General features: G+C 60.9%; 112 protein-coding genes and 1 pseudogene (1 of these 113 running past the window's edge). 48 read left to right on the top strand and 65 right to left on the bottom strand.

What is annotated here, in order from left to right; genetic code table 11:
- The 16 genes and pseudogenes from mdcE to pilG all read right to left on the bottom strand — a co-directional run.
- Positions 1-39, bottom strand: partial view of a biotin-independent malonate decarboxylase subunit gamma gene (gene mdcE, locus E0F99_RS05620; RefSeq protein WP_083356325.1) — the 5' end (the start) only. Its footprint begins 732 nt before the window's first position; 39 of the gene's 771 nt are visible here — the first part of the coding sequence; its start codon is at positions 37-39; its stop codon lies beyond the left edge, outside the window.
- The gene (locus E0F99_RS05615) at positions 36-878 is read right to left on the bottom strand and encodes a biotin-independent malonate decarboxylase subunit beta (RefSeq protein ID WP_083356324.1); all 843 of its coding nucleotides are present in this window, start codon (positions 876-878) and stop codon (positions 36-38) included. The genes mdcE and E0F99_RS05615 overlap by 4 nt, the downstream gene beginning before the upstream one ends.
- On the bottom strand, positions 871-1,170 hold the full coding sequence (locus E0F99_RS05610; protein WP_083356323.1) for a malonate decarboxylase subunit delta: 300 nt from the start codon (positions 1,168-1,170) through the stop codon (positions 871-873). Before E0F99_RS05610 ends, E0F99_RS05615 begins: the two co-directional genes overlap by 8 nt.
- Positions 1,170-2,003 (bottom strand): triphosphoribosyl-dephospho-CoA synthase, encoded by an 834-nt coding sequence (locus E0F99_RS05605; protein ID WP_083356322.1) that lies wholly within the window; start codon positions 2,001-2,003, stop codon positions 1,170-1,172. The genes E0F99_RS05610 and E0F99_RS05605 overlap by 1 nt, the downstream gene beginning before the upstream one ends.
- The gene (gene mdcA / locus E0F99_RS05600; protein ID WP_083356321.1) at positions 2,004-3,674 is read right to left on the bottom strand and encodes a malonate decarboxylase subunit alpha; all 1,671 of its coding nucleotides are present in this window, start codon (positions 3,672-3,674) and stop codon (positions 2,004-2,006) included.
- A 260-nt stretch (positions 3,675-3,934) separates the two neighbouring features.
- Positions 3,935-4,369, bottom strand: a pseudogene (locus E0F99_RS05595) (hypothetical protein).
- Positions 4,332-4,961 carry a nucleotidyltransferase domain-containing protein gene (locus E0F99_RS05590; protein ID WP_083356320.1) on the bottom strand — a complete coding sequence of 210 codons (630 nt, stop codon included), beginning with the start codon at positions 4,959-4,961 and terminating at the stop codon, positions 4,332-4,334. The pseudogene E0F99_RS05595 and the gene E0F99_RS05590 overlap by 38 nt, the downstream one beginning before the upstream one ends.
- Before the next feature lie 265 nt (positions 4,962-5,226).
- Positions 5,227-5,463: a DUF6124 family protein gene (locus tag E0F99_RS05585; RefSeq protein ID WP_130908723.1), complete on the bottom strand. Its 237-nt coding sequence runs from the start codon at positions 5,461-5,463 to the stop codon at positions 5,227-5,229.
- Positions 5,464-5,659: 196 nt separating this feature from the next.
- Entirely contained in the window at positions 5,660-6,079 is a 420-nt protein-coding gene (locus E0F99_RS05580; protein WP_083356318.1) for a hypothetical protein, read from the bottom strand.
- Positions 6,057-6,440, bottom strand: coding sequence for a polymorphic toxin type 44 domain-containing protein (locus E0F99_RS05575; RefSeq protein ID WP_073636742.1), 384 nt, complete (start codon positions 6,438-6,440; stop codon positions 6,057-6,059). The genes E0F99_RS05580 and E0F99_RS05575 overlap by 23 nt, the downstream gene beginning before the upstream one ends.
- Positions 6,441-6,778: 338 nt before the next feature.
- Positions 6,779-7,234: a chemotaxis protein CheW gene (locus E0F99_RS05570; protein ID WP_083356317.1), complete on the bottom strand. Its 456-nt coding sequence runs from the start codon at positions 7,232-7,234 to the stop codon at positions 6,779-6,781.
- The gene (locus tag E0F99_RS05565) at positions 7,227-13,043 is read right to left on the bottom strand and encodes an Hpt domain-containing protein (protein WP_083356316.1); all 5,817 of its coding nucleotides are present in this window, start codon (positions 13,041-13,043) and stop codon (positions 7,227-7,229) included. Before E0F99_RS05565 ends, E0F99_RS05570 begins: the two co-directional genes overlap by 8 nt.
- A gap of 170 nt (positions 13,044-13,213) precedes the next feature.
- Positions 13,214-15,265 carry a methyl-accepting chemotaxis protein gene (locus E0F99_RS05560; RefSeq protein WP_083356315.1) on the bottom strand — a complete coding sequence of 684 codons (2,052 nt, stop codon included), beginning with the start codon at positions 15,263-15,265 and terminating at the stop codon, positions 13,214-13,216.
- Positions 15,262-15,786, bottom strand: coding sequence for a chemotaxis protein CheW (locus E0F99_RS05555; protein WP_083356314.1), 525 nt, complete (start codon positions 15,784-15,786; stop codon positions 15,262-15,264). Before E0F99_RS05555 ends, E0F99_RS05560 begins: the two co-directional genes overlap by 4 nt.
- 12 nt (positions 15,787-15,798) lie before the next feature.
- Positions 15,799-16,164 carry a twitching motility response regulator PilH gene (pilH, locus tag E0F99_RS05550; protein WP_014720320.1) on the bottom strand — a complete coding sequence of 122 codons (366 nt, stop codon included), beginning with the start codon at positions 16,162-16,164 and terminating at the stop codon, positions 15,799-15,801.
- A gap of 46 nt (positions 16,165-16,210) precedes the next feature.
- Positions 16,211-16,618: a twitching motility response regulator PilG gene (gene pilG, locus E0F99_RS05545; RefSeq protein ID WP_083356313.1), complete on the bottom strand. Its 408-nt coding sequence runs from the start codon at positions 16,616-16,618 to the stop codon at positions 16,211-16,213.
- Between the two features lie 239 nt (positions 16,619-16,857).
- Between pilG and gshB the strand changes: the two genes are divergently transcribed.
- The 7 genes from gshB (at position 16,858) to E0F99_RS05510 (ending at position 22,804) form a co-directional block, all read left to right on the top strand.
- The gene (gshB, locus tag E0F99_RS05540; protein ID WP_083356312.1) at positions 16,858-17,811 is read left to right on the top strand and encodes a glutathione synthase; all 954 of its coding nucleotides are present in this window, start codon (positions 16,858-16,860) and stop codon (positions 17,809-17,811) included.
- Positions 17,812-17,888: 77 nt separating this feature from the next.
- Positions 17,889-18,794 carry an energy transducer TonB gene (locus E0F99_RS05535; RefSeq protein WP_083360349.1) on the top strand — a complete coding sequence of 302 codons (906 nt, stop codon included), beginning with the start codon at positions 17,889-17,891 and terminating at the stop codon, positions 18,792-18,794.
- A 127-nt stretch (positions 18,795-18,921) separates the two neighbouring features.
- Complete coding sequence (locus E0F99_RS05530; RefSeq protein WP_083356311.1) at positions 18,922-19,491, top strand: YqgE/AlgH family protein; 570 nt, start codon at positions 18,922-18,924, stop codon at positions 19,489-19,491.
- Complete coding sequence (gene ruvX, locus E0F99_RS05525) at positions 19,491-19,928, top strand: Holliday junction resolvase RuvX (RefSeq protein WP_007945492.1); 438 nt, start codon at positions 19,491-19,493, stop codon at positions 19,926-19,928. The genes E0F99_RS05530 and ruvX overlap by 1 nt, the downstream gene beginning before the upstream one ends.
- A 72-nt stretch (positions 19,929-20,000) precedes the next feature.
- Positions 20,001-20,507, top strand: coding sequence for a bifunctional pyr operon transcriptional regulator/uracil phosphoribosyltransferase PyrR (gene pyrR / locus E0F99_RS05520; RefSeq protein WP_083356310.1), 507 nt, complete (start codon positions 20,001-20,003; stop codon positions 20,505-20,507).
- A gap of 24 nt (positions 20,508-20,531) precedes the next feature.
- The gene (locus E0F99_RS05515; protein ID WP_083356309.1) at positions 20,532-21,536 is read left to right on the top strand and encodes an aspartate carbamoyltransferase catalytic subunit; all 1,005 of its coding nucleotides are present in this window, start codon (positions 20,532-20,534) and stop codon (positions 21,534-21,536) included.
- Positions 21,533-22,804 carry a dihydroorotase gene (locus E0F99_RS05510; RefSeq protein ID WP_083356308.1) on the top strand — a complete coding sequence of 424 codons (1,272 nt, stop codon included), beginning with the start codon at positions 21,533-21,535 and terminating at the stop codon, positions 22,802-22,804. Before E0F99_RS05515 ends, E0F99_RS05510 begins: the two co-directional genes overlap by 4 nt.
- Before the next feature lie 143 nt (positions 22,805-22,947).
- Here E0F99_RS05510 and E0F99_RS05505 read toward each other — a convergent pair whose 3' ends face one another.
- Positions 22,948-23,376, bottom strand: coding sequence for an NINE protein (locus tag E0F99_RS05505; RefSeq protein ID WP_083356307.1), 429 nt, complete (start codon positions 23,374-23,376; stop codon positions 22,948-22,950).
- Between the two features lie 249 nt (positions 23,377-23,625).
- On the opposite strand from E0F99_RS05505, the gene E0F99_RS05500 reads away from it, so the two are divergent.
- On the top strand, positions 23,626-24,267 hold the full coding sequence (locus E0F99_RS05500; protein ID WP_083356306.1) for a C40 family peptidase: 642 nt from the start codon (positions 23,626-23,628) through the stop codon (positions 24,265-24,267).
- 59 nt (positions 24,268-24,326) lie between these two features.
- Here the strand turns inward: E0F99_RS05500 and E0F99_RS05495 are convergent, their stop codons facing one another.
- Positions 24,327-25,361: a type IV pilus twitching motility protein PilT gene (locus E0F99_RS05495; RefSeq protein WP_083356305.1), complete on the bottom strand. Its 1,035-nt coding sequence runs from the start codon at positions 25,359-25,361 to the stop codon at positions 24,327-24,329.
- Between the two features lie 57 nt (positions 25,362-25,418).
- Between E0F99_RS05495 and E0F99_RS05490 the strand changes: the two genes are divergently transcribed.
- The 9 genes from E0F99_RS05490 to E0F99_RS05450 all read left to right on the top strand — a co-directional run bounded on the left by E0F99_RS05490 (position 25,419) and on the right by E0F99_RS05450 (position 32,043).
- Positions 25,419-26,105 carry a YggS family pyridoxal phosphate-dependent enzyme gene (locus tag E0F99_RS05490; RefSeq protein WP_083356304.1) on the top strand — a complete coding sequence of 229 codons (687 nt, stop codon included), beginning with the start codon at positions 25,419-25,421 and terminating at the stop codon, positions 26,103-26,105.
- A 33-nt stretch (positions 26,106-26,138) separates the two neighbouring features.
- Complete coding sequence (gene proC / locus E0F99_RS05485) at positions 26,139-26,957, top strand: pyrroline-5-carboxylate reductase (protein WP_083356303.1); 819 nt, start codon at positions 26,139-26,141, stop codon at positions 26,955-26,957.
- 35 nt (positions 26,958-26,992) lie between these two features.
- The gene (locus tag E0F99_RS05480) at positions 26,993-27,580 is read left to right on the top strand and encodes a YggT family protein (RefSeq protein WP_083356302.1); all 588 of its coding nucleotides are present in this window, start codon (positions 26,993-26,995) and stop codon (positions 27,578-27,580) included.
- Between the two features lie 104 nt (positions 27,581-27,684).
- Positions 27,685-28,824, top strand: a complete 1,140-nt coding sequence (metX, locus tag E0F99_RS05475) for a homoserine O-succinyltransferase MetX (protein WP_083356301.1) — start codon at positions 27,685-27,687, stop codon at positions 28,822-28,824.
- A 7-nt stretch (positions 28,825-28,831) separates the two neighbouring features.
- Positions 28,832-29,452 carry a methionine biosynthesis protein MetW gene (metW, locus tag E0F99_RS05470; protein WP_083356300.1) on the top strand — a complete coding sequence of 207 codons (621 nt, stop codon included), beginning with the start codon at positions 28,832-28,834 and terminating at the stop codon, positions 29,450-29,452.
- A gap of 21 nt (positions 29,453-29,473) precedes the next feature.
- Positions 29,474-29,908, top strand: coding sequence for a DUF4426 domain-containing protein (locus E0F99_RS05465; protein WP_083356299.1), 435 nt, complete (start codon positions 29,474-29,476; stop codon positions 29,906-29,908).
- Positions 29,905-30,501 carry an RdgB/HAM1 family non-canonical purine NTP pyrophosphatase gene (gene rdgB, locus E0F99_RS05460; protein ID WP_083356298.1) on the top strand — a complete coding sequence of 199 codons (597 nt, stop codon included), beginning with the start codon at positions 29,905-29,907 and terminating at the stop codon, positions 30,499-30,501. Before E0F99_RS05465 ends, rdgB begins: the two co-directional genes overlap by 4 nt.
- Positions 30,498-31,700: a radical SAM family heme chaperone HemW gene (gene hemW / locus E0F99_RS05455; protein WP_083356297.1), complete on the top strand. Its 1,203-nt coding sequence runs from the start codon at positions 30,498-30,500 to the stop codon at positions 31,698-31,700. Before rdgB ends, hemW begins: the two co-directional genes overlap by 4 nt.
- Positions 31,701-31,719: 19 nt before the next feature.
- On the top strand, positions 31,720-32,043 hold the full coding sequence (locus E0F99_RS05450; RefSeq protein ID WP_083356296.1) for a DUF3392 domain-containing protein: 324 nt from the start codon (positions 31,720-31,722) through the stop codon (positions 32,041-32,043).
- An 83-nt stretch (positions 32,044-32,126) separates the two neighbouring features.
- Here E0F99_RS05450 and trmB read toward each other — a convergent pair whose 3' ends face one another.
- From trmB to E0F99_RS05430, 4 genes are all read right to left on the bottom strand, one after another.
- Positions 32,127-32,852, bottom strand: a complete 726-nt coding sequence (trmB, locus tag E0F99_RS05445; protein ID WP_083356295.1) for a tRNA (guanosine(46)-N7)-methyltransferase TrmB — start codon at positions 32,850-32,852, stop codon at positions 32,127-32,129.
- A gap of 9 nt (positions 32,853-32,861) precedes the next feature.
- A complete protein-coding gene (locus E0F99_RS05440; RefSeq protein ID WP_083356294.1) occupies positions 32,862-33,656 on the bottom strand; it encodes a thiazole synthase in 795 nt (264 codons plus the stop codon).
- A gap of 65 nt (positions 33,657-33,721) precedes the next feature.
- A complete protein-coding gene (gene thiS, locus E0F99_RS05435) occupies positions 33,722-33,922 on the bottom strand; it encodes a sulfur carrier protein ThiS (protein ID WP_015886354.1) in 201 nt (66 codons plus the stop codon).
- Between the two features lie 71 nt (positions 33,923-33,993).
- The gene (locus E0F99_RS05430) at positions 33,994-34,371 is read right to left on the bottom strand and encodes a DUF423 domain-containing protein (RefSeq protein ID WP_083356293.1); all 378 of its coding nucleotides are present in this window, start codon (positions 34,369-34,371) and stop codon (positions 33,994-33,996) included.
- A gap of 74 nt (positions 34,372-34,445) precedes the next feature.
- On the opposite strand from E0F99_RS05430, the gene mtgA reads away from it, so the two are divergent.
- Entirely contained in the window at positions 34,446-35,168 is a 723-nt protein-coding gene (gene mtgA, locus E0F99_RS05425) for a monofunctional biosynthetic peptidoglycan transglycosylase (RefSeq protein ID WP_083356292.1), read from the top strand.
- Between the two features lie 124 nt (positions 35,169-35,292).
- On the opposite strand, the gene rpoH is transcribed toward mtgA, so the two are convergent.
- The 4 genes from rpoH to ftsY all read right to left on the bottom strand — a co-directional run bounded on the left by rpoH (position 35,293) and on the right by ftsY (position 39,394).
- Complete coding sequence (gene rpoH / locus E0F99_RS05420; RefSeq protein WP_003176698.1) at positions 35,293-36,147, bottom strand: RNA polymerase sigma factor RpoH; 855 nt, start codon at positions 36,145-36,147, stop codon at positions 35,293-35,295.
- A 129-nt stretch (positions 36,148-36,276) separates the two neighbouring features.
- Positions 36,277-37,299, bottom strand: a complete 1,023-nt coding sequence (gene ftsX, locus E0F99_RS05415) for a permease-like cell division protein FtsX (RefSeq protein ID WP_083356291.1) — start codon at positions 37,297-37,299, stop codon at positions 36,277-36,279.
- Positions 37,296-37,967: a cell division ATP-binding protein FtsE gene (ftsE, locus tag E0F99_RS05410; protein ID WP_003213784.1), complete on the bottom strand. Its 672-nt coding sequence runs from the start codon at positions 37,965-37,967 to the stop codon at positions 37,296-37,298. Before ftsE ends, ftsX begins: the two co-directional genes overlap by 4 nt.
- On the bottom strand, positions 37,964-39,394 hold the full coding sequence (gene ftsY / locus E0F99_RS05405) for a signal recognition particle-docking protein FtsY (RefSeq protein ID WP_083356290.1): 1,431 nt from the start codon (positions 39,392-39,394) through the stop codon (positions 37,964-37,966). Before ftsY ends, ftsE begins: the two co-directional genes overlap by 4 nt.
- Before the next feature lie 338 nt (positions 39,395-39,732).
- Here ftsY and E0F99_RS05400 point away from each other — a divergent pair, with 338 nt between their 5' ends.
- The 4 genes from E0F99_RS05400 (at position 39,733) to E0F99_RS05385 (ending at position 44,261) form a co-directional block, all read left to right on the top strand.
- Positions 39,733-41,088 carry a M16 family metallopeptidase gene (locus E0F99_RS05400; RefSeq protein ID WP_083356289.1) on the top strand — a complete coding sequence of 452 codons (1,356 nt, stop codon included), beginning with the start codon at positions 39,733-39,735 and terminating at the stop codon, positions 41,086-41,088.
- Entirely contained in the window at positions 41,081-42,571 is a 1,491-nt protein-coding gene (locus E0F99_RS05395) for a M16 family metallopeptidase (protein WP_083356288.1), read from the top strand. The genes E0F99_RS05400 and E0F99_RS05395 overlap by 8 nt, the downstream gene beginning before the upstream one ends.
- Complete coding sequence (gene rsmD / locus E0F99_RS05390) at positions 42,571-43,188, top strand: 16S rRNA (guanine(966)-N(2))-methyltransferase RsmD (protein WP_083356287.1); 618 nt, start codon at positions 42,571-42,573, stop codon at positions 43,186-43,188. Before E0F99_RS05395 ends, rsmD begins: the two co-directional genes overlap by 1 nt.
- Positions 43,189-43,265: 77 nt before the next feature.
- On the top strand, positions 43,266-44,261 hold the full coding sequence (locus tag E0F99_RS05385; RefSeq protein ID WP_083356286.1) for a hydrolase: 996 nt from the start codon (positions 43,266-43,268) through the stop codon (positions 44,259-44,261).
- Positions 44,262-44,286: 25 nt separating this feature from the next.
- Here the strand turns inward: E0F99_RS05385 and E0F99_RS05380 are convergent, their stop codons facing one another.
- Together E0F99_RS05380 and E0F99_RS05375 are read right to left on the bottom strand one after the other, a co-directional pair.
- Complete coding sequence (locus tag E0F99_RS05380; protein WP_083356285.1) at positions 44,287-45,141, bottom strand: sulfurtransferase; 855 nt, start codon at positions 45,139-45,141, stop codon at positions 44,287-44,289.
- Positions 45,142-45,174: 33 nt separating this feature from the next.
- Positions 45,175-45,846, bottom strand: a complete 672-nt coding sequence (locus E0F99_RS05375) for a TetR/AcrR family transcriptional regulator (RefSeq protein WP_083356284.1) — start codon at positions 45,844-45,846, stop codon at positions 45,175-45,177.
- A 147-nt stretch (positions 45,847-45,993) separates the two neighbouring features.
- Between E0F99_RS05375 and E0F99_RS05370 the strand changes: the two genes are divergently transcribed.
- The 5 genes from E0F99_RS05370 to E0F99_RS05350 all read left to right on the top strand — a co-directional run bounded on the left by E0F99_RS05370 (position 45,994) and on the right by E0F99_RS05350 (position 50,703).
- The gene (locus E0F99_RS05370) at positions 45,994-47,421 is read left to right on the top strand and encodes a coniferyl aldehyde dehydrogenase (RefSeq protein ID WP_083356283.1); all 1,428 of its coding nucleotides are present in this window, start codon (positions 45,994-45,996) and stop codon (positions 47,419-47,421) included.
- Between the two features lie 28 nt (positions 47,422-47,449).
- Positions 47,450-47,995, top strand: coding sequence for a twin-arginine translocation pathway signal protein (locus E0F99_RS05365; protein WP_083356282.1), 546 nt, complete (start codon positions 47,450-47,452; stop codon positions 47,993-47,995).
- A gap of 99 nt (positions 47,996-48,094) precedes the next feature.
- The gene (locus E0F99_RS05360; protein ID WP_083356281.1) at positions 48,095-49,690 is read left to right on the top strand and encodes a GMC family oxidoreductase; all 1,596 of its coding nucleotides are present in this window, start codon (positions 48,095-48,097) and stop codon (positions 49,688-49,690) included.
- A gap of 114 nt (positions 49,691-49,804) precedes the next feature.
- Complete coding sequence (coaD, locus tag E0F99_RS05355; protein WP_003176711.1) at positions 49,805-50,284, top strand: pantetheine-phosphate adenylyltransferase; 480 nt, start codon at positions 49,805-49,807, stop codon at positions 50,282-50,284.
- Between the two features lie 167 nt (positions 50,285-50,451).
- Positions 50,452-50,703 carry a YfhL family 4Fe-4S dicluster ferredoxin gene (locus E0F99_RS05350; protein WP_003195146.1) on the top strand — a complete coding sequence of 84 codons (252 nt, stop codon included), beginning with the start codon at positions 50,452-50,454 and terminating at the stop codon, positions 50,701-50,703.
- Positions 50,704-50,836: 133 nt separating this feature from the next.
- Here E0F99_RS05350 and mutM read toward each other — a convergent pair whose 3' ends face one another.
- Together mutM and E0F99_RS05340 are read right to left on the bottom strand one after the other, a co-directional pair.
- A complete protein-coding gene (gene mutM, locus E0F99_RS05345) occupies positions 50,837-51,649 on the bottom strand; it encodes a bifunctional DNA-formamidopyrimidine glycosylase/DNA-(apurinic or apyrimidinic site) lyase (protein ID WP_083356280.1) in 813 nt (270 codons plus the stop codon).
- A 21-nt stretch (positions 51,650-51,670) separates the two neighbouring features.
- Positions 51,671-52,483 carry an HDOD domain-containing protein gene (locus tag E0F99_RS05340; protein WP_173667138.1) on the bottom strand — a complete coding sequence of 271 codons (813 nt, stop codon included), beginning with the start codon at positions 52,481-52,483 and terminating at the stop codon, positions 51,671-51,673.
- Positions 52,484-52,779: 296 nt separating this feature from the next.
- Here E0F99_RS05340 and E0F99_RS05335 point away from each other — a divergent pair, with 296 nt between their 5' ends.
- Entirely contained in the window at positions 52,780-53,976 is a 1,197-nt protein-coding gene (locus E0F99_RS05335; protein WP_083356278.1) for a class I SAM-dependent rRNA methyltransferase, read from the top strand.
- A gap of 190 nt (positions 53,977-54,166) precedes the next feature.
- Complete coding sequence (locus tag E0F99_RS05330) at positions 54,167-55,363, top strand: MFS transporter (RefSeq protein WP_083356277.1); 1,197 nt, start codon at positions 54,167-54,169, stop codon at positions 55,361-55,363.
- Here the strand turns inward: E0F99_RS05330 and E0F99_RS05325 are convergent.
- Complete coding sequence (locus E0F99_RS05325; RefSeq protein WP_083356276.1) at positions 55,360-57,093, bottom strand: DUF4153 domain-containing protein; 1,734 nt, start codon at positions 57,091-57,093, stop codon at positions 55,360-55,362. The two genes, E0F99_RS05330 and E0F99_RS05325, sit on opposite strands and share 4 nt — an antisense overlap.
- A gap of 386 nt (positions 57,094-57,479) precedes the next feature.
- Between E0F99_RS05325 and ilvD the strand changes: the two genes are divergently transcribed.
- Entirely contained in the window at positions 57,480-59,321 is a 1,842-nt protein-coding gene (ilvD, locus tag E0F99_RS05320) for a dihydroxy-acid dehydratase (RefSeq protein ID WP_083356275.1), read from the top strand.
- Positions 59,322-59,601: 280 nt separating this feature from the next.
- Here ilvD and E0F99_RS05310 read toward each other — a convergent pair whose 3' ends face one another.
- Positions 59,602-60,660, bottom strand: a complete 1,059-nt coding sequence (locus tag E0F99_RS05310) for an HAD family hydrolase (RefSeq protein ID WP_083356274.1) — start codon at positions 60,658-60,660, stop codon at positions 59,602-59,604.
- A gap of 241 nt (positions 60,661-60,901) precedes the next feature.
- Here E0F99_RS05310 and E0F99_RS05305 point away from each other — a divergent pair, with 241 nt between their 5' ends.
- Positions 60,902-62,293: an L-cystine transporter gene (locus tag E0F99_RS05305; RefSeq protein WP_083356273.1), complete on the top strand. Its 1,392-nt coding sequence runs from the start codon at positions 60,902-60,904 to the stop codon at positions 62,291-62,293.
- A 106-nt stretch (positions 62,294-62,399) separates the two neighbouring features.
- Here the strand turns inward: E0F99_RS05305 and E0F99_RS05300 are convergent, their stop codons facing one another.
- On the bottom strand, positions 62,400-62,912 hold the full coding sequence (locus E0F99_RS05300) for a dihydrofolate reductase (RefSeq protein ID WP_083356272.1): 513 nt from the start codon (positions 62,910-62,912) through the stop codon (positions 62,400-62,402).
- Between the two features lie 69 nt (positions 62,913-62,981).
- Here E0F99_RS05300 and E0F99_RS05295 point away from each other — a divergent pair, with 69 nt between their 5' ends.
- Together E0F99_RS05295 and E0F99_RS05290 are read left to right on the top strand one after the other, a co-directional pair.
- On the top strand, positions 62,982-64,361 hold the full coding sequence (locus tag E0F99_RS05295) for a DUF2868 domain-containing protein (protein WP_083356271.1): 1,380 nt from the start codon (positions 62,982-62,984) through the stop codon (positions 64,359-64,361).
- Positions 64,354-65,721 carry a DUF3482 domain-containing protein gene (locus E0F99_RS05290; RefSeq protein WP_083356270.1) on the top strand — a complete coding sequence of 456 codons (1,368 nt, stop codon included), beginning with the start codon at positions 64,354-64,356 and terminating at the stop codon, positions 65,719-65,721. Before E0F99_RS05295 ends, E0F99_RS05290 begins: the two co-directional genes overlap by 8 nt.
- Positions 65,722-65,724: 3 nt before the next feature.
- On the opposite strand, the gene E0F99_RS05285 is transcribed toward E0F99_RS05290, so the two are convergent.
- The 10 genes from E0F99_RS05285 to E0F99_RS05240 all read right to left on the bottom strand — a co-directional run bounded on the left by E0F99_RS05285 (position 65,725) and on the right by E0F99_RS05240 (position 76,634).
- Positions 65,725-66,288, bottom strand: coding sequence for a hypothetical protein (locus E0F99_RS05285; RefSeq protein ID WP_207303083.1), 564 nt, complete (start codon positions 66,286-66,288; stop codon positions 65,725-65,727).
- A 78-nt stretch (positions 66,289-66,366) separates the two neighbouring features.
- Positions 66,367-66,942, bottom strand: coding sequence for a hypothetical protein (locus E0F99_RS05280; protein WP_165447604.1), 576 nt, complete (start codon positions 66,940-66,942; stop codon positions 66,367-66,369).
- A complete protein-coding gene (locus tag E0F99_RS05275; RefSeq protein WP_083356268.1) occupies positions 66,930-67,520 on the bottom strand; it encodes a hypothetical protein in 591 nt (196 codons plus the stop codon). Before E0F99_RS05275 ends, E0F99_RS05280 begins: the two co-directional genes overlap by 13 nt.
- Positions 67,521-67,579: 59 nt before the next feature.
- Positions 67,580-68,173, bottom strand: coding sequence for a phosphonate degradation HD-domain oxygenase (locus E0F99_RS05270; RefSeq protein WP_083356267.1), 594 nt, complete (start codon positions 68,171-68,173; stop codon positions 67,580-67,582).
- Positions 68,170-69,300 carry a TIGR03364 family FAD-dependent oxidoreductase gene (locus E0F99_RS05265; RefSeq protein WP_083356266.1) on the bottom strand — a complete coding sequence of 377 codons (1,131 nt, stop codon included), beginning with the start codon at positions 69,298-69,300 and terminating at the stop codon, positions 68,170-68,172. Before E0F99_RS05265 ends, E0F99_RS05270 begins: the two co-directional genes overlap by 4 nt.
- Before the next feature lie 123 nt (positions 69,301-69,423).
- Positions 69,424-70,437, bottom strand: a complete 1,014-nt coding sequence (locus E0F99_RS05260) for a putative 2-aminoethylphosphonate ABC transporter substrate-binding protein (RefSeq protein WP_083356265.1) — start codon at positions 70,435-70,437, stop codon at positions 69,424-69,426.
- Between the two features lie 22 nt (positions 70,438-70,459).
- Positions 70,460-72,172, bottom strand: coding sequence for a putative 2-aminoethylphosphonate ABC transporter permease subunit (locus E0F99_RS05255; protein ID WP_083356264.1), 1,713 nt, complete (start codon positions 72,170-72,172; stop codon positions 70,460-70,462).
- A 1-nt stretch (position 72,173) separates the two neighbouring features.
- Entirely contained in the window at positions 72,174-73,238 is a 1,065-nt protein-coding gene (locus tag E0F99_RS05250) for a putative 2-aminoethylphosphonate ABC transporter ATP-binding protein (RefSeq protein ID WP_083356263.1), read from the bottom strand.
- Positions 73,239-73,471: 233 nt separating this feature from the next.
- Entirely contained in the window at positions 73,472-74,335 is an 864-nt protein-coding gene (locus tag E0F99_RS05245) for a LysR family transcriptional regulator (protein WP_083356262.1), read from the bottom strand.
- Positions 74,336-74,351: 16 nt separating this feature from the next.
- Positions 74,352-76,634: a heavy metal translocating P-type ATPase gene (locus tag E0F99_RS05240; RefSeq protein WP_083356261.1), complete on the bottom strand. Its 2,283-nt coding sequence runs from the start codon at positions 76,632-76,634 to the stop codon at positions 74,352-74,354.
- A gap of 85 nt (positions 76,635-76,719) precedes the next feature.
- On the opposite strand from E0F99_RS05240, the gene cadR reads away from it, so the two are divergent.
- On the top strand, positions 76,720-77,169 hold the full coding sequence (gene cadR, locus E0F99_RS05235) for a Cd(II)/Pb(II)-responsive transcriptional regulator (protein WP_083356260.1): 450 nt from the start codon (positions 76,720-76,722) through the stop codon (positions 77,167-77,169).
- Between the two features lie 135 nt (positions 77,170-77,304).
- Here cadR and E0F99_RS05230 read toward each other — a convergent pair whose 3' ends face one another.
- A complete protein-coding gene (locus E0F99_RS05230; protein WP_083360347.1) occupies positions 77,305-78,138 on the bottom strand; it encodes a thymidylate synthase in 834 nt (277 codons plus the stop codon).
- Positions 78,139-78,192: 54 nt separating this feature from the next.
- Complete coding sequence (lgt, locus tag E0F99_RS05225; RefSeq protein ID WP_083356259.1) at positions 78,193-79,005, bottom strand: prolipoprotein diacylglyceryl transferase; 813 nt, start codon at positions 79,003-79,005, stop codon at positions 78,193-78,195.
- A gap of 231 nt (positions 79,006-79,236) precedes the next feature.
- On the opposite strand from lgt, the gene E0F99_RS05220 reads away from it, so the two are divergent.
- Positions 79,237-79,983 carry an NRDE family protein gene (locus tag E0F99_RS05220; protein ID WP_083356258.1) on the top strand — a complete coding sequence of 249 codons (747 nt, stop codon included), beginning with the start codon at positions 79,237-79,239 and terminating at the stop codon, positions 79,981-79,983.
- Between the two features lie 99 nt (positions 79,984-80,082).
- Here the strand turns inward: E0F99_RS05220 and ptsP are convergent, their stop codons facing one another.
- Together ptsP and E0F99_RS05210 are read right to left on the bottom strand one after the other, a co-directional pair.
- Positions 80,083-82,362, bottom strand: coding sequence for a phosphoenolpyruvate--protein phosphotransferase (gene ptsP / locus E0F99_RS05215; protein ID WP_083356257.1), 2,280 nt, complete (start codon positions 82,360-82,362; stop codon positions 80,083-80,085).
- Between the two features lie 22 nt (positions 82,363-82,384).
- Positions 82,385-82,864 carry an RNA pyrophosphohydrolase gene (locus tag E0F99_RS05210; protein ID WP_003176750.1) on the bottom strand — a complete coding sequence of 160 codons (480 nt, stop codon included), beginning with the start codon at positions 82,862-82,864 and terminating at the stop codon, positions 82,385-82,387.
- Between the two features lie 143 nt (positions 82,865-83,007).
- On the opposite strand from E0F99_RS05210, the gene E0F99_RS05205 reads away from it, so the two are divergent.
- A complete protein-coding gene (locus E0F99_RS05205) occupies positions 83,008-83,664 on the top strand; it encodes a histidinol-phosphatase (RefSeq protein ID WP_083356256.1) in 657 nt (218 codons plus the stop codon).
- A 101-nt stretch (positions 83,665-83,765) separates the two neighbouring features.
- On the opposite strand, the gene E0F99_RS05200 is transcribed toward E0F99_RS05205, so the two are convergent.
- From E0F99_RS05200 to ilvA, 4 genes are read right to left on the bottom strand one after another with little or no spacing between them, the layout of a single operon-like run.
- On the bottom strand, positions 83,766-84,233 hold the full coding sequence (locus E0F99_RS05200; protein ID WP_083356255.1) for a DUF2269 family protein: 468 nt from the start codon (positions 84,231-84,233) through the stop codon (positions 83,766-83,768).
- Complete coding sequence (locus tag E0F99_RS05195; protein WP_083356254.1) at positions 84,230-85,480, bottom strand: SDR family oxidoreductase; 1,251 nt, start codon at positions 85,478-85,480, stop codon at positions 84,230-84,232. The genes E0F99_RS05200 and E0F99_RS05195 overlap by 4 nt, the downstream gene beginning before the upstream one ends.
- A gap of 9 nt (positions 85,481-85,489) precedes the next feature.
- A complete protein-coding gene (locus E0F99_RS05190) occupies positions 85,490-85,903 on the bottom strand; it encodes a DUF2269 family protein (RefSeq protein WP_083356253.1) in 414 nt (137 codons plus the stop codon).
- A 40-nt stretch (positions 85,904-85,943) separates the two neighbouring features.
- The gene (ilvA, locus tag E0F99_RS05185; RefSeq protein WP_083356252.1) at positions 85,944-87,458 is read right to left on the bottom strand and encodes a threonine ammonia-lyase, biosynthetic; all 1,515 of its coding nucleotides are present in this window, start codon (positions 87,456-87,458) and stop codon (positions 85,944-85,946) included.
- 137 nt (positions 87,459-87,595) lie between these two features.
- Here ilvA and rpiA point away from each other — a divergent pair, with 137 nt between their 5' ends.
- Together rpiA and E0F99_RS05175 are read left to right on the top strand one after the other, a co-directional pair.
- Positions 87,596-88,267: a ribose-5-phosphate isomerase RpiA gene (rpiA, locus tag E0F99_RS05180; protein WP_083356251.1), complete on the top strand. Its 672-nt coding sequence runs from the start codon at positions 87,596-87,598 to the stop codon at positions 88,265-88,267.
- 377 nt (positions 88,268-88,644) lie between these two features.
- Entirely contained in the window at positions 88,645-90,591 is a 1,947-nt protein-coding gene (locus E0F99_RS05175; protein WP_083356250.1) for an autotransporter domain-containing protein, read from the top strand.
- Here E0F99_RS05175 and E0F99_RS05170 read toward each other — a convergent pair whose 3' ends face one another.
- The 4 genes from E0F99_RS05170 to E0F99_RS05155 all read right to left on the bottom strand — a co-directional run bounded on the left by E0F99_RS05170 (position 90,592) and on the right by E0F99_RS05155 (position 94,810).
- The gene (locus E0F99_RS05170; RefSeq protein WP_083356249.1) at positions 90,592-91,500 is read right to left on the bottom strand and encodes an SdiA-regulated domain-containing protein; all 909 of its coding nucleotides are present in this window, start codon (positions 91,498-91,500) and stop codon (positions 90,592-90,594) included.
- Positions 91,501-91,620: 120 nt separating this feature from the next.
- Entirely contained in the window at positions 91,621-92,544 is a 924-nt protein-coding gene (locus E0F99_RS05165; RefSeq protein ID WP_083356248.1) for an SdiA-regulated domain-containing protein, read from the bottom strand.
- A gap of 183 nt (positions 92,545-92,727) precedes the next feature.
- Positions 92,728-93,393: a fumarylacetoacetate hydrolase family protein gene (locus tag E0F99_RS05160; protein ID WP_130908721.1), complete on the bottom strand. Its 666-nt coding sequence runs from the start codon at positions 93,391-93,393 to the stop codon at positions 92,728-92,730.
- Positions 93,394-93,415: 22 nt separating this feature from the next.
- Positions 93,416-94,810: an FAD-binding oxidoreductase gene (locus E0F99_RS05155; protein ID WP_083356246.1), complete on the bottom strand. Its 1,395-nt coding sequence runs from the start codon at positions 94,808-94,810 to the stop codon at positions 93,416-93,418.
- A gap of 226 nt (positions 94,811-95,036) precedes the next feature.
- Between E0F99_RS05155 and serA the strand changes: the two genes are divergently transcribed.
- Entirely contained in the window at positions 95,037-96,266 is a 1,230-nt protein-coding gene (serA, locus tag E0F99_RS05145) for a phosphoglycerate dehydrogenase (protein ID WP_083356245.1), read from the top strand.
- 67 nt (positions 96,267-96,333) lie between these two features.
- Here serA and E0F99_RS05140 read toward each other — a convergent pair whose 3' ends face one another.
- Entirely contained in the window at positions 96,334-96,774 is a 441-nt protein-coding gene (locus tag E0F99_RS05140; protein ID WP_083356244.1) for a DUF4399 domain-containing protein, read from the bottom strand.
- A gap of 132 nt (positions 96,775-96,906) precedes the next feature.
- Here E0F99_RS05140 and E0F99_RS05135 point away from each other — a divergent pair, with 132 nt between their 5' ends.
- Positions 96,907-97,401: a transporter substrate-binding domain-containing protein gene (locus tag E0F99_RS05135; RefSeq protein ID WP_083356243.1), complete on the top strand. Its 495-nt coding sequence runs from the start codon at positions 96,907-96,909 to the stop codon at positions 97,399-97,401.
- Positions 97,402-97,441: 40 nt separating this feature from the next.
- On the opposite strand, the gene E0F99_RS05130 is transcribed toward E0F99_RS05135, so the two are convergent.
- Both E0F99_RS05130 and E0F99_RS05125 read right to left on the bottom strand, forming a co-directional pair.
- Entirely contained in the window at positions 97,442-97,936 is a 495-nt protein-coding gene (locus E0F99_RS05130) for a 2-thiouracil desulfurase family protein (RefSeq protein ID WP_083356242.1), read from the bottom strand.
- 2 nt (positions 97,937-97,938) lie between these two features.
- A complete protein-coding gene (locus E0F99_RS05125; protein WP_083356241.1) occupies positions 97,939-98,571 on the bottom strand; it encodes a 2OG-Fe(II) oxygenase in 633 nt (210 codons plus the stop codon).
- 131 nt (positions 98,572-98,702) lie between these two features.
- Between E0F99_RS05125 and E0F99_RS05120 the strand changes: the two genes are divergently transcribed.
- Complete coding sequence (locus tag E0F99_RS05120; protein ID WP_083356240.1) at positions 98,703-99,455, top strand: DUF2059 domain-containing protein; 753 nt, start codon at positions 98,703-98,705, stop codon at positions 99,453-99,455.
- A 43-nt stretch (positions 99,456-99,498) separates the two neighbouring features.
- On the opposite strand, the gene bipL is transcribed toward E0F99_RS05120, so the two are convergent.
- Positions 99,499-100,440, bottom strand: coding sequence for a phospholipase BipL (gene bipL / locus E0F99_RS05115; RefSeq protein WP_083360346.1), 942 nt, complete (start codon positions 100,438-100,440; stop codon positions 99,499-99,501).
- A 99-nt stretch (positions 100,441-100,539) separates the two neighbouring features.
- Between bipL and E0F99_RS05110 the strand changes: the two genes are divergently transcribed.
- The 4 genes from E0F99_RS05110 (at position 100,540) to E0F99_RS05095 (ending at position 103,198) form a co-directional block, all read left to right on the top strand.
- Positions 100,540-101,118: a DUF6436 domain-containing protein gene (locus tag E0F99_RS05110; protein ID WP_083356239.1), complete on the top strand. Its 579-nt coding sequence runs from the start codon at positions 100,540-100,542 to the stop codon at positions 101,116-101,118.
- 90 nt (positions 101,119-101,208) lie between these two features.
- Entirely contained in the window at positions 101,209-101,565 is a 357-nt protein-coding gene (locus E0F99_RS05105) for an EamA family transporter (protein ID WP_026013873.1), read from the top strand.
- Positions 101,565-101,978 carry a DMT family transporter gene (locus E0F99_RS05100; protein WP_083356238.1) on the top strand — a complete coding sequence of 138 codons (414 nt, stop codon included), beginning with the start codon at positions 101,565-101,567 and terminating at the stop codon, positions 101,976-101,978. The genes E0F99_RS05105 and E0F99_RS05100 overlap by 1 nt, the downstream gene beginning before the upstream one ends.
- Positions 101,975-103,198 carry a DegT/DnrJ/EryC1/StrS family aminotransferase gene (locus E0F99_RS05095; protein ID WP_083356237.1) on the top strand — a complete coding sequence of 408 codons (1,224 nt, stop codon included), beginning with the start codon at positions 101,975-101,977 and terminating at the stop codon, positions 103,196-103,198. Before E0F99_RS05100 ends, E0F99_RS05095 begins: the two co-directional genes overlap by 4 nt.
- Here E0F99_RS05095 and E0F99_RS05090 read toward each other — a convergent pair.
- Entirely contained in the window at positions 103,176-104,054 is an 879-nt protein-coding gene (locus E0F99_RS05090; protein WP_083356236.1) for a hypothetical protein, read from the bottom strand. The genes E0F99_RS05095 and E0F99_RS05090 overlap by 23 nt on opposite strands.
- Positions 104,051-105,157 carry a GNAT family N-acetyltransferase gene (locus E0F99_RS05085; protein WP_083356235.1) on the bottom strand — a complete coding sequence of 369 codons (1,107 nt, stop codon included), beginning with the start codon at positions 105,155-105,157 and terminating at the stop codon, positions 104,051-104,053. The genes E0F99_RS05090 and E0F99_RS05085 overlap by 4 nt, the downstream gene beginning before the upstream one ends.
- A 156-nt stretch (positions 105,158-105,313) precedes the next feature.
- On the opposite strand from E0F99_RS05085, the gene E0F99_RS05080 reads away from it, so the two are divergent.
- On the top strand, positions 105,314-107,668 hold the full coding sequence (locus tag E0F99_RS05080) for a penicillin acylase family protein (RefSeq protein ID WP_083356234.1): 2,355 nt from the start codon (positions 105,314-105,316) through the stop codon (positions 107,666-107,668).
- Positions 107,669-107,711: 43 nt separating this feature from the next.
- On the opposite strand, the gene E0F99_RS05075 is transcribed toward E0F99_RS05080, so the two are convergent.
- The gene (locus tag E0F99_RS05075) at positions 107,712-108,614 is read right to left on the bottom strand and encodes an AraC family transcriptional regulator (protein ID WP_083356233.1); all 903 of its coding nucleotides are present in this window, start codon (positions 108,612-108,614) and stop codon (positions 107,712-107,714) included.
- A gap of 99 nt (positions 108,615-108,713) precedes the next feature.
- Between E0F99_RS05075 and E0F99_RS05070 the strand changes: the two genes are divergently transcribed.
- Positions 108,714-109,067: a carboxymuconolactone decarboxylase family protein gene (locus E0F99_RS05070; protein WP_083356232.1), complete on the top strand. Its 354-nt coding sequence runs from the start codon at positions 108,714-108,716 to the stop codon at positions 109,065-109,067.
- On the opposite strand, the gene E0F99_RS05065 is transcribed toward E0F99_RS05070, so the two are convergent.
- Complete coding sequence (locus E0F99_RS05065; RefSeq protein ID WP_083356231.1) at positions 109,045-110,010, bottom strand: GlxA family transcriptional regulator; 966 nt, start codon at positions 110,008-110,010, stop codon at positions 109,045-109,047. The two genes, E0F99_RS05070 and E0F99_RS05065, sit on opposite strands and share 23 nt — an antisense overlap.
- A gap of 272 nt (positions 110,011-110,282) precedes the next feature.
- On the opposite strand from E0F99_RS05065, the gene E0F99_RS05060 reads away from it, so the two are divergent.
- Positions 110,283-110,924 (top strand): HD domain-containing protein, encoded by a 642-nt coding sequence (locus E0F99_RS05060; RefSeq protein WP_083356230.1) that lies wholly within the window; start codon positions 110,283-110,285, stop codon positions 110,922-110,924.
- A gap of 132 nt (positions 110,925-111,056) precedes the next feature.
- Here the strand turns inward: E0F99_RS05060 and E0F99_RS05055 are convergent, their stop codons facing one another.
- Both E0F99_RS05055 and E0F99_RS05050 read right to left on the bottom strand, forming a co-directional pair.
- A complete protein-coding gene (locus E0F99_RS05055; RefSeq protein WP_083356229.1) occupies positions 111,057-111,941 on the bottom strand; it encodes an ABC transporter permease subunit in 885 nt (294 codons plus the stop codon).
- On the bottom strand, positions 111,938-112,688 hold a 751-nt coding region (locus E0F99_RS05050), incomplete at its 5' end, for an ABC transporter permease subunit (protein ID WP_130908720.1). The genes E0F99_RS05055 and E0F99_RS05050, both read right to left, overlap by 4 nt.

The raw sequence follows: 112,688 nt of genomic DNA, 5'->3' as shown, positions 1-112,688 counted from the left end.
GCCGTTGCTCAATGCGTTAAACCACTGCAACCCTCTCATGAGCGGTCTCCTTGATACAGGTCGCGCACCGTGGCCGCGTCGATTTGCGGCGCGGCGTCCAGTTCGGCCAGGCGCGACAGATAGAAATCGACCTGACGGCTGCGCTGTTGTTCGGGCAACCCTTGTTGCAACAGCGCGGTAATGGTCTGTTGGATCTGCGCCACATCGTCCGCCACGTAACGGTCGGCCAAGCCGCTGTTAAAGCGTTGCTCTCCGCCAGTCAGGCTCCAGATAAACGGGCGATCGCGGGAGTCGTATTCTTCCAGGCCCGCTTCCTGCTCGATCACTTGCGGGCCGTTAAGGCCCAGGCGCGCTTCACGGGTAACGACGAGGTAACTGCACAATCCCGCGGCGATGGACATGCCGCCAAAGCAACCAACACTGCCCGCCACCACGCCGATCACCGGCTGGTACTGACGCAGGTCGACAATCGCCGCGTGGATATCGGCAATCGCCGCCAGGCCGAGGTTGGCTTCCTGCAGACGCACGCCGCCGGTTTCCAGCAACAGCACCGCGCGGGTCGGGATGCCCTTGCGGTTGTCTTCAGCCGCCAGTTCAAGGGCACCGGCGATTTTCGCGCCGCCGACTTCACCCAGGCTGCCGCCCTGGAAGTTGCCTTCGATAGCAGCGACCACGACTGGCAATCCGGCGATGTTGCCCTTGGCAATCACCACACCGTCATCGGCCTGGGGCACCACGCCTTGGCGGCTGAGCCAGGGCGACATCACGCGTTGGAAGGGGTCGATCAGTTCGCGGTAAGTACCGGCGTCCAGCAAGGCCTTGGCCCGCTGCCGTGCACCCAGTTCAACGAAGCTGTGTTTGTTGAGCAAATCAGTCATGGCCGATCTCCTCGAAACCCTGCTCCAGGCGCAAGCGCACCACGCCTGGGGTGGCGCCGAAGTCGTGAATATCAATCTTCAAGGCCGGTGGTGTGTGCTCCTGGAAGATGCGCTCGAACAGGTGCTGCCAGCGTTGTTCGGCGCCATTCACCGAGGTTTGCACCTGGATGGTCAGCTTGCCGGGGGAGCCCGGTTCCAGCAGCACTTCCAGGTCGCCGGAGCCAACGCAACCCACCAGCGCACGGCCTTTTGGCGGCTGCCCGGCGGGGAATTCAAAGGATAAGGTTTCCATCACAACGCTCCGTCGAGGCGGTCGATAAACAGGCAGGCGGCCAACAGGTCGGCGGCGCCACCAGGGGAGGCATTCAGGGCCAGTAATTGCTGGTCGAGTGCGTGCAGCTGACGGCGACCGGCGAGGGTCGCGCTGCCGCCCGCATCCAGCACGGCTTGGGCGCCGTGTTGCATGGCGTGCAGGCCTTCGGTACCGGCGCGGTAAAGCACGCAGGTGTCGGCCAGGTCAGTCATGATCGCGAGTAAGGCATCCAGGCGCGCGTTCTGTTCGCCGGCATTTTGCTCGCGGCTTTTGTGCAGTTGCGGCAGGCCGCGTTGCATCACGGACGGGAAGCCCAGTTGCGCTTCTTCACGGGCGCCGCGCGCACCGTAGCGTTGCGCAACCTGGGCGCCGTGGCTCAGGGGCTGCGGGGCGTAGCGGTCGTTGAGCAGGGCCAGTTTGGCCGCCGTCAGCGTGACGGCGCGTGGCTCCAGGGCGGCGGCAGCGGTAAGCAAACCGAGCGCCCAGATCGCGCCGCGATGAGTGTTCACGCCGTGGGTGGTGGTGAGCATGGCCTGCTCGCCTTCGCGGCCAATCCGCCCGAGGGCTTCGCGCAGGGGCAAACCGACTTCACCGAATTCAAGCGCGGCTTCAGCCATCTCCTTGAACATCGGCCACAGCGACAGCGCCGAAGCGTGCATCAGGCCCAGGTGTAAATCGCTATGGGCGCCATTGCCACGACGGTCCACCAAGGCGGGTTTGGGCGACAGGTCAGCCTCATCGATCAGCGCATCGACGGCCCTATCCGCCAGGCGATCGGCGAGGCTTATTTCATGCAGTTTGAGCGCGCGCATTTACCAGCTCCTGAACTTGGCGGGCGGGTTGTACAAGCCACCGGACCACTCCACCAAGTCGGCCACGCTCTTGGCGGCCAACAGCTCACGGGTGGCGTCGGTACGGCGGATGCCGAGGTCTTCAGGCAAGGCAATCAAACCCTCGCGGCGCATGCGCGCGGTGTCCTTGGGGTTGTGGCGCAGGCCGATGGCGGTGACGCCGGCGACGGCAGCGATCATCGCCTGGCGTTCTTCCAGGGAGCGCGCCTTGTACAGGTAGGCGATGCCTTCTTCAGTGAGCAGGTGGGTGACGTCGTCGCCGTAGATCATGATCGGCGCCAGCGGCATGCCGCTTTTGCGCGCCACTTCAACTGCGTCGAGGGTTTCGACGAAGGTGGGTTTGCCGCCTTCCTGGAAGGTTTCGACCATCTGCACCACGAGTTTTTTGCCGCGTTCGAGCAAGGCTTGCGGCGCGTCATCATGGCGCATATCCAGCCAGGCTGGCGTGCCATGTCGACGGCCGCGCGGGTCGTGGCCCATGTTCGGCGCGCCACCAAACCCGGCAAGGCGGCCACGGGTCACGGTGGAGGAATGCCCGTCGCCATCCACTTGCAGGGTGGCGCCGATAAACAGGTCCACTGCGTATTGCCCGGCGAGTTGGCAGAACATCCGGTTGGAGCGCATCGAGCCGTCACGGCCGGTGAAGAACACATCCGGGCGTGCGGCGATGTAATTTTCCATGCCCAATTCGGTGCCGAAGCAATGCACGCTTTGCACCCAGCCACTTTCGATGGCGGGAATCAAGGTTGGGTGCGGGTTGAGGGTCCAGTTGCGGCAGATTTTGCCTTTAAGACCGAGGGATTCGCCGTAGGTGGGCAGGATCAATTCAATCGCGGCCGTGTTGAAACCAATGCCGTGGTTAAGCGACTGCACATTGTGTTTTTCGTAGATGCCACGGATCGCCATCATCGCCATCAGCACATGCACCGGCTTGATATGACGCGGGTCGCGGGTAAACAGCGGCTCAATGTAGAACGGCTTGTCGGCCACTACCACAAAATCCACCCAGCTCGCCGGAATGTCGACGCGGGGCAAATCAGTGACGTCGTCCACCAACTGGTTGACCTGCACGATGACGATGCCATCACTGAAGGCGGCGGGCTCGATCAGCGCGGGAGTGTCTTCGGTGCTGGCGCCGGTGTAGATATTGCCGGCGCGGTCGGCCATGAAACCGGCCGACAGTACGACATTGGGGATCAGGTCCACCACCAGCCGTGCGTAGAGTTCGATATAGGTGTGGATCGCGCCGATTTCGAGCAAGCCGTCTTCCAGCAACTGGCTGATGCGCAGGGATTGGGTGCCGGCAAAGGAGAAGTCCAGCTTGCGGGCGATACCCTTTTCAAACAGGTCCAAGTGCTCGGAACGGCCGACACTGGGCATGATCATGTGCAAATCGTGGAGCTTGGCCGGGTCGGCCTTGGCCAGGGAGCGCGAGAGGAAGTCGGCTTGTTTCTGGTTGTTGCCCTCCAGTACCACACGGTCGCCGGGGAGGATCAGGGCTTCCAACGCCTCGACGATTTTGTCGCTGGGCAACACCGCCCCGTCTGCGTATTGCTTGACCAGCCCGAGCCGCCGCTGCTTCTCGTCGCGCCGCCGCGTCCAGCGCGAGTCGGGGGTGATGGTTGTTGTCATGGTCGCTCCACGGGGTTTGCTGTCGTGGGCTTACCTTAGGAGTGAAAGTGGGGGGTATCAATCAAGCCCAACGCTGAATCGTTACGGTTGGAGTAACAGATCATCAGCAAATGCTGAGTTCGAGCCGAATGAAGATTAAAAATGTGGGAGCGGGCTTGCTCGCGAATGCAGGGTGTCAGTCGGTACATGTGTAACTGACCCACCGCATTCGCGAGCAAGCCCGCTCCCACATTTGTTCGGTGGTGTTCAGAACAATCACGTCATTGCCACTGATGGACAGTCAACACGTCTTCCACTTTATTCAACAGTGTTATTGCGCCATCCATCAACTGCCGAAGCAGCGCCTCATCCTCATTCATATACCCTTCGTACTCCGCCAGGTTTCGGCGCTCATGACACAGCGCGAATAACCTCACCTGCACTTTGTTCGCGTCGACGGAGTGAATCAGATATTGAAAGACCAAATAGCGTTTGTCAGAACGATAGCCTTGCAAACGCAAGGCCGTGAGCGCGATGGCGTGGGCAGCGTTGTATGCCAGGTCGAAACGACTGGCGAACGACAACCGTGGGTTGCCCGCATCCCTTCATCGGTCCCGGGCCGAGCGCATTAGTCCATCACACTCCTTGCGATCCGGCGGCTCTGCCTTCAAGCCACCGCTACGTTGCAGGTTCTCCAGGTTTGCCTTGCTGTCCATCCGTGGATTCCAGGGGGTTGCCCCCCATCAGATTGATCTTGTCCTGCTGCACGACCCGCTGCACAAAACTGTTCCCGGCATTCCATTTGCCGATCCAGTCTTCGAGGGTGTAAAGCGTCGGGTTGATGGTGCGGCCCAGTTGCTCTTCCAGCGGCATGAGCTGCTCCATGACTTCACTGTAGTTGAGGCTTTCACCGATCAGCATCAGGTCTATGTCACTGGATGAGTGCGCCTCGCCCTTGGCGATGGAGCCGTAGATGAACGCCCACGTCAGTTGCTCGGCGAAAGGCGCCAATGCATTGCGTAAGGGTTCGTCCAGGCTCAGCGTCTTGCGCACGATGGCCAACAACTCCGAGTAAATCGGGCACTGGGGATTGGCTTGGTAGTGGGTCTGGTTGCCCTGGCGCGTCATGCTCAAGATGCCCGCCAATTGCAACCGCCCAAGTTCGCGGGTGAGGCTGCCCTTGCCCACTTGGGCCCAGCGGGCTATTTCGTTGGTGAAGAAACTTTGATCGGGCTTGCCGAAAAGCAGGCCCAGCACTTTCTGCTGGGTGTTGGTGAAGAGTGCAGTGCTGAGCGGCAAAGTTTGCATGGCAGCGGTCAAAGAGTCCCAAAAAGGGAACGATAGGTCCCTTTTTGGGAACGATCAAGTTTTTAGCGGTTGAGATATAGGAAACGATCAATCAGCAAATACTGGATTCGAGCCGAATGAAGATCAAAATGTGGGAGCGGGCTTGCTCGCGAATGCGGTGGGTCAGTTACACATTTACCGACTGACACCCTGCATTCGCGAGCAAGCCCGCTCCCACATGTGTTCGGTGGTGTTGGTTAGACAGCGGTCCCAAACAGGGACCGATTTAACCTTCCGGTGCAGGGCTGACTTGTTCCAGCGCTCTATCGACCAGCAACTGACCCAACTCGGCCATTTGCTGAATGCCGAGCATGATTGCGCGCTGGGAGGTGTCCAGGTTGAAGGCAAGATTGCAGGTCATGGCGTTTAGCGACGATAAGGTTTCGCTGGCGTTGACCAGTAGAGCTTCGGTGTTTTGATCGGGGTTAACGGTGAAAATATTGGACGAGGACGAATTCGACATGATGTGCGGTTCCTAAGCGAATCATTGAGGAACGCCTTTGAATCTAGGCGTCTTGAACGCCTAAACAGATTTCTCGGACTTGCACGTCCGTGTCACCGTTTTTTCGATGACGGGACGAAGACTAGCCGCCATGACTACCCGCAACAAGTTCATGCACAGCCCGAAATCTTGCGGGAAAAATCCGAACATTGGCCCATCACAAAGCCATCATTACCTTGACCGTTCCAAGGCCCTCCAGCGCATAGCTGTGGTACTCATACACACGCCCCCGAATAATCAGATGCAGTGCACCGCCCTCATCACGCGCTTGAACATCGGGCTCTTGGGTTTTCAGAAACGCATGTGCAGACACTAAGGCGGCGAGTATTTCCTGATCACTCCCCAAATCTTCATGGGCGTAGTATCTGTAGGAAAACCCCACCGTCGCACCCCCCTGGCCGTCTCGCGCACCATAGATCGAGGTGCCGTTGCCCAAGGAATGCTTCAACACCACTTCATCCAGATCCGGTGTTCCGGACGACAGGAACCAAGTGCCGCCGATATAGATCAGGCAGACCACAAGCAGGCAATTACGCAGAAACGGTATGAGGCACTTAGTGGCCTTGCGAAATTGCATATTCAATACCTTTTCTTATCCAATATTGGTCCCGTGGGTCATCACCAAAAGGCTCACCGCCCCACCATGTTCCAAAATCCGGAAGGGTGGTTTTTGCGACGGTTTGAGCCACACCAGCAGCTCGCAACAACACATGCTCGGGAATGCCCAGCACCGTACCCGTAGCGCCGTAATTGAAGTTACCAAAAGCCTCATACTCGCGCCCTCGCTTCTTGTAGTTCCATGGGCCAGCAGCCCTGACCTGAGAATAAAACCAAGAATAAGCGAATGCCGAGCCTGGCTTGAGATGAGTGCGTTTGCATCGAGATATCGCCATGTTTTCAAAAATTGAAACACCGGGCGGCATTAACGGTACGGCCATTTGCAGATCCTTGCAGGCAATGAGGAGCGCAGAAGCTAGCCACTCCACTCAGGCCTGAAAACCCGCTTAATCCAAATGCAGAACTCGCCTACAGCAACTCCATCCCATTCCGACATGTGAGCGGTCAGCCCGCATCATTAGCCGATCCGAAATGGCGAAAAGGTACGATCATCAACAACAATTTTTTAGTCACGAAAACGCTAACGCGCGATTGAACACAATTCAGTGTGGGAGCTGGCTTGCCTGCGATTGCGGTGGGTCAGTTGTTGATACAGTGACTGACAAGCCGCTATCGCAGGCAAGCCAGCTCCCACAGTGGATCTTCACAAGGCTAATCGTCAGGCCAGACCGGACTCTACCAATAAGGCCTCCAACCCCATCAAATCCGGTACTTTCGCCACATGCTCCCCCACCTGCACCGCCGCCAGTTCCAGCGGGCACAGCGGCACATCCACGTAACTCAACTGGCTATCGAGCTTGTACGAACGCGGAATGCCCTGAATCACCATCGCAATAAACTTCAACGTCGGCCGCCCGCCGAGCGCGTTCAACACCACAATCCGCGAACGCTCGCCGGTCACGCTGGCCTCACCGCACGCGGCTTCAAAGCTGATCAGCGGCAATTGCCGATCGCGCCAGGTCACTTGCCGCAGGTACCACGGCGGTGCATCGCTGGCCGGTTCTCCACGCTGATAGTCGATCAGTTCGGCGATGGCGACGTTGGGCAGCACCAGGTGGCGGTCGGCCAGGGGCAATAGCAGGCCAGTGAGTTGGCTGGTGCGGTGGTCAAGCATGGGACTTGCTCCAGTAGGCGATGCTTTCCAGCAGCACCGACTCTTGGTACGGCTTGCCGAGGTAGTCGTTGACGCCGATGGCCATGGCGCGGTCGCGGTGTTTCTGGCCGGTACGCGAGGTGATCATGATGATCGGCAGGCGCATCAGCCGAGGGTCGTTGCGCACCTGGATAGCCACTTCGAAGCCGTCCATGCGCGGCATTTCGATGTCGAGCAGCATCAGGTCCGGGGTGTGTTCTTCGAGCAGTGCGATGGCGTCGATGCCGTCTTTGGCGGTGAGCACGTTCATGCCGTTGCGTTCCAACAGGCGGCTGGTGACTTTGCGCACGGTGACCGAGTCGTCCACCACCAGCACCAGCAGCGGGCGCTTTTTGAGCGGGTCGTTGAGGGTCAGCGCCGCGTCGACCGACTGCGCCGGCAAGGCCGGTTGACGGGTGCGAATGTGCGCGAGCAAGTCGATAATCAGCACCACACGGCCATCGCCCAGAATGGTCGCCCCGGACAACCCTTGCACGCCGGAAAACTGCGGGCCCAGGCCCTTGACCACGATCTCTCGCGTACCGGCCATGGCATCCACGTGCACCGCCACGCGCCGCTCATTGCATTGCACCAGCAGCACCGGCACCGGTTGGTACTGGCCGAGCAGTTTCGGCCGGGCGACGGTGTGCAGCAGGTCGCCCAGATAAAACAGTTCGTAGCGCTGGCCGGCGTATTCATAGTGCGGTGGGTCTTGCTGATAGTGCCCGGCCAGCTCGTGGGGCAGTACACGCACCAGGCCTTCGATGGTGTTAAGCGGGATCGCGTATTGGTCGTCCGCGCACTGCACCATCAGCGCGCGGTTGACCGACACGGTAAACGGCAGGCGAATGCGAAAGTGCACGCCCGAGCCCGGCGTCGAGTCGATGAACATCGAGCCGCCAAGCTGGCGCACTTCTTCGTGCACCACGTCCATGCCCACGCCGCGCCCGGAAATCTGGGTGATTTTTTCGGCAGTGGAGAAGCCCGGCTGCAGGATGAACTGCAACACGTCGCGGTCGCTGATGTCTTGATCAGGCGTGAGCAAGCCGCGCTTGATCGCCTTGCGCCGCACCGCGTCCAGCGGCACACCGGCACCGTCGTCGCGCATGTCGAAGACGATGTCGCCGCCTTCGTGGGTCAGGTCCAGGCTGATACGGCCCTTCTCGGGTTTACCGGCCAGCACGCGCGCCTCGCGGGATTCCAGGCCATGGTCCACGGCGTTGCGCAGCATATGTTCCAGCGGCGCCACCATGCGTTCGAGCACGTTGCGGTCCATCTCGCCTTCGGCATTGCCGACCACAAATTCGACGTCCTTGCCCAACTCCTCGGCCACCTGGCGCACGATGCGCTTGAGGCGCGGCACCATGCGTTCAAACGGCACCATGCGCGTGCGCATCAGGCCTTCTTGCAACTCGGTGTTGATGCGCGCTTGTTGCTGCAACAGGTTGTGCGCGTCCCCGTTGCGGCGGTCGAGGGTTTCCTTGAGGTCCAACAGGTCGGAGGCCGATTCGGACAGCGCACGCGACAGTTGCTGCAACTGCGAGTGGCGGTCCATTTCCAACGGGTCGAATTCTTCGTAACCCAGGCGCTCGGCCTCGGCCTGCTGACGGCTGAGGATGCGGCCCTGGGTTTCGGTGTCGAGGCGGCGCAACTGGTCACGCATGCGCTCGATAGTGGTTTCGACCTCGTTGAGAGCCACGCGCGCGTCGTTGACCTGTTGCTCGATACGCCCCCGGAAAATCGAGGTTTCGCCGGCCAAGTTGACCAAATCATCGAGCAACTCGGCGGAGATTTTCACCATGTCGGCGGCGGGATCCACCGTCGCTTCGACCTTGCCGGCTGGCAAGGCTACCGGCGCTAGCGATTCATCGCTGGGGTGCACCAGGCTTTTGATGCGCTCGATGAGTTTGTCCACCGACCCCACCGGCGACCCGCCCGCCACGGCGTCGATCATCTGCGCCAGGCGGTCATGGCAACCTTGCAGCAACGCGAACAGCTCCGGCGACGGCGCGAGCAAACCAGCAGAGAGCCCCTCGTAGAGAAACTCCAACTCATGGGCCAGATCGCCAATCGGCCCGATCTCGACCATGCGCGCGCCGCCCTTGAGGGTGTGCAGGTCGCGCAGCAGGGTTTCCACTTCCTGACGGTTGCTCGGCTCGGCCTGCCAGCGCAGCAAAGCGCTGCTTGAGCTGTCGAGAATATCGGCGGCTTCTTCGAGGAAGATATCCAGCAACTCTGGATCTGCCGTCGCCGCTTCCGGAACAGCGGTGGGCGTAGCGGGCGTGCTGCTCTGGCGTAACTCGCGCAGTTGGGCGATCAAGTCGCCGGAGTCGCTAAGGGGCTGGTGGTCTTGCAGCTCATCCAACTGCAAGGCCAGCCGTTCATGGCTGGCCATCAGCACTTGGGACAGTTCGGTCGAGTAGCTGTAGCGACGGTCCACCAAGCCTTCGTAAAGGCATTCCAGCTCATGGGCAAGGTCGCCAATCGGGCCGATTTCGGCCATGCGCGCGCCGCCCTTGAGGGTGTGCAAATCCCGATGTAACGACGACAACGGTGCAGCGCTATCCGGCTCTAACAACCAACGTTTGAGCGACTGCCCGGCGCTGTCGAGGATGTCCACCGCCTCTTCCAGAAAGATCTCGACGATCTCGTCGTCCATCGCCGTGTCCTGGTCCAACTGGGCCGTGGCGGCGCCCAGTTCGCAGATGCTCAGGGCGCGGCTGCCGTCGCTTTTGATCAGGCCGGTGGCGGACGGGTCGAGGGCTTCATCGAGCAGTTCACGCAGGGCTTGCACCCGCGCCGGGACCGGGTTGATTTCCTGGCCGGCCGCCAGTTGGTCGAGCATGTTGATCAGCGCCTCATGGGCCTGTTCGGCCTCATGGAAAAACCGTTCGCTGACCGCCAGGCTGCTCTCTTCAACGGCGCCATACAGATCAAGCAAGGCTTCGCACAGTTCGTCGATGGCGTGCAGGTCGGCGATGTGCGCGCCCTCACCCAAGGTGGTCAATTCATCCAGCAGCGCGGTCAGCTCCTGACGTTCGCCGGGGTGTTGCTGCCAGCGGCGCAGCAGGCTTTCGGCGTCCAGCAGGATGTCCATGCCTTGGGCCAGGAAGTTGGTAATCAGTTGCGGGTCGCGCTTGATGCGCAAGCCGGTGTTGGGCGCGTCGAGTAAGGCTTGCAGTTGTTGGTCAAGCAGGCTTTGGGTGCGGCTGATCAGGTCCGGCGCGCCCTCAATCGGCACCAGCGGGTCGTCGTCCAGTTGACGCAACCCGCGCTGGAACAGGCCTTCGGCTTCCAGCAGCAACTCCACTTCATCCAGGTCCAGCGGCAGTCGGTGGGCTTTGTATTCGCGGGTCAGGTGATCCAGCGGTCGCGCCAGTTCGGCTATCGGCAACACGCCGGCCATGTGGGCGCTGCCCTTGAGGGTGTGCAGGGCACGTTGCAGTTCATCGCTGACTTGCAGCGGCACGTGTTCGGCGGCCTGTTGCAAGAAGTAGTTGAGGCTTTCCAGGTGGCTCTGGGCTTCGTTGCGGAAGATCTCCAGCAGCATCGGGTCATGGGGCTCCGCGGCAGGCTCGGTGCCGCTGGCCAAAGCGTGGGCGCGGGCGGCCAGGGCGTCGACTTCATCGCGCTGACGCTGGTCGTCGGCCGCGAAGTCGGCGATCAGCTCCGGCAGCAGGGCCACGGCCTCATCGAGCACGTGTTGCACATCAGGGCTGAGCGCCACGCTGCGTTCGAGCACGCGGTTAAGCAGGTTTTCCCCGGCCCAGGCCAGCTCGGCCAGCACCAGGGCGCGGACCATACGGCCGCTGCCCTTCAAGGTATGGAAGGCACGGCGCATTTCACCTTGAGCGGCTTTGTCGGCGCTGTTGGGCAAATAGCGATGCAGCACGTCGAGGACTTCGCCGGTTTCTTCAAGGAAGACGTCGCGCAGCTCATCGTCAATGGGCTCTTCGCCAGCGGGCGGCGGCAGCAGGCTGCCCGGACGCTGCAGGGCCGGGGGGTTCAGGCGCGAGGTGGGGCTGGCCAGAGCATCGAACTGCGATTGGCTCGGCGTGATCTCGCTGGACAGTACGCCGTCCGGCGCCACCAGCGCCTGACGCCAAGGTTTTGCGGCGGGCAAATAGCCGAGTGCCGCCAGGGCTTGGGTGGCCAATTCCAGCACCCGCTCGCCAGCGGCGTCGGGGTCCTGGAGCATGCGTTCCAGGTAGTACTCCAAGCTGCTGATCACGTCGGCAAAGTTCGCCAGCTGCGCCTCGGGCGGTGCGGTATCGCTGGCCATTAACTGTTCATCGACGTAATCGGTGCAGCCGCGCATCAGGCTCGCCGCGCGCGGCAGCGGAATCATCGCCAACGCGCCGCGCACCTGGCTCAGCAGTTCCGGCAGCGACTCCAGGCGCTGGCGGTCCCAATCGGCTTCGATGCAGTCGATCACCAGCTCTTTGGCCTGGCGCAAGCATTGGCAGGATTCGCGGATTACCAGTTGATGAATCTGGGTCAAGTCGGTGGTGGGCAGCCGGCTTTCTTCGCGGCTTTGCGGTTCGACGGTGCCGACCATACCTGCCAGCGTGGCTTCGACGTAGAGCAAGGCGCCAGCGACGTCCATCAGCACCGCGTCATTGGGCTCGCGCTGGCCCTGGACCAGGCTCAGCACCACGGCGAGTTGGTCGATGATGACCTTGCGCGGCTGGCCGAAGCCCAACACCGCCAAGGTGTCAGCGATCTGCCGCAGCGGCGCCAGCAACGCGTCGAGGTCGTTGGTGTGTTGGCGGTCGCTGCGCACGAACAGGTCAAGGCGCTCCTTGACCCGCACCAGTTCCTCGCACAAGGCACCAAGCACCGAGCCCATGGCATTGCGGTCCGGCCCGGCCAGGCGCGCGCGCTCGGCATCGACCACGGCGCTGTCGGGCAAGGCTTCATCCAGGCCGTAACGTTCCTTCAAACTTTGCATGCGTGGCGTCGGCCGGGTGACCTTGGCGACGTAAAACAACAGGCTCTTGAGCAGTTCATCCGGCGCCGGTTGGTTGATGCCGCCGATGCCCTGAGCCAACAGGCGCTTGAGTTGTTTGTCGCTGGCCTTGAGCAAACTGCGCAGCGCCGGGCTGTTGGCGATCACGCCGGTGAGCATGCCTTCGACCAGCGCCGAGGTGACTTGCCACAACGGCAGCAGCGGCGCGCCCTGGCACAAGGCCTCAAGGCGGGCAAATACCCGCGCCATGTCTTCCAGGTTGCTGGGGCTGTGGTCTTCGCGCAGCAAACCGGCCAACGCCTGCAGCAGAAGCTGGTGCCACTGGCGCAGTTGCTCGTGAAGGTCCGGCAGCGTGCGCTGGGCCAAGGCCTCATCGGGCAACGGCGCAATCGACAACAGTTGCGGGCTGAACAGGCTGGTCTCCGACAGCAGGCTTTCGCCGCGCGCACTGCGCAGGTCGTTGAGCAGCGGCAACACCACCAACGGCAGGTCGCGGCGGGCGCCGTGAACGCGATCAAGGTACAGCGGCAGTTGGCCGAGGGCTTGTTGCAGCAGGCGGATGCTTTCATCGCGCTGGCCGACGCGTTCGGCTTGCAGGGCCAGGGCCAGTGCTTCGATCTCTTCAGCCAGCAGGGCCGCGCCATAGAACTCGACTATTTGCAGCGCGCCGTGCACCTGATGAATGCCGGCCAGGCACTCGGCGATGGCGTCGCTGTCGCGGGTTTCGACAAACGCGTCCAGCGCCGAACGGGCCTGTTTCAGGGTTTCGGCAATGTCGCCCTTGACCCATTCGAGGGCCACGTAGTCGTGCCGATCAACCATAACTGCTCCGCTTAGAATTCGTGAATTGCTGGTGTTGCCAAGATCTCAAATCAAAAGGAGATCCAATGTGGGAGCGGGCTTGCTCGCGAAAGCGGTGGGGCCGCTAATAGATCAGGTGATCTGATACACCGCATTCGCGAGCAAGCCCCCTCCCACATTTGGATAGCATCTCAATCGTCTAGCTGTTTGGGCGGTGGCAGGGTGAAACCTGACACCGACCTGCGCAACTGACTGGCCATTTTCGCCAGGTTGCCGATGCTTTCCGCAGTGGCTGTGGAGCCCGACGAGGTCTGCGTGGTGATCTGCTGAATCACGTTCATGGTCAGGGAAATCTGCCCCGCCGACGATGTCTGTTGCTGCGCCGCATTGGAAATACTCTGGATCAAGGCCGCCAGGGTTTTCGACACGCCTTCGATCTCTTCCAGTGCCACCCCGGCGTCTTGCGCCAACCGTGCACCACGCACCACTTCGGTAGTGGTCTGTTCCATGGAAATAACCGCTTCGTTGGTGTCGGTTTGGATCGCCCGCACCAAGGTTTCAATCTGCCGCGTGGCGGCCGATGAACGCTCGGCCAGCCGTTGCACCTCATCGGCCACCACCGCAAACCCGCGCCCGGCGTCCCCAGCCATGCTCGCCTGAATCGCGGCGTTGAGGGCGAGGATGTTGGTCTGGTCGGCGATGTCATCGATCAGGCTGACGATGTCGCCAATTTCCTGGGACGATTCGCCCAGGCGTTTGATGCGCTTGGCGGTGTCCTGGATCTGCTCGCGAATGTTGTCCATGCCGTGGATGGTGTTGTGCACCACCTCGTTGCCCTTGTTGGCGATTTCCACCGAACGCTCCGCCACCGCCGAGGACTCGGCGGCGTTGGCCGAGACCTGGTCAATGGACTGAGCCATCTGGTTGATCGCCGTGGACGCTTCGGCAATTTGTTGGGCCTGATGCTCCGAGGCCTGGGCCAGGTGCATGGCGGTAGCCTGGGTTTCCTGTACCGCGCCGGCCACTTGCCCGGCGGTGAGGTTGATGGTGGCGACCAGATCGCGCAGTTGGTCCACGGAGTAATTGATGGAGTCGGCGATGGTGCCGGTGAAGTCTTCAGTCACCGAGGCCGTCACCGTTAGGTCTCCATCAGCCAAGTCTTCGATTTCATCGAGCAAGCGCATGATCGCGTTCTGGTTGCGCTCGTTTTTCTCGGCGGTTTCATGCAACTGGCGGTTGGTCTCACGCACCATCACCAGACCGATCAGGATGATCGAGGCCAGCGCCAACAGGCCCAGCACATAGCCGCCGATGGTGTCGAAACTGCGCCCGCTGGCGAGGTTCTCAAAACCTGTGGCCAGGTGCGAGGCTTCATCGAGCAGGGTTTGCGACAGGTTGAAGATATTGCTCGCCGAGGCGCGCACCTGGAACAGCTGCGGCGAGGTTTCGAGGATTTCATCCACGGAGCCTGAGACAAATTCGAACAACTCGGCGATTTCCGCCAGCCGCGCACGGGCGTCGTGGTCTTCGACCTGAGTGATGCGCAAGCCCGGGTTGCCGTTGAGCATGCCGTTGAGTACCAAGCCGAAGCGGTTGGCATCGCGACCAAAGGCGTCGGCGGCCTGCACAGCGGTTTCGTCACCGGCCAGCACGGTGTTGACGGCGCCAAGAATACGCTCAGCCAGCAGCGACTGGCGCTGGGCCAACGCCACTTGGCTGGCCGGGGCACCGCGTTGCAGCAGGATGTCGACGACCTTCTCCGATTCCATCTGCAATTGCGGCACAGTTTCAGCGAGGGTGGCGGCCACTTGGTGCAACGACAGCACGGTCTGCTCGCTGGCGAGGATCGCGTCGGTGTTTTTCAGCAGCGCTTCCCAGTCGGTCTGCACGGCGCGCATCTCGGCGCGCACTGCACTGGGCGCGGCCGGCAAACCGGTCTCGGTGTCGCCTTTTTTCAGGTAGCCCCAGCGCTGGGCGAAGTCGTTGCGCGCATCGCCCAGCAACTTGAACGCGGCAGCCTTGCCGGCGGCGGCTTCGGTGGCGTTCTTGGCGATGCGTTGGGACAGCACGCGCAGCTCACCGGCGTGGCCGATGTACTGCTTGTCGTAGGTGGACTGGGTGTTGAGGTACGCGAAGTTGGCGAACAGCAGCATGATGAACACGATCAGCGCAATAAACAGCACGATGATCTGCGAACGGCTGCGCGAGGCGGCTTGCGGTTTGGGTGTGGTAGCGGTGGTCATGCGGCGACATCCATGAAGCCTGGAGCCTGGGCCAAAGCGAAGGGGCTGAAGACCTGCCACAGCTGGTCGCTGTCGAACTGGCCCTGGATAAACGGTGCGACCGCAGGCGCGCTCGCCAACAATGCGTCTTGCGCGAAATGCTGCATGCCCGCCACCTCGTCCACCAGCAGCCCGACAAACAAGTCGTTAAATTCCACCACCAGCACCCGCCGTTGCTTGTGCGCCTTGGACAGCTCCAGCCCCAGAAAACCGCCCAAGTCCATCACCGGCAGCAAACGCCCACGCAGGTTGGCCACACCCTTGACCCAGGGTTTGACCCCAGGCATTAAGGTACAGCGCGGCTCATGCAACACCTCGGCGACTTCGCCCATCGGCGCCACATACCAATACGGCCCCAGGCGAAAACCGATTCCGCTCCAACGTTGCAGGCGGGTTTCCTGGGACGGCAGGTCGGCGGCCAGCAGGCGGCAGCGGCGGTCGATGTCCAGCAGCAGCTCGAAGGCGGTTTGCGACTCGGTCATGATGGCGTGCCGTTAGCCGGCCAGCACCTTGTTCAGGGTGGCAATCAGGGTTTCTTCGTCCACGGGTTTGGTCAGGTAATCCTTGGCGCCCTGACGCGCGCCCCAGATCTTGTCGGTTTCCTGATCCTTGGTGGTGATGATGATGATCGGGATACCGTTGGTTTCCGGCTCCTTGGACAGTTGGCGGGTGGCCTGGAAGCCATTGAGGCCCGGCATCACGATATCCATCAGCACGGCGTCGGGTTTTTCCTGACGGGCCAGGGCCACGCCGTCCGCGCCGTTTTCAGCTTTGAGAACCTGGTGGCCGTGCTTTTCCAGCATGCCGGTCAGTTTGTACATTTCGGTCGGCGAATCGTCGACGATCAGAACACGTGCCATGGTTTTCCCCACTACATTGGTGGACGCCAGCCCTTGTGAGGCGGTGTCAGTGTGCTTGTTCTGCTGCGGCGAAGCCGGGCACATAGGCCTTGATCGCGCTCAGCAGTTCTTCCTTGCTGAAAGGCTTGGTCAAAAACTGATCGACACCAACGGTGCGCCCCTTGGCCTTGTCGAACAGGCCGTCCTTGGAGGACAACATGATCACCGGAATCGACTTGAACGCCGGGTTGTTCTTCACCAGTGCGCAGGTTTGATAGCCATCCAGGCGCGGCATCATGATGTCGACAAAAATAATGTGCGGGTGATGATCAACAATCCGGGCCAATGCATCGAAACCGTCGATGGCCGTGATGACATCGCAGCCCACGTTCTTCAACAGCGTCTCGGCGGTGCGGCGGATCGTTTTCGAATCGTCGATCACCATCACTTTCAAGGCGTTGGAATGCTGTTCCATATCTGCTCTACCATCGCCACAGCGAATCGGTTTTCGGTGTGTACTGCCAGATGTTGCACAGGATGAGCGCCGCAAGCCTTGGAATTCAAGGGCTGCTGCACCGTGGGAGTCTTTTTAGCACAGTCTCCGGGCGCAATCTATCGAGCAACCGGCCAGGTGGTTTTTCCTTGACCCACAACAGCCGCAGCGCCACTCTGACGCCACTTTTATGCGCCCTAATTTGCTAGAGGAAATCCCCCATGAGCGTTCGCGTCGCCATTGTCATGGACCCTATCGCCAGCATCTCCTATAAAAAGGACAGCTCGCTGGCCATGCTCCTGGCCGCCCAGGCCCGCGGCTGGAGCCTGTTCTATATGGAGCAGCGCGACCTTTACCAGGGCGACGGCGAAGCCCGCGCACGCATGCGCCCGCTGCAGGTGTTTGCCAACCCTGAAAAGTGGTTTGAGCTTGCGGATGAAATCGACAGCCCGCTGAGCGATCTGGACGTGATCCTGATGCGCAAGGACCCGCCGTTCGACATGGAATTCGTCTATTCCACCTACCTGCTGGAGCAGGCCGAGCGCGCCGGCGTGTTGATCGTCAACAAACCGCAGAGCCTGCGCGACTGCAATGAAAAGCTGTTCGCCACCCTCTTTCCACAGTGCACACCGCCGACCGTGGTCAGCCGCCGCGCCGATGTGCTGCGTGAATTCGCCGCCAAACATGGCGATGTGATCCTCAAGCCGCTGGACGGCATGGGCGGTACGTCGATCTTCCGTCACCGTGCGGGCGACCCTAACCTGTCGGTGATCCTGGAAACCCTGACCGCGCTGGGCACCCAGCAGATCATGGGCCAGGCCTACCTGCCGGCGATCAAGGACGGCGACAAACGCATCCTGATGATCGACGGCGAGCCGGTGGATTACTGCCTGGCGCGTATCCCGGCAGCCGGCGAGACCCGTGGCAACCTGGCTGCTGGTGGCCGGGGTGAAGCACGCCCACTGTCGGACAAAGACCGTTGGATCGCCGCTCAGGTTGGCCCGACCTTGCGCGAAAAAGGCCTGCTGTTTGTAGGACTCGACGTAATTGGTGAGAACCTCACCGAAATCAACGTCACCAGCCCGACCTGTATTCGCGAGATTGATAACGCATTTGGCACGAACATCGGCGAAATGCTGATGGCTGCCATTGAGCGCAAGCTACAAGCCAAGTGACATAGAACAGCCGGACACACACCAACATTGCGTTATCATGCGCCACCTGTGAAATGCGCGATGTTGGTTTTTTTGTCATGACGCTCCCGCCCGATCTGCCCCTAGAACTCTCCCACAGCGGCGTGCGCCCAGCTGATCGGCTCGGATTTACCCTGTTCCTGGCAGCCTTGATCCACCTCGCGTTGTTGCTCGGCCTGGGCTTCACCTTCGCCGAACCCAAGCAGATCAGCAAAACCCTGGAAATCACCCTCGCCACGTTTAAGAGCGAAAAGAAGCCCGAAAAGGCCGACTTTCTCGCCCAGGACAATCAGCAAGGCAGCGGCACCCTCGACAAGAAGGCCGTGCCCAAGACCACCGAAGTGGCGCCCTTCCAGGACAATAAGGTGAATAAAGTCACCCCGCCGCCGGCGCCCAAGCCCGAGGTCAAGCAGGCCGCGCCCAAGGCCGCCGTGACCACCGTCGCGCCGAAACCGCAAAAAGCCCCGACCCAACGCGAGAAAGCCAAGACCGAGCCGCAGCCCGAGCCCGTGAAACCGGCGCCGACCTTCGACAGCTCGCAGCTCTCCGACCAGATCTCCAGCCTCGAAGCAGAGCTGGCCAACGAACAACAGTTGTACGCCAAACGCCCACGCATTTATCGCCTGAACGCCGCCTCGACCATGCGCGACAAAGGCGCCTGGTATAAGGATCAGTGGCGCAAGAAGGTTGAGCGCATCGGCAACCTCAACTACCCGGACGAGGCCCGTCGCCAGCAGATCTATGGCAATTTGCGCTTATTGGTGTCGATCAACCGTGATGGTTCGTTATATGAAGTGCAGGTGCTGGAGTCGTCCGGCCAACCGCTGCTGGACCAGGCTGCCCAACGTATCGTGCGCCTGGCCGCGCCTTTTGCGCCGTTTACCGGTGACCTGAACGACATCGACCGCCTGGAAATCATCCGCACCTGGAAGTTTGCCCGGGGTGATCAGCTGTTCAGCAACTGACAATGCGCCCCTGTAGCTGGAGCTACGGGCTATTGTGGTGAGCCCCGCTCGCCACAATAGCCTGCTCGCGAGAATTAGGGTCTGCCGCAGCTTGTCAGTTCGCCCCTCCAACGCCACACTAGCGAACATGAAAAATGTCAGCCCGACCTACCTCAAGCACCAATTCCTGATCGCCATGCCCCATATGGCCGACCCAAACTTTGCGCAAACCTTGACCTACATCGTCGAGCACACGGCCAATGGTGCCATGGGATTAGTGGTGAACCGCCCGCAAGAGCTGAACCTGGCGGATATTCTTGAGCAATTGCGCCCCGAGATCGACCCGCCAGCGCGTTGCCAGAGCGTACCGATTTATATCGGCGGGCCGGTGCAGACCGATCGCGGTTTTGTGCTGCACCCCACCGGGCCCACGTTTCAGGCCACGGTGGACCTCGAAGGCGTGTCGCTGTCCACGTCCCAGGACGTGTTGTTCGCCATCGCCGACGGCGTGGGGCCTGAGCAAAGCGTGATCACCCTCGGCTACGCCGGCTGGGAAGCCGGGCAACTGGAAGCCGAATTGGCCAGCAATGCCTGGCTGACCTGCCCGTTCGACGCCGACATTCTGTTTAACACAGCCAGCGAACTGCGCCTGGAAGCGGCGGCGGCCAAGCTGCGGGTCAACCTCAGCCTGTTGACCCGCCAGGCGGGGCACGCCTGATGGCCTTGCGCTTGATTCTCGGTTTTGACTACGGCACCAAACAAATCGGCGTAGCGGTCGGCCAGGTGATTACCGGCCAGGCCCGCGAGCTGTGCACGCTCAAAGCCCAGAACGGCGTGCCGGACTGGAATCAGGTCGAAGCCCTGATCAAGGAGTGGAAGCCCGACGCGGTCGTGGTCGGCCTGCCCTTGAACATGGACGGCACCCCCAGCGACATGTGTCTTCGCGCTGAAAAATTCGCCCGCCGCCTTAATGGCCGCTACAACCTGCCCTTCTATACCCACGACGAGCGCCTGACCACCTTTGAGGCCAAGGGTGAGCGCCGCGACCGCGGCGGCCAGAAAGGCAGTTACCGCGACAACCCAGTGGACGCCATCGCCGCCGCCTTGCTGTTGCAGGGTTGGTTGGATGAAAACAGCGCTTTATTTGAATCCTGACTGACGCGGCTTGCCGCGTCTTTTTACGTTTGAGCCCGGACCTTGCCTGCGCAAGGCCCTGAAGGAGCCACCATGAGTCTGCCCAATCCCGCCGAACTGATCAGCCAGATGGCGATTCGCCTCAAGGCGCACCTGCAACACCGTGCTATCAGCGAGCCGCGCTTTATTGGTATTCGCACCGGCGGCGTATGGGTGGCACAAGCGTTGTTGGAAGAACTGGGCAGCGAATCGCCGCTGGGCACGCTGGACGTATCGTTCTACCGCGACGACTTCAGCCAGAACGGCCTGCACCCGCAAGTGCGCCCTTCAGCCCTGCCGTTCGAGATCGAAGGCCAGCACCTGGTGCTGATAGACGACGTGCTGATGAGCGGCCGCACCATCCGCGCCGCCATGAACGAGCTGTTCGACTACGGCCGCCCGGCCAGCGTGACCTTGGTGTGCCTGCTGGACCTGGACGCCGGCGAATTGCCGATCAGCCCGGATGTGGTCGGCGCCACCCTGTCCTTGGAAGCCCGCCAGCGGGTAAAATTATCCGGTCCCACGCCGCTCGAACTCGAACTGCAAGACCTTGCCCTTTAAACCGCCTTGTACAGAGTCCCTGCGATGACGCCTCTAGATGCCAAGCGCCCGCTGCAGCTCAATGCTCAGGGCCAGCTGCAACACTTCCTGTCCCTCGACGGTTTGCCGCGCGAACTGCTGACTGAAATCCTCGACACCGCCGACTCGTTCTTAGAGGTCGGCGGCCGCGCGGTGAAGAAGGTCCCGCTGCTGCGCGGCAAGACCATCTGCAATGTGTTCTTCGAGAACTCCACCCGCACCCGCACCACCTTTGAGCTGGCAGCCCAACGGCTGTCGGCCGACGTGATCACGCTGAACGTGTCGACCTCGTCGGCGAGCAAGGGCGAGACCCTGCTCGACACCCTGCGCAACCTGGAAGCCATGGCTGCCGATATGTTCGTGGTACGCCACGGCGACTCCGGCGCAGCGCACTTCATCGCCGAGCACGTGTGCCCGAACGTAGCGATCATCAATGGCGGCGATGGCCGTCACGCGCACCCGACCCAAGGCATGCTCGACATGCTGACGATCCGTCGGCACAAGGGCGGCTTTGAAAACCTCTCGGTGGCCATCGTCGGGGACATCCTGCACTCGCGGGTCGCGCGCTCGAACATGTTGGCCCTCAAGGCCCTGGGCTGCCCGGACATCCGCGTCATCGCGCCGAAAACCCTGCTGCCGATCGGCATCGAGCAATACGGCGTGAAGGTTTACACCGACATCACCCAAGGCCTCAAGGAGGTGGACGTAGTGATCATGCTGCGCCTGCAACGCGAGCGCATGGCCGGTGGCCTGCTGCCGAGCGAAGGTGAGTTCTACCGCCTGTTCGGCCTGACCACCGCACGTTTGGCCGGGGCCAAGCCGGATGCCATCGTCATGCACCCAGGTCCGATCAACCGCGGCGTGGAGATTGAGTCGGCGGTGGCCGACGGCAGCCAGTCAGTGATTCTCAACCAAGTGACCTACGGCATCGCCGTGCGCATGGCGGTGTTGTCCATGGCCATGAGCGGGCAAACCGCGCAACGTCAATTCGAGCAGGAGAACGCCCAGTGAAGCTCAGCATTCTCGGCGCCCGAGTCATCGATCCGGCCAGTGGCCTGGATCAAATCACCGATCTTCACCTGGAGGCCGGCAAAATAATCGCCATCGGCGCTGCGCCCGCAGGCTTCAGCGCGGTTGAGACCATCGATGCCAAAGGCCTGGTGGCCGCGCCTGGCCTGGTGGACCTGAATGTCGCTCTGCGCGAGCCGGGTTACAGCCGCAAAGGCACCATCGCCAGTGAAACCCGCGCCGCCGCTGCCGGTGGTGTGACCAGCCTGTGCTGCCCGCCGCACACCAAGCCAGTCCTGGACACCTCGGCCGTGACCGAGCTGATCCTCGACCGCGCCCGCGAAGCTGGCAATTGCAAAGTGTTCCCTATCGGCGCCCTGAGCAAAGGCCTGGAAGGCGAACAGCTCGCCGAGCTGATCACCCTGCGGGACGCCGGTTGCGTGGCGTTCGGCAATGGGCTGGACAGCTTCCGCAGCACGCGCACCCTGTGTCGCGCTTTGGAATACGCGGCCACGTTCGACCTGACGGTGATTTTTCACTCCCAGGACCGCGACCTGGCAGAAGGCGGCTTGGCCCATGAAGGCGCGGTCGCCAGTTTCCTCGGCCTGCCGGGCATTCCGGAAACCGCTGAAACCGTGGCCTTGGCACGTGACCTGCTGCTAGTAGAGCAAAGCGGTGTGCGTGCGCACTTCAGCCAGTTAACCAGCGCTCGCGGCGTGGCTTTGATCGCCCAGGCCCAAGCACGAGGCCTGCCGGTGACGGCGGACGTGGCGCTGTATCAGCTGATTTTGACCGATCAAGCGCTGATCGACTTTTCCAGCCTGTACCACGTGCAGCCGCCGCTGCGTACCCTGGCCGACCGTGAAGGGTTGCGTGCGGCCGTGAAGTCGGGGGTGGTGTCGGCGATCGCCAGCCACCACCAGCCCCACGAGCGCGATGCCAAGCTGGCGCCGTTTGGCGCGACAGAACCGGGCATCAGCAGCGTCGAGTTGTTGCTGCCGTTGGCGATGACACTCGTGGAGGACGGCTTGCTCGACCTGCCGACATTACTGGCGCGCCTGAGTGCTGGCCCGGCCGAAGCCTTGCGCTTGCCGGCAGGTAAATTGGCGGTGGGTTCAGCGGCGGATCTGGTGCTGTTTGATCCGGCTCGCTCCACGGTTGCCGCAGAGCGCTGGCTGTCCAAGGGTGAAAACTGCCCGTTCATCGGCCATAGCTTGCCGGCGACGGTGCGGTACACCTTGGTGGACGGGCGGCTCAGCTACCAGGCCTGACTCCGGCCTGGAGTGAGCACAGTAAATGTGGGAGCGGGCTTGCTCGCGAATGCAGTGGATCAGTCAGCATATTTGTCGGCTGACGCACCGTATTCGCGAGCAAGCCCGCTAGCACATTTGCATCTCTATATGACTTGAGCGATTTATCGGCCGTTATTGCGCTCGGCATTACGGATCGAAATCTGCGTATTCAGCGTCCAGAAGTCATACAGCACCCCGATCAGGAACAACCCGCCGGTCAGCAGGTAGATCAGGCCGGTGATCCACTTGCCTTGATACATGCGGTGCAAACCGAACACACCCAGGAATGCCAACAGTATCCAGGCCACGTTGTACTCGATCGGCCCAGCGGTAAAACGCAGGTCTGCTTCACGGTCCATGGCTGGGATCAGGAACAAGTCGATCAGCCAACCAATACCGAGCAGACCGAAGGTGAAAAACCAGATCGTCCCGGTCACAGGCTTGCCGTAATAGAAGCGGTGCGCCCCGGTAAAACCGAAAATCCACAGCAGGTAACCGATTAGCTTGCTGTGGGTGTCTTGCTGCATCACATCCTGTCGATAGGTGTTCATGGCGTACCTCTTTTGCCTCGATAGATAAATTTTTTCATTTTCTTTGTGACTTTTTTACGGGCGCCCGACGCACGGTAAATGGTATCTTCCCTCCCGCAAAGCCTTATGCCACCTGACCTCTGCAGGACAATAGCGGCAATTCGTCGCGTTTTTCCTGAATTTGACCCCAGGGTTCAGTCGACAAACGGCCTTAGAACGACACAAAAAGCTGTTATAAAGTTGCGCGCAAACCAAAAAGAGCCACGCCTAATGCGACCATTTTTCAAGACATGGCTAACCATCTGCCTATTAATGCCACTGGCCGCCCACGCCACCAATCGTGAGCAACGTCTTCCTAACGTTAACGGTTTCACCCCTAAAGTTCACAGCACGCCAAGCACCGCCAAGTCGGTAAAGCTGACCGTCAACCGCCCAACTCACGTGAGCAAGGCCCACAACGGTAAAGCAGTTCCAGGCCTGATAGCAGGCAACACCAAACAAAGCAGCAACGTTTTGAGCCGCGCCGTGAACGTGCTCGGTACTCCTTATCGTTGGGGCGGCAGCAGCCCAAGTAAAGGGTTCGACTGCAGTGGTTTGGTGAAATATGCGTTTAACGACGTCAAAGCCGTGGATTTGCCACGCACCTCCAACGCCATGGCCGCCGGCCACGGGCTGAAGGTTGAGCGCAAAGACCTGAAACCGGGCGACCTGTTGTTCTTCAAATTGAAGAGCCGCCAGGTCAACCATGTTGCCATCTACCTGGGCAACGACCGTTTCATCCACGCACCGCGTCGTGGCAAGTCGGTAAGCATCGACACGCTGAAGAAGCCGTTCTGGAACAAGAACTACGTGATTGCCAAGCGGGTTCTGCCGAAAGAGCAGAACAACAACCTGCGGGTTGTGCAGCGCTAAGCCAATAGGCACTAAGCTCCCCATTTGAAATGCAATCAAATGTGGGAGCTCAGTGTCCTTTAGATATCCCCAGGCACCCTCGCCTGCCCCCGCGCTTCCTCCCGGCTCACCAGCCCCTCGCTGACCAGCGCCTTCAAGCTCATGTCCAACGTCTTCATCCCCAACGCCCCACCGGTCTGAATCGCCGAGACCATCTGCGCCACTTTGTCCTCGCGGATCAGGTTACGAATGGCTGGCGTGCCCAGCATGATCTCGTGAGCCGCCACCCGCCCGCCGCCGAGCCTCTTTACCAGCACCTGCGACACCACCGCCTGTAGCGACTCCGAGAGCATCGAGCGCACCATGGCCTTTTCCCCCGCCGGGAACACATCCACCAATCGATCCACGGTCTTTGCCGCCGACGTCGTGTGCAGCGTGCCAAACACCAGATGCCCGGTCTCAGCGGCCGTCAGCTCCAGGCGGATGGTTTCCAGGTCGCGCAGCTCGCCCACCAGGATCACATCCGGGTCTTCGCGCAGGGCCGAACGCAGCGCCGCCGAAAAGCTGTGGGTATCGCGGTGCACTTGCCGCTGGTTGATCAGGGCCATTTTCGGCCTGTGGATAAACTCGATCGGGTCTTCCAGGGTGAGGATGTGCTGGCGCCGGTGCTGGTTGAGGTAGTCGATCATCGCCGCCAGCGTCGTGGACTTGCCGGACCCGGTCGGCCCGGTCACCAGCACCAGGCCACGTGGCCGTTGGGCGATACGCTGGAACACTTCGCCCAGCCCGAGGTTTTCCAGGCTCTGCACTGCGGCTGGAATAGTGCGAAACACCGCCCCCATGCCGCGATCCTGCTGGAACACATTCGCCCGGAACCGCGCGACGCCCGGTAGTTCGAAGGCAAAATCCGTTTCAAGAGATGTTTCGAAATCCTTTTCTTGGTATTCGTTGAGCAAAGGGCTCAATAAATCCGCAACTTGCGGGGGCGAAAGCACCGGCCCCTCCAGCGGCCAGACCTCGCCATCAACGCGCAGCATCGGCGCCAGGCCGGCCGACAAATGCAGGTCGGAGGCGCCACGGCGCACGCTGGCCGTCAGCAGTTCAGTGATATCCATAGGGCTTTCCATTTCCAGTAGAATGCCGCGGACTCCATATCCACGGGTGCATCTTGAATGTCGACGATAGCAGACAACATTGGCCTGGTTAGCGCGCGGATCCGTGCCGCGGCCCACGCCGTGCAACGTGACGAAAGCAGCGTCCACCTACTGGCCGTGAGCAAGACCAAACCCGCACAAGCCGTGCGCGAAGCCTATGCCGCCGGGATGCACGATTTTGGCGAGAACTACCTGCAAGAAGCCCTGGGCAAACAGGCCGAATTAACCGACCTGCCCTTGAGTTGGCACTTCATCGGCCCCATTCAATCGAACAAGACTCGTGCGATCGCCGAGAATTTTGCTTGGGTACATTCCGTGGACCGCTTGAAAATTGCTCAACGCCTGTCCGAACAACGCCCGGCCGACCTGCCGCCGCTGAATATCTGCATCCAGGTCAATGTCAGTGGCGAAGCCAGCAAGTCCGGCTGTACACCCGCCGACCTGCCTGCCCTGGCCGAGGCCATCAGCGCCCTGCCACGCTTGAAACTGCGCGGCTTGATGGCGATCCCTGAGCCGACTGACGACCGTGCAGAGCAGGATGCAGCCTTCGCGACAGTACGCGACCTGCAAGCGAGCCTGAACCTGGGCCTGGACACACTTTCCATGGGCATGAGCCACGACCTTGAGTCGGCCATCGCCCAAGGCGCCACCTGGGTGCGGATCGGTACCGCCCTGTTTGGCGCCCGCGACTACGGCCAGCCGTGAAATGGCTGACTTTCCTCTGAATAAGGACCTGTCATGAGCAACACGCGTATTGCCTTTATCGGCGCCGGCAACATGGCGGCCAGCCTGATCGGTGGCCTGCGGGCCAAAGGCCTCGAAGCCTCCCAGATCCGCGCCAGCGACCCGGGCGCCGACACCCGCGCCCGCGTCAGCACCGAGCACGGCATTGAAACCTTTGCCGACAACGCCGAGGCCATCCAAGGCGTTGACGTAATCGTACTGGCGGTCAAGCCGCAGGCGATGAAAGCGGTGTGCGAAAGCCTGCGCCCGAGCCTGCAACCGCATCAGTTGGTGGTCTCCATCGCCGCCGGTATCACCTGCGCCAGCATGAACACTTGGCTGGGCGCCCAGCCGATCGTGCGTTGCATGCCCAACACCCCGGCGCTGCTGCGTCAGGGCGTGAGTGGCCTGTACGCCACATCCGAAGTGAGCGCCGAACAGCGTGACCAGGCTCAAGAGCTCCTGTCTGCCGTAGGCATCGCCCTGTGGTTGGAACAGGAACAGCAACTGGATGCGGTCACCGCCGTCTCCGGCAGCGGCCCGGCTTACTTCTTCCTGTTGATCGAAGCCATGACCGCCGCTGGCGTGAAACTGGGCCTGCCACAGGAAGTGGCTGAGCAACTGGCAGAGCAAACCGCCCTGGGCGCCGCCAAGATGGCTGTTGGCAGCGAGGTGGACGCCGCCGAGTTGCGCCGCCGCGTAACCTCGCCGGGCGGCACCACGCAAGCCGCCATCGAGTCGTTCCAGGCCGGGGGCTTTGAAGCCCTGGTGGAAAAAGCACTGGGTGCCGCGGCACATCGTTCGGCTGAAATGGCCGAGCAGCTGGGTAAATAGTCGTCCCCTGCAACTGGACTAGATAGGAAACAAACATGCTTGGACTCAATGACGCTGCCATTTTCATCATCCAGACCTTAGGCAGCCTGTACCTGCTGATCGTGCTGATGCGTTTTATCCTGCAACTGGTGCGGGCGAACTTCTACAACCCACTGTGCCAGTTCGTGGTGAAGGCCACCCAACCGCTGCTCAAACCGCTGCGCCGCGTGGTCCCGAGCCTGTTCGGCCTGGACATGTCGTCGCTGGTGCTGGCGCTGCTGCTGCAGATTCTGTTGTTTGTGGTGATCCTGATGCTCAACGGCTACCAGGCCTTCACCCCGCTGCTGTTGCCATGGGGCCTGATCGGTATCTTCTCGCTGTGTTTGAAGATCATCTTCTGGTCGATGATCATCAGCGTGATCCTCTCGTGGGTCGCACCGGGCAGCCGCAGCCCTGGCGCTGAGCTGGTTAGTCAGATCACCGAACCGGTGCTGGCACCGTTCCGTCGGTTGATCCCGAACCTGGGCGGCCTGGATATCTCGCCGATCTTCGCGTTTATCGCGATTCAGCTGCTGCAAAGCTGGGTGATCCCGCGCCTGGCCTTCTACGCGTTCATGCCCAAAGAACTGTTCGGCCTGATCTGATTCACGCCTGGCAAACTGCGAGGGCCGGATAACCTCCGGCCTTTGCTTGCCGCTAGGGTCCCCGCTCTTTAGACTTACGCCTCATTTAAACGAGAGCAGGGTCGATGCCAACTGCCTTCCCCCCCGATTCTGTTGGACTGGTCGTGCCCCAAGTGGCGCACTTCAGCGAGCCGCTGGCCCTGGCCTGTGGCCGTTCGCTGCCGGCCTATGACCTGATCTACGAAACCTACGGCCAACTGAACGCCACGGCGAGCAATGCCGTGCTGATCTGCCACGCCTTGTCCGGCCACCATCACGCCGCAGGCTTCCACAGTGTCGAGGAGCGTAAGCCCGGCTGGTGGGACAGCTGCATCGGCCCCGGCAAGCCCATCGACACCAACACGTTCTTTGTGGTCAGCCTGAACAACCTCGGCGGCTGCAACGGCTCCACCGGCCCCAGCAGCCTCAACCCGGAAACCGGCAAACCGTTCGGCGCGGATTTCCCGGTGCTGACCGTGGAAGACTGGGTGCACAGCCAGGCGCGCCTGGCTGACCTGCTGGGCATCGGCCAATGGGCCGCGGTGATCGGCGGCAGCCTGGGCGGCATGCAGGCGCTGCAATGGAGCATCACCTACCCAGACCGCGTACGCCACTGCCTGGCCATCGCCTCGGCACCAAAACTCTCGGCGCAGAACATCGCCTTCAACGAAGTGGCACGCCAGGCGATCCTCACTGACCCTGAGTTCCACGGTGGTTCGTTCCAGGAAGCGGGCGTGATCCCCAAACGTGGGTTGATGCTGGCGCGAATGGTCGGGCACATCACTTACCTGTCCGATGACTCCATGGGCGAGAAATTCGGCCGTGGGCTCAAGAGCGAGAAGCTCAACTACGACTTCCACAGCGTCGAGTTCCAGGTGGAAAGCTACCTGCGTTATCAGGGCGAGGAGTTTTCCGGGCGTTTCGACGCCAACACCTACCTGCTGATGACCAAGGCACTGGACTATTTCGACCCGGCCGCCAACTTTAACGACGACCTGGCGAAAACCTTCGAGGGCGCTACGGCCAAGTTCTGCGTGATGTCGTTCACCACCGACTGGCGCTTCTCGCCGGCCCGTTCGCGGGAACTGGTGGATGCCTTGATGGCCGCCAAGAAAGACGTCTGCTACCTGGAGATCGATGCGCCGCAGGGCCACGACGCCTTTCTGATTCCGATCCCGCGTTACCTGCAGGCCTTCAGCAACTACATGAACCGCATTACTTTGTGAGAACGCCATGAGAGCCGACCTGGAAATCATCCAAGACTGGATCCCCGCCGGCAGCCGCGTGCTCGACCTTGGCTGCGGTGATGGCGAACTGCTGAGCTGGCTGCGCGACAACAAGCAGGTCACCGGTTATGGCCTGGAAAACGACCCGGACAACATCGCCCAGTGCGTGGCCAAAGGCATCAACGTCATCGAGCAGGACCTGGACAAGGGCCTGGGCAACTTTGCCAGCAACAGCTTCGATATCGTGGTGATGACCCAGGCCCTGCAAGCGGTGCACTACCCGGACCGCATCCTCGACGAAATGCTGCGCGTGGGCCGCCAGTGCATCATCACCTTCCCCAACTTCGGCCATTGGCGCTGCCGCTGGTACCTGGCCACTAAAGGCCGGATGCCGGTGTCGGATTTTCTGCCGTACACGTGGTACAACACGCCGAACATCCACTTCTGCACCTTCGAAGACTTCGAAGCCTTGTGCGGCGAGCGTGAAGCCAAGGTAATCAACCGCCTTGCTGTCGATCAACAGCATCGCCACGGCTGGGCGAGTAAGCTGTGGCCCAACCTGTTGGGCGAAATTGGTATCTACCGGGTCAGTAGTCCGAGCATCACGGACCATAAAGTTGCCGTCTAACCATTTTCAAGGAGGACGAACATGAGTCGTTTGGCTGTATTTCTACTCACCGCATGCCTGGGCGCCAGCGCCATGGCGGCGGACGCTATCGACGGTAATCGCCAGAAAGAATTCGGCGATATCACCGTGCATTACAACACCTTCACCTCCAGCTTCCTGCAACCGGAAACCGCCCAGGAGGTGGGTGTGGTGCGCAGCAAGAATAAGGGTTTGATCAATGTGACCGTGGTCAAGGGCGTGACCCCGGTGGCGGCGCAGGTGACCGGCACCATCAAGGACTTGGGCGGCAAGACCGAGGTCCTGACGTTCAAGCAAATCACCGAGAAAGGCGGGATCAATTATCTCGCGCCGTACTCGGTGCCGCAGCGCGAATACAAGACGTTTACCATCAACGTTGAAACCGGCGGCAAAGCCCACAGCTTCCAATTCAACCAAGAACTGTTTCCGGCCGAATAATGAACCTGACTCAACTCGTACTGGCCAGCCATAACGCCGGCAAACTCAAAGAACTCCAGGCCATGCTCGGCGAGTCCGTGCAACTGCGCTCGATTGGCGAGTTCAGCCAGGTCGAGCCGGAAGAAACCGGCCTGTCGTTCGTTGAAAACGCGATTCTCAAGGCGCGCCATGCCGCACGCATTTGCGGCTTGTCTGCATTGGCGGATGATTCGGGCTTGGCGGTGGATTTCCTCGGCGGCGCCCCTGGCATCTACTCGGCGCGTTACGCTGACGGCAAGGGCGACGCGGCCAACAACGCCAAGCTGCTGGACGCCCTCAAGGACGTGCCGGATGCGGAACGTGGCGCGCAGTTCGTCTGCGTGCTGGCACTGGTGCGGCATGCCGATGACCCGTTGCCGATCCTCTGCGAAGGCCTGTGGCACGGGCGCATTCTGCATACAGCCAGTGGCGAGCATGGCTTCGGCTATGACCCGCTGTTCTGGGTGCCGGAGCGCAATGTCTCCAGCGCCCAACTGAGCCCGGCCGACAAGAACCAGATCAGCCACCGCGCCCGCGCAATGGATTTGCTGCGCCAACGCCTGAGCCTGAAATGACCCAAAACACCTCTGCGCAGCCGCTGATCCACGGCGGCGCGCAAACACCTCGGGCGGCCCTGCCTCAGCTGCCGCCCTTGGCGCTGTACATCCACATCCCGTGGTGCGTGCGCAAATGCCCTTATTGCGACTTCAACTCCCACACCGCGAGCAACGTGCTACCGGAAGAAGAGTATGTGGACGCGTTGCTCGATGACCTTGATCAAGACCTGCACGCAGTTTACGGCCGTGAACTCAGCTCGATCTTTTTCGGTGGCGGCACGCCGAGTCTGTTCAGCGCCGCCGCGCTGGGGCGCTTGCTCAAGGGTGTGGAAGCACGCATCCCGTTTGCCGGCGATATCGAGATCACCCTGGAAGCCAACCCCGGGACCTTCGAGCAAGAGAAGTTCGTGGCATACCGCAAGCTGGGGATCAATCGCCTGTCCATCGGCATCCAGAGCTTCCAGCAGCAAAAGCTTGAGGCCCTGGGCCGCATTCACAATGGCGACGAAGCGGTGCGCGCAGCGGGCATGGCACGCCAGGCCGGGTTCGATAACTTCAACTTGGACCTGATGCATGGTTTGCCTGACCAGTCCCTGGACGATGCCCTGAGCGACTTGCGCCAGGCTATCGCACTGAAGCCGACGCACTTGTCCTGGTACCAACTGACGCTGGAACCCAACACCGTATTCTGGAACCAGCCGCCCGCGCTGCCGGAAGACGACACGTTGTGGGACATTCAGGAAGCCGGCCAGGCGCTGCTGGCTGAGCACGGTTACGCGCAATATGAAGTCTCGGCCTACTCCCAACCGGGTCGCCCGGCGCGGCATAATCTGAATTACTGGAGCTTTGGCGACTTTATCGGTATTGGCGCCGGTGCCCACGGCAAGCTGAGCCACCCGGACGGGCGCATCGTGCGCACCTGGAAGACCCGCGCACCCAAGGATTACCTCAACCCGGCCAAAAGCTTCCAGGCCGGGGCGAAAGAACTGACCAACGAAGAACTGCCGTTCGAGTTCCTGATGAATGCATTACGGCTCACCGAAGGTGTCGAGGCCAAGCTCTACGCCGAGCGTACCGGCCTTGATCTGGCGAGCCTGAACGAAGGCCGCCGTGAGGCAGAACAAAGTGGCTTAATGCAGGTCGAACCGTCACGCCTGGCGGCGACTGACCGCGGGCAACTCTTTCTCAATGACCTGTTGCAGACGTTTTTGAGCTGATCGCTCTTAAGGAAATCGAATGGATTTGGTACTCGACCTGCTCGCCACCGTATCCCGCTGGAGCCGCAGCAACCTGTCGGAAATATCCCTGGCCCTCGTCGGCTGCTTGCTGGTGCTGTTCGGCGCCGACATCAAAGGCTGGGTTGAAGCGCGGTTGGGCAACATCGCCGGTGCATTGCGCGTACCGTTGATGGCGCTGGTGTGCATGATCGGTAGCGGTGCGGCGTTGATCTATGCCACACCGTGGATTGTGCGGGGCCTGAGCCAGTTCAATAACTACAGCCTGGCACCCGTATTGGTGGTGGTGCTGGTGTTGATTGGGGTTGTGGCAGACCGCCGCTGACCCCAAACCCGACACACAGATACAAATATGGGAGGGGGCTTACTCCCTCCCATATTTTGGCTGCCTTCCAAGCTAATAACCTGTCAGTCGACTTTCTCGAACTTCAAATCCCAAACCCCATGCCCCAACCGTTCGCCACGGCGTTCGAACTTGGTGATCGGGCGTTCGGCCGGGCGTGGCACGCATTTGCCGTCTTGCGCCAGGTTGCGGTAGCCAGGGGCGACGTCCATCACTTCCAGCATGTATTCGGCATACGGTTCCCAGTCGGTGGCCATGTGCAGGATACCGCCGACTTTCAGCTTGCTGCGCACCAGCTCCGCGAAGGATGCCTGGACGATGCGGCGCTTGTGGTGACGGGATTTGTGCCATGGGTCCGGGAAGAACAGCATCAGGCGGTCGAGGCTGTTGTCGGCGATGCAGCGGTTGAGCACTTCAATCGCGTCGCAGTCATAGACTCGCAGGTTAGTCAGGCCTTGGGTCAGCACACCGTTAAGCAGCGCACCGACACCCGGACGGTGCACTTCCACACCGATGAAGTCCTGCTCCGGCGAGGCGGCAGCCATTTCCAGCAGCGAGTGCCCCATGCCAAAACCGATTTCCAGGGAACGCGGGGCCGAACGGCCGAACACCTGGTCGAAGTCCACCGGCGCGTCAGCCAATGGCAACACGAACAGCGGTGTGCCTTGCTCCAAGCCTTTTTGCTGGCCTTCGGTCATGCGACCGGCGCGCATCACAAAACTCTTGATGCGGCGGTGCTTGGACTCGTCACCTTCGTCCACGGTGTTCGGCGTTTCGTTTGATTCAGTCATCAATGGCTCTTACTTGATCAGACCATCCAGCGGCGAGGAGGCGCTGGCATAGAGTTTTTTCGGCATGCGCCCGGCGAGGTAGGCCAAGCGGCCCGCGACGATGGCGTGGTTCATGGCTTCAGCCATCATGATCGGCTGCTGGGCATGGGCGATGGCCGAGTTCATCAGCACCGCATCGCAGCCCAGTTCCATGGCGATGGTGGCGTCGGAGGCAGTACCCACGCCCGCGTCCACCAGCACCGGGATTTTGGCTTCTTCGAGGATGATCTGCAGGTTGTACGGATTGCAGATACCCAGTCCGGAACCGATCAAACCGGCCAGCGGCATCACCGCGATGCAGCCGATGTCTGCCAATTGACGGGCAATAATCGGGTCATCACTGGTGTAGACCATCACGTCGAAGCCTTCCTTGACCAGCGTTTCGGCGGCCTTCAGGGTTTCGATCACGTTGGGGAACAAGGTCTTTTGGTCGGCCAATACTTCCAGCTTCACCAGGCTATGGCCGTCGAGCAGCTCACGGGCCAGGCGGCAGGTGCGCACGGCTTCGATAGCGTCGTAGCAACCGGCGGTGTTCGGCAAGAAGGTGTAGCGGTCCGGCGACAACACTTCGAGCAGGTTCGGCTCGCCTTCGATCTGCCCGAGGTTGGTGCGGCGCACGGCAAAGGTGACGATCTCGGCCCCCGAGGCTTCGATGGCCAGGCGGGTCTCTTCCATGTCACGGTACTTGCCGGTGCCAACCAGCAGACGGGACTGGTAGGTGCGACCGGCCAGGACGAAGGGCTTGTCGCTACGAACGATGCTCATGGGAAATCCTCGAGTTGGGGTGAGGTTCTGCAGAATGCGGGGTGGCGCCCTTGAGCGCCGGACGGCTAGCCGCCGCCGATGGCGTGGACCACTTCGACCTGATCACCTTCGGTGAGCGCGGTTTCGGCGTGCAGGCTACGCGGGACGATATCCAGGTTGAGCTCCACTGCGACACGACGCCCGGTCAAGTCCAGACGAGTCAGCAGGGCCGCAACGGTTTCACCGTCGGGCAGTTCAAAGGATTCGCCGTTCAACTGAATGCGCATGCCACGGGCCGCCATCGTTTTTAGGGGCCCGCATTCTAGCCCGATTGGCGTTGTCGGCCCAAGCCCCTCGGTCAGATGACCTGCAGGCGCCAGGCGGTGAGCCCCAGGAAGAACCAGCCGAGCAGGAACGCCAGGCCGCCAAATGGCGTGATGATCCCGAGTTTGCTGATGCCGGTCAGGGTCAGCACATACAAACTGCCGGAGAACAGCAGGATACCGACAGTAAAGGAAATGCCCGCCCAGCTGACTAGTCGGCCAGGAATATGCGCCGCCAGCAATGCCACGCCGAACAACGCCAAGGCATGCACCAGTTGGTAAGTCACGCCGGTGTGGAAGATCGCCAGGTACTCGGCGCTCAGGCGGTTTTTCAGGCCGTGAGCGGCAAATGCACCGAGGGCGACGCCGGTAAAGCCGAAAAAGGCAGCCAGCATCAGAAAGCTACGCAGCATGAGGAACTCCAGTCAGACTCAAAGGGCCGGGTCTGTATAATGGCCCGCTCAACGGGTTCGGCCAAGCCATCTCTATGCTGCGTCTCCTCTTCAAGCGTTTTATCAAAGTCGTGAAATGGTGTGCCATCGGCAGTGTGCTGCTGGTGCTGCTGTTTCGTGTCGTGCCGCCACCGCTCACTGCGCTGATGGTGGAGCGCAAGGTCGAATCCTGGGTCGACGGCGAGCCGATTGACCTGCAGCGCACGTGGGTGGCGTGGGATGAGATTTCCGATGACCTCAAGGTGGCGGTGATGGCCGGTGAAGACCAGCGCTTCCCGCAGCACTGGGGTTTTGATTTTGGCGCGATTCAGGCGGCATTGCTGCACAACGAGCGCGGTGGCTCGATTCGGGGCGCCAGTACGCTGAGCCAGCAGGTGTCGAAAAACCTGTTCCTGTGGAGCGGCCGCAGTTACTTGCGCAAAGGCCTGGAGGCGTGGTTTACCGGGTTGATCGAGGTCTTTTGGCCCAAGCAGCGGATTCTTGAGGTGTACCTCAACAGCGTGGAGTGGGATGAAGGCGTGTTCGGCGCGGAGGCGGCGGCGCGGCATCACTTTGGAGTGAGCGCCAAGGGGCTTTCGCGCCAGCAGGCGAGCTATTTGGCGGCGGTGCTGCCTAACCCGCGAGTGTGGAGTGCCAGCCATCCGACGGCGTATGTGGCGCGGCGGGCGGCATGGATTCGTCAACAGATGAGCCAGTTGGGCGGGGACGGTTACTTGGTGGAGTTGAATAACTCGCGCAAGGCACCATGGGCCGACTGACATCCCCCCAAAAAAAATGTGGGAGGCCGCTTGCTCCCGATAGCGGTAGATCAGTCAATTTGATCTCGACTGACACTCAGCTATCGGGAGCAAGCGCCCTCCCACACGTTGACCGCGTCGCAGATTAAGCGGCGATCGACAGCTTCAGCTTGTTCATCGCGCTTTTCTCAAGCTGACGAATCCGCTCGGCCGACACGTTGTACTTCTGTGCCAGGTCGTGCAGCGTGGCTTTTTCTTCTGCCAGCCAGCGCTGGTAGAGGATGTCACGGCTGCGGTCGTCCAACACTTCCAGCGCTTCGTGCAGGTTGTGGTTGGAGTTGTCGCTCCAGTCGGCGTCTTCCAGTTGACGCGCCGGGTCGTACCGGTGGTCTTCCAGGTAGTTGGCCGGCGATTGGAAAGCGCTGTCGTCGTCCGCTTCTGCGGCCGGGTCGAAGGCCATGTCATGGCCGGTCAGGCGACTTTCCATCTCGCGCACTTCACGTGGCTCCACACCGAGGCTTTCAGCCACACGGTGAACTTCCTCGTTATTCAGCCACGCCAAGCGTTTCTTCTGACTGCGCAGGTTGAAGAACAGCTTGCGCTGGGCCTTAGTGGTCGCGACTTTCACGATGCGCCAGTTGCGCAGAATGAACTCGTGGATTTCCGCCTTGATCCAGTGCACAGCAAACGACACCAAGCGCACGCCCATCTCAGGGTTAAAGCGCTTTACAGCCTTCATCAGGCCGACGTTGCCTTCCTGAATCAGGTCAGCCTGGGCCAGGCCGTAGCCGCTATAGCTACGGGCGATATGTACGACAAAACGCAGGTGGGCGAGCACCATCTGCCGAGCCGCCCCCAAATCCTGCTCATAGTAGAGACTCTCGGCCAGTTCACGCTCCTGCTCCGGCGTCAGCAATGGAATGCTGTTGACCGTGTGCACGTAGGCCTCCAGGTTCGCACCCGGGACCAGAGCATAAGCAGGTTGCAAAGAAGTGGTCATACGAAAAAACCTCCGACTCACATAACTCGTGCAGTTCAGCACTGCGAAAATTGACCGGGAACCGTAGGACAAGTTCCCTAAACCACTGATACGGTCAATACAAACGAAACCACATTAATCTGACATTAACTACTTCGGCGCCAGCTCACGTAAGTGACGAGCGACCGCAATCCACGCACCGATATACCCCAACAATACCGCGCCAAGCAAGAGTGACAGACCATCGGCGACCGGCACGCCAGCCAAGGCGAAATCGCTGCCGTACAAGCCGGCAAGCCCGACCACCGCGTCGTTCAGCCAGTCCAGGCCAAAAGCCAGCACGCCCCAGGACAAAATCCCGGCACCGAAGCCATAAAGCGCGCCCATGTACAGAAAAGGACGACGCACATAGCTGTCTGTGCCGCCGACCAGTTTAATCACTTCTATCTCGGTGCGACGGTTTTCAATATGAAGACGAATGGTATTACCTATCACCAAAAGTAATGCAGACACCAACAACACCGTCAGACCGAACACAAAGCGGTCGCCCAGCTTGAGAATCGCGGCCAGGCGCTCTACCCAGACTAGATCAAGTTGCGCCTGTTGCACCTTCGGCATCTCTGCGAGTTTTTGTCGCAGGGCTTCAAGCGCCGGTTTATCGACTTCGTTCGGCGTCACCAGCACCACGCCCGGCAGCGGGTTCTGCGGCAGCTCTTTAAGCGCCTCGCCCAGGCCGGATTGCTGCTGAAACTCCTCAAGGGCCTGGTCGCGACTGATGTACTCGGCATCCGCTACACCCGGCAGGTTCTTGATGTCATCGCGTAGGCTTTCGCCGTCTTTGGCACTGGCGTCGAGGTTCAGGTACAGGGAAATCTGCGCCGCACGCTGCCAGGAACCGCCCAGACGCTCGACATTATTAAGCAGCAGCGACAAACCCATCGGCAGGCTCAGCGCCACAGCCATCACCAAGCAGGTAAAAAAGCTGCCGATCGGCTGCTTGCCCAGGCGGCGCAGGCTGTCGAGCAGGCTGGCGCGATGGCTTTCGATCCAGGCGCGCAGCAGCGTGCTGAAATCCGGGCCATCGTCTTCGTCGCGTTTTTTCTTCTGCGGTTGCGGGTCGGCGGCTTTTGGCGCCACGCGCTCGGAGACTTTAGGGCTGCGTGTTGCACTCATACGCCAGCCTCCCCGTCGCCGATCAGGCGGCCGCGCTGCAGGGTCAGCATGCGATGGCGCATGCGCGCGATCAGCGCCAGGTCGTGACTGGCGATCAGCACGCTGGTGCCCAAACGGTTGATGTCTTCGAACACGCCCATGATCTCGGCCGCCAGGCGCGGATCGAGGTTACCGGTGGGTTCGTCCGCCAGCAGCAAGGCTGGGCGGTGGACAATGGCGCGGGCGATACCGACGCGTTGTTGCTGCCCGGTCGACAGGTCGCCCGGGTACAGGTCGGTCTTGTCCGACAGCGCCACGCGCTCCAGCGCCGAATCCACACGCTTGACAATCTCGGCCTTGGACAGGCCGAGGATCTGCAACGGCAAGGCAATATTGTTGAACACCGTGCGGTCGAACAGCAACTGATGGTTCTGGAACACCACGCCGATCTGACGGCGCAGGAAAGGAATCTGTGCATTGCTGATGGTGGCCAGATCCTGACCTGCCAGCAGCAACTTGCCGGTGGTCGGGCGCTCCATGGCCAGTAACAATCGCAGCAACGTACTTTTGCCCGCGCCCGAATGACCGGTCACGAACAAGAATTCGCCGCGACGCACTCGAAAGCTCAGCTCATGCAAGCCCACATGCCCGTTGGCGTAGCGTTTACCGACCTGTTCGAATCGAATCATGAACGCTCCCGCTCGGCAAAGAGTGCCTGTACAAAGGGTTCGGCTTCAAAGGTGCGCAAGTCGTCGATGCCTTCACCGACGCCGATGTAACGAATCGGCAACCCAAACTGTTTAGCCAGGGCGAAGATCACGCCGCCTTTGGCTGTGCCGTCGAGCTTAGTCAATGCCAGGCCAGTCAGTTGCACCGTCTGGTTGAATTGTTTGGCCTGGCTGATGGCGTTTTGCCCAGTGCCTGCGTCAAGCACCAGCAAGACCTCGTGCGGCGCCTCGGCGTCGAGCTTGCTGATGACGCGGCGTACCTTTTTCAACTCTTCCATCAAGTTGTCTTTGGTGTGCAGGCGACCGGCGGTATCGGCAATCAATACGTCGATGTTACGGGCCTTGGCAGCTTGCACGGCATCGAAGATGACGGACGCAGAGTCGGCGCCGGTGTGCTGGGCGATGACAGGAATCTTGTTGCGCTCACCCCAGACCTGCAACTGTTCCACGGCAGCGGCGCGGAAGGTGTCACCGGCAGCGAGCATGACTTTCTTGCCTTCCAACTGCAGCTTTTTCGCCAGTTTGCCGATGGTGGTGGTTTTGCCGGCGCCATTGACACCGACCACCAGGATCACAAACGGCTTGTTCGGCGTGATCACCAGCGGCGCTTCTACCGGCTTGAGCATCGCAGCCAGCTCAGCCTGGAGAGACTTGTAGAGGGCGTCGGCGTCAGTCAACTGCTTACGTGCGACCTTCTGGGTCAGGCTCTGGATGATCACCGCAGTAGCTTCAACACCCACGTCGGCCGTCAGCAGACGGGTTTCGATGTCTTCCAGCAGTTCGTCATCGATGACCTTTTTGCCCAGGAACAGGCTGGCCATGCCTTCGCCAATACTGGCGCTGGTCTTGCTCAGGCCCTGCTTGAGGCGCGCGAAGAAGCCCGTTTTGCTGGTTTCGGTGGCAGCGGTGACCGGCTCTTGCTCGACAGACGGCTCGTTAACGGCAGGCGCGGCCACGACCACAGGAACAGGCGTCGGCTCAACCACGACCTGCGCAGGCACGTCGACTACTGGCGGCGCTTCGACCACCACGTCCACCGGCTCAACCACGGATGGAATCGGCGGCGCCACATGCTCGGCCTGCACATCGGCAACCAGTGCCACGGGCTCTTCAGCCACTGGTAGCTCAGGCCACGGCGTGTGCTCGGCCTCAGGTTCCGGCTCAGCTTCAGCCACCGGCTGCAACACCGGCTCGGCCATCGGCAACACCACCGGTGCCGGGATTTCAGCGACCGGCTCGGCTTCTACTATCGGTTCAGGGAGAGGCTCAGATTGAACCTGCGGCTGTTCGACGACGGTTTCCTGCGGCTTTTTGCGCAGCCATCCGAACAGGCCTTTTTTCTCGCCAGCCGCAGCTGGGCTCTTCTTGTCGTCGTTGGAACCAAACATGGAGGACGGCTATCTCAAAGTAGCGATGCGCCAGGGCGCTTCGGTAAATAAATTCGATGCAGAACAGACTGCTTTAACGCTCGCTTGTTCATGCGCAACATTTTGTAAGGCGTAAATAAAGGCCTCAACAAATCGTTTCAATAAAGGACTGAAGCGATAACATCGGCGAAAAATGGAATATCGTCGGGGAAAACCACCCTCTACTCCAATATTTCTACGACTGGATCTGGGACAAGATGGCCGCCGCAGTGGCCGTCCCTAAATCGGATCAGTATCCTAGCACCTCCTCGCCCGCCGACGCTAAGACCACGCGGGCAGCCCAACAGGTTTAAAAACGAATGAATGCTCTAGCCCGCCGCGCTGCAGGCCTGCTGCTCAGCACAGTTTGTCTGCCCCTTTCAGCCTTGGCTGCCGACCCACAACCCACCCATGAATTTACCCTGGATAACGGCCTCAAAGTGGTCGTGCGCGAAGATCATCGCGCGCCGGTGGTGGTTTCCCAGGTCTGGTACAAGGTGGGTTCCAGCTACGAAACCCCGGGCCAGACCGGTTTGTCCCACGCCCTTGAACACATGATGTTCAAAGGCAGCGCCAAGGTCGGCCCCGGCGAAGCCTCGCTGATCCTGCGCGACCTGGGCGCCGAAGAAAATGCCTTCACCAGCGATGACTACACCGCCTACTACCAAGTGCTGGCCCGTGACCGCCTGGGTGTCGCCTTCGAGCTGGAAGCCGACCGCATGGCCAGCCTGCGCCTGCCGGCCGATGAGTTCAGCCGCGAGATCGAGGTCATCAAGGAAGAGCGCCGCTTGCGCACCGACGATAACCCGATGTCCAAGGCCTACGAGCGCTTCAAGGCCATGGCCTACCCGGCCAGCGGTTACCACACGCCGACCATCGGCTGGATGGCCGACCTGGAACGCATGAAAGTCGAAGAGCTGCGCCACTGGTATCAATCCTGGTATGTACCGAACAACGCCACGCTGGTGGTAGTCGGTGACGTGACCCCGGATGAGGTCAAGAACCTGGCTCAGCGTTATTTCGGCCCAATCCCCAAGCGTGATGTGCCACCCGCGAAAATCCCACTGGAGCTCGCCGAGCCCGGCGAACGCCTGCTGACCCTGCACGTGCAGACCCAACTGCCGAGCGTGATCCTGGGCTTCAACGTGCCAGGCCTGGCCACCGCCGAAGACAAACGCTCGGTACAGGCCCTGCGCCTGCTCTCGGCCCTGCTCGATGGCGGCTACAGTGCACGTATTTCGGAGCAACTGGAACGCGGTGAAGAGCTGGTATCCGCCGCCTCCACCAGCTACGACGCCTACACCCGGGGTGACAGCCTGTTCACCCTGACGGCCACGCCGAACCAGCAGAAGAAAAAGACCATTGCCCAAGCCGAAGCCGGCCTGTGGCGCCTGCTGGACGAATTGAAAGCCAAACCGCCGACCACCGAAGAACTGGAGCGCATCCGCGCCCAAGTCATTGCCGGCGTGGTCTACCAGCGTGATTCCATCACCAGCCAGGCCACCGCCATCGGCTCCCTGGAAACCGTCGGGCTGTCCTGGAAACTGATGGACACCGAGTTGGCCGACCTGCAAAGCGTGACCCCGGAAGATATCCAGAAGGCCGCACGGACTTATTTCACCCGCGAGCGTTTGAGCGTCGCCCATGTTTTGCCTGAGGAGACCGCTCATGAGTGATCGCAAAAACAGCCGCCTGATCTTTCCCTGCCTGGTCGTCGTCACATTGATCGCCGCCAGCGCCGTGTACTTCCTGCGCCCAAGCGAATCTGTCGCGAGCCAGGCGTTGGACAAGGCCCAATCGGCCAGCAAACTGCAATCCCTGGCGGAGCTGGACGGCAAGGCGCCGACCAACCGCAAGCTCGACGTGCAAACCTGGACCACCGCCGAAGGCGCCAAGGTGCTGTTCGTCGAAGCCCACGAGTTGCCGATGTTCGACATGCGCATCCTGTTCGCCGCCGGCAGCAGCCAGGACGGCAACACACCCGGCTTGGCACTGCTGACCAACGCCATGCTCAACGAAGGTGTACCGGGTAAGGATGTCAGCCAGATCGCCAGCGGTTTTGAAGGCCTGGGCGCCGACTTCGGCAATGGCGCCTACCGCGACATGGCGCTGGTGTCCCTGCGCAGCCTGAGTGACAGCGACAAGCGCGATGCTGCGCTGGCACTGTTTGATGACGTGATCGGCAAGCCAACCTTCCCGGCCGACTCCCTGGCGCGGATCAAAAATCAAATCCTCGCCGGGTTTGAATACCAGAAACAGAACCCGGCCAAACTCGCCAGCCTTGAGCTGTTCAAGCGCCTGTACGGTGACCACCCTTACGCTCACCCGAGCGAAGGCACGCCTGAAAGCATTCCGAAGATTACCCTCGAGCAGTTGCAGGCCTTCCACGCCAAGGCTTACGCCGCTGGTAATGCGGTGATCGCAGTGGTCGGCGACCTGACTCGCGCTGAGGCCGAGGCCATGACCGCCAAGGTCTCCGCGTCGCTGCCTAAAGGCCCGGCCCTGGCGAAAATCACCCAGCCGACCGAACCGAAAGCCGGCCTGAGCCATATTGAGTTCCCGTCCAAGCAGACGCACCTGCTGTTCGCGCAACTGGGCATCGACCGCGCCGACCCGGACTACGCAGCCTTGTCCTTGGGCAACCAGATCCTCGGCGGCGGCGGCTTCGGCACCCGCTTGATGAGCGAAGTCCGCGAGAAGCGCGGCCTGACGTACGGCGTGTACTCCGGCTTCTCGCCGATGCAGGTACGTGGCCCGTTCATGATCAACCTGCAGACCCGCGCCGAAATGAGCGGCGGTACCCTGCGCCTGGTTGAAGATGTGCTGGCCGACTACCTCAAGACCGGCCCGACGCAAAAGGAGCTGGACGACGCCAAGCGTGAGCTGGCTGGCAGCTTTCCGCTGTCCACCGCGAGCAACGCCGATATCGCGGGGCAGTTGGGCGCCATGGGTTTCTACCACCTGCCGCTGAGCTATCTGGAAGATTTCATGAAACAATCCCAGGCCCTGACCGTAGAGCAGGTCAAGGCTGCCATGAATAAACACTTAAGCGCCGACAAGATGGTCATCGTGACCGCCGGCCCGACGATTGCGCAAAAGCCACTACCGCCCCCCACTGATAAACCTGCCGAGCAGCCGCTCGGGGTTCCGGAGCATTAATGGCCAGTTCATCTCGCCCGAAAAAACCCGTCCACAACGTGCATAACGGTGTGGGCCAACTGCGCATCATTGGCGGTGAATGGGGCAGCCGCAAGCTGAGCTTCCCCGACGTCGTAGGCCTGCGCCCGACGCCGGACCGCGTGCGTGAAACCCTGTTCAACTGGCTCGCGCCATACATTGGCGGGGCCAAAGTGCTGGACCCGTTCGCCGGCAGCGGCGCGCTGTTCCTGGAGGCGCTGTCCCGTGGCGCGGCCCAGGGCCAGGCGCTGGACGCCAGCAATGTGGCGGTGTCCAGCCTCAAGGAACACTTGGGCACGTTGCGCTGCACCACCGGCCAGGTTCAGACCGCCGACGCGCTGCGCTACCTGCAAACCCAGGCGGCGACTGAATACGACGTGGTGTTCCTCGACCCGCCGTTCAATCAGAACCTGTTGCCGACCGTGTGTGCGTTGCTAGAAGAGCAACAGTGGCTGGCTGCGGATGCGTGGATCTACACTGAGAGTGAAACCGCGCCGTCTACGCTCGGTCTTCCGGGCAGCTGGCGCCTGCACCGTGAGCAAAAGTCCGGTCGGGTGTACTACGCGTTGTGGCATCGGTTGCTAGAAAGCGCTGCCTAGTCTTTCAGCCTGGCTTCAATTGTGGCGAGGGAACTTGCTCGCTCGCCACAGTGAGTTCGCTTGCTACCGAGAGTTACATGACCCCTTCCTCTGACCTGTTCAAACCCGCCTTCGGCCTCGGCAACCCCCACCTGCAAACCTTGTGGGGGCCGCTGTGGCGCCCCACCACTCACATCGAACGCCAACGCGAACGCCTGTGGCTGGATGACGGCGATTTTCTCGACCTCGACTGGCACGGCCCGCATGACGCGCGAGCGCCTTTGGTGCTGGTGCTGCACGGGCTGACCGGCTCGTCCAATTCACCTTACGTGGCGGGCCTGCAAAAAGTCCTCGCCGTTCAAGGCTGGGCAAGCGCAGCGTTGAACTGGCGCGGGTGCTCGGGAGAGCCCAACCTCTTGGCGCGCAGCTACCACTCGGGCGCCAGCGAAGACTTGGCGGCAGCGATTGCCCATCTGCGTGCCAAGCGCCCGTTGGCGCCGTTGTATGCCGTGGGCTATTCGCTGGGCGGCAATGTGCTGCTCAAGCACTTGGGGGAAACCGGCGTAAGGTCGGGGCTGCAAGGCGCGGCGGCGGTGTCGGTGCCGTTTCGTCTGGATCAGTGTGCAGATCGCATTGGGCTGGGGTTTTCGCGGGTTTATCAGAAGCACTTCATGCGCGAGATGCTGACGTATATCCGCGTCAAGCAAAGCCGGTTTTTACAGGACGGGCGGTCAGATGGGCTCAAAGCCCTGGAGTCACTGGGTTCTCTTGAGAAGATGCGCACGTTCTGGGACTTCGACGGGCGGGTGACCGCGCCGCTGCACGGTTTCCTCAGCGCCGAGGACTATTACCGTCGTGCATCGAGCCGCTATTACCTGGGCGATATTCGTACGCCGACGCTGGTTATCCAGGCGGCCGATGACCCGTTCGTGTTCGCCCACAGCCTGCCCGAAGCCAGTGAACTGTCGGAATGCACCGAGTTCGAGTTGCTGGCCAAGGGTGGACATGTGGGGTTTGTCGAGGGTTCGCTGAAGCGCCCCAGCTACTACCTGGAACGCCGGATCCCCCAATGGCTGCTGGCACGCCAAGGTTAACAATTGGATTTACACACCCGGTCATTCAGTCGCCGGTTGCAACTTCCCGCGCAGGATCAGTAATCCATTCGCTCCACGAGCCCGCATATAACTTGCCCAATGGGTAACCCGCCAGGCTCAGGGCAAACAAGTTGTGGCACGCCGTCACGCCCGAACCGCAATACGCCACCAGTTCATCCGGCGAGCGGCCCTGCAACTGCGCGGCGAAACGCTGCTTGAGCTGCTCCGCCGGCAGGAAGCGACCGTCACTGCCCAGGTTTTCGTTGAACGCCGCACATTGCGCGCCCGGAATATGCCCGGCGATGGGATCGATGGGCTCCACGTCGCCACGAAAACGTGCTTGGGCGCGGGCATCAATCAAGGTCAAGCCCGGTTCGCCCAGGCGCTTTTGCAGGTGTTCTGCGTCCAACAGGAGATGGTTGTCGGGCGTGCCGGCAAACGTTCCCGGCTCAACCACCGGCGCATCCAGGCTCAGCGGGAAGCCCGCCGCGTGCCAGGCCTTCAGGCCACCGTCCAGAATAAATACGCCTTCACGCTTGCCCAGCCAGGCCAGCAACCACCAGCCGCGGGCGGCATAGGCGCCGGGGCCGTCGTCATACAGCACGATGTCGGAGTCGGCATTGATGCCCCACGCCCGCAGTTGCGCAACCAAGGCGTCCGGTGCCGGCAATGGGTGCCGCCCGCTCACGCCTTTGGTCACCGGCCCGCTGAGGTGGCGCTCCAGGTCAGCATATTGCGCCCCCTCAATGTGCCCTTCAACGTAGCTGCAAAGCCCGTAGTCCGGGTCTTCCAGGGCAAAGCGGCAATCCAGAATAACTAAGCCGTCGGGCTTCTGGCGCTCGGCGAGTTGCTGGGGGCTGATCAGTTGGGCAAGCGGCATGACGGACTCCTGTGAGCAAATTCGGGAAAGGTCCTACTTCACTTCTTCCAGTGCCTGGTTCAACGGCACATAAAACTCTTTGAACAAAGCATCTACCGCCTCTTTCGCCTGGGGCGTGACAAACCCCGCCTCCAACACCAGCACCTGATACACCCCACGCTTGATCGCCTCAGCGCTCAAATGGGCGGAATTTTCATTGGTGGTGCACAGGAAACGCACCCACGAGGTGAGGATGATCCAGGCATTGAGCGTGAGGGCTTCGGTTTGCACCGGGTCCATAGACAGGATGCCAGCGTCAACAAACCCCTGATAGATGGCGTTTCCCTGGATCAGGCAGCGCTGGGAAAAACGCCGGTAGCCGGTGGCAAGTTCCGGGTCGCTTTCCAGCAGGTGTTCGAGGTCGCGGTGCAGGAACCGGTAGCGCCACATGCCGGCCAGTACGGCCTGCAGGTAGAAGCGCTTGTCTTCGACGGTGACGGCGCGGCCTTGGGGTGGGCGCAGAAAACTGTCTACCAGGGCTTCATATTCACGAAACAGCACGGCGATGATCGCCTGCTTGTTGGGGAAGTGGTAGTACAGGTTGCCCGGGGAAATTTCCATATGGGCGGCAATATGGTTGGTACTGACGCTGCGCTCGCCCTGCTGGTTAAAAAGCTCCAGGCTGGTTTGCACAATGCGCTCGCTGGTCTTTACTCGTGGTGCCATAGGGGATCAGCTTCTAAACACGTGATGGCGCATCTTACGGCCTATCCTTGCTTGGATAAAACCGCCTGCTGCTGCAATGACATTTGACAATTTAGAGCAATAACTCTAAAAATCCAGGTAGACCTATAACAATTGGGAACCTGCGCCATGTCAGCCACCATTGCCTACCTGCAAGATTCCCAGGCGCTGGATCAACTCCACGACCTGTTCGACGCCCAACGCCGCGCCTATGCCGCCAACCCGATGCCGCAGGCGGCGCAGCGCCAGCAATGGCTCAAGGCCTTGCGTGACGTGCTCAGCGACGAACGTCACGCGTTGATCAACGCGATCAGCCAGGACTTCAGCCACCGCAGTGCAGACGAGACCTTGTTCGCCGAACTGATGCCGAGCCTGCATGGCATTCACTACGCCAGCAAACACCTTAAAGGCTGGATGAAACCTTCCCGTCGCGCCGTAGGCATTGCCTTCCAACCGGCATCGGCCAAAGTCATCTATCAACCTCTGGGCGTGGTCGGGGTGATCGTGCCGTGGAACTACCCGCTGTATTTGGCCATTGGCCCACTGGTCGGCGCTTTGGCGGCCGGTAATCGGGTGATGCTCAAGCTCAGCGAGTCCACGCCCGCCACGGGTCAATTGCTCAAGGCGCTGTTGGCGAAAATCTTCCCCGAAGACCTGGTGTGTGTGGTGCTAGGAGAAGCTGAAGTAGGCATGGCGTTTTCCAAATTACGCTTTGATCACCTGCTGTTCACCGGCGCCACCAGTATCGGCAAGCACGTGATGCGCGCCGCCGCCGAGCACCTCACGCCGGTCACACTGGAACTGGGCGGCAAATCGCCAGCCATCGTTTCCGCCGACGTGCCGCTCAAGGACGCCGCCGAGCGCATCGCGTTCGGTAAATGCCTGAATGCCGGGCAAACCTGCGTGGCACCGGACTACGTGCTGGTGCCGGAAGACCGCGTTGAGGGGTTCGTCGAGGCTTACAGCAAGGCGGTTCACGGGTTTTATCCGACCCTGGCCGACAACCCGGATTACACAGCAATCATTAACGAGCGGCAGCAGGCCCGGCTGAATGCCTACGTCAAGGACGCCACCGACAAAGGCGCCACCCTGATTGCGCTGTACGACCAAGGCCAGGCACGGCGCATGGCCCATAGCCTGTTGCTGAATGTCAGCGATGAAATGACCGTGATGCAGGACGAAATCTTCGGCCCGGTGCTGCCGATCGTGCCGTATCGCGGCATCGACCAGGCATTTACCTACATCAACCAACGCCCTCGCCCATTGGCCCTGTACTACTTCGGCTACAACAAGGGCGAGCAGAACCGCGTACTCCACGAAACCCACTCAGGCGGCGTTTGCCTGAACGATACCTTGCTGCACGTGGCCCAGGACGACATGCCCTTCGGCGGTATCGGCCCGTCGGGCATGGGCCATTACCACGGCCACGAAGGGTTCCTCACGTTCAGCAAGGCCAAGGGGGTGCTGGTGAAGCAGCGCTTGAACGCCGCGAAGTTGATCTACCCGCCCTACGGCAAGTCGATCCAGAAGTTGATTCAAAAGCTGTTCGTTCGCTGATTCCGCCACCTTCGGGATAACAATAACAATGAACCCTAGCCTGACTGAAACACCTGCGCTGTCGCGGCGCGGCGTCCTGAAAATCGGCCTATGCGCCAGTGCTTTCCTGGCAACCGCAGGGCTGGGCGCCAGCCTCAGCGGCTGCTCCAGCAGCACCCCGGCCAGCGGCTTTGCCATGCTGCGCAGCAGTGACTTGCCGTTCTTGCGCGCGGTGATCCCGGTACTGCTCGAAGGCGCGGCCAGCGCCCAGGATGTAGTCGCCGGAATTGAAGACACCCTGAAAAAGCTCGACTACAGCCTGCAGCATCTATCGCCAGAGATGTTCAAGCTTACCCAGCAACTGTTCGACGTATTGAGCATGGGCATCACCCGCGGCCCACTGACCGGTATTTGGGGCAGTTGGGAACACGCCAGTGGCGAGCAGATCCGCAACTTCCTGCACCGCTGGGAAAACAGCTACTTGAACCTGCTGCGTATGGGCCAGGGCTCGCTGCTCAAGCTGGTAATCATGGCCTGGTACTTCCGCCCGCAGTCCTGGGCACATTGCGGCTACCCCGGGCCGCCGAAGATCTGACTTTGATAACCCATTCGAAACTGTGGGAGCGGGCTTGCTCGCGCCCACATTGACCGCAACTTCGTAGCGTTTAACTCATAAAAACAAGAGTGCACTTCTATGCCCGTACCCGATCTGTTCCGCGACGGCCTGGCCCGCGGCTGGAAAACCCACAATGGCGCTGCCCTAGACGGCGATCTGACCCTGGAAGCCGATGTGGCAATTATCGGCAGCGGTGCCGGTGGCGGTACCACGGCCGAGGTCCTCAGCGCCGCCGGCTACAAGGTGCTGCTGATCGAAGAAGGCCCGCTCAAGACCAGCAGCGACTTCAAGCTGCTCGAAGACGAGGCTTATGCCAGCCTGTACCAGGAAGGTATCGGCCGCATGAGCAAGGACGGCGCGATCACCATTCTGCAGGGCCGGGCGGTGGGCGGCACCACGTTAATCAACTGGACGTCGAGCTTTCGCACGCCCGATGCCACTCTTTCCCACTGGGCCAGTGAGTACGCGGTAAAAGGCCACAGCAGCGCCGAGATGGCGCCGTGGTTCGAGACGATGGAACAGCGCCTGGGCATCGCCCCGTGGGCTATCCCACCGAATGCCAACAATGATGTGATCCGCAAAGGCTGTGAAAAGCTCGGTTACAGCTGGCACGTGATCCCACGCAACGTGCGCGGCTGCTTCAATCTCGGCTATTGCGGCATGGGTTGCCCGGTCAACGCCAAGCAGTCGATGCTGGTGACCACCATTCCGTCCACGCTGGAGAAGGGCGGCGAACTGCTGTATCTCGCCCGCGCAGAACGACTCAAATACAGCGGCGACACCATCAGCAGCCTGGAATGCGTGGCGATGGACGAACGCTGCGTGGCGCCCACCGGGCGCAAGATTACGGTCAAGGCCAAGCATTACGTGCTCGCGGGCGGTGGCATCAACAGCCCAGCACTGCTGATGCGCTCGGACGCGCCCGACCCGCATTCGCGCGTGGGCAAGCGAACGTTCCTGCACTTGGTGAACTTCTCCGCCGGCGTGTTCGATGACGTGATCAACCCGTTCTACGGCGCGCCGCAGTCGATTTACTCCGATCACTTCCAATGGCTGGACGGCACCACCGGCAAAATGTCCTACAAGCTGGAGGCACCGCCGTTACACCCGGGATTGGCCAGCACCCTGTTCGGCGGCTACGGCACGGGGAACGCGCTCGACATGAGCCAATTGCCCCACACCCACGCCATGCTCGCGCTGCTGCGCGACGGTTTCCACCCCGACAGCCCTGGCGGCACAGTGGAATTACGCGGGGACGGCACGCCGGTGCTCGACTACCAGGTTTCGCCCTACGCGTGGGACGGCCTGCGCCGTGCCTTCCACAGCATGGCCGAGATTCAGTTCGCGGCGGGCGCCAAGTCAGTCAAGCCGCTGCATCACGATGCCCGTTACGTGAACACCCTGGCCGAGGCGCGCAGCCTGATCGACGGTCTGAGCCTGGAATTGCATCGAACCACACTGGGCAGCGCCCACGTGATGGGCGGTTGCGCCATGGGCGAAGATCCAAAAAACGCAGTGGCCGACAGCCTCGGCCGCCATCACCAGTTGCGCAACCTGTCGATCCACGACGGCTCGTTATTCCCCACCAGTATTGGGGCTAACCCGCAATTGTCAGTGTACGGATTAACCGCACAACTGGCGACGGCATTAGCCGAACGTCTGAAAACAGCGTGAAAAAACACGGTATTCGCCATGTCTATACTGCTTTCTTCTGCATAAGTTGACTTGGCCGACCGGGATGGCTGCGATACCATCCGGTTCCCCAACGGACTCCGCCAGGACGACGCGATGAACCGAGTGTTGTACCCAGGAACCTTCGACCCGATTACCAAAGGCCATGGCGATCTGGTCGAACGCGCCTCTCGCCTGTTCGACCATGTGATCATCGCAGTCGCTGCCAGCCCCAAGAAAAACCCGCTGTTTCCCCTGGAACAGCGCGTGGAACTGGCGCGTGAGGTCACCAAGCACCTGCCCAACGTAGAAGTGGTGGGTTTCTCGACCTTGCTGGCGCACTTCGCCAAAGAGCAGAACGCCAATGTGTTCCTGCGTGGCCTGCGCGCGGTGTCGGACTTCGAGTATGAATTCCAGCTGGCCAACATGAACCGTCAACTGGCGCCGGACGTGGAGAGCCTGTTCCTCACGCCGTCCGAGCGTTACTCGTTCATTTCCTCGACGTTGGTGCGTGAGATCGCCGCTCTGGGCGGAGATATCACCAAGTTCGTGCACCCGGCCGTGGCGGACGCGCTGACGTTGCGCTTCAAGAAATAATTTCTGATAAACGGGCTTGCCTGTGCTGAGCCTGGCTTGCCTGTGGCGAGCGGGCACGCCACAACAAGCTCCGCGCTCGCCACAGCTCGCACTGCGGGCGCCAATGCGGCACAATTGCGCGCATTCGTTTTCAGATGCCCTGGCTGACAGCCCTGGCAGGAGTTTCCATGTCCCTGATCATCACCGACGATTGCATCAACTGCGACGTCTGCGAACCCGAGTGCCCGAACGCTGCGATTTCCCAGGGTGAAGAGATCTACGTGATCGACCCCAACCTGTGCACCCAGTGCGTCGGCCACTACGACGAGCCTCAGTGCCAGCAAGTGTGCCCGGTGGATTGCATTCCGCTGGACGAGGCACACCCTGAGACTGAAGAGCAGTTGATGGAGAAGTACCGGAAAATTACCGGTAAGGCCTAAGGTTCTTTAGTGCCTGCAAGGGCCTCTTCGCGAGCAAGCCCGCGCCCACAGTTGACCGAGCTCCACCATACGAATGCGGTCGAATGTGTGAGCGGGCTTGCTGGCGAAGACGGCATCGGCCATCACATAGCAGTCAGCTCTGACATTTAGGGCAAAACACACTCGCCCGCTGCCCCAGCACCACATTGCGCAACTCCGTCCCGCAGACCTTGCACGCCTCGCCTCCCCGGCCGTAGACGAACAGCTCCTGTTGGAAATACCCCGGTTGCCCGTCGCCACCGATAAAGTCCCGCAATGTGGTGCCGCCACGTTCAATGGCGGCCGCCAGCACGCGTTTGATCTCGATCGCCAGCTTCAGGTAACGCCCGCGTGAAATGCCGCCGGCGGCCCGACGTGGATCAATCCCGGCCGCAAACAGCGCTTCCGTCGCATAGATATTGCCCACGCCCACCACCACCGCGTTGTCCATGATGAACGGCTTCACCGCCATCGACTTGCCGCGGGACCGTTGGAACAGGCGCTCGCCATCAAACAGGTCGGTCAACGGCTCCGGGCCCAGGCGAATCAGCAGTTCGTGGTTGTGCGGGTCCTGGCTCCAGAGCATCGCGCCGAAACGGCGTGGGTCGGTGTAGCGCAGGGCCATGCCCGATTCCAACTCGATATCCACATGCTCATGCTTGGCCGCCGGCATGCCGACTTCCACCAGACGCAAGTTGCCCGACATGCCCAAGTGGCTGATCAAAGTGCCCACTTCAGCATTGATCAACAGGTACTTGGCCCGCCGTTCCACCCGCACGATGCGTTGCCCGGACAGGCGCACATCCAGATCCTCCGGGATCGGCCAGCGCAGGCGCCGTTCACGCACCACCACGCGGCTGACACGCTGGCCTTCCAGGTGTGGCGCAATTCCGCGCCGGGTGGTTTCGACTTCTGGTAACTCGGGCATGTGTACCTCGTGAAGAAAGGGTCAGTGCGCGCCCAGCTCGCGAATCGACAACTTCATGCTTTCAAAGTCGTAATCCGAGAGGCCCACGTAATCCAGCACCAGATGGCCGATAGCATTCCACTCGTGGTCGACGGTCTGGTTACCCAGCACGCGACAGGAGGAGCAGATGTGCTCAGCCATTTTCAGGATCGCCAACAGGTTTTTCAGTTGCGGATTGCGCGACGTCTCATCGCTGAAAACCGCCAGGGCGTTGTGGTGGTTGGCGATGGCGTCGGTCACATGCTCCGGCAGGCGCCAGGACTTGGCCGTGTAATAGCCGACCACTGCGTGGTTAGTATTGAACGCGAGGTTCTCGGTGTCGACCACGCGGCAGTCGGGGCCGGCGTTGGCGTAGGCCTCTTCCAGCACCGTCATGTAATTGGGGAAGCGCTTGAGCATCAACGGCACGCCGCAATCGTGGAACAGGCCCAAGGCATAAGCCTCGTCGACGGCTTGCGAGCCGGTGCGCTTGGCCAGGGTCAGGCAGGTCATGGCCACATCCTGGGCCGTGTCCCAGAAGCGGTTGAGGGTGACGATGGTGTCGTCGCTCATTTCACCCTTGATCGACTGCGCATTGATCAAGTTGATGACCGAACGGCTGCCCAGCAGGTTCACCGCGCGCTGGATCGAGGCGATCTTGTTGCTGAGGCCGTAATACGGCGAGTTGACGATTTTCAGCAAGGCGCCGGACAGGCCTGGGTCCTGGGAGATCAACCGCGCGATCACTTCCAGGTCCGGGTCGGGCATGTACTGCTCCATCTGCAAATCCACCATGATTTGCGGTTGAGGCGGCACGCTGATGCCTTGCAGGGCCTGTTGGATCTGTTCGGCGGAAAGCTCTTGGGACATAAGTACACACTCTGGGCTAGGCGGGGATTCTAACCCTTATGAAGACTTGACCGACACCCAAATGCCGAACTGGAACCGGACTAAATGTGGGAGCGGGCTTGCTCGCGAAAGCGGTGGATCAGCCAATCTATTCGGTGACTGACACCGCGCTTTCGCGAGCAAGCCCGCTCCCACATGTCCGGCGGCGCCGCGAATTCCTGCACAACACGGTATACTCCCGCTCTTTTTTCCGGAGCGACGTCATGTCCCTGCCAAGCCTGCGTCTCAAAGCCAACGCCGATCGTCGTTTGCGCAACGGCCACCTGTGGGTCTACAGCAACGAAATCGACGTGGCCGCCACCCCACTTCACGGCTTCCAGGCAGGCGACCAGGCAATCCTGGAAGCGGCCGGCGGCAAGACCCTCGGTATCGTGGCCATGAGCCCGAACAACCTGATCTGCGCACGCCTGCTGTCGCGCGACATCAAATTGGCGCTGGATAAGTCGCTGCTGGTGCACCGCATCAACGTCGCCCTGTCGCTGCGTGATCGCCTGTTCGACAAGCCGTTCTACCGCCTGATCTACGGCGATTCCGACCTGTTGCCGGGCCTGGTAGTCGACCGTTTCGGCGACATCCTGGTGGTCCAGATCGCTTCGGCGACCATGGAAGCGCACAAAGAAGACGTGATCGCCGCCCTGACCCAAGTGCTCAAGCCGAGCGGCATCCTGTTCAAGAACGACTCCGCCGCGCGCGATGCCGAAGGCCTCAACCGCTACGTTGAAACCGTGTTCGGCCTGGTGCCGGAGTGGGTCGCGCTGGAAGAAAACGGCGTGAAATTCGAAGCCCCGGTGATCCAGGGCCAGAAGACCGGCTGGTTCTACGACCACCGCATGAACCGCGCACGCCTGGCCCCGTATGCCAAAGGCAAACGCGTGCTCGACCTCTACAGCTACATCGGCGGCTGGGGCGTGCAAGCCGCGGCCTTCGGCGCCAGTGAAGTGTTCTGCGTCGACGCCTCCGCCTTCGCCCTCGACGGCGTAGAGCGCAACGCCGCGCTGAACGGCGTTGCCGAGAAGATGACCTGCATCGAAGGCGACGTCTTCGAAGCCTTGAAAGAACTGAAAGCCAGCGAAGAACGCTTCGACGTGATCGTCGCCGACCCACCGGCCTTCATCAAACGCAAAAAAGACATGAAAAACGGCGAGGGCGCCTACCGCCGCCTGAACGAGCAAGCCATGCGCCTGCTCAGCAAGGACGGCATTCTGGTCAGCGCATCGTGCTCGATGCACCTGCCGGAAGACGACCTGCAAAACATCCTGCTGACCAGCGCCCGCCACCTGGACCGCAATATTCAGATGCTCGAACGCGGCGGCCAGGGCCCGGATCACCCGGTGCACCCGGCGATTGCCGAGACGCGTTACATCAAGAGCATTACGTGCCGGTTGCTGCCTAATAGCTAAGCCATAAGCGCAGATCAAACTGTGGGAACGGGCTTGCCCGCTCCCACATTTGGCTCGCGCTGTGTCAGAAATACTTTGCCCCGACGCTGCAGCCACCTCAATCCGGGAAGCCTCTCTCGCCGGTTTTGATTGAATTCCACATTTCGCAGACTAGTATCGGCTTCTGGAATTACTCCGGAAAACAAAAACAATGTCTGAGTCCTACGCCCAGCCCAGTGCCGACGTAAAACGCCAACAGCGCTCGCGCTTCATCCTCATCACCTGCATTTCACTGATCAGCTTCTTCCCGATCAATATTCTGCTGCCCTCGTTCCCTGCTCTGGCTGCCCGGTTCGACACGCCCACCGCAGACATCGCGCTCTCGATCAGCTTATTTACGCTGGTGTTTTCTATCTCCCAACTGGTCGCGGGCCCGCTGTCGGATAAATGGGGGCGCAAGGAAGTCCTGCTCGGCTGCATCACGCTGTCGATCCTCGGTGCGATTGGCTGCGCGCTGGCGTCGGACTACCTGACCTTCCTGCTGTTTCGTACGGTGCAGGCCATGGGCTGCGGCTTTTTCGTGTTGGGCCACGCACTGGTGGAAGACCTGTTCGAAGAACAAGACCGCGCCCGCGTGCGACTCTACTACATGACCCTGAGTGGCTCGTTTGTCGCACTCTCGCCGTTGATCGGCTCATGGCTGCAAACCACCTTCGACTGGCAGGGCAGCTTCTATGGCTTTGCGCTCATGGCACTGGGCATGTTGATTCATGCGTTCTGCATCCTGCCATCCAAGTCCGCCAGCCCGCACCGCGCGCCGGTATCGATCATCGGCACGCTCAAAGCCGTCGCCAGCAACCGCGACTTCCTGCGTTACTGGTGGATCGCTGCACTGGTGTTCGCCTGCTATTTCGCGCTGATCAGCGTGACACCGCTGATGTTCATGGATGCGTTGAAGCTGTCCGAATACCAATACGCGCTGGTGCTGATGGTGTACGGCATTGCCTACCTGCTCGGTGGCGTGGCGGCCTCGTATCTGCAAAAACGCATCTCACTGTCCCGGCAAATCAACATCGGCCTCGGCTTGCTCAGTGTTTCAGGCGTGCTGCTGGCGCTGATCATTCACTACCAGGCCATAACGACCATCACCCTGCTGATTCCCATGCTGATCAGTGCCCTGGCGGTCACGCTGGTAAGGCCTGCCGCCATTTCGGCCGCGATGCTGTTGTTTTCGAGCAGCGCGGGAACGGCGGCATCGGCGGGCAATAGCATCATGTTCCTCACCGCCGCCGTCAGCAGCGCCGCCCTTGCGCAGACTGGCAGCCATTTGCTGATGACCATCGCCATCAGCTTCATTGGGTTCAGCCTGTGGGGGCTACTGACTAACAGGCGGATCGGACGTCGCTAAGGCTCGCGAATGACGGGGGTGAGCAGCATGTCGCTGGACTGCAATTGCCTGTAGCGCGGTGTGACCAACGACACCTTGCCTTCACGGATGTCGTGGATCAGCGTCTCAGTGTCCACATAACCGCCTGGCCATTGTGTCCATAGCAAAGGGCCGCGATCGTCCCACTCGCCTTTCCCATCCAAGGCATAAATGCGCGGCGGCTTGGACTCGTGGTGCACACGGGCGTGGGGCACCACCAACACTTCGCTCTGACCGTCCTGATCGAGGTCGACCGCCCAAAGCACACAGCCGAACTCGCAAATCGAGTCGGGGGTCAAGCTGATATCAACAAACTGCTCGCAGCCTTTGGGCGTAGGGCCAATCCATTCCAGTTCTGGCTTGGGCCGCCGAGCCCGTTCGTTCGCATACCGCTCGCTGTAACTCAGGGCCGTATCGTCCATCCTCTCGCGCAAAGCGCGGCGAGCTTCCGGGTTCAGAACGCGCCCCTGATCCACATCGACCTGCAACTTGGCATAGGCCTGCTCGCCAGCCTTCCCCAGACCAAAACGCAGGTTGTCAGCATCAAATGCTTCAGGCTTGGTGCGCCCGTCGAGCAAGCGACGGACCTGATCGTCGACGCTGAGCCGCACCGGGTCGAGGACGGGCGTATTGATCAACACCAACATCACACACGACAACAACGCCAATGGCGGGTTAGTCGTGCGCAAGTTGCCCAACCAGACCGGCGAGCGCAGGGCCACCGCCCACACCGCAGCCAAACCATACACACCACACACCAACGCTAGGGTCAGGGCGATAAAACGTTGCGGCGACAACGCATATTGCTCGACCCGCAGCCAGCTGGAGTAAAACGCCAACCCTGCGAAAATCGGCAGGCACAATAGGCTCAACTCGATAAAGTGCGTCAGCCATTTCGGATAGGGCCGAGGCTGGTCGCCCGCTTGGAACACGCCGTTGAGCAGGAATAATTGAGCCCCGGCCAGCACCAGCAGAATCGGCGTGGAGTAGCCCGTTGCCCAAATCTGCTTAAGCCCGGTGAACGGCAAGGTCAGGGTAAACAGCACGCTGATCAGTGCAATCATCGGCAACACCCATCTACAAACACCAAAGAGCATGCTGCGCATCTGGCCGATAACTTTCTCGTTGCGTATGCCCATGTACATACCCAGCGCGAACACCAGCGGCAGGCTGATGGACAGGAACCCATCGCTCCAGAGGTAGCGCTCGAAAAATTCGATGCCCAGCATCAGGAACAGTCGGCTCCATAGCATGCCCAACAACCCGCACAACCCCACCAGGATCAGTGCGCCCAGCACAATGAACACACCGTTCCAGGCTTGGTGGAACAGGTCTTCATACCGCCAGCGTTGTCCCTGGGTGACAGGCCAGGCAGACAAAAAGCTGGCGCTGATGTAACTGAGCGGCAGCAGGCTGAAGAGCCACGCAACGATATTCACACCGCCGCCGCCTGCAGGCTCGATGCGGTAACTGATCCACAGCGTCATTGCGCCCACGCACAGGGTGAACACCAGCGCAGGCAGTAAAGCGCGCCAATGCCGAGCCTTATCGGCGAGCAGCTGCAGCGTGGTTCCCCCGACCAAAGCCAGGGTGAGGATGACAAACGATAGCGGCTGACCCAGCGCATGAAGCGTGTTGAAGGAATAGAACACGATCCCTTGGAGCAGGCCGATCAGCAGGTAAAACCCTAAAAACCGATGGGTAACGGGCATTCCAATTCCTTTGGGACGAGGTGTAGGCAGAAGCTCGCCAGTTTAAACAACCTCCCTGTCGCCAGGTATGCCTGCTTGTAGGCCCCGACTTAGTAGCGTGATGGAATCATCTGGCGTCGACAGGCGGTCCAAACTGCGACCCCACGCATCCGACGCTCACACCTGCCCATTCCCTCCCGACACCAGCGGTGTAGAATCGACGCTATTCATCGCCAGTCATCCCCCGGCGGGTTTATGAGCTCGAGGCCCAAGCACGCGGCGATCCCGCGACGCGAGTGGCAACTTTTGGACACGCGGCCATTTTCTGAGTGTTCCAGACGTCAATAGAAGCTCACTCACCTTTAGTACCTGATTAGTAGTACCTGATTAGCCGCCCGGAGTGCTCCATGCCAGATTACCGCTCGAAAACATCCACCCACGGCCGCAACATGGCTGGCGCGCGCGCTCTATGGCGCGCCACGGGGATGAAAGATGACGACTTCAAAAAGCCGATCATCGCGATTGCCAACTCGTTCACCCAGTTCGTACCGGGCCACGTCCACCTCAAAGACCTGGGCCAGCTGGTCGCCCGCGAAATCGAACGCGCCGGTGGCGTCGCCAAAGAATTCAACACCATCGCCGTGGATGACGGCATCGCCATGGGCCATGACGGCATGCTGTATTCCCTGCCGAGCCGCGAGATCATCGCCGACTCCGTGGAATACATGGTCAACGCCCATTGCGCCGACGCCATCGTGTGCATTTCCAACTGCGACAAGATCACCCCCGGCATGCTGATGGCCGCCCTGCGCCTGAACATCCCGGTGATCTTCGTGTCCGGCGGCCCGATGGAAGCCGGCAAGACCAAGCTCGCCTCCCACGGCCTTGACCTGGTAGACGCCATGGTCATCGCCGCCGATTCCAGCGCGTCCGACGAGAAGGTCGCGGAATACGAACGCAGCGCCTGCCCGACCTGCGGGTCGTGCTCCGGCATGTTCACCGCCAACTCGATGAACTGCCTGGTCGAAGCCCTGGGCCTGGCCTTGCCGGGCAACGGCTCCACATTGGCCACCCACAGCGACCGCGAGCAGCTATTCCTGCAGGCCGGCCGCACCATCGTCGAGCTGTGCAAGCGCTACTACACCGAAAACGATGAGTCGGTGTTGCCGCGCAACATCGCCAACTTCAAGGCGTTCGAAAACGCCATGACCCTGGACATCGCCATGGGCGGTTCCACCAACACCATCCTGCACTTGCTGGCCGCCGCGCAAGAAGCCGAGATCGACTTCGACCTGCGCGACATCGACCGCCTGTCCCGCCACGTGCCGCAGTTGTGCAAAGTCGCGCCGAACATCCAGAAGTACCACATGGAAGACGTGCACCGCGCCGGCGGGATCTTCTCGATCCTCGGTTCCCTGGCCCGTGGTGGCCTGTTGCACACCGACCTGCCGACCGTGCACAGCAAATCCCTGGCCGAAGGCATCGCCAAATGGGACATCACCCAGACCACCGACGAAGCCGTGCATCACTTCTTCAAGGCAGGCCCGGCCGGCATCCCGACGCAAACCGCGTTCAGCCAGTCGACCCGCTGGGAAACTCTCGACGACGACCGTGAAAACGGCTGCATCCGCAGTGTCGAGCACGCCTACTCGCAAGAAGGCGGCCTGGCCGTGTTGTACGGCAACATCGCCCTCGACGGCTGCGTAGTCAAAACCGCTGGCGTGGACGAGTCGATCCACGTCTTCGAAGGCCGCGCCAAGATCTACGAAAGCCAGGACAGCTCGGTTCGCGGCATTCTTGCTGACGAGGTGAAAGAAGGCGATATCGTGATCATCCGCTACGAAGGCCCGAAAGGCGGCCCGGGTATGCAGGAGATGCTCTACCCGACGTCCTACCTGAAATCCAAAGGCCTGGGCAAAGCCTGCGCCCTGCTGACCGACGGCCGTTTCTCGGGCGGCACTTCGGGCCTGTCCATCGGCCACGCTTCGCCGGAAGCCGCTGCCGGCGGCGCGATTGGTTTGGTGCAGGACGGCGACAAAGTGCTGATCGACATTCCGAACCGCTCGATCAACCTGTTGATCAGCGATGAAGAACTGGCTGCACGCCGGGTCGAGCAGGACAAGAAAGGCTGGAAGCCGGTGGAAAAACGTCCGCGCAAAGTCACCACCGCGTTGAAGGCTTACGCGTTGCTGGCCACCAGCGCCGACAAGGGTGCCGTGCGTAACAAAGCGATGCTCGATGGCCTGTAAGCCTCGCCCATAAAAATGCCCCGCCAAGTGCGGGGCATTTTTTTGCCTGCAGAAAACCTCCAGAACACTGAAAATCAACTGTGGGAGCTGGCTTGCCTGCGAAAGCGGTGGGCCAGCCGACTCATGTATGGCCTGACACACCGCCTTCGCGAGCAAGCCCGCTCCCACATTCGACCGCATTCCAATGCTGGAACCCGATCAAGTGTGGTCGACCGCACTCCTATGCTGGAACTCGGTCAAGTGTGGGAGCGGGCTTGCTCGCGAAGCAGGCACCTCGCTCTTACTGAATCTCGTCCGGCTTGACGATCACCCAGTTCTTGTCCGCCGTCACCGGCAACCCTTCCTTGGCCTGCGCGGCAGCGTGCTTGGCCATCATGCCGTTGAGTTGGGTCATGTATTTGTCTTTGCGGTTGATCCACAGGTGGATGCCGCCCTTGGCCACGTCCACATCGTGGAACAGCATGTAGCCGTCGCTGGTGGGCGTATCACCGCCGACGATCACCGGTTTTTTCCACTCGTCGATATAGGTCAGTATCGCCGCGTGCTTGCCGGCCATCCAGGTCGCCGGAGTCCACAGGTACGGGGTCAGCTCCAGGCCGAGGTTGGCCTTCTCGTCATATTTGCCGGCGGCGATCTGTTTGCGCGCGGTGGTCAGCTCGCCGGTCTTGCGGTCCTTGAGCAAGGTGCTCACGCCGATGACGTTCTGCGGTTTGACGTTGTAGCCGTACTTCGGATCGGCCGCCACCATGCGCACCAGTTCCTCGGACGCGGCGGTCATCACGTAGACCTCAATGCCGTTTTCCATCAGCTTGTTGTAGAGCTCAGCCTGGCCGGTGAAAATTTTTGGTGGCTGGACCTCCATGTTCTTGACCACATCACCTTCGTAGTAAGTGACCGGCACCGGCTTGCCCGACGCCATCATTTCGTCGACGTAGCCCTTGAGTTCCTTGAGGGTGAAACCGGAGAAAATCTGCGCGACCCACGGGTAGCAGACCATGTCGTCGACTTCACAGAGGCGATAGTAGTAACTGAACAGACTTTCTTTGTGGTCGGCGGTGTCTTTGAAGGGAATAAGTTTGAGCGAAGGATCCATGGTTTCGCGGGTGATCAGGCCCTTGTTCTCAAGGTACGGCAGCAGGGACTCTTCGAGGTCATAGCGGTAACTGGTGTTATCCATGTCGAACACCGCGAAGTTGCCCTTGTTGGCGTTGGCGGCGATCATCTTGTTCAGTTGCTCGGCGGCAGGCGCCGGCCAGTGCTTCAACTCGGTGGCGGCAAATGCCTGGCTGGCGAGGCCGAAGCAGAAGGCGGCGGCAAGTAAGGTTGGCGCGAACTTCATGAGCGTTTTCTCCCTGAGTTAAAGACATCGACGCTAACAAATCTGTGTGACAGTTATCGCCCGAGCGCGACCGCTTGCGTCGTGATTGCGCCAAGGGTATGTGCCTGAGCGTCAAATGCTTATTCCAAAAACGACAGTCACCATTCCATATCGGTATTAAATCAATATATTTCAAGCTGTTAGGATTTCCGGTTCGCAATCGCAGGCTCACGCGATTGGCTGCCTTCTCAACGGAGCTTCAATGAATCTGCCCCTGATTCTCAACTTACTGGTGTTCGTGGCCCTGTTGCTGGGCCTGGCACAAACGCGTCGCACCAACTGGAGCCTCGCTAAAAAGGTCCTGTTTGCACTGGTGCTCGGCGTGTTGTTTGGCGCGGCGCTGCACACTATTTATGGCGACGGTAACCCGGTGCTCAAGGCCTCGATCAGTTGGTTTGATCTGGTCGGCAATGGTTACGTGCAGTTGCTGCAAATGATCGTGATCCCGCTGGTGTTCGCCTCGATCCTCAGTGCCGTGGCGCGCCTGCATAATGCCTCGTCCCTGGGCAAGATCAGCTTCCTGACCATCGGCACGCTGCTGTTCACCACAGCAATCGCGGCGCTGATCGGTATCGGCCTGACCAACCTGTTCGGCCTCACCGCCGAAGGCCTGGTGGCCGGCACGCAGGAAATGGCGCGCCTGCAAGTGATACAGAGTGACTACGCGGGCAAGGTTGCCGACCTGAATATCCCGCAACTGCTGCTGTCGTTTGTACCGGCCAACCCGTTCGCCGACCTGGCACGCGCCAAGCCGACGTCGATCATCAGTGTGGTGATTTTCGCTGCGTTCCTTGGGGTTGCCGCGCTGCAACTGCTCAAGGACGACGTGGAAAAAGGCCAGAAAGTGCTGAATGCCATCGACACGCTGCAAGCCTGGGTGATGCGCCTGGTGCGCCTGGTGATGAAGCTGACGCCGTACGGCGTGCTGGCGCTGATGACCAAAGTGGTCGCCGGTTCCAACCTGCAAGACATCATCAAGCTCGGCAGTTTTGTGGTGGTGTCGTACCTGGCGCTGGGCCTGATGTTTGTGGTGCACGGCCTGCTGCTGTCGCTGGCTGGGGTCAACCCGCTGCGCTTCTTGCGCAAGGTGTGGCCGGTGCTGACCTTTGCCTTCACCAGCCGCTCCAGCGCAGCCTCCATCCCGCTGAGCATTGAAGCGCAGACACGTCGCCTGGGTATCCCGCAATCCATCGCCGGGTTTGCAGCCTCGTTTGGCGCAACTATCGGCCAGAACGGTTGCGCCGGTCTCTACCCGGCCATGCTGGCGGTAATGGTTGCACCGACCGTGGGCATCAACCCGCTGGACCCACTGTGGATCGCGACGCTGGTGGCGATTGTGACCTTGAGCTCGGCCGGTGTGGCGGGCGTAGGCGGCGGGGCGACCTTTGCCGCGTTGATCGTGCTGCCGGCGATGGGCTTGCCGGTGTCACTGGTGGCGCTGCTGATTTCGGTTGAGCCGCTGATCGACATGGGCCGTACGGCGCTGAACGTGAACGGCTCGATGACGGCAGGTGCGATTACCAGCCAGATCATGGGGCAGACGGATAAAGCGCTGTTGAATGCCGATGAGCATGCCGAGATAGCGCAGGTTTAGCAGCGCCTTTCAGCCCGCCTTCGCAAGCAAGCCCGCTCGCACATTTTGACCGCATTATCCTGTTGGAACGTGGTCAAGTGTGGGAACGGGCTTGCGTGCGATGCTCTTAGGCTTTTTCCCAAACTTCGAAGTTATACGCCGGCTTATCACCTTCAGCTGGATTTTCCAGGTTTGAAACCAGCGTCCACTGTTGCGTATCAAACTCGGGAAACCACGCATCGCCTTCCGGGCTCAACGCGACCCGCGTCAAATACAGGCGATCCGCCTGCTGCAGCCCCTGCGCATACAACTGCGCACCGCCAATCAGCATCAGCTCATCCACGCCCTGCTCCAGCGCCCAGGCCTCAGCCCTTTCAACGGCCGCATCGAGTGACGGAAAAACTTGCGCACCTTCCAGCACCAAATCGGTCTGACGGCTAACCACGATATTCAGGCGCCCCGGCAACGGTCGGCCCAGAGAATCCCAAGTCTTGCGCCCCATGATGATCGGCTTGCCGAGCGTGGTGGCCTTGAAATATTTGAAATCCCCCGGCAAATGCCAGGGCATGCTGTTGTCGACGCCGATCACGCGGTTTTCACCGAGGGCTGCGATCAGGCTTAAAGGGAGAGTTTTTTTCATGGCGACGAGAATACCAGAGCGGCGAGTCTGCGGTTATGCTCCAACCTTACTTGCTCAACAGGACAGCGCGTGACTGCACTGAACCCCCTGCACAAACTCTGGCTGACGGAAACCGTGCGCCTGCGTGAAGAACACGCAGGTCCCCTGGAAGACCTGGAAGCCAACCGCCTGGCCCGCACGGCCGGTGGCGACCTGCCAACGCGCATCCAGCTACGCGCCCTGCACCTGGCCGAACGCGACGGTTTGACCGCCGCCCTCACTCGCTGGCTGCAAGGCGCCCGCTTGGCGCTGGTGCTGTTGGCAGTGGTCGCGGTGATCAGTGGCGCCGGCCTGGCGTTTGCCGCACTGGGCAACGGCTTAACGCCGGTGAATGTGTTCTGGGCCTTGGGCAGCTTGCTCGGCTTGAACCTGATCCTGCTGCTGAGCTGGGCCTTGGGCCTGCTGTTTGCCGGCGAACACAGCGCCAGCCTCGGACGCCTGTGGCTGTGGCTGAGTGAAAAGCTCGCCCGTGACGCCAAGGCCGCCCAGTTGGCGCCAGCACTATTATTGTTGCTGCAACGCCAGAAACTCAATCGCTGGGCGGTGGGCGTGCTGGTCAACAGCCTGTGGTTGCTGGCGTTGCTCAGCGCCATGGTGATTCTGCTCACGCTGCTGGCCACCCGGCGCTACGGCTTTGTGTGGGAAACCACCATTCTCGGTGCAGACACCTTTGTCGCCGTGACCCAAGCCCTAGGCCGCTTGCCAGCCTTGCTGGGGTTCAACGTGCCGACGATTGAGATGATCCGCGCCAGTGGCGACTCCGCGCTGAATGTCGAAAGCGCGCGCCAAGCCTGGGCCGCCTGGCTGGTGGGCGTGCTGCTGGTCTACGGCCTGCTGCCCCGGTTGATCCTCGCGCTGCTGTGCCTGTGGTGTTGGAAACGCGGGCGCGCCGTCCTGCGCCTGGACCTCAACCTGCCCGGCTACAGCCAGTTACGCGAACGCCTGATGCCGAGCAGCGAGCGGCTCGGCGTCAACGATGCCGCGCCCGAACAGCTGCACCACGTCAGCGGCGGTGTCAGCGAATTGGAAAGCGACGGCGCCCTGCTGGTGGCCATCGAACTGGACGACCAGCACGCTTGGCCACCCAAACTGCCGACCGGCGTTAAAAACGCCGGCATCCTCGACAGCCGCGAATCGCGCAACAAACTGCTGGAACAGCTCACGCGCTTCCCGCCTGCGCGACTGGCCATCGCCTGCGACCCCCGCCGTTCGCCGGATCGCGGCAGCTTGGCGTTGATCGCCGAGCTGGCACGCAGCGCCACGGCCACCCGCGTATGGCTGCTGCAAGCCCCATCCGGCCAAGCGCTGGACGCCGAACGGCTGGGCGACTGGCACGCTGCGCTGCAACAGCTTGAATTGCCTTTCGCCGACTGCGCGCCGCTCACGTGGCTGGAGACCGGTCATGACTAAACCGCTGAAACTCGCCGTGGTCGGCCACACCAATGTCGGCAAGACTTCACTGCTGCGTACGCTGACGCGGGATGTCGGCTTCGGCGACGTGTCCCATCGCCCCAGCACCACGCGGCATGTCGAGGGTGCACGCTTATCGGTCGATGGCGAAGCCTTGCTGGAGCTGTACGACACGCCCGGCCTGGAAGACGCCATCGCCCTGCTTGATTACCTGGAGCGCCTGGACCGCCCCGGCGAACGTCTCGACGGCCCGGCACGCTTGGCGCGGTTCCTGGAAGGCAGCGAGGCGCGTCAGCGTTTCGAACAGGAAGCCAAGGTGCTGCGCCAGTTACTGGCCTCCGACGCTGGCCTGTATGTGATCGACGCCCGCGAGCCGGTGCTCGCCAAGTACCGCGACGAGCTGCAAGTGCTCGCCAGTTGCGGCAAGCCGTTGTTGCCAGTGCTCAACTTCGTCAGCAGCAGCGACCACCGCGAGCCGGACTGGCGCGAAGCCTTGGCCCGCCTCGGCCTGCACGCGCTGGTGCGCTTCGACAGCGTAGCGCCGCTGCAAGACGGTGAGCGCCGCCTGTATGAAAGCCTGGCCCTGCTGCTGGAGAACGCGCGGCCGCAGTTGGAGCGTTTGATTCTTGACCAGGAGGCCCAACGCCAGGCCCGCCAGCAAAGCGCCGCGCGGTTGATCGCCGAGCTGTTGATCGACTGCGCCGCATGCCGACGCAGCGTGGTCACCGAAGACGAACAGCAAGCGATCAGCGACTTGCGCAAAGCGGTACGCCAACGCGAGCAAAAATGCGTGGATGCCCTGCTCAAACTGTTCGGCTTTCGCCCACAGGATGCCGCCGCCAGCGACTTGCCGCTGCTGGACGGCCGCTGGGGCGATGACCTGTTCAACCCGCAAACCCTCAAACAGCTCGGCGTGCGCGTCGGTGGCGGCATTGCTGCAGGCGCAGCTGCCGGTGCCGGTGTGGACTTGCTGGTCGGCGGCCTGACCCTCGGCGCTGCCGCGATTGCCGGTGCGATTGCCGGTGGTGCGCTGCAAACCGCGCGCAGCTATGGCAGCCGCCTGTTGGGCAAGCTCAAGGGCCACCGCGAGCTGACCGTCGACGACAGCGTGTTGCGCCTGCTCGCCTTGCGCCAACGCCAATTGCTCAAGGCCCTGAACCTACGCGGGCATGCGGCGATGCACAGCATCAAAGTCGACACGCCTCAGGACAAAACCTGGCGTGAAGGCAAGTTGCCGGATGCGTTGAACAAGGCCCGCGCCTATCCGCAATGGTCGTCCCTGAACCCGCAGCCGAAGCTGAGCCAGACCGAACGCCAGGAGCAGATTCAAGCGTTGGCGCAGGAACTCAAGGATGATTGATGCTCAGTGCCAGTTGAATTCCAGGTACAACTTGCTCAAGGCGAGGATGGCTTTTTCGTCTACGGTATCGAACAGTTCACACTGATCGTCATGCCCAGAGGGCTGCAAAATACCGGCGCCATTGTGGTCACTGGCCGTGGTGCTGTGCACCAACTCGTCTTTGCCTGCCGAATTCTTGTGCTGATAAAAATCCGTTCGAACCTCCACGGCCATACCCGCTTTATTGAAACGACTGACATACAGGTCGATTGAACGAGCTGCGACCTCACCTTTATTAGACCAGCTGAGCTTCAGTGCCTGGTTGGCAAAGTTTTTGAGCAACCGCCGATCCTTGAGCGTAGTCGCCCCGTCAAAATCAATGTCCCCGGTCGACTGAAAGTCCACCGCGCCATCAGCCGTCCTGTCCAACGCCACGGCTTCGTGTACCAATTCGTCGGGTAGATCCGGGTCTCGTTGAAAAAAGTTGAGCTTCACCGTGTCTGCCTGGCCCTCTTGCCTACGATCTTGCACGACCACTTTCAAATAACGCATAGGTACTGCCTCAGTAAAAAACCAGGCCCCCAACATAGTTCTGTCCAGGGCCTGATCACAGGTACTACTGGCGCCACATCAAGTAAGAAACGACGACAGGCGAACATTCACCGTTCACGAAGCCGGGATATCGACGACCTTGACCTCAAAGGCTTCAGGCTCGTGCCAATTGAACAGCAGATAGAGCTCAGCCAACTGCTGGACCAAACGCTGGTCAACGTCGTCGATCACGCCATCATGGTTGATATCGAAATGAATGTTCCATTCGAGCATTCCGTCGTTATCAAAGTCATAAGCGGCGTTCCAGGCGACCAGCGTGGGTGGGTTAATAACGCCCGCCCCTTCTTGCACGTGCAGACGCACGGTGTCGGGTGTGCCGTCCTTGTAGAAGTCTTCGGAAAAAATCTTCATGTGGCGCGTTGAGGCAGTCCCTGGGTTAAACCAGTTGAGCTTCAAATAGGCAGCGGCAAACCTGTCCAACAACACTTTATCGAGGCGGGTTTCCCGACCATCATTCGTCACATCCCCTCTGCTGTAGTCGATTTCCCCATCAGTCGGGAAGTCGTACGCCACAGCGTGACTGATCAAGCTGTCTTGAATACCAGGGGTGCTCTGGTAGAACTGAAGCAATACAGTATCCGCCTGGCCAGCCCCTGTTCGGTCCTGGGCGAAAATTTTCAAATAACGCATTGATCTACTCCTGGTTTGCGCTCACTCACAGTCGGACGAGCCTGGTCATACCATTTGAGCGCGAGAAAGGTGTTACACATGGATCGGATTAGCGCTTTGTCGGTTTTGTCAGCGACACCGTTTCGGTCTACATCGGTAGCGCTGAATGACTCCAATACGCCGTTATCGTCGGCATCGTCGCCGGCGGCCTGGTAGGCCAGTATGGGTTTGCGCAGCGGGCTGCGGCGGTCCAGGAAATTCAACTGCACGCCGCTGGGAGGGTCTTTTGCCTCGTTCTGAATCGCGACGATGGCCAGCGTGCGCCGCCAACGCTCGCCGTCGTTAAACCAGTTCAGTTTCAAGAACGTATTGGCAAACGCCTTGAGCAACCAGCTATCAAGGACATCACTTTTGCCGTCACCGTTGATGTCACCGGCGAACTGAAAGTCCACGACCTCATCGGCATCCATATCCACTGCCACAGCTTCATGAACTAACTCGTCAACGCCAGCGGAGTGGCGCTCATAAAAATGCAGAATGACCGTGTCGGCCATACCATTGCCGCTGCGATCCTGGGCGGTCGCTTTCAAGTAACGCATCACATGCTCTCTTGCGTGGCTGAAGTCGCATGAGAGTAATGAGCCAGACGAAAACCTCGCTAGCCGCCGCTTCCGGGCTGCGTGTATGAATTCACGCTACCGGCGATCAGCAGACGGTGTGCCATTGCTTTCAACGGCTCAAGATCCAGCACCGGGGCGTGCATGTCCTTGGCCTGCTCATCCCAGTGACGCATGCGCAGGCTGACCTGGCAGAGCGGGTCTTGCTCGAAGGCGTGAGCGTCTTCAGCCGTCATCACGCCGCCCTGGTAACCCAGGGTGTGGCGGCTGGCCTCGCTCAGGTGGGCGTAATAGTCCGGCTGGGTGAAGGTCAGGTAGCGCTTGGCTTGCACGTGATACTCCACCAGTTTGGCCATGCGTTCGCTGAAGCCCGCGCGGCGTAAATAGTCCGCGCCCAGGCGCTCGTGGCTGACCACACCATAACCAGCCATGTTCTCGCCGCCCTGGCCGCAGAGGTGGCCAATGTCGTGGAAAAACGCCGCCAGGACCACTTCATCATCAAAGCCTTCCGCCATCGCCAACTGCGCGGCCTGGGACATATGCTCGAGCTGCGACAACGGCTCGCCGATGTAATCGGCCGTGCCGTGCTGCTCGTACAAAGCGAATAGTTCGGCAATCACCTGCTCTTTGTTCATGACGCCGCGCCCCACAATGCCGTGATATTTCGTTCGGCCATTGCCGGTCCCACACTCATGCCTACGCCGCTGTGCATCAATGCCGCGCTCACGCCCGGCGCCGCGCGCAGGAACGAAAACGGTGCCGGGCCGCGCGAACCGTAGACGCCCTGCCAGCGCTCCACCACCTGGATCTTGCAACCCAACGTCTGCTCGGCGAGGTCAATCAACCAGTCATCGACCTGCTCGGCGTTGAACGGCGAGGGGTCGCTGCCGTAGTCATGGGAGTCGCCGATGATCAGTTCGCCATGAGGCGTGGGGCTGATCAGCAGGTGAATCCCATGCGCCTGCAGGTGCGGCGCGTCGCGCAGGATCTGCGCCCGCACCGGCGCCGCTTCCGGCAGGTCGGCGAAGGCGCCGTAGTGCACGCAACTCAGCCCCGTGAGCAACGCGTGTTGCAGGCTCAGGTCAATCGCAGGCCGCGCGCGCAGCATTTGCAGGCGGCAGATACTCGGGTTGAGTTCGCTGATCGCCTCGGCCAGCAGGGTTTGGTAGTCATGGCCGGAGCAAACAATGATCTGCTCGGCGCGAAAGCTGCCCGCGGTGCTATGCAAATGGCCCGGTTCGACGTCGCGTACCAGGGTGGAAAAGTGAAACTCAACCTTCAGTTCCTGGCTCAGGTAGTTGATCAGCGCCGGGATCGCTTCGCGTGAATAGAGCTGTCGGTCATCCTTGCCATGCAGCGCTGCGCGGTGATGGCGAAACTGGCCGCCATATAAATCCTGCATCGCCGCACCTTGCAGCAGCTCGACGTTGTAGCCGTGCGCGCGTGCGCGACCGGCGCAGAAGGCCTCCAGCAGATGTTCCTCCGCCTCGGTACGCGCAAACAGGTACGAGCCATTACGCTTGAGTTGCAGCCCGGCCACCTGTGCCCAGTGCCCCCAGATATCGCGGCTTTGCTGGGCCAGGTCGAGCATCGGCCCCGGCGGCTGGCCAGTGACCAGTGCCTGGCCGAAGTTACGCACCGAGGCGCCCAGCGGCGTGGCGCTGCGCTCAAACACCTTGACCTTGAGGCCGCGACGGGCGGCCGCATAGGCGTGGGATAGGCCGAGGATGCCGGCGCCGACGACTAAGAGATCACTACTCATGCGTTCCTCTCACTTCCACGCTGTGCGTGGGCATGCATCCAGTGACGCTGCGCGTCACGACTTTCAAGAGCGGACGCGCAGCGTCCAAGGCGGCATTCCCACACAGAGCGTGGGAACGATCAGTCACTGTTTTTCCGACTTTCCGTCATAGCGCTTGCGCCACTCGGTCAGGATACTGTCGCGGCTTTTCGAAGCCCAGGCAAAGTCGTTCTTGATCAAGCGCTGCTCGTAATCGGCCGGCAGCTCAGTCTGCGGCTTGGCAATACCCGGCTGGGCGAGCACAGCGAAGTTTTCTTTGTAGAGGTCCATCGCCGCCGTACTGGCGGAGAAGTCAGCGAGTTTTTTCGCCGCATCAGCATGGGGCGTGCCCTTGATCACGGCGGTGGCTTCAATGTCCCAGCCCAAGCCTTCTTTCGGCAGGATGATGTCCAACGGTGCGCCCTGGCGCTTCAACTGCACGGCCGGGTATTCAAAGGAAATACCAATCGGGAACTCACCGGAAGCCGCCAGTTTGCAAGGCTTGGAACCGGAGTGAACGTACTGGCCGATGTTCTGGTGCAGGTCGTCCATGTACTGCCAGCCCTGCTTCTCGCCGAAGGTTTGCAACCAGGCGCTGACATCCAGGAAACCGGTGCCGGATGAGGCCGGGTTAGGCATCACGATCTTGCCCTTGTACTCAGGCTTGGTCAGGTCTTGCCAGCTCACCGGTTTGCTCAAGCCTTGTTTCTCGGCTTCGACGGTGTTGAAGCAAATGGTCGCGGCCCACACGTCCATGCCAACCCACGCCGGTGGATTGGCGGCGTCGCGGTAATTCTTGCCGATCTTGTCCAGATCCTTGGGCGCGTAGTTGTCCAGCATCCCTTGCTGATCGAGGATCGCCAGGCTAGAAGCCGCCAGGCCCCACACCACGTCGGCGTGTGGGCGGTCTTTCTCGGCCAAAAGCTTAGCGGTGATGATGCCGGTGGAGTCGCGCACCCATTTGATCTCAATATCAGGGTTAGCCTTTTCGAAGGCCTGTTTATAGGTCTTCAATTGCTCAGCTTCGAGGGCCGTATACACGGTCAGCTCGGTCTTGGCGAAGGCATTCAGGCTGAATGCGGTGAGTACGGCAGCGACCAGCGCCAGGGGCTTGAACATGGAGCACCTCCTTCAGGGATGTTTATTGGCCGGGCGCGGTCTGGCGCCAGGCTTGGGAGCGGCGCAACGCGCCACGTGAAGCCCACGCCAGCAGCAGCGAGACGCTGACTGAGGTGAACAGGATCAGGGTCGACATGGCCGCAGCGCCGCCCACGTTGCCAGCGTCGTCCATGTTCAACACGGCGACGGCGGCGAGGATAGTGTCGGGGCTGTAGAGGAAGATCGCGGCGGACACGGTGGTCATCCCCGACACGAACAGGTAGCGCACGATGTCCAGCAGCGCCGGCAGGCAAATCGGCACGGTGACGCGCAGATAATGGCGGTACAGCGGCGCTTTGAGGGACAGCGCGGCGGCTTCGAACTCACTGTCAAGCTGGCGCAAGGCTGTGGTGGCGGTCATCTGCGCAGTGGTCAAATAGTGAGCAATGGTGCACACCACCAACAGGGTCATGGTCCCGTAGAACACGTGCAGCGGGTTACCGTTGAGGTTGAAAAAGAACACGTAGCCCAGGCCCAGCACCAGGCCCGGCACGGCCATCGGCACAAAACTGAGCATGCGCAATGCCAGGTTCAGGCCTTTCTGGCTCTTGGTCTTTTCCATCAGGTAGGCGCCGGTGAAGATCAACACGCTGCCGATCAGCGCCGTGCACAGCGCCATCGTCAGGCTATTGCGATAGGCCAGCCAACCGCCGCCTGCGGTGTCCTCGAATTGGTAATGGTTCAGCGACAACGACAGGTTGTACGGCCAGAACTTCACCAGCGAGGAATACACCGCCATGCCGAACACCAGCAGCAACACTGCGCAGATCAGCAGCACAATGGCCAGGTAGCAAGCATCGCGCAGGCGCGACGGCGCCGGTTGGAACACTTGAGCGCGGCCGCTCATGGAATCGCCATGACGACGGCGCAACCAGGCATCGACGCCAAAGCTGAACAACGCCGGCAGCAGCAACACCATGCCGATCAATGCGCCGCGACCAAACTGTTGCTGGCCGACCACCGCCTTGTAGGCCTCCAGCGCCAGCACCTGATAATCGCCACCGACCACCACGGGAACGCCGAAGTCGGTGATGGTCAGGGTGAACACCAGGCAAAACGCTGCGAACACTGCCTGGCGCGTGGCCGGCCAAGTGATGCTGCGAAACGCCCGTGCGGGGCTGGCGCCCATGCTCGATGCAGCATCGAAAAGCCGCGCATCCGCCAGCGACAGTGCCGACAGCAAAATCATCAACGCGTGTGGGAAGGTGTAGATCACTTCACCGAGCACAATGCCCCAAAAGCCGTAGATGTTGTCGGAGAGCAACCCGCGCAACATCCCTTGGTTGCCAAATAAGTACACCAGCGCAATGCCCGGCAGCATCGACGGCGCCATCAATGGCAGCAGTGACAGGCCGCGCCAGATCGCCTTGCCGGGAATCAGTGTACGTTGCAGGGCGTAGGCAAACAGATAGGCCAGCGGTACGACAATGGCCGCCACGCTGAGGGAGACTTTCAGGCTGTTGCCCAGCAGCCAGTGGAAGTTGGCGCTGGTCACCAGCTCCCGCGCCGCCACAAGGCCGCCGCCCTGCCCGGCGTCACTGCTGAAACCGCGCCAGAAAATCGCCAGCAACGGCAGCAATACAGCGACACCCAGCAGCAACAGCCACAGCAGTTTGCCGCCGAGCACAAAAATGCGATCACCTGTTTCGGCGCGGGAAGCCTGGCGCGGTATCGGCAGCGTCATTTCAGCCGCCATCTCAGGCAAACACCTGGAGGCTGCGCGGCGGCAAAGCGACCCAAATTTCCTGGCCCCCCAGGCGTGGCATGGCTTCCGGCGCCAATTCGGCCAGCAGCGGGTGGCCGGGCAGTTGCTCCAGTTCAAAGCTCATGCGGCAGCGGTTGCCGAGAAAGGTAATCTCGCGGACTTTGGCCGGGAACAGGTTTTCCTCATGCACCGGCGGGTTGACGCTGATGGCTTCCGGGCGGCAGAACAGGCGCCCAGACGTGGCCACGCCAGCATCGTCGGCCAGGCGCATGTTCATCCCGCCGACCTGGGCATGGCTTGCGCTGTTGCGGTTGAATGGCAGCCAGTTGCCCTGGCCGACAAATTCCGCCACAAACGGCGTGGCCGGGCGGTCGTAGATTTCCTGGGGCGTGGCGTATTGCTCGACCTTGCCGTTGTTCATTACGGCAATGCGGTCGGCCATCAACATGGCCTCATCCTGGTTGTGGGTGACCATCAGCGTGGTAATGCCCAGGCGCCGCTGCAGTTGGCGCAGCTCGGTGCACAGATGCTCGCGCACGCGGGCGTCGAGCGCCGACATCGGTTCGTCGAGCAGTAACAGCGAAGGTGCCGGTGCCAAGGCGCGAGCCAGGGCGACGCGCTGTTGTTGGCCACCGGAGAGTTGGCCGGGGTATTTCTTTTCGCTGCCGAGCAGGCCGACCAGTTCGAGCATCTGGCCGACGCGCTTGCGCACTTCATCGCGGCCACTGCCGGTGAGGCCGTAGCCGATATTCGCTTCGACGGTGAGGTTGGGAAACAGCGCGTAAGACTGGAACAGAATGCCGTAGTCCCGCGCCTGCGGCGGCAGTAGGGAAACGTCGCGGTTGCCAAGACGAAGCTCACCGCTGTCCTGGCGTTCCAGGCCGGCGATGCAGCGCAGCAAGGTGGTCTTGCCGCAGCCGGACGGGCCCAACAGGCACACCAGCTCGCCGGCGGCGACGTCCAGGGACACATTGTCCAGCGCGGTAAAGGCGCCGAAGCGTTTCTGAATACCGCGCACCGTCATCGGCGCGCCGGGGTGGGTCAGGGCTGTGTTCATGGAGGCACCTCATCAAACTGATGAAGGCCATGCTAGGTGGGCAATGAGTCCCTGGTGTGGCAGGAAGGCAAAAGGGAGTGATAGTGGTATTGGTGGATTTGGGTATAGCCGATCGTTCCCGTGCTCTGCGTGGGTATGCATCTTGTGACGCTCCGCGTCACGACGTCCAAGAGCAGACGCGGAGCGTCCAGGGCGGCATTCCCACGCGGAGCGTGGGAACGATCAACAAGACCTCAGAGTGGCGACATTTCCTGCGCCAACCCCAGAAAGGCAGCCGGCAGACGCGCGCCTTTGCGCTCCTTGAGGCAGTACAAATACTCCGGAATCTGCGGCGCGTTCTCGATAGTCAGCACCCGCAGCTGCGGGTCATGGGGCACTTCCTGACGAGCGATGATGCTGATGCCGATGTTGCGCAGCACCGCCTCGCGGATCGACTCCCGGCTGCCGATTTCCAGCAGCGGCCCATAGCTCACACCGGCGCCCTGCAACATGTCTTCAGTCAGCCGCCGCGTGGTAGAACCTGCCTCGCGCATCAACAAGGTGTGCCCGGCCAACGCGTTGAGCGGCACATGATCATGCTTGGCCAAAGGATGATTGCGGTGTACCGCCAGCACTAAGGGATCGGTGCCGAGTACGCGGCGAATCAGGCGCGGGTCTTCCAGCAGTTGTGAGGACGCGGCGACATCGACGCGGTAATCGTCCAGCGCTTCGAGCACCTGCTGGGAGTTGCCGATTTCCACTGACACGTCCACTTGAGGCAGGCGTTCGCGAAAAGCTTTGACCAGGTCGAGGATGTAGTACGGCGCCGTGGCGGCAATGCGTAAGGCGCCCTGGACCTGGCCGTTGTTGCGCAGGAAAAACTCAATATCGGCTTCCTGCTGCAATAGCGTCTTGACCATCGGCAGCAGGCGCGCGCCGTCATCGCTGAGGGTAAGGCGGCGGCCACCACGATAGAACAGCTCAACGCCGTACTGGCTTTCCAGGTTGCGAATCTGGGTGGTGACTGTGGGCTGGCTCAGGCCGAGTTTCTTCGCCGCCTGGGTAATGCTGCCCAAGCGCGCAACCATAAAAAACGCCTTTAACTCGGCACTCAGCACACCACCCTCACATCAATTATTTGCGCAACAGGCGCAGGCCATTGAACACCACCAGCAGGGCCACGCCCATGTCGGCGAACACCGCCATCCACATGGTGGCCATCCCCAGAAAGGTGACGACCAGGAAGATCGCCTTGATGACCAGCGCCAGGCTGATGTTCTGCTTGAGGATACTCGACGTTTGCCGAGAGAGCCGAATGAAAGCCGGGATCTTGCGCAAATCATCGTCCATCAACGCCACGTCGGCGGTCTCGATAGCCGTGTCAGTGCCGGCGGCGGCCATGGCAAAACCAATCTCGGCCCGGGCCAGAGCAGGGGCGTCGTTGATGCCGTCGCCGACCATGCCCACGCGATGGCCTTGGCCGTAGAGGGTTTCGATGGCTTGCAGTTTGTCGGTGGGCAACAAGTCGCCCTGGGCCTGGTCGATACCGACCTGGGCTGCAATCGCCTTGGCGGTGTGGGTGTTGTCACCGGTGAGCATCAGGGTCTTGATGCCCAGATCGTGCAGTTGCTGGATGGCTTCGCGGCTGCTGTCCTTGACCGTGTCGGCGACGGCGAACAGTGCCAGCGGGCCGGATTTGTCGAGCAGCAACACCACGGACTTGCCTTGTTTTTCCAGGGCGAACAGCTTTTCTTCCAGCTCAGGCGAACACAGGCCAAGGTCTTCCACCAAGCGGTGGTTGCCCAAGTGGTAGGTTTCGCCGTTGATATCACCGCGCACACCGCGACCTGCCAAGGCCTCGAAGTTATCCACAACGTGGCTCGGCAGGTTTTTATCCACAGCCGCGTTGGCGATGGCCAGCGACACCGGGTGGTCGGAACGCCCGGCCAAACTGGCGGCCAGCGCCGGCGCGCTGTCTTCGACGGTGGGGAACAACGCCAAGTAATCGGTTTGCACCGGTTTACCGTGGGTGATGGTGCCGGTCTTGTCGAGGGCCAGGTAATCGAGTTTGTAGCCGCCTTCGAGGTACACGCCGCCTTTGATCAGGATGCCTTTGCGCGCCGCGGCGGCCAGGCCACTGACGATGGTGACCGGCGTGGAGATCACCAGCGCACATGGGCAGGCAACCACCAGCAGTACGAGGGCGCGATAGATCCAGTCAAACCAGGCACCCGCCATGAACAGCGGCGGAATGAGCGCCACGCCTAAAGCAAACAGGAATACGGCTGGGGTGTAGATCTTCGAGAAACTGTCGACAAACCGCTGGGTCGGCGCCCGCGCGCCTTGAGCCTGTTCCACGGCGTGAATGATGCGCGCCAGGGTGGAATTGTTCGCCGCTGCGGTGACTTTGTACTCCAGGGAACCGGCCTGGTTGATAGTGCCGGCGAAGACTTTATCGCCCACGCCCTTTTCAATAGGCAGGCTTTCACCGGTGATCGGCGCTTGGTCGATGGTTGATTGGCCAGCGATGACTTCACCGTCCAGGCCAATGCGCTCGCCGGGCTTAACCCGCACGATGGCGCCAAGCTCGATGCTTTTAACTTCTTTTTCGACCCAAGTACCGTCAGCTTGCTGCACCGTGGCTTGTTCCGGCGCCATCTGCATCAAGCCGCTGATGGCGGTGCGCGCACGGTCCAGGGACTTGGCTTCGATCAATTCGGCCACGGTGAACAGGAACATCACCATCGCCGCTTCGGGCCATTGGCCGATCAGCACGGCGCCGGTCACCGCGATGCTCATCAGCGCGTTGATGTTCAGGTTGAAGTTTTTGAGCGCGATCCAGCCCTTTTTATAGGTGGTGAGGCCGCCGCTGAGGATCGATACCAACGCCACCAGCGCAATCACCCACGTCGGGGCTACGCCGGTGAAATGCAGCACTTCAGCGCCCAACGCGCCGACACCGGACAGCGCCAGCGGCCACCAGTGTTTCTTGGCGGGCGGCGCGGCGGCTGGGGAGCCTTCTTCGATGGGGTCGGCCTGCATGCCGATGGATTTGATCGCCTCGATGATCGGCGCGGTGCTCGGCAGGTCATGGGTGACGCCGAGGATGCGGTTGATCAGGTTGAATTCCAGCTGCTGCACACCGGCCAGTTTGCCCAGTTTGTTCTGGATCAGCGTCTGCTCGGTGGGGCAGTCCATGGCTTCGATGCGAAAGGTGCTCAGGCGCGAGCCGGCGGTCGGGGCTTCGCTGAGCGTGACCACGGCAGGCGCTGCCTTGCTGGAGCAGCAAGCGTCGCCATGGCTGGCATGGTCGTGCTGTTTGACCGGCGTCAGCTTGGCGCCGTGGTCGTGGCTATGCTCATGATCATGGTCGTGCTGGTGATCATGCGGTTTGGGGGTGTGGATGGAATCGCTCATTCTGTCGCGTCCGTAAAGGTGCCTGTTGCCAAGTAAAGACCCTGTAGCCACTATAGGGTCAAGCACCCATTTGGAGATTGCTGCGATGAAGATCGGCGAATTGGCCAAACTGACCGACTGTCAGGTGGAAACCATCCGTTATTACGAGAAAGAAGGCCTGCTGCCGCCCCCGGCGCGCACCGATGCCAACTACCGCGTGTACACCCAGGCGCACACCGAGCGGCTGATCTTTATCCGCAATTGCCGCAGCCTCGACATGACGCTTGAAGAAATCCGTAGCCTGCTCGGGCTACGCGACAGCCCTCAGGACCAATGCGAAAGCGTGAATGCGTTGATTGATGAGCATATCCACCACGTGAAAGCGCGGATCGATGGGCTGCTGGCGTTGCAGGAACAGTTGCTGGACCTGCGCCAACGCTGCGGCGGTGGGCCGGGCATGGATCAATGTGGGATTTTGCAGCGCTTGGAAGTCAGCGGGAGTGTGGCGGCCAGCGAGGCAGAGCCTTCGCACGTGGGCAGAAGCCACGGGCACTGATACCTGAGGGGTGAAACCCAATCCAAATGTGGGAGCTGACTTGCCTGCGATGACATCACTGCGGTGTAACTGACACACCGAGGTGCATGCATCGCAGGCAAGCCAGCTCCCACATTTTGTTGACCGAGACAATGATCAGATAGCCACGTCAGCCTTGATGCTCGGATCAGCGTCGTAGCCCACAATTTCGAAGTCTTCGAACGTGTAGTCATAAATCGACGCAGGCTTGCGCTTGATCACCAGTTCCGGCAGCTTCTTCGGCGTACGCGCCAGCTGGGTCTGGATCTGTTCCATGTGGTTGCTGTAGGCGTGGGTGTCGCCGGTGGTGACGATAATCTCGTGAGGGATCAGGTCGCATTGCTGCGCCAGCATGTGAGTCAGCAAGGCCAGCGCGGCGGTGTTGTAGGGCAGGCCGAGAAATACGTCGGAGCTGCGGATGTACAACTGCATCGACAGGTGACCGTCATGCACGAACGCCTGGTACAGCAGGTGGCACGGCGGCAGGGCTTGCTTGCCGTTACGCGCGTTTTCCTGCGGGCTCTTGGTTTCGTCCGGCAGGTATTCGACGTTCCAACCGTGGAACAGGATGCGACGGCTGTTGGGGTTGTTTTTCAACGTGTCGACCATGTAGTCGATCTGGTTGATCTTGCCGCCATCTTTGGTCGGCCAGGCGGTCCACTGCTCGCCGTACACCGGGCCCAGGTCACCGTCTTCGGTGGCCCATTCGTCCCAGATTTTTACGCCATTTTCGTTGAGCCATTTGATGTTGGTGTTGCCGCTCAACATCCAGATCAGTTCGTTGGCGATGCTTTTGAAGTGAAGCTTCTTGGTAGTCAGCAGCGGGAAGCCGTCTGCCAAGTTATGCCGATACTGACGGGCAAACACGGCCTTGGTGCCGGTGCCGGTGCGATCGCCCTTGGTCAATCCATTGGTCACGACGTCGTTCAGTAGTTCGAGATATTGCTTCATGTTTTTACCCGTATCGTTGAAGCCGAGGCTACGCAAAAGCCTCGGCATTCGAATTTAAAGCGCGGTGTTCTTGATGCCTTGCGGGCGGTTGTAAGCCCACCACAACAGGCCCAGGCCCGCCAGAATCATCGGCATGCTGAGGATCTGACCCATGGTCAACCAGCCCCACGCCAGGTAGCCCAACTGTGCATCCGGCACGCGGACGAACTCGACGACAAAGCGGAAGATCCCGTAGAACAGCGCGAACATGCCCGACACCGCCATGGTTGGGCGTGGCTTGCGCGAGAAGATGTACAGAATCAGGAACAGTGCCACACCTTCCAGGGCGAACTGGTAGAGCTGCGACGGATGGCGCGGCAATTGCGCCGGGTCGCTGAACGGCGGGAACACCATGGCCCACGGCACGTCGGTCGGCTTGCCCCACAACTCGGCGTTGATGAAGTTACCGATGCGCCCGGCACCCAGGCCGATCGGCACGAACGGCGCAACGAAGTCCATCAGTTGGAAAAACGACTTGCCGTTGCGGCGGCCGAACCACCAGGCGGCGATCATCACGCCGACAAACCCGCCGTGGAACGCCATGCCGCCCTTCCATACTTCGAAAATCAGCGTCGGGTTGGCGATATAGGCCGGCAGATCGTAGAACAGCACATACCCGAGGCGCCCGCCGACGATTACGCCCATCGACATCCAGAACACCATGTCGGAGAGCTTCTCTTTGGTCCAGGTCGGGTCGAAACGGTTCAGGCGCCGGGAGGCCAGCAGCCAGGCACCGCCGATGCCGATCAGGTACATCAACCCGTACCAATGGATTTGCAGCGGACCGATGGCCACGGCCACCGGGTTGATCTGCGGGTAAGGCAGCATTGCGACTCCTCGTTAAATCAATAGTCATGGCGCACCGGACCATGCCGGTGTGCGATTAAGCCTGCGTTACAGCCGCAATTTCAAATTAAGCTGCTATTTCAAAATAAGAGGCCGCACATTCCGAACAGCCTGGCATGTTAACGGATGGAAGGCGTGCGGCCCAACTTCGATACGATGGAACGCCCGCCGTTGTGTGGGTAAAGTGATGGAAAACACAAAAGGGATCGCCTGATGTGCCTGATTGTTTTCGCCTGGCGGCCGGGCCATGCCCAACCGCTGATCGTCGCGGCCAACCGTGATGAGTTCTACGCCCGCCCCAGCCTGCCGCTGGCTCAGTGGCTGGATGCGCCGCAGGTCTACGCCGGGCGCGACCAGGAAGCGGGCGGCACTTGGCTTGGAGTGAACGCCGACGGTCGGTTTGCGGCCCTGACCAATATCCGCAACCCGCACCAGCCGCCGGCTCGCAAATCCCGAGGCGAGCTGGTCGCGCGCTTTATCAGCGGATCGCTACCAATAGACGACTATTTAGCCGACGTTAACGCCCGATCGATTGAATACGCCGGCTTTAACCTGTTGGTGGGCACGCGGAACGAGCTGTGGCACTACAACGCCAATCAGACCTCGCCCACGCGGCTGGAAGCCGGGGTTTATGGGCTATCCAACGCCGGGCTGGACACGCCGTGGCCCAAACTGCTCAAAGCCAAGGCGGCGTTGAGCGACTTGCTGGAGAACCCGCAACCGGAGGCGCTGCTGGGGATTTTGAGCGACCCGCAGACGGCGCCGTTCGCTGACTTGCCAGACACCGGCGTAGGTTTGGCGACGGAGAGTCTGTTGTCGAGTGTATTTATTGCCAGCCCCAGTTATGGGACACGGGCGAGTACGGCGTTGATTGTGAATGCCGACGGGACGCGGCGGATGGTGGAGCGTAGTTTTGGGCCGTTGGGTGGCCAGCTGGGTGAAGTCGAACTCAACATTTAGCGGTGACTGGCCTGGCGCCATCGCAGGCAAGCCAGCTCCCACAGGGGAATACATTCCAACCTGTGGGAGCTGGCGTGCCTGCGATGGCCGCGCCTCGGTCTAGAGGGTTTTCGCCGAAGCCGGATTAATCATCCGCGTCAGCCCCAGGTTCTTCAGCGCCAATTGCAGCGAGCTGTGGATAACTTGCGGGTTGTCGATGGTCATCAACTCGGCCAGCAATTCCTTGGCCATGCTCAAGTTCACCTGGCGCAACATCCACTTCACCTTCGGCAAGTTAGTGGCGTTCATCGACAGGCTGTCAAAGCCCATCGCCATCAACAGCACCGCCGCCGCTGGGTCGCCGGCCATCTCACCGCAGATGCTCACCGGCTTGCCTTCGGCATGCGCGTCGCGCACCACATGTTGCAGGGCTTGCAGCACCGCAGGGTGCAGGTAGTCGTAGAGGTCGGCCACCCGTGGGTTGTTGCGGTCCACGGCCAGCAGGTACTGGGTCAAGTCGTTGGAGCCGACCGAGAGGAAGTCCACCTGCCGTGCCAGCTCTTTAGCCTGGTACACCGCCGCCGGGATTTCGATCATCACGCCAATCGGCGGCATCGGTACGTCGGCACCTTCGTCGCGTACTTCGCCCCAGGCGCGGTGGATCAGGTGCAGGGCTTCTTCCAGCTCATGGGTGCCGGAAATCATCGGCAGCAGAATGCGCAGGTTGTTCAGGCCTTCGCTGGCCTTGAGCATAGCGCGGGTCTGTACGAGGAAAATTTCAGGATGGTCGAGGGTCACGCGAATGCCGCGCCAGCCAAGGAAGGGGTTGTCTTCCTTGATCGGGAAGTAGGACAGTGACTTATCGCCGCCGATGTCCAGGCTGCGCATCGTCACCGGCAACGGGTGGAAGGCGGACAGTTGCTCGCGATAAATCGCCAGCTGCTCCTTCTCACTCGGGAAGCGTTGGTTGATCATGAACGGCACTTCGGTGCGGTACAGCCCAACCCCTTCGGCGCCGCGCTGTTGCGCGCGGGCCACATCGGCCAGCAGGCCGGTGTTGACCAGCAGCGGCACGCGGTGGCCGTCGAGGGTTACGCAAGGCAATTCGCGCAGCGAATCGAGCCCCAGCGCCAGTTGTTTCTCTTCTTCCACCACCTCGGCGTATTGCTTGCGCATCAGCTCGCTGGGGTTGGTGAAGACTTCGCCACGGTGGCCATCGACGATCATGTCAATGCCGTCGACCTTGGAATACGGCAGGTCAACCAGGCCCATCACCGTCGGAATGCCCATGGCCCGGGCCAGGATCGCGACGTGGGAGTTGCCCGAACCCAGTACCGAGACCAGGCCCACCAGTTTACCCTCCGGCACTTCGCCGAGCATGGTGGCGGTCAGCTCTTCGCTGATCAGGATGGTGTTGTCGGGGTAGACCAGGTTGGTGGTGCGGTCTTCCTGCAGGTAGGCCAGCAAACGGCGACCAAGGTCGCGTACGTCCGAGGCACGCTCACGCAGGTAGGCGTCGTCCATCAACTCGAAACGGTTGACGTGATCAGTGACCACTTGGCGCAACGCGCCCTGTGCCCATTGGCCGGTCTTGATCACGGTTTTGACTTCATTACCCAGTGACGCGTCGTCGAGCATCATCTGGTACACGTCGAACAGCGCGCGCTCTTCGGGCCGCAACTGGGTGGCCAGCTTGGTCGACAGGTTGCGCATATCCGCGCGCACGCCTTCCAGGGCGGTCTTGAACAGTTTGATTTCAGCGTCAATGTCGTTGACGGTCTTGTCCGGCACCACATCGAGGTCGGCCGGTGGCAGCATGACCACCGCCGTGCCGACGGCAGCGCCCGGCGAACCAGGTACGCCGACGAACTTGGCCTCCTGGATGCCCTTGCCCTGGCGACCCAGGCCGCGAATCGAACCCGTCGCCTCGGCGTGGGCAATCACCCCGGCAAGCTGCGCGCTCATGGTCACCAGGAAAGCTTCTTCACCTTCATCGAACTGGCGCCGCTCTTTTTGCTGGATGACCAACACGCCGACAACGCGGCGGTGGTGAATGATCGGTGCGCCGAGGAACGAGGCGTAACGCTCTTCACCGGTTTCGGCAAAGTAGCGATAACGCGGGTGATCAGCCGCGTTTTCAAGGTTCAGGGGTTCTTCACGCGTCCCCACCAGGCCCACCAGACCTTCATTGGGCGCCATGCTGACTTTGCCGATAGAGCGCTTGTTCAGGCCCTCGGTGGCCATCAGCACAAAACGGTTGGTCTCGGGGTCCAGCAGGTAAACCGAGCAGACCTGGCTGCCCATGGCTTCCTTGACGCGCAACACAATAATCCCCAACGCCGCCTTGAGATCCTTGGCGGAGTTAACTTCCTGGACGATCTTGCGCAGCGTATTGAGCATGGCTCGGGGTCGAACTCCGTCGTCAGTCGCGCGCTAAAAGGCGCGGGGCAAGTTCTTTGAGAGCGCGACGATAAACCTCGCGCTTGAATGTCACCACCTGGCCCAACGGGTACCAATAGCTGACCCAACGCCAGCCATCGAACTCCGGTTTACCGGTCAAATCCATCCGCACCCGCTGCTCGTTGGAGATCAGGCGCAGGAGAAACCATTTCTGCTTCTGGCCGATGCACAGCGGTTGGCTGTGGGTACGCACCAGGCGTTGCGGCAAACGATAGCGCAACCAGCCGCGTGTACAGGCCAGAATTTGCACATCTTCACGCTCAAGGCCGACTTCTTCGTTCAACTCACGGTACAAGGCGTCTTCAGGGGTTTCGTCGGGGTTGATTCCGCCTTGAGGAAACTGCCAGGCATCTTGGTTGATTCGGCGAGCCCATAGCACCTGTCCGGCATCATTCGTAAGAATAATCCCGACATTAGGACGGAAACCATCGGGGTCGATCACGGCAACAACCTCGCAAACGCATGTCGCCGCATTGTTCCACAAAGGTTGTTCCAGCGGCAACGAGGCTTCTTACCTTATGTGCACTCTTGTGAAAAGACCGTATTCTGGACGCCTTTTTACAGACTTTTCAGCGAGTAACTGCAATGCGCCTGGCTTTATTCGACTTGGACAACACACTTCTGGGCGGTGACAGCGACCACGCCTGGGGTGATTACCTCTGCGAACGCGGGATTCTCGACGCGGTGGCCTACAAGGCCCGCAACGACGAGTTTTACCAGGACTACCTGGCCGGCACGCTGGATAACGCCGAGTACCTGAACTTCTGCCTGGAAATCCTCGGCCGCACCGAGATGGCCCAGCTTAACGCGTGGCACAACGACTACATGCGCGACTGCATCGAGCCGATCATGCTGCCCCAGGCAGTGGAACTGCTGGCCAAGCACCGCGCCGCCGGCGACAAGCTGGTGATCATCACCGCCACCAACCGCTTCATCACCGCGCCAATTGCCGCACGCCTGGGCGTCGAAACCCTGATCGCCACCGAGTGCGAGATGGAAAATGGCCGCTACACCGGGCGCAGCACCGATGTGCCGTGCTTCCGTGAAGGCAAGGTGACGCGCTTGAATCGTTGGCTGGAAGAAACCGGGCACAGCCTGGAAGACAGCTACTTCTATAGCGACTCGATGAATGATTTGCCACTGCTGGAGCAAGTGACCCACCCAGTGGCGGTGGACCCGGATCCGAATTTGCGGGCTGAGGCCCAGAAGCGTGGCTGGCCGGTGATAACACTGCGAAGCTGATGGCCCCATCGCAGGCAAGCCAGCTCCCACCCTTAGATTTGTGAATACATTCAAGTGTGGAAGCTGGCTTGCCTGCGATGAAGTCGACTCAGTCCCAAGCCCTACATCGGCTTAGCCACCATCAAATAGAAAATCACCATAAACGCCAAAAACGCCGGCCAGCCCAGGCCAAACCACCAGCGCATATAGGTCGCCGCCTTGATCGGCATCGCCGTGCCGTCGCGCAACGCCTGCTCCGCCATCTTGTGCACACGAATCTGCAACCACACCACCGGCAGCCAGCAAACCCCGGCCAGGCAATACAGGCCGACGGTCCATTGCAGCCAGCTCTGCTGCATCGACCAACCCGCCAAGTGCATCAAGCCGACCCCGCTTAAGGGCTGGAACACCGCCGTGGTTGCGGTAAACGCCCAGTCGGCGAACACCAAGTGCTTGAACGTCTCGGCGATGACTTCAACCTTGCCACTGCGCCAGGCGCGCAAGGCATAGTAAGCCGAGCCCGCGCCCAACCCGAATAGAATGGTCGAGGACAGGATATGCAGGGTTTTCAGCAGCAGGTAAGCGCTCATTGATGAGGTTCAGTCCATAGAAGCCACACAGTCGCCACCATCAGCACCAGGTTCTTGGCGACGGCGGCATAAGGGTCAAACCAGTAATGGGGCAGAACCAGGCTGATAAACACGGTGTAACCGGCCATCAGCAGCAATTGCAGGATCAGGGCCTGCCTGCGCCAACGCGTCACCAGCAACCCTAAACCCAACAGCGCATCGCAGACCGAGCCGCCGATCACGGCCAGTGTCGCCCACGTGCCGTGCACGCCCGCCTCGGCCATGATGCGCAGGCCCCAGTCGTAACCCTGACCGAGGCAAACGGCTGCGGTGCCCAGCCAGATCAGCACCATCACCGCCAGCATCACTGGGCGCAGAGTGCGCTGGCTGCTGATGGCTGCGTTCGGCCAATCGTGCAGGCGCGACGCCAGCGGCGCGACGGTATAACCGCAAACCGAGGCCAGTACCTCGGGGTCGGCCACATTGTCCTGTTGCGCCAGGGCGATACTTTGTCGGTTCAAAGCCTGCCAGCCCAGGCGATCACCCAGCCAACCGCCCAACCTCAGCAGCGGCACTTGCACGTAGCGGCCCGCCTCCCAGCCTTGAGCCGCGCGCAGGTGGTCAACGACCTGCGACAGCCGCATCGGCTCGGGCCCCACCAACGGCAGCACCATTGATTCAGCAGGCCACTGGCGCAGCAGGGCCATTACCGCACCGACCAGATCGTCGATATGCACGGGCTGCACTTGGGCCTTGAGGTCGAGCAGCGGAATCAGCGGCCAAGGCGAAAGCCCGGCCAGCCACGCACTGCTGGTGCCGCCCGCGCCCACCACCAATGAAGGCCGAAGCACCACAGCGGTTATGCCCAGACTGAGCAGATAATCATCCGCCAAGCCTTTGCTGGCCAGGAACGCCAGGTCGGATTGCGCCGAAGCGCCCAAGGCGGAAATCTGCAACACCCGCACGCCACGCTGGGCGGCCAGATCAAACAACACGCGAGCGCCTTGATCCTGAACCCGGCTCAACTCAGCCGCATCCACGCTGAGCAGGCCCGCCGCATTGATCAATACATCAACAGATTCAGGAAAGACAAAGTGCTCGGGGTCGACAGCCAGGCGGCCCAGGTCCAGCGAACGCCACTCAACCCCCGGCCAACTCTGGTGTTGAGGCGTTCGAGAGGTCGCGATCACGCAGTGCCCGGCGTGCTGCAAGGCGCGCAACAGATGGCGGCCCACAAACCCTGTGGCGCCGACCAGAAGGACGTTCATGAAGCCCCTTTAGACCGGCTTGGCGCCCATCAACCCGGCAATCGCCACAAACCCCACCAGGCTGACCACGGCCAGCGCCAGGGTGAAATTCAGGCTGCCACCGCCGCCCAGACGCAGGCGGTTAAGCCGTGCCACCAGCCAGAACCAGGCCAGCGCCGCCACGGTGTAGAGGATGCTGGAGCCCAGAATCCAGGTTTGCCCCAGCGGCCAGCCGATCAAATGCGCCAGCCACCAGCCGGTGAATGGCATGCTGACCATGCAAACCCCCATCAGCAACCACACGAACGCCCACGGGCGTTGCACGGTAACCGCAGGGCCGGCGCTGCGCTTGCGCCAGGCCAGTACCGCCAGCCCGAGGCCGCTGAGCAGCAGCAACACGGTGGCGGTGATGTGGATAACCTTGAGGGTGGTCAGCGTTTCCATGGTCTTGATTCCTTAAAGGCCGCTCAGTCAGCGTAGTCGCTCAACCGAGGAACAGCTGGTAGGCCGGGTTTTCGCTTTCATCCCAGTACGGGTAGCCGATTTGCGCCAATGCGGCCGGCACCAAATGGCGCTCGTCCGCCGGCACTTGCAGGCCGGCGACCACACGGCCGTCGGCCGCGCCGTGGTTGCGATAGTGGAACATCGAGATGTTCCAGCGCCCGCCCAATTTGTTAAGAAAGTTGAACAGCGCGCCCGGGCGTTCCGGGAATTCGAAACGGAATACCAGCTCGTCGCTGACTTTCGCCGCGTGCCCACCGACCATATGACGAATGTGCAACTTGGCCAGTTCGTTCTCGGTCAGGTCCAGCACCGGGAAACCCTGGCTGGTGAGGCTGGCGATCAACGCGCTGCGCGGGTCGTTTTCCGGGTGAGTCTGCACGCCAACGAAGATGTGCGCCTCGCGGCCGGAGTGGTAGCGGTAGTTGAATTCGGTGATCTGGCGCTTGCCCACGGCCTCGCAGAAGGCCTTGAAGCTGCCCGGCTGCTCGGGGATGGTCACGGCGATGATGGCTTCGCGGCCTTCACCCAGCTCGGCGCGCTCGGCCACATGGCGCAGGCGGTCGAAGTTGACGTTGGCACCGGAGTCGATGGCCACCAGGGTTTGCCCGGTGATGCCTCGGGTCTCGACATACTTCTTGATCCCCGCCACACCCAATGCGCCTGCGGGCTCGGTGATGGAGCGGGTGTCGTCGTAGATGTCCTTGATCGCCGCGCAGATTTCATCGGTGCTGACGGTGATCACTTCGTCCACATAGTCTTTGCAGATGTCGAACGTGTGCTGGCCGATCTGCGCCACCGCCACGCCGTCGGCAAAGATACCGACGGTCGGCAGTACCACGCGCTCACCGGCAGCCATGGCGGCTTGCAGGCAGTTGGAGTCGTCCGGCTCGACGCCGATGATCTTGATCTCCGGGCGCAGGTATTTCACGTACGCCGCAATACCAGCGATCAGCCCGCCGCCGCCCACCGGTACGAAAATAGCGTCCAGCGGCCCCGGGTGCTGGCGCAGAATCTCCATCGCCACGGTGCCCTGCCCGGCAATGGTGTGCGGATCATCATAGGGGTGAATGTAAACGTAGCCTTTTTCGTCGACCAGTTTCAGCGAGTAGGCCAGGGCTTCCGGGAAGGAATCACCGTGCAGCACCACTTTGCCGCCACGCGAACGCACGCCTTCGACCTTGATCTCCGGGGTGGTCTTGGGCATCACGATAGTGGCCTTGACTCCCAGCACCTTGGCTGCAAGGGCGAGGCCCTGGGCATGATTGCCGGCAGATGCGGTGACCACGCCGCGCGCGCGCTCCTCCAAGCTCAGCTGGGTCAACTTGTTGTAGGCGCCGCGAATCTTGAACGAGAACACCGGCTGCAAGTCTTCGCGCTTGAGCCAGACTTTGTTGCCCAGCCGCTCGGAGAGCTGGCGAGCAGTCTGCAATGGGGTTTCTACGGCAACGTCATAAACGCGCGAGGTGAGGATCTTTTTGACGTACTGTTCGAGCATCGGAAAGCATCACTGGGCGGGTTGGGCAGGGCCAAGGAGTCTAACCCAGCGTTTAGCCGGGCGACCACACGAATCCCGAGGTTTTGTTGGGTTATACTCGCCGGCCTCGATAATTCCCCGCCCGTTCCGGAGCCCGCATGACCCAGGATCAACTCAAACAGGCAGTGGCCCAAGCCGCCGTCGATTTAATTCTTCCTAAACTCGACGACAAAAGCATCGTCGGTGTCGGCACCGGCTCCACCGCCAACTGCTTTATCGATGCGCTGGCCCTGCACAAGGGCGCGTTTGACGGCGCCGTGGCCAGCTCCGAAGCCACCGCCGCGCGCCTCAAGGGCCATGGCATTGCGGTGTACGAGCTCAATACCGTGAGCGACCTGGAGTTCTACGTCGACGGCGCCGATGAAAGCGACGAGCACCTGAACCTGATCAAAGGCGGCGGCGCAGCCCTGACCCGCGAGAAGATCGTCGCGGCCGTGGCCAAGACCTTTATCTGCATCGCCGACGCCAGCAAGCTGGTGCCGGTACTCGGCGCGTTCCCGCTGCCGGTGGAAGTGATCCCGATGGCCCGCAGCCACGTGGCCCGCGAGCTGGTGAAACTGGGCGGCGACCCGGTGTACCGCGAAGGCGTGTTGACCGACAACGGCAACATCATCATCGACGTGTTCAACCTGCAGATCATCAACCCGGTTGAGCTGGAAACCCAGATCAACGCGATCGTCGGCGTGGTGACTAACGGTTTGTTCGCCGCGCGCCCGGCTGATGTGTTGCTGCTGGGCACCTCTGAAGGCGTGAAAACCCTCAAGGCCTAAAGCTCACTGCCTGGCTTTATGTGGGAGCTGCGGTGCGACGATTCGACTTGCCTGCGATAGCATCGCCTCGGTTTAACTGATACACCGAGCCGTTCGCATCGCAGGCAAGTCGAATCGTCGCACCGCAGCTCCCATATTTGATTCCGTTGTCCGAAAGATCCATGTAACAAAAACGCTACTTTTCGCAGCATCCCCCTCCAAAATCGTGCGCCCAGTCCCGGCACCTCACACCTTAATAGGTATCAAATCCGTTACAAATTACAGCCAAGCGACCCACGCGTTTAACAATGCGCCACTTCGCAGTCGCCCACGGAATGAGGCGCGCATTGTGCAATGGGTCTGGGCTTGAACATCCCTATCACCTCAAGGACGACCTTGTGATAAAGCCTCTAGCCCTCGCGATCAGCGTTGTCGGCACGCTGCTGTCGACACACACCCAGGCCTACGATTACGGCCAACACGCCAACACCACCCTGGAAAAGCTGATCAACGATTACCCCGGCCGGTATCGTGGCACTGCCCATTTCGCAGGCGCCGCGGATTGGATGCAAAGCCAGATGGGTTCGGCCTACAGCCTCAGTCGCCAGAACTTCACCTGGAACAACGGCAGTCGCGCCTCGCAAAACGTGGTGGCCTACGCTGCCGGCACCAAACCGCAATACGTGGTGATTGGCGCGCATTTCGACACCTACTTCGGCCGCCCGACCCTGCAAGGCCTCGACGACAATGGCTCCGGCGCCAGCGTGCTGACTGAGGTGGCGAAAAACCTCGGCGGCCTGCAGTTGGAAAACGGCTTGCAAATCGTCGGCTTCGGCGCCGAAGAAGAAGGTCTGCGCGGCTCCAAGGCGTTTGTCGACGCACTCAGCGCCAGCCAGCGCGCGAACATGCTGGCGATGATCAACCTCGACAGCCTGATCACCGGCGACATGATGTACGCCCACGCCGGCCAGAACAGCACCGCCAACCCCGCCCTGGCGTCATTGCGCGAGCACACGTTCCAGATCGCCAAGGAGTTGAACATCCCGCTGTTCACCAACCCAGGCCTGGACCCGCAATACCCCAAGGGCACCGGCTGCTGCAGCGATGGCGAGCCTTTCGAGCCGTTAAATATTCCGATTCTGTATATAGAAGCCACTAACTGGGAGCTGGGCGACCTGGACGGCTACACCCAAACCAACAACCCGAAAATCCCCGGTGGCTCCACCTGGCACGACCCGGCAGAAGACAACAAAGCGGTGCTCACCGACGCCTTCGGCCAAGCACGCATCGACCAGCGCCTGCGCGACTATTCGCGCCTGCTCAGCCGTTTGGTGCTGGAGCTGACCAACGCCGACCTGGTGGCCTCGACCGCCTCCGGCGGCGCCGTTGCGCGCAATATGCAGGACAACCTGCAGCGTCAGCACCAAGCCATGGTGCGCCTGCATGACCGCCGCTGGTTGACCTTGCAAGCAGCCAGCCGCGAAGTGGGCAGCTTTGACGGCGAGATCGGCGTGGACGGTGAATACAGCCCGGACAGCGGCTTCGATAGCCCGCTCAATCCCGAAGCGCGGCGCCTGGGCCTGCATGCACTTGGCGACTTTCAGCTCACTTCCAGCCTGAACATCGGCGCCAGCCTGAGCTACCTCAACGGCCGCGACAAACTAGAGCACCGCGGCAAACTGGACAGCGACACCTGGCAGGCGGCGGCCTACGCCTTGCTCAACGACGGCGGACCAAGCTGGCTCGCCGGTGACGTGAGCGTCGGCCGCACGCGCTTTGAGTCCAAGCGCAACCTGTTGATCCAGGCCAACGGCGGCCCGATCCTGCTCAACCAGCACCTGAGCGGCAACACGGAGGCCCTGTCCTTGGGCGCGCGGGTGCTCGGCGGCTATGACTTCGACTTCGGCGCGATCAAGAGCGGACCATTTGCCGGCCTTGACTACAGCCATTACCGCATCGATAAATTCCACGAGAAACCGGATTTGCGCACCGCGCTTGAGTACGAAGAGCAAGCCTTCGATTCCCTGGAAGCCAGCCTCGGCTGGCGCGTGCGTGGTGCGGTCGCCCTGCCCTACGGCATGAGCCTCCTGCCTTACGGCGATATCGCCTGGGTTAAGGAGCTGGCGGACGGCCGCCTGGATGACCTCGACCTGACCGCCCACGCCGACAGGCAGGCGCGCACCGCCAAACTGGGTTCAGTGGATAAAAGCTTTGGCCGCGCGCAAATCGGCAGCCAACTGGCGATCACCCCGCAGTTGGGCGTTTACGCCGAGGTGAACAGCCGCCTTGGGCATGCCGAAGGCAGCCAGACCGGCTATTCGCTGGGTGTGCAGTGGATGTTTTGATCAGGGCTTTTTGAACACGTAGAACAGGTTCGGCTCGCTGACCAAGTACAAGCTGCCTTTATCGTCCATGGCGATGCCTTCGGCCTGAGGCACACGCTTTTGCAGTCCATGGCGCCCGTTGAGCAGAGAAAGGCTGCTCAGTGGGCGACCGTTAATGTCCAGCTCCAACACCAGGAACGACTCATCCGACAGCGCCAGCAAATGCCCGCTGCGCTCGTCGTATTGCAAGCTCGACAGGTCGCGCACAAACAGCCCGGCATCGCGCTTGGGGTTGTTGATCACGTGCACCGAATAGGTTTTTTCCGGTTTGAAATGCGGAAAACCATGCACTTCGTAGATCAACATCGGGTCGCGTTCCTTGGCCACGAACAGGCGCTTGCCTACCGAGTCGTACGCCAGGCCCTCAAAACCTTTGTTGCCCCCCATGTGCACACCCAAGGTCATCTGCTCCGCGTCGGCGGCGTCGAGGAACTGGGTGTCGTCGTTCACATGCACCTTGATCAGCCGCTGCTGGGCCTCATCACTGATCACATAAATGTTGTCGCTGATGAACTCCACTGCCTCGGCATCGCCAAAGCCCACCAGCGCAATGCGCCGCAAAATCTTGCCGTCCAGGGACAGCTCGATCAGCTCGGCGTTTTTGTTGGTGACAGTAAACAGGCTTTTGCGCACCGGGTCGTAGGTAAGGGCCGAGACATCATCGTCGAGGCCTTCGATCACTTTGGCTTCCAGGCTGACACGGTAATCGGCCAAGCCGATGGAGCGCTCATTGGCGGGCTGGCCCCATGCCTGCCAGTTGAACCACGCGCGTTCGAACAAGCGAAATTGCTGTGCGACCGCCCCGACCGCCATCAAAGCGATCAGCAACAACAGATAAAACGCGGGTTTGGGCCGGGCAAATCGACGCATCAGGGCAGCTCGAAGTCAAAAAGTAGCGGATGAATATCACGCCGGTCTGAATTTAAACTTAAACGCTGCCTGATGGGTGGCGCATGCCGCTATTGGAGCGGTACCCGACGTAATCGTGGGTTATTTCTGCTTCTCGAAACGGTAGAACAGGTTCGGTTCACTGACCATGTACAACGTGCCGCCCTCATCCATGGTCACGCCTTCGGCACGTGGAATGGTGTGCTTGAGGCCGTTGAAGCCACCGAGCAGGGTCATGAAGCTGACTTGATCGCCCTTTTCGTCCAGCTCCAGCAACAGGTGGGAGTCGGCCGACAGCACCAGCAAGTGCCCGGTGCGCGGGTCGACGGCCAGGGCTGAAAGGTTGCGCATATCCAACTCGGTGCTAGCGACTTTTTGCTTGTCGCCGGTCAGCGTGGCGCCATCGCTTTTCCAGGTAAACAGCGCGGGTGGGCGCTCTTCGCCGAGCACGATTTGCTGGTTGCGCTTGTCCCAGGTGACTCCCTCAAAGGCTTTGTTCTGGTCTTTGGACGGGCCCAGATCGTAGGTCTTAAAGTCCGCGAGGTTCAGCTGTTGGGTGCTGGCGTCGACGTTCACCACGGTGAGCGTGTGCATGCGTTCATCGACAATGGCCATCAGGCCATTTTCCATCACCGTCACGCCTTCCGGGTTGTTCCAGCCAATGAGTGGCATCTTGCGCAGCACGTCGCCTTGCAGGCTCAACTCAACCAGAAACGGGTTTTTGCCCATCACGGAAAACAGGGTTTTGGTCTGTGGGTTGTAGGCCAGGTCCGAAGCCTCGTCCTTCTCCATGCCGGGCAGCAACTTGCCGTCGATGACCGCGTGATAGTCCGGCAGCCACACACTGGCTTGTTGTTCGGCCGGCGTCTCAAAGCGCTCCGCCACCCACAGCACGCCACGATCATCCCAATGCAGAAGCCAGGCAACGCCATACACAATCGCCCCGGCCAGGAACAACCAGGAATACCAGCGCAGGGCAAAACGTGAACGGGGCTTGGGTGTAGCGGTGGGCAAGGTCACGGCCATTGAGCGCTTTTCCGGAAAGTCAGCGTTAGGTGATAGCACAGGATCAACGGGCCCGCGCGCAGGAGGCTGAAATTATCCGGGTGGCGTGTGAAAAAAATGCAAAAAGCCTGGGGTTCTGAGGATGTACTCAATTAAATGTGGGCGCTGGCTTGCCTGCTCCCACATTTGAACTGCATTGAGCCTTTAGCGAACGCTGCTTTCGAAGCGGCTCACGCCCGCCAACTCCAACACCAACTCATCCCCCACATTCAACGGCCCTACACCGGCCGGGGTGCCGGTGAGGATCACGTCACCAGCCTGCAGCGAGAAGCAGCCAGCCATGTGTTGGATCATCGGGATGATCGGGTTGAGCATCTGCGCGCTGTTGCCGTCCTGGCGCACTTGGCCGTTGATGCTCAGGCGGATGCCGATGTCGGTGATGTCGGGGAAGGTGCTCCCGACCACGAACGGTGCAATCACTGCCGCACCGTCAAACGACTTGGCGATTTCCCACGGCAGGCCTTTGGCTTTCAGCTCGGCCTGTTTGTCACGCAGGGTCAGGTCCAAGGCCGGGGCAAAGCCGGAAATGGCGTCCAGCACTTCTTCACGGCTGGGTTTGTTCGACAACGGCTTGCCGATCAATACCGCGATTTCCGCTTCGTAGGGCACCGAACCACGCTCGGTAGGGATGGCGAAACCGCCCTCCAGTGCTACCACACAACTGCCCGGCTTGATGAACAACAAGGGCTCGGTCGGTACCGGGTTGTCCAGTTCCTTGGCATGTTCGGCGTAGTTACGCCCGATGCACACCACTTTACCCACGGGAAAGTGGATGTTGGTGCCGTCGACATACTTGTGCTGGTAGCTCATGGAACGACTCCTTCAGGGGCGATTAAACAACGAAGATCTTGCCGGGGTTCATGATCCCGTTAGGGTCGAACACCGCTTTCACTGCCTTCATGTATTCGATTTCAACCGGCGAGCGGCTGTAGGTCAGGTAATCGCGCTTGGTCATGCCCACGCCGTGTTCGGCGGAGATCGAGCCGTTGTACTTCTCGACGGTCTCGAACACCCACTTGTTCACGGTGGCGCACTTGGCGAAGAACTCATCCTTGCTCAGGTTTTCCGGTTTGAGGATGTTCAGGTGCAGGTTGCCGTCGCCGATGTGGCCGAACCAGACGATTTCGAAGTCCGGGTAGTGTTCACCGACGATCGCGTCGATTTCCTTCAAGAACGCCGGCACTTTGGAAACAGTCACCGAAATGTCGTTCTTGTACGGCGTCCAGTGGGAAATGGTCTCGGAGATGTACTCGCGCAGCTTCCACAGGTTGTGCAGTTGGGTTTCACTCTGGCTCATCACGCCGTCCAGCACCCAGCCCTGCTCCACGCAGTGCTCGAAGGTTTCCAGGGCGTGATTGGCGACTTCTTCGGTGGTGGCTTCGAATTCCAGCAGCGCGTAGAACGGGCAATCGGTTTCGAACGGCGCTGGCACATCGCCTCGGCCCATGACTTTGGCCAGGGCTTTGTCAGAGAAGAATTCAAAGGCGGTCAGGTCCAGCTTGCTCTGGAACGCGTGCAGCACCGGCATGATCGAGTCGAAATCCGTGGTGCCGAGCACCATGGCGGTGAGGTTTTTCGGCGCACGGTCCAGGCGCATGGTGGCTTCGACCACAAACCCCAGGGTGCCTTCAGCGCCGATAAACAGCTGGCGCATGTCGTAGCCGGTGGCGTTCTTGATCAGGTCTTTGTTCAGCTCCAGCAGGTCGCCCTTGCCGGTGACGACCTTCATGCCGGCTACCCAGTTACGGGTCATGCCGTAGCGAATAACCTTGATCCCGCCGGCATTGGTGCCGATGTTGCCGCCAATCTGGCTCGAACCCGACGACGCGAAGTCCACCGGGTAGTACAGGCCTTTTTCTTCGGCGACGTTCTGCAATTGCTGGGTGACCACGCCCGGCTGGCACCTGGCGGTGCGGTCGGTGAGGTTCACGTCGAGGATCTGGTTCATGTAGTCGAACGACACCACCACCTCGCCATTCGCGGCTACGGCGGCGGCCGACAAGCCGGTACGACCACCGGATGGCACCAGCGCCACCTTGTGTTCATTGGCCCAACGGACGATGGCCTGTACCTGCTCGGTGGTCTTGGGGAACACGATAGCGGTCGGCGCAGGAGCGAAGTGCTTGGTCCAGTCCTTGCCGTAAGCCTCCAGGGAGTCAGCATCGGTCAGGACCTTGCCAGGCTCTACCAGGGTCTTCAGCTCATCAATCAGGGCAGGATGGGTCATCGACAGAACTCTCGAACAATTCATGGTCATCCTGAGAACGCTTCACGTCGCAGGAATGGGTGTTTAGCGGGGCACGTATGCTAGCATACCGCCCCCGCAGGACAGAGCCCAAGGGCGTTTCTGCGGTGACGGCTTTCCTGCCGTCCGGGTCAGCTCTTGTGCACTGATTCAAGGCACTAACTGCTCGATTCCCTGCCATTTTTCTCCGGGATACAGGTTTACGCAGATGAGCAAGACTTCTCTCGATAAGAGCAAGATCAAGTTCCTTCTTCTGGAAGGCGTCCACCCATCGGCTGTCGACGTACTGAAAGCCGCTGGGTACTCCAGCATTGAGTACATCACCAGTTCTCTGCCGGAAGCCCAGTTAAAGGAAAAGATCGCCGACGCGCACTTTATCGGCATTCGCTCCCGCACTCAGCTGACCGAAGAGATCTTCGAGCACGCCAAGAAACTCGTGGCTGTCGGTTGTTTCTGCATCGGCACCAACCAGGTCGACCTCAACGCTGCACGCGAACGCGGCATTGCGGTGTTCAACGCACCGTACTCCAACACCCGTTCCGTAGCGGAGCTGGTATTGGCCGAGGCCATCCTGCTGCTGCGCGGTATTCCTGAGAAGAACGCTTCCTGCCACCGTGGCGGCTGGATCAAAAGCGCGGCCAACTCCTTCGAAATCCGCGGCAAGAAGCTGGGTATCGTCGGTTACGGCTCGATCGGTACGCAGTTGTCGGTACTGGCCGAAGGCTTGGGCATGCAGGTGTTCTTCTACGACACACTGACCAAGCTGCCATTGGGCAACGCCACTCAGGTGTCGAGCCTGACCGAGCTGCTGGGCATGTCCGACATCGTCACCCTGCACGTTCCGGAAACCGCTGAGACCCAGTGGATGATCGGCGAGAAGGAAATCCGCGCGATCAAGAAAGGCGGCATCCTGATCAATGCTGCACGCGGCACCGTGGTAGAACTGGACGCCCTGGCCGACGCGATCAAGGACAAGCACCTGATCGGCGCCGCGATCGACGTGTTCCCGGTAGAGCCACGCTCTAACGACGACATCTTCGAAAGCCCGCTGCGCGGCCTGGACAACGTGATCCTGACCCCGCACATCGGCGGTTCCACCGCTGAAGCCCAAGCCAACATCGGCCTGGAAGTGTCGGAGAAGCTGGTCAAGTACAGCGACAACGGCACCTCGGTGTCTTCCGTCAACTTCCCGGAAGTGGCGCTGCCGGCTCACCCTGGCAAGCACCGCCTGCTGCACATCCACCAGAACATCCCTGGCGTGATGATGGAGATCAACAAGGTCTTCGCGGAAAACGGCATCAACATCTCCGGTCAGTTCCTGCAGACCAACGAGAAGGTCGGCTACGTGGTGATCGACGTCGACGCCGAGTACTCGGACCTGGCGCAAGAGAAGCTGCAGCACATCAACGGCACGATTCGTAGCCGCGTGTTGTTCTAAGGCTTCAAACGCTGCACAAAAAAAGGGAGACCCGCAAAGGTCTCCCATTTTTTTGTCTGAACAAATCTTACTTGACGTTAACCGTGATGACTTTCGAGGCTACAGTCGGGTTGAACTGCATGTGCAGTTTGTCGCCAGCTACCAGTTGCAAGGTGTGCTTGCCGGGGGTGAGGGTCAGCTCGGTTTCGGTCTGGGCCTTACCGTAGTGAATCACGGAGTCGGTGGCCGGAATCGGCACGCTGGCGTCAGGCAGTTCTTTTTGGTCGATCAGCAGGTGGTGGTGGCCAGTGCCTGGATCCTGGCTAGTGGCCGGGGCCAGTTTGAGGCCTTCCATGCCGAATTTGACGGTGAAGGTTTTATCGACGGTGGCGCCGTCTTTTGGTGACACGATAAATACTTTGGCGCCTTCAGGTGGCGCACTGCGCGGGATACCGTCAGCAGCAGAGACCAACATCGAAGCACCCAGCAACACGCTGGCCAGGGTGGCACGGGACAATAAGGCTTTCATTCGCTTCTCCAGTTTTTCGAGGAATTCTGTTGGGTAATGACAACTTCGCGACAAATTGCTGTCCAAGGCACTCAACACCATAGCAAAGCGACGCTGAACGGCGCCTCGCACATTAAATCTCTAGGAGCGACCATGCGCTTTTCGCCTGGCCTTGTACTTTTGCTTCCTCTTCTGAGCCCTTTGGCTCATGCCGAACTGATCGATGATGTGTTTGATCGAGGCGAACTGCGCATCGCCTTGGAAGCCAACACACCGCCGTTCAATTTCAAGGACGGTGACAAGCTAACCGGTTTTGAAGTGGAACTGGGTGAACAATTGGCCAAGGAAATGGACGTACGGCCCTCGTTTATCACCACCGACGAAGCAGACATGTTGCCAGGCGTTGAATCCGGCAAATACGACGTGGCCATCAACCATATCGCTATGACTGCCGAGCTGCAGCATCGGTTCGATTTCAGTGAGCCCTATAAGAAAACACCTGAGCTGGCGATTCCGTTCCAAAAGGGCAACCCGGCGTTCAAAAGTAGCTTGGACAAGGCGTTGCAACACGTGAAGGCGGATGGCCGCTTGAAGGCGCTGACGCAGAAGTGGTTTGAAGGCGACACACCGGTCGTGAAGACACAATAAACCAACTGTGGGAGGGAGCAGGCCCCTCCCACATTTTGATCTAGGTAAGGCTTGGGAGCTGGGCTAGGGCAGCAGCCGCCTCAGGCAATTCAAGCTCACTGAACACCAACACCCCATGGCGCTTGAGCAGCGCCGCCGTCACCCCTTCGCCGTTCACCTTTACGCCGGTGAAGGTGCCGTCATAGGTCAGCAGGTTGCCGCACGAAGGGCTATTGGCCTTGAGGATGGCGATACGGATGTCGTGCCGTTGCACCAACGCCAGCGCGTGGCGGGCGCCATCGAGAAAGGCGGCACTGAAGTCTTCACCTTCGGCCGTCAGCACTTGAACGCGGCCTTCCCACACATCAATACCCTGCCCGCCCGGAATCTCGGCGGCGGGGCGAGGCGTCGGCAAACCACCCGACACTTCCGGGCAGATCGCAACCACACGACCTTCAGCCTGCCACGCCGCCAACGGGTCGAACGGGCCACTGGCACCACCGTCGTAACGCACCTTGTGCCCAAGCAGGCAGCGGCTGATCAGAATCTTTTGCATACTTAAAACGGCTCGTTACCCCGCCGACGAAACCAGCCGGTCAGGGACAGGCGTTCACGCTTAGCGGGCAGGACTTCGTGGGGCACCTCGCCGGACAGGAACACCACCAGGCTGCCGCCGGTGGGCACCACATCGTATTCCACGCCGTCCTTGAGGTACATGCGCAACTGGCCACCCTGCTCAGGCAGCCAGGCATCGTTCAAATACACCACGGCAGAGACCATGCGCCGGTCATCGTCGCGGAAACGGTCCACGTGCTTGAGGTAAAACGCCCCCGGCGGGTACATCGCGAAATGGCTTTCGAAGTCTTCCAGGCCCAGAAACAGGCCGCGATTCATCGCCTGGCGCAGGCTGTCCATCACGCCCATGTAGGTCTCGCAGACTGGGGCATCACCCTCTTCCAGCCACTGGATATGGTCACCGCGAATGCCCTCGCGGATCTCCTGGGCCAGGCCGCGTCCTACAGCTGCAGGCGCCAATTCGCCCTCAGCCGCACGTTTACGGCACTCAGCCGCCAGTTCCAGGGTCAGAGCCTGGGGCAGGAAGCCGTTCTGCTGCGACCAACCTTTTTCGGCCAAGTCGTCGACAATGCGTTGCAGCAGGGGATGATCAAGGGGTATTTGCATGGCGCGCATAGTATCCATACGCCTGTGAATCCGACAGAGCCGCCGAGCGTCTGAATACACTTTAGTCAGGTGACTGATAGGATTTCTCGACAAATCCTACGCCCGACACGGACAATAGTGGCCGACTGACAGGAGTCCATATGCGTCGTTTGTTTTTTTCCATGCTGATGTTCTGCGTTTTGCCCGCGTGGGCAGACGGCTATGACCCGTTGTACAAGGTCGCAGGCTGGGCCGAACAACGTGCGCATTTCAATGACGCCCTCAGTGCCGCCCAGCAACGCTACCGCAATAGCCTGCCGCCAGCGGTGTTCCAGGCGCTGGTGGACAACAGCAATAAACGCTTTGCCGCCCAGGCCATGGACCAGCGTGCCGAAGCGCAATTGCGCAAAAACCTGGCGGATCCGAAACCCGCCCTGGCGTTTTTCCAGTCGCCGCTGGGCCGCAAGATCGTCGCGGCCGAGTTGCTGGCTACCCGTCGCGACCAGTTGGCAAAAAATGCCAAAGGCCTGCCGCACATCGAAGCCGACGCGACGCGCAGCTTGATCATAGGCCACTTGGCACAGGCGTTGCCCGCCCGTGAAGCCGGCGCGGAGGTCAGCCTGGCAATTGCCGGTGTCGCGGCCGACAGCTTGAGCCAGATGATTCCCGGCCTGTTGGGCGGTGGGCAGGCCCAAGGCATGTTGAACGGGCAGCGTGAGCGGCTGATGCAGCAGATCGGCAATGATCTGAACAACACGTTGCTGTATGTCTATCGGGATTTGTCTGACCCGGAATTGGAAGAGTTTGCTACGTTTGCGGAGTCGCCGCAGGGTCGGGCGTATTACAAGGCGGCGTTGGCGGCGATTCGAGCAGGTCTTGCCGTCGGCCAGAGCACTTCCAGCCTGTCGCAGTAACCATTGTGGCGGCGGACTTGCTCGCGGCCACATTTGGATTGTGTTACTTCAGATGGTCCGTCAAATAACGGAAGTATTCCTCACGAATCTCGGGAATCTCATTCGCCAAGTGGTGCCTGCCGCGCGGGATCATCAACACTTGAGGCTGATCGAACTTGCCCCGCAACACCTGCAAGTTGTGTTGCCAGTCCACCGTCATATCTTCCTCGCCCTGCACAATCACCGGCCGCCTGGGGCTGCGCGGTGCGGCTTCGATGCGTTTGATCCAGCGCGCCAGCGCGCCTACCCAAGCGGTGGGCAGTTGCCGCGGCTGCAAGGGGTCAGCTTCCAGGAACGGTTTGAACTTGGGGTCGTGGGTGTTTTCGCTGAACCGCCGGGCGATGCCTTTGACGAACGGTCGCAGCAGGTAGTAGCTGACCTGCGACCAGCCCCAGGCACGTGGCCGCACCAGCGGTGACAGCAGGAAGGTCTTGCCCTGGGCCGGGCTGTCGGCGCCGTGATTGAGCAAATGGTCCACCACCACCGCGCCACCGGTACTTTGCCCGAACAGATGCCAGGGTTGCGGCAGTTGCAGCGCCTTGGCCTGCACAAACAGCGCCTGTAACACGTCCTGGTATACCGAAAAATCGTCGATGCTCGCGCGCGCGCCGCTGGACAGGCCATGGCCCGGCAAGTCGCAGGCGATCACCACAAAATTCTGCTCCAGCGCCCAGTCCACCACGTTGCGGTACAGCCCCATATGATCGTAGAAACCGTGAAACATGAACATCGTCGCCACAGGCTCGGGCGGCCACCACACCTGCGCCACCACTTGGAAGCCATCTACGTCGAAACGCCCCAGACGGCTTACGGCCGGTACTTTGCGCGCGGCAAAGTCCAGCCCGTAGAAACGCTGGTAGACCCGCGCCTCGGCGCTGAGCGGTTGCGCATCCACGAGGGGTCGCAAGCTTTCGCGCAGCTGATCGGGGTCAAAGCTGACAGGCATAAAGGGTTCCAGACTGACGGTGAAGATGAATATCGAGCTGCGATATTCATCTGTCAGGGCAAGCATGGCAAGCTACGCGACCTTCGAGGATTGATCTGAATGCGACAGCCCTACCGTTCCGCCTTGTTCGCCAGCGTGATCCTGATCATCTGCGCCGGCGTGTTGTGGGCGGCGTATGACTGGTTCCAGGACCGCTACCTGCGTGCATTCAGTGAACATACTGCGGTGTTTTCCGGCGACGCCCTGCGCCTGCCCGCCGAGCTTGCTGGCCCAGGCCCGATCCGCTTGGTGCATTTCTGGGACCCGGCCTGCCCGTGCAACGTCGGCAACCAGCAGCATCTGGGCGAGCTGATTGAGCACTACGCGCCCCAAGGTGTCGAGTTCTATGCCCTGCAAAAAGCCGGCAGCCACGGCCAACTGCCCGACAACCTGCGCAAAATGAAAACCCTTAATACCCTGCTCGGTGCCGACCACGTGCCGGCGACCCCGGCTGTCGGGATTTGGGACCGCACGGGCAAACTTGCGTATTTCGGGCCGTACAGCGAAGGGCTCACGTGCAACTCCAGCAACAGTTTTATCGAGCCGATCCTGCAAGCCCTTGAGGCCGGGCGCGAGGTCGATGCCACCCATACGCTGGCGGTGGGCTGTTACTGCGCATGGAGCAAGGCGTCAAACTGAACACAGGCTGTTCAACGGACAAACTCCAATCATCCGGCCAACCGGCTGCTGTATCGTACGCTTTCGGTAAGATTGTAAGCATAGGAATACATGAGCCAGTTAACCATCATCCTCTGGATGCTCAACGTGATCGTTGATACGTCCGGCCAGTTGGCGTTCAAAGCCGCCGCCTCGGCCAGCGCCGAACATGACGGGCTGGCCCACTGGAAACACATGCTCAAGCGGCCGTGGATCTGGCTGGGCGTGATCTGCTACGTCTTCGAGTTTGTCTTGTGGCTGGCGTTTCTCACGCTCGTGCCGTTGTCAGTCGGCGTGATGCTGGGCTCCATCAACATTGTGGTGATCATGATTGCCGGGCGTTTCCTGTTCAAAGAAAGCCTGAGCAAATGGCGCTTGATCGGCATCATGCTGATCGCCTGTGGTGTGACTGTCGTAGGGTTTGAATGATGAAACGCTTTTATATCCTGGGTTTTCTGGCGCTGATCATTTTCGACACCTTGGCGCAAGTCAGTTTCAAATTCGCCTCGGTGCATGCCGAACCGCTGACCATGGACGTCGCCTGGCTGGTCCGGGTGTTTGGCGCACCGTGGATCTACGGCGCCTTTGTGGGTTACATCGGCGCCTTCTTCACCTGGATGACCTTGCTCAAATACGCCCCCGTGGGCCCGGCGTTTGCGGCCTCCCACCTGGAGCTGATCAGCGTGACGCTGATCTCTGTGTGGCTGTTCGATGACACCTTGACCCTGCCCAAAGTCATCGGTGGCGCGCTGATTATTGCGGGCATTCTCTGCCTGGCGCGTAGCGAAGACAAAGAGAGCAAACAGGTCGAGGTCGAGCCGTCGCAGGCCCCGGCGTCATGACACGCCAGTGGGAAATTCCGCCGACCGCAGGGCTCCCTTTGCGTTGGCGGGATCTGTTCGGTTTCTCTGCTGACCTGGCCGATTCGCTGGCCCGCCAATTCTCGATCCCCCGGCCAGCGCTGCCCTGCTCCGGCACCGCTGCGCTGATCATCGCCTTGCGCACCTTGCAGCAGCGCATGCCGGGCCGCACCCGGCTCATCGTGCCGGCCTACACCTGCCCCTTGGTGGCCTTGGCCGCCCATTACTGCCCACCGTTGCGGGTGGTGCCCTGTGATTTGCAGCCCAACAGCATTGACCTGGACGAACGGCAACTGGCGCAGCTGTGCGACGACAGCACGCTGGCGGTGGTGGTCACGCATCTGGCCGGGCGCGTGGCGGATGTCGATACGGCCAAACGCATTGCCGGCACCGTCGGCGCGGCGGTCATTGAAGACGCGGCGCAAGCCATGGGCGCACTCGACGATGGCCACAGCGTCGGGCTAAAGGGCGATGTGGGTTTTTTCAGCCTGGCACTCGGCAAAGGCCTGACGACGGCGGAAGGCGGCGTGCTGTTCAGTCGCGACCCTGTCTTGCACCAGGCGTTGCACCGACAATGCCAACAGGACCTGCCTTTGAGCCTGCGCTGGGAACTGCAGCGCAGCGCCGAACTGTGGGGTTACGCCCTGGCCTATCAGCCGCGTGGCTTGTATTACGTGTATGGCAAAGGGCTGCGTGCGGCGTTGGCGCAAGGCGATGAAGTGGCCGCAGTGGGCGACGACTTTTCCGTCAGCGACATCCCGCTGCACCGCCTCGGCGGCTATCGCCAGCAGGTCGGCGCCGCCGCGCTGGCTCGCCTGCCGGATTACTTGCAGCAAGGCCGCACCCGCGCATTACGCCGTGCGGCACGCTTAAATGCCTTACCCGGCGTCTCGGTCATCATGGACAGGCCAGGGCAACAAGGTACCTGGCCCTTTCTGATGGTGGTGATGCCGTCCGCACACGCACGTGATGCGGCAATGGCACCGTTGTGGACGTCGGGGCTGGGCGTGACTCGCCTGTTTATCCACACATTGCCGGGTTATCGCAACGTGATCCCGCTGTTGCAGCCCGGCGGCGATATCACCCAAGCCCAGGAATTCGCCACCCGCACGCTGTCGATCAGCAACAGCCATTGGCTGACGGATGAGCGCTTCGAACAGGTACTGGCCCAGCTCAAAGTTATTGTCGCCAACCCTGATTGATACGGGCCACCAAGCGGCTGTTCAGCTCGTTCTGCTGCTGTTGCCAGATCTGTACCTGCGCCGCAGGCAGTTCTTCCTGACCATCGGATGCACTCAACCAGCGCTTGAACTTGCTTTCATAGTGATAGGCCGACACATCGCCGGTGATGTCCGCGCCGATAATCCGGCCCTGGCAGGCACCGATCAAGTCGTTCAAGTGCTGTTCCAGAAACTCGCCTTGGTCCCAGTTGGTGTTGACCACCTCGGGGCTCAGCACATCTTTGTCGATGGACAAGTACACCGGCAATGAACGATCAAATTGCGCCAGGAACGCACCCATCAAATCATCCGGGTGACTGAAGGCGCGATTGCTGCGACCCGCACCGACCCAGTTCATCCATCGCGTGTCGACGTTGACGTTCCAATAGGTCAGCTTGCGCTTGAGCAGCGGCGACCAATGATTCTCCCAGGCGTGGCCCAGGCCGATATCCTGCGAGCCAATGCCGAGCACATGCACATGCTCGACCTGCGGCAAACGGCTGGCCCAGTAAACCCACGAGCCGCAGTGGATGCCAAACGGGTAGCGCATGTTGTCCGGGTGGTTGTCGCAGATGACCAGTTGGAATTTCTGCTGCGTCGGCAGCCGGTTCAACAACAGCTGGCTGAGATGGTGATAATCGCCGCTGCCGGTAAACACACAGCCGTAATCGCCGGGCAGTTGTGCGTGCAGTGCCGTCTCCAGCGCCTTGAACTGCGCCCAGCGGCAGCCGAAGCGGATTTTTTCCTGCCAGGCCTGCAACGGCAAGGTGATCGCGCCGGGAATGTCGCTGACGGCGCCATCAAAATCGAGGATCAGCGGCGGTCGAGCCTGGCTCATGAAGTGTGCTCCTGTTGCCACTGAGCATCGCTTTCAAAGTGATGGCGGAATCGATTGCCCAGTTTGCGCAACAGCGGGTTGCGCACCCATACCAGATGGCGGGTGAAGGTAAAGTCGGCGCCGAGACTGGCCTTGACCTGCGGGTCGGTCCAGCCGGCCACGTAAAACTTCAGGTCGTTGGCCACGGCGTACTCCAGGTTCACAAACCAGCTGACGAAGTACAGGTTGAACTCCAGCGCCTGCGGGTAATTAAGGCCGATGTACTTGTCGAGCAGCTTGTCGCCCTCCACGTAGCACAGGTTGTAGCCAATCAGCTCGTCGCAGTGCCAGTAGCAGAACACGCGCCCGCTGCTGGCAGCGTCCTTCAGCAAACCGCTGAAAAACTCGGGCGTGAGCAGGTCAAAATGGATCTCGCTCTGGTCATACACCGCCCTGTACAGACCGTACAAGTGCGTAAGCCAAGCGTCATCGTTGAAGCGCGCATCGCCGGTTTCCAGGATTTCCACCCGCATCGCCTCACGGCTGCGCAGTTTGCGTCGGATATTGCGCCGACGGCTGTGGGACAAGCGTGCCAGGTATTCATCGATGGTGGTGAAGTTGATCGGCACATACGCCAGCGCCTGGCCTTCCAGGCTGATGAAGCCGCGCCGGGTGCAATCCTCGACCAAGTCGTGTGCGTAGCGATTGTCCGCATCGCTGAGCAGTGGTGAATTGCACGGCACGTCTTTGATAATGGTGAGTTGGCGCTGCGGTGCACATTCATAGTGCAGCCACTGCGCAAGGTCTTGGGGCGTCACGCCTTGGGGCAACGGTGAGTATTCGCTGACCGTGGTGCCGACAAAACAGCTGTCGATACGCAACCACGAATGCCAGAAGCGATACCCCAGCCAGCCGCGGACACGCTTTACGAACGCATCGTCGGCGGTGGTTAACAGGTCGAACGGCGTATAGAAGTACGGCAAGCCCTGGTCGGACAGGTGAGCGTCAAAGCCCACCGGCGGGTGTTGTAAAAAGCGGCCGATCAGCGATTGCGCTTCCAGGCAGCACGCGTAGGCAACCTCGGGGGCACTGGAGTTCGGCATAGGTTGCAGGGCGCAAGTCATGACAAAAAGCTCAAAGATGACAGGTGGGATGATAGCCCTAAGGCCTGTTGTGCACTTGAACCTCGGCTGTCGAAGAGGCACATCAGCATTTCCCTCAGCCCCCGCCAAACCTATTAGACTCCGTTGACTTGAAAGGTGAATGACCAAGGATCGTCCATGAAACGCAGCCTGACCGTGCTCGCTATCCTGATTGCCGCCCTGATGGCTGGCGCCGGCGGGTATGTCTACAGCAAACAGCCGACCCGCCAGGGCACCGAAACACTGGCCAATCTGCAAGGCACGGTCACGGTGCGCTACGACGACCGTGGCGTGCCGCATATCCGCGCCGAGAACGAGACCGACCTGTATCGCGCCTTAGGCTATGTGCATGCCCAAGACCGGCTGTTCCAGATGGAGATCATGCGGCGCCTGGCCCGTGGCGAACTGGCCGAGGTGCTGGGGCCTAAGCTGCTGGAGACCGACAAACTGTTTCGCAGCCTGCGCATTCGTGAGCGTGCCTTGAGTTACGTGGAACACATTGACCACGATTCAGCGTCATGGAAAGCCCTGCAAGCCTACCTGGACGGGATTAACCAGTATCAGGACAGCCACGCCAGCCCGATGGAGTTCGACGTGCTGGGCATCCCCAAGCGGCCGTTTACCGCCGAGGACACCATCAGCGTCGCCGGGTACATGGCCTATAGCTTTGCCGCCGCGTTTCGTACCGAACCGCTGCTGACTTACGTACGCGACCAACTGGGCAGCGACTACCTCAAGGTCTTTGACCTGGACTGGCAACCCAAGGGCGCGCTCAACCTCGCCGCCAGCGACTGGAAAACCCTCAGCGCCATCGCCTCCTTGAGCGAGCAGGCACTGGCCGATAACGGCTTGCCGCAATTCGAAGGCAGCAACGCCTGGGCCATCAGCGGCAGCCGCACCAAAAGTGGCAAGCCATTGCTGGCTGGCGATCCGCATATCCGCTTCTCGGTGCCATCGGTGTGGTACGAGGCCCAGCTCTCGGCGCCGGGCTTTGAGCTGTACGGTTATCACAACGCGCTGGTGCCAGTGGCGTTCCTGGGCCACAACCTGGAGTTCGGCTGGAGCCTGACCATGTTCCAGAACGATGACCTCGACCTGATCGCCGAAAAGGTCAACCCGGACAATCCCAACCAGGTCTGGTACCACGGCCAATGGGTCAACATGACCAGCAGCGAGCAGCAGATTGCGGTGAAGGGTCAAGCGCCGGTCACGCTGACACTGCGACAGTCGCCCCACGGCCCGATTATCAATGACGTGCTCGGCGAAAATGCAGGCAAAACGCCGATTGCCATGTGGTGGGCATTCCTGGACACCGAAAACCCGATCCTCGAAGGGTTCTACCAGCTCAACCGCGCGGACACCCTGGCCAAGGCCCGCGCCGCAGCGGCGATGGTGTCGGCGCCAGGCCTGAATATTGTCTGGGCAAACGCCAAGGGTGATATCGGCTGGTGGGCGGCAGCGCAGTTGCCGATCCGCCCAGCCGGGGTGAATGCCGGTTTTATCCTCGACGGCAGCACCGCCCAGGCCGACAAGCTGGGCTTTTACCCATTCAGTGCCAACCCGCAGGAAGAGAACCCGGCGCGCGGCTATGTGGTGTCGGCGAATGCCCAGCCGGTGTCGCCCACCGGCATGGAGATTCCCGGTTATTACAACCTCGCCGACCGTGGCCAGCAGTTGAACACGCAGTTGAGCGACAAAAGCGTGAAGTGGGACGTAAACAACAGCCAGGCCCTGCAACTGGGCACCACCACTGCCTACGGCCCACGCTTGCTAGCGCCGCTGTTGCCGGTGCTGCGTGAGGTGGTCAAAGACCCGGCGCAGTTGAAACGGGTGGAGCAGCTTGCACGCTGGAAGGGTGACTACCCGCTGGATTCCACCAGCGCCACGCTGTTCAACCAGTTCCTGTTCAACCTCACCGACGCGGTCTTCCACCCAAAACTCGGCGACGGCATGTTCAAGACCCTGCTCACTACGCGGGTGATCGATGCCGCCCTGCCTCGCCTCGCCGCTTCGCCGGATTCGCCCTGGTGGGGTGGCAAGCGCGCCGACACGGTCAAGCTCGCCTGGGACAACAGCCTGGCGCACCTCAAAGCCACCTTGGGTGATGACCCGACGCAGTGGCAATGGGGCAAGGCTCACACTCTGACGCATGGCCACCCGCTGGGCATGCAGAAGCCGCTGGACAAGATCTTCAACGTCGGCCCGTTCGCCGCACCCGGCACCCACGAAGTGCCGAACAACCTGTCAGCCATGATCGGTCCCGCGCCTTGGCCGGTGACCTACGGCCCATCGACCCGTCGCCTGATCGACTTCGCCGACCCGGCCCATGCCCTGACCATCAACCCGGTGGGGCAAAGCGGTGTGCCGTTTGATTCGCACTATGGCGACCAGGCGCAAACCTACATTGAGGGTGGTTACGAGCAGGCGCATTTCAGTGATGAGGAAGTCACGGCGAATACGCGGGGCACGCTGAAATTACTGCCTGCTAGATAACCGCCTGGAAACCAGCTCCCCCATTTGATCTTGGTTGTGACGGCTACCGCGCCCTCAGGCGCCCCGGCGCCTCGCCGTAGGTTTCTTTGAACTTCTTGCTGAACGCTGCCTGGGACTGATAACCCACCTGGGCGGCGATATCCATCAGGCTCAGGCGTGACTGGTGCAGCAGATTGAACGCCAACTCCATACGCAACTGGGTCAGCAGCACCCACGGGGATACACCCGCCACCTTCACAAAGGTACGCATGAAGGTCGCTCGCGACATCGTCGCAACCAAGGCCAGGCTGTCGATGGTCCATTCATGGCCGGGCTCGGCCAGCATCGCCTGCCAGGCCTTGCTCAGGCGCTTGTCGGCGAGCAAGGCGAAGGTGCCGGTCACCGGCGCCTGAAGGGTCAGCCAGGTGCGCAGGATCAGGGTGAACAAGGCCGACGACAGCGCATCGATAAACGAGCGGGCGCCCAGTTGTTGCCCATCCGCTTCGCTGCGCAACAAAGCAATCAACGCAGCCAATTGCCCATCGCCCTGCCACTGCCGACTGGACACCACCAGATACTCCGGCAACGCGGCAAACAACAACGACTGCCGGTTGTAGTGAAAGCTGCCGCAGAGCATGTCCAAGTCCACCCGTTCGCCACCCAGGCGATGAACCGGAAGTAAACCGCCCTCAATCACCGTCGGTGGCATCGGCTGGATGCGTGAACCTGGACTGCGCAACAAATGGGTGGCGCCACCGGGCATCAGCAGGATATCGCCCTCCCCCAGCGTTACGTGCTGCCCGCTCGTTAACTCGGCGCGGCAGGTGCCGCTGAGCACAATGTGATACGGCGCCACGCCCAAATTCTCCGGCGTGTGATCCAGCGCCCAGTCGCCCTGGAACTGGCAACGCAAATCCAGGCTGCCGCGCAGGTTGGCCATCTTGATAAGGGTGTCGATCGAATTCATTTGCGAACATCGGTCAAAAAGATGAGCGGATTGAACAATGCCCCTAACCCCGAACAGCACAGACTGGCTTCACACCCAACCTGTTCAGGAGTTACCGCAATGTTCAATAACTGGTCCGACTTGCTGCCTACCGTAAAGAAAGCCTTTGGCGCGCTGGGCAAGAGCAACCCGAAGATGGTCAAAGCGTACATGGCGTTGGACGAGGCTGCCGAGGAAAACAACGTGCTCGACGCCAAGACCCGTGAGCTGATTTCCATCGCCGTGGCTATCACCACGCGCTGTGACGGCTGCATCGGCGTGCATGCGGATGCGGCGATCAAAGCCGGCGCGACCCGCGAGGAAGTGGCCGCGACCCTGGCCACCGCAATTTCCATGAACGCGGGCGCGGCATATATCTACTCACTGCGCGCCCTGGAAGCCTACGACACGCTCAAACCAGCGCCGCAAAGTTAAGCCTGAACTGCTGCGGCGTCACGCCCAGCCGGCGGTTGAACACGCTGCGCATGTGCTGGGCATCGCGAAACCCGCATTGGTAGGCCACGGTCTTGAGCGGCGCGGGGCTGCTTTCGAGCATCACCCGCGCCGCGTCCACCCGCGCCCGCTCGACAAACTCCGCCGGGGTGATGCGCGCCTCACGGGCAAACACCCGGGAGAAATTACGCGCGCTCATATTGGCCGCCTTGGCGAGGTCGGCGATAGTCAAATCCCCGGTCAGGTTCGCCAGTACGTACAACTGCACCAACGCCACCGCCGAGGTGCTTTCAGCGTGGGGCGTCAGGAAGGGGCTGAACTGCGACTGCCCGCCCGCTCGCTGGGTGAACACCACCAGGCGCTTGGCCACGCTCAGCGCGACTTCCGGGCCGTGGTCCTGGGCCAGCAGAAACAGCGACAGGTCGATGCCCGCCGTCACACCCGCCGAGGTGTAGAGGTTGCCGTCCTGCACGTAGAGGCGGTCGGCGTCGACCTGAGCAGAGGGGCACAGGCGCGCCAGGTCGGCGGCATCGTTCCAATGGGTGGTGACGGTTTTGCCATCCAGTAACCCGGCGCGGGCCAGCATGAAGGCGCCATTGCAGATCGAGCCGAAGCGCTGCGCACGGGCAGTGGCAGCGCGTAGCCAGTCGTCAAATGCTGCGCCGAAATCGTCGAAGGGCAATTGCGGGCCACCGGCGACCAGCAGCAGGTCGTAGGCGCTCAGGGCTTCGCTGTAATGCCGGTGGGCCTGCAACGACAAGCCGTTGGAGGCCGCCATGCTGCCGTGGCGCAGGCCGATCACTTCAAGTTGGTATTGGTCGTCGGGCAGCAGGAAACGGTTGGCCTCGCAGAACACATCCATGGGGCCGGTTACGTCCAGCGACTGGACGCCGGGGAAGATCAGGATGGCGACGGTTTTGCCCATGAACAACTCACCTTCTACTGGAAGAACATAAACCCCCTGTGGGAGCTGGCTTGTCGGGTCGCCGCATCGCTGCGATCGCATCACCCCAGTCTAACTGACAGACCGAGTCGCCAGCATCGCAGGCAAGCCAGCGCCCACATTTGACCGCATCTGGCGCGATATCGAGGCACATTGGCCGGGATCGCACCCTCGCGGCAATAGCCCCGTCGCGGGCGCGCGGCCAGACTGGACGTATCGGCGCCATCCCCGGCGCTTGCTTGAGGAGAACGACATTGAGCACCTCCATCGCCGGTATCCAGATCCCGGACAGCGCATTGGCCAAGGCCACCACTGAATACATCCGCGACGTCGAATCCGACCTGCTCTACCACCACTCACGCCGGGTGTTCCTGTTCGGCGCGTTGAGCGGTGAGCGCAAGCAGTTGGCCTATAACCCGGAGCTGCTTTACGTCGGCGCAATGTTCCACGACCTCGGCCTGGTCGAGGGCCATCGCAGTGACGACGAGCGCTTCGAAGTGGATGGCGCCAACGCCGCCGCTGCGTTCCTCAAGCCGTACGGGCTGAGCGATGACGATATCGAACAAGTGTGGTTGTCGATCGCCCTGCACACCACGCCGGGTGTGCCGCAGCATCTGCGCCCGACCGTGGCGCTGGTGACTGCCGGCGTGGAAATGGACGTATTGGGCATGGACTACGCCGCCTTTTCCAGCGTACAGCGCGAAGCCGTGGTGCATGCGCATCCACGTGGTGAAGGGTTCAAGGAATGCATCATCTGCGCGTTTGCCGACGGCTTGCGCCATCGCCCGCAGACCACGTTTGGCAACGTGAAGACGGATGTGCTGGTGGATCAGGAGCCGGGGTTCAAGCCGATGAATTTTGTGGAGGTGATTCGTAAGTCGCCGTGGGCTGCATAGTTGACTTGGAATGCAATCAACTGTGGGAGCTGGCTTGCCTGCGATGAGGCCCTGCCAGTCGACTCATCTGCCGACTGACACACCGCTATCGCAGGCAAGCCAGCTCCCACATTTTTCATCCCACTCCGGCAGTTAAACCGGTGCAGCCGCCCGGCGCTTGTCCGGCTGCTGCCAGCCATCCGCCGCGGCCTCTTCAATCGCTTGCTGAATGGCCTTCTTGCGATGTTCTTCGGCACGGCGGCTGAAGAACCACACCAGGAAGGTCACCAGCGACACCGCCAACAGAATCAGGCTGGCGACGGCGTTGATCTCGGGTTTAACCCCAAGACGCACGGCCGAGAACACTTCCATCGGCAAGGTGGTCGAACCCGGCCCCGACACGAAGCTGGCGAGTACCAGGTCATCCAGCGACAGCGCGAACGACATCATGCCGCCCGCCGCCAACGACGGCGCGATCATCGGGATGGTGATCAAGAAGAACACCTTCCACGGTCGCGCGCCGAGGTCCATGGCCGCTTCTTCGATCGACAAGTCCAGCTCACGCAAGCGCGCCGACACCACCACCGCCACATACGCCGCACAGAACGTGGTGTGGGCGATCCAGATGGTGACAATGCCACGTTCCTGCGGCCAACCGATCATCTGCGCCATGGCCACGAACAGCAGCAACAGCGACAGACCGGTGATCACCTCAGGCATTACCAGTGGCGCCGTCACCAAGCCGCCGAACAGCGTGCGGCCCTTGAACTGGCTGATGCGCGTCAGCACGAACGCCGCCAACGTACCCAGCGCCACGGCGGCCACCGCCGTGTAGCAGGCGATTTCCAGGGAGCGGGCCACCGAGCCCATCAGTTGGGTGTTGTCCAACAGGCCCACGTACCACTTGATCGACCAACCGCCCCACACCGTCACCAGCTTGGATTCGTTGAACGAGTAGATCACCAGTATCAGCATCGGCAGGTAGATAAACAACAACCCCGCCACCAGCATAAAACTCGAGAAACTGAAGCGCTTCATATCTTGCCCTCCAGCTCTTTGGCTTGGCTGCGGTTGAACAGGATGATCGGCACAATCAGGATCGCCAGCATCACCACCGCCAGGGCAGACGCCACCGGCCAGTCACGGTTGTTGAAGAATTCTTGCCACAACACTTTACCGATCATCAGGGTTTCCGGCCCGCCGAGCAGTTCCGGGATCACGAACTCGCCCACTACCGGAATGAACACCAGCATGCAGCCGGCGATGATGCCGTTCTTGGACAGCGGCACGGTGATTTTCCAGAAGCTGTTGAAGGTGCTCGAGCCCAGGTCGGACGCGGCTTCCAGCAGGCTCTGGTCATGCTTCACCAGGTTGGCGTACAGCGGCAGGATCATGAACGGCAGGTACGAGTAGACCACGCCGATGTACACCGCAATGTTGGTGTTGAGGATCTGCAGCGGCTCGTTGATCAAGCCGATGGACATCAGGAAGCTGTTGAGCAGCCCGTTGTTGCTGAGGATGCCCATCCACGCATACACGCGGATCAGGATCGCGGTCCACGTCGGCATCATGATCAGCAGCACCAACACGGTCTGCATCTCTTTGCGCGCGCTGGCAATGGCGTAGGCCATCGGGTAACCGATCAGCAGACACAACAGCGTGCTGAAAAACGCCATCTTCAGCGAGCCCAGGTACGCGGCGATATACAGCTCATCGCCCGCCAGCAAACTGTAGTTCGCCAGGTTCAGCACCAGTTGCAGCTTCTGCTCAACGTAGGTGTAGATC

The sequence above is a fragment of the Pseudomonas antarctica genome (assembly GCF_900624995.1).
Taxonomy (GTDB): Bacteria; Pseudomonadota; Gammaproteobacteria; order Pseudomonadales; family Pseudomonadaceae; genus Aquipseudomonas; species Aquipseudomonas antarctica.
This window is presented reverse-complemented; position numbering and strand designations above follow the sequence as displayed.

Coding starts and splice junctions, on each gene's coding strand:
- E0F99_RS05615 (WP_083356324.1), bottom strand. CDS start 878: ATGACTGATTTGCTCAACAAACACAGCTTCGTTGAACTGGGTGCACGG.
- E0F99_RS05610 (WP_083356323.1), bottom strand. CDS start 1,170: ATGGAAACCTTATCCTTTGAATTCCCCGCCGGGCAGCCGCCAAAAGGC.
- E0F99_RS05605 (WP_083356322.1), bottom strand. CDS start 2,003: ATGCGCGCGCTCAAACTGCATGAAATAAGCCTCGCCGATCGCCTGGCG.
- mdcA (WP_083356321.1), bottom strand. CDS start 3,674: ATGACAACAACCATCACCCCCGACTCGCGCTGGACGCGGCGGCGCGAC.
- E0F99_RS05590 (WP_083356320.1), bottom strand. CDS start 4,961: ATGCAAACTTTGCCGCTCAGCACTGCACTCTTCACCAACACCCAGCAG.
- E0F99_RS05585 (WP_130908723.1), bottom strand. CDS start 5,463: ATGTCGAATTCGTCCTCGTCCAATATTTTCACCGTTAACCCCGATCAA.
- E0F99_RS05580 (WP_083356318.1), bottom strand. CDS start 6,079: ATGCAATTTCGCAAGGCCACTAAGTGCCTCATACCGTTTCTGCGTAAT.
- E0F99_RS05575 (WP_073636742.1), bottom strand. CDS start 6,440: ATGGCCGTACCGTTAATGCCGCCCGGTGTTTCAATTTTTGAAAACATG.
- E0F99_RS05570 (WP_083356317.1), bottom strand. CDS start 7,234: ATGCTTGACCACCGCACCAGCCAACTCACTGGCCTGCTATTGCCCCTG.
- E0F99_RS05565 (WP_083356316.1), bottom strand. CDS start 13,043: ATGGTTGATCGGCACGACTACGTGGCCCTCGAATGGGTCAAGGGCGAC.
- E0F99_RS05560 (WP_083356315.1), bottom strand. CDS start 15,265: ATGACCACCGCTACCACACCCAAACCGCAAGCCGCCTCGCGCAGCCGT.
- E0F99_RS05555 (WP_083356314.1), bottom strand. CDS start 15,786: ATGACCGAGTCGCAAACCGCCTTCGAGCTGCTGCTGGACATCGACCGC.
- pilH (WP_014720320.1), bottom strand. CDS start 16,164: ATGGCACGTGTTCTGATCGTCGACGATTCGCCGACCGAAATGTACAAA.
- pilG (WP_083356313.1), bottom strand. CDS start 16,618: ATGGAACAGCATTCCAACGCCTTGAAAGTGATGGTGATCGACGATTCG.
- gshB (WP_083356312.1), top strand. CDS start 16,858: ATGAGCGTTCGCGTCGCCATTGTCATGGACCCTATCGCCAGCATCTCC.
- E0F99_RS05535 (WP_083360349.1), top strand. CDS start 17,889: ATGACGCTCCCGCCCGATCTGCCCCTAGAACTCTCCCACAGCGGCGTG.
- E0F99_RS05530 (WP_083356311.1), top strand. CDS start 18,922: ATGAAAAATGTCAGCCCGACCTACCTCAAGCACCAATTCCTGATCGCC.
- ruvX (WP_007945492.1), top strand. CDS start 19,491: ATGGCCTTGCGCTTGATTCTCGGTTTTGACTACGGCACCAAACAAATC.
- pyrR (WP_083356310.1), top strand. CDS start 20,001: ATGAGTCTGCCCAATCCCGCCGAACTGATCAGCCAGATGGCGATTCGC.
- E0F99_RS05515 (WP_083356309.1), top strand. CDS start 20,532: ATGACGCCTCTAGATGCCAAGCGCCCGCTGCAGCTCAATGCTCAGGGC.
- E0F99_RS05505 (WP_083356307.1), bottom strand. CDS start 23,376: ATGAACACCTATCGACAGGATGTGATGCAGCAAGACACCCACAGCAAG.
- E0F99_RS05500 (WP_083356306.1), top strand. CDS start 23,626: ATGCGACCATTTTTCAAGACATGGCTAACCATCTGCCTATTAATGCCA.
- E0F99_RS05495 (WP_083356305.1), bottom strand. CDS start 25,361: ATGGATATCACTGAACTGCTGACGGCCAGCGTGCGCCGTGGCGCCTCC.
- E0F99_RS05490 (WP_083356304.1), top strand. CDS start 25,419: ATGTCGACGATAGCAGACAACATTGGCCTGGTTAGCGCGCGGATCCGT.
- proC (WP_083356303.1), top strand. CDS start 26,139: ATGAGCAACACGCGTATTGCCTTTATCGGCGCCGGCAACATGGCGGCC.
- E0F99_RS05480 (WP_083356302.1), top strand. CDS start 26,993: ATGCTTGGACTCAATGACGCTGCCATTTTCATCATCCAGACCTTAGGC.
- metX (WP_083356301.1), top strand. CDS start 27,685: ATGCCAACTGCCTTCCCCCCCGATTCTGTTGGACTGGTCGTGCCCCAA.
- metW (WP_083356300.1), top strand. CDS start 28,832: ATGAGAGCCGACCTGGAAATCATCCAAGACTGGATCCCCGCCGGCAGC.
- E0F99_RS05465 (WP_083356299.1), top strand. CDS start 29,474: ATGAGTCGTTTGGCTGTATTTCTACTCACCGCATGCCTGGGCGCCAGC.
- hemW (WP_083356297.1), top strand. CDS start 30,498: ATGACCCAAAACACCTCTGCGCAGCCGCTGATCCACGGCGGCGCGCAA.
- E0F99_RS05450 (WP_083356296.1), top strand. CDS start 31,720: ATGGATTTGGTACTCGACCTGCTCGCCACCGTATCCCGCTGGAGCCGC.
- trmB (WP_083356295.1), bottom strand. CDS start 32,852: ATGACTGAATCAAACGAAACGCCGAACACCGTGGACGAAGGTGACGAG.
- E0F99_RS05440 (WP_083356294.1), bottom strand. CDS start 33,656: ATGAGCATCGTTCGTAGCGACAAGCCCTTCGTCCTGGCCGGTCGCACC.
- thiS (WP_015886354.1), bottom strand. CDS start 33,922: ATGCGCATTCAGTTGAACGGCGAATCCTTTGAACTGCCCGACGGTGAA.
- E0F99_RS05430 (WP_083356293.1), bottom strand. CDS start 34,371: ATGCTGCGTAGCTTTCTGATGCTGGCTGCCTTTTTCGGCTTTACCGGC.
- mtgA (WP_083356292.1), top strand. CDS start 34,446: ATGCTGCGTCTCCTCTTCAAGCGTTTTATCAAAGTCGTGAAATGGTGT.
- rpoH (WP_003176698.1), bottom strand. CDS start 36,147: ATGACCACTTCTTTGCAACCTGCTTATGCTCTGGTCCCGGGTGCGAAC.
- ftsX (WP_083356291.1), bottom strand. CDS start 37,299: ATGAGTGCAACACGCAGCCCTAAAGTCTCCGAGCGCGTGGCGCCAAAA.
- ftsE (WP_003213784.1), bottom strand. CDS start 37,967: ATGATTCGATTCGAACAGGTCGGTAAACGCTACGCCAACGGGCATGTG.
- ftsY (WP_083356290.1), bottom strand. CDS start 39,394: ATGTTTGGTTCCAACGACGACAAGAAGAGCCCAGCTGCGGCTGGCGAG.
- E0F99_RS05400 (WP_083356289.1), top strand. CDS start 39,733: ATGAATGCTCTAGCCCGCCGCGCTGCAGGCCTGCTGCTCAGCACAGTT.
- E0F99_RS05395 (WP_083356288.1), top strand. CDS start 41,081: ATGAGTGATCGCAAAAACAGCCGCCTGATCTTTCCCTGCCTGGTCGTC.
- rsmD (WP_083356287.1), top strand. CDS start 42,571: ATGGCCAGTTCATCTCGCCCGAAAAAACCCGTCCACAACGTGCATAAC.
- E0F99_RS05385 (WP_083356286.1), top strand. CDS start 43,266: ATGACCCCTTCCTCTGACCTGTTCAAACCCGCCTTCGGCCTCGGCAAC.
- E0F99_RS05380 (WP_083356285.1), bottom strand. CDS start 45,141: ATGCCGCTTGCCCAACTGATCAGCCCCCAGCAACTCGCCGAGCGCCAG.
- E0F99_RS05375 (WP_083356284.1), bottom strand. CDS start 45,846: ATGGCACCACGAGTAAAGACCAGCGAGCGCATTGTGCAAACCAGCCTG.
- E0F99_RS05370 (WP_083356283.1), top strand. CDS start 45,994: ATGTCAGCCACCATTGCCTACCTGCAAGATTCCCAGGCGCTGGATCAA.
- E0F99_RS05365 (WP_083356282.1), top strand. CDS start 47,450: ATGAACCCTAGCCTGACTGAAACACCTGCGCTGTCGCGGCGCGGCGTC.
- E0F99_RS05360 (WP_083356281.1), top strand. CDS start 48,095: ATGCCCGTACCCGATCTGTTCCGCGACGGCCTGGCCCGCGGCTGGAAA.
- coaD (WP_003176711.1), top strand. CDS start 49,805: ATGAACCGAGTGTTGTACCCAGGAACCTTCGACCCGATTACCAAAGGC.
- E0F99_RS05350 (WP_003195146.1), top strand. CDS start 50,452: ATGTCCCTGATCATCACCGACGATTGCATCAACTGCGACGTCTGCGAA.
- mutM (WP_083356280.1), bottom strand. CDS start 51,649: ATGCCCGAGTTACCAGAAGTCGAAACCACCCGGCGCGGAATTGCGCCA.
- E0F99_RS05335 (WP_083356278.1), top strand. CDS start 52,780: ATGTCCCTGCCAAGCCTGCGTCTCAAAGCCAACGCCGATCGTCGTTTG.
- E0F99_RS05330 (WP_083356277.1), top strand. CDS start 54,167: ATGTCTGAGTCCTACGCCCAGCCCAGTGCCGACGTAAAACGCCAACAG.
- E0F99_RS05325 (WP_083356276.1), bottom strand. CDS start 57,093: ATGCCCGTTACCCATCGGTTTTTAGGGTTTTACCTGCTGATCGGCCTG.
- ilvD (WP_083356275.1), top strand. CDS start 57,480: ATGCCAGATTACCGCTCGAAAACATCCACCCACGGCCGCAACATGGCT.
- E0F99_RS05310 (WP_083356274.1), bottom strand. CDS start 60,660: ATGAAGTTCGCGCCAACCTTACTTGCCGCCGCCTTCTGCTTCGGCCTC.
- E0F99_RS05305 (WP_083356273.1), top strand. CDS start 60,902: ATGAATCTGCCCCTGATTCTCAACTTACTGGTGTTCGTGGCCCTGTTG.
- E0F99_RS05300 (WP_083356272.1), bottom strand. CDS start 62,912: ATGAAAAAAACTCTCCCTTTAAGCCTGATCGCAGCCCTCGGTGAAAAC.
- E0F99_RS05290 (WP_083356270.1), top strand. CDS start 64,354: ATGACTAAACCGCTGAAACTCGCCGTGGTCGGCCACACCAATGTCGGC.
- E0F99_RS05285 (WP_207303083.1), bottom strand. CDS start 66,288: ATGTTGGGGGCCTGGTTTTTTACTGAGGCAGTACCTATGCGTTATTTG.
- E0F99_RS05280 (WP_165447604.1), bottom strand. CDS start 66,942: ATGCGTTATTTGAAAATTTTCGCCCAGGACCGAACAGGGGCTGGCCAG.
- E0F99_RS05275 (WP_083356268.1), bottom strand. CDS start 67,520: ATGCGTTACTTGAAAGCGACCGCCCAGGATCGCAGCGGCAATGGTATG.
- E0F99_RS05270 (WP_083356267.1), bottom strand. CDS start 68,173: ATGAACAAAGAGCAGGTGATTGCCGAACTATTCGCTTTGTACGAGCAG.
- E0F99_RS05265 (WP_083356266.1), bottom strand. CDS start 69,300: ATGAGTAGTGATCTCTTAGTCGTCGGCGCCGGCATCCTCGGCCTATCC.
- E0F99_RS05260 (WP_083356265.1), bottom strand. CDS start 70,437: ATGTTCAAGCCCCTGGCGCTGGTCGCTGCCGTACTCACCGCATTCAGC.
- E0F99_RS05255 (WP_083356264.1), bottom strand. CDS start 72,172: ATGGCGGCTGAAATGACGCTGCCGATACCGCGCCAGGCTTCCCGCGCC.
- E0F99_RS05250 (WP_083356263.1), bottom strand. CDS start 73,238: ATGAACACAGCCCTGACCCACCCCGGCGCGCCGATGACGGTGCGCGGT.
- E0F99_RS05240 (WP_083356261.1), bottom strand. CDS start 76,634: ATGAGCGATTCCATCCACACCCCCAAACCGCATGATCACCAGCACGAC.
- cadR (WP_083356260.1), top strand. CDS start 76,720: ATGAAGATCGGCGAATTGGCCAAACTGACCGACTGTCAGGTGGAAACC.
- E0F99_RS05230 (WP_083360347.1), bottom strand. CDS start 78,138: ATGAAGCAATATCTCGAACTACTGAACGACGTCGTGACCAATGGATTG.
- lgt (WP_083356259.1), bottom strand. CDS start 79,005: ATGCTGCCTTACCCGCAGATCAACCCGGTGGCCGTGGCCATCGGTCCG.
- E0F99_RS05220 (WP_083356258.1), top strand. CDS start 79,237: ATGTGCCTGATTGTTTTCGCCTGGCGGCCGGGCCATGCCCAACCGCTG.
- ptsP (WP_083356257.1), bottom strand. CDS start 82,362: ATGCTCAATACGCTGCGCAAGATCGTCCAGGAAGTTAACTCCGCCAAG.
- E0F99_RS05205 (WP_083356256.1), top strand. CDS start 83,008: ATGCGCCTGGCTTTATTCGACTTGGACAACACACTTCTGGGCGGTGAC.
- E0F99_RS05200 (WP_083356255.1), bottom strand. CDS start 84,233: ATGAGCGCTTACCTGCTGCTGAAAACCCTGCATATCCTGTCCTCGACC.
- E0F99_RS05195 (WP_083356254.1), bottom strand. CDS start 85,480: ATGAACGTCCTTCTGGTCGGCGCCACAGGGTTTGTGGGCCGCCATCTG.
- E0F99_RS05190 (WP_083356253.1), bottom strand. CDS start 85,903: ATGGAAACGCTGACCACCCTCAAGGTTATCCACATCACCGCCACCGTG.
- ilvA (WP_083356252.1), bottom strand. CDS start 87,458: ATGCTCGAACAGTACGTCAAAAAGATCCTCACCTCGCGCGTTTATGAC.
- rpiA (WP_083356251.1), top strand. CDS start 87,596: ATGACCCAGGATCAACTCAAACAGGCAGTGGCCCAAGCCGCCGTCGAT.
- E0F99_RS05170 (WP_083356249.1), bottom strand. CDS start 91,500: ATGCGTCGATTTGCCCGGCCCAAACCCGCGTTTTATCTGTTGTTGCTG.
- E0F99_RS05165 (WP_083356248.1), bottom strand. CDS start 92,544: ATGGCCGTGACCTTGCCCACCGCTACACCCAAGCCCCGTTCACGTTTT.
- E0F99_RS05160 (WP_130908721.1), bottom strand. CDS start 93,393: ATGAGCTACCAGCACAAGTATGTCGACGGCACCAACATCCACTTTCCC.
- E0F99_RS05155 (WP_083356246.1), bottom strand. CDS start 94,810: ATGACCCATCCTGCCCTGATTGATGAGCTGAAGACCCTGGTAGAGCCT.
- serA (WP_083356245.1), top strand. CDS start 95,037: ATGAGCAAGACTTCTCTCGATAAGAGCAAGATCAAGTTCCTTCTTCTG.
- E0F99_RS05140 (WP_083356244.1), bottom strand. CDS start 96,774: ATGAAAGCCTTATTGTCCCGTGCCACCCTGGCCAGCGTGTTGCTGGGT.
- E0F99_RS05135 (WP_083356243.1), top strand. CDS start 96,907: ATGCGCTTTTCGCCTGGCCTTGTACTTTTGCTTCCTCTTCTGAGCCCT.
- E0F99_RS05130 (WP_083356242.1), bottom strand. CDS start 97,936: ATGCAAAAGATTCTGATCAGCCGCTGCCTGCTTGGGCACAAGGTGCGT.
- E0F99_RS05125 (WP_083356241.1), bottom strand. CDS start 98,571: ATGCGCGCCATGCAAATACCCCTTGATCATCCCCTGCTGCAACGCATT.
- E0F99_RS05120 (WP_083356240.1), top strand. CDS start 98,703: ATGCGTCGTTTGTTTTTTTCCATGCTGATGTTCTGCGTTTTGCCCGCG.
- bipL (WP_083360346.1), bottom strand. CDS start 100,440: ATGCCTGTCAGCTTTGACCCCGATCAGCTGCGCGAAAGCTTGCGACCC.
- E0F99_RS05110 (WP_083356239.1), top strand. CDS start 100,540: ATGCGACAGCCCTACCGTTCCGCCTTGTTCGCCAGCGTGATCCTGATC.
- E0F99_RS05105 (WP_026013873.1), top strand. CDS start 101,209: ATGAGCCAGTTAACCATCATCCTCTGGATGCTCAACGTGATCGTTGAT.
- E0F99_RS05100 (WP_083356238.1), top strand. CDS start 101,565: ATGAAACGCTTTTATATCCTGGGTTTTCTGGCGCTGATCATTTTCGAC.
- E0F99_RS05095 (WP_083356237.1), top strand. CDS start 101,975: ATGACACGCCAGTGGGAAATTCCGCCGACCGCAGGGCTCCCTTTGCGT.
- E0F99_RS05090 (WP_083356236.1), bottom strand. CDS start 104,054: ATGAGCCAGGCTCGACCGCCGCTGATCCTCGATTTTGATGGCGCCGTC.
- E0F99_RS05085 (WP_083356235.1), bottom strand. CDS start 105,157: ATGACTTGCGCCCTGCAACCTATGCCGAACTCCAGTGCCCCCGAGGTT.
- E0F99_RS05080 (WP_083356234.1), top strand. CDS start 105,314: ATGAAACGCAGCCTGACCGTGCTCGCTATCCTGATTGCCGCCCTGATG.
- E0F99_RS05075 (WP_083356233.1), bottom strand. CDS start 108,614: ATGAATTCGATCGACACCCTTATCAAGATGGCCAACCTGCGCGGCAGC.
- E0F99_RS05070 (WP_083356232.1), top strand. CDS start 108,714: ATGTTCAATAACTGGTCCGACTTGCTGCCTACCGTAAAGAAAGCCTTT.
- E0F99_RS05065 (WP_083356231.1), bottom strand. CDS start 110,010: ATGGGCAAAACCGTCGCCATCCTGATCTTCCCCGGCGTCCAGTCGCTG.
- E0F99_RS05055 (WP_083356229.1), bottom strand. CDS start 111,941: ATGAAGCGCTTCAGTTTCTCGAGTTTTATGCTGGTGGCGGGGTTGTTG.